General features: G+C 67.2%; 101 protein-coding genes, 1 pseudogene and 1 riboswitch. Of the genes and pseudogenes, 45 read left to right on the top strand and 57 right to left on the bottom strand.

All coding sequences use genetic code 11. The features are described from left to right. Nucleotides 1-794: 794 nt before the first annotated feature. The gene (locus ACTHN1_RS03345) at nucleotides 795-1220 is read left to right on the top strand and encodes a hypothetical protein (protein ID WP_440469551.1); all 426 of its coding nucleotides are present in this window, start codon (nucleotides 795-797) and stop codon (nucleotides 1218-1220) included. A gap of 109 nt (nucleotides 1221-1329) precedes the next feature. Next, a complete protein-coding gene (locus ACTHN1_RS03340) occupies nucleotides 1330-1869 on the top strand; it encodes an SRPBCC family protein (RefSeq protein ID WP_440469550.1) in 540 nt (179 codons plus the stop codon). Nucleotides 1870-1945: 76 nt separating this feature from the next. On the opposite strand, the gene ACTHN1_RS03335 is transcribed toward ACTHN1_RS03340, so the two are convergent. Both ACTHN1_RS03335 and ACTHN1_RS03330 read right to left on the bottom strand, forming a co-directional pair. Beyond that, complete coding sequence (locus ACTHN1_RS03335; RefSeq protein WP_440469549.1) at nucleotides 1946-3334, bottom strand: serine hydrolase domain-containing protein; 1389 nt, start codon at nucleotides 3332-3334, stop codon at nucleotides 1946-1948. Nucleotides 3335-3498: 164 nt separating this feature from the next. Further along, entirely contained in the window at nucleotides 3499-5100 is a 1602-nt protein-coding gene (locus ACTHN1_RS03330) for a GMC family oxidoreductase (RefSeq protein WP_440469548.1), read from the bottom strand. 220 nt (nucleotides 5101-5320) lie between these two features. Between ACTHN1_RS03330 and ACTHN1_RS03325 the strand changes: the two genes are divergently transcribed. Next, the gene (locus ACTHN1_RS03325) at nucleotides 5321-6691 is read left to right on the top strand and encodes an NTP/NDP exchange transporter (RefSeq protein WP_440469547.1); all 1371 of its coding nucleotides are present in this window, start codon (nucleotides 5321-5323) and stop codon (nucleotides 6689-6691) included. Nucleotides 6692-6839: 148 nt separating this feature from the next. Then, the gene (locus ACTHN1_RS03320) at nucleotides 6840-7187 is read left to right on the top strand and encodes a DUF1304 domain-containing protein (RefSeq protein WP_440469546.1); all 348 of its coding nucleotides are present in this window, start codon (nucleotides 6840-6842) and stop codon (nucleotides 7185-7187) included. 95 nt (nucleotides 7188-7282) lie between these two features. Here ACTHN1_RS03320 and ACTHN1_RS03315 read toward each other — a convergent pair whose 3' ends face one another. Genes ACTHN1_RS03315 through ACTHN1_RS03300 form a run of 4 tightly spaced genes read right to left on the bottom strand, consistent with a single transcriptional unit; the run spans nucleotide 7283 to nucleotide 11666 of the window. Continuing rightward, nucleotides 7283-7675 carry a hypothetical protein gene (locus ACTHN1_RS03315; protein ID WP_440469545.1) on the bottom strand — a complete coding sequence of 131 codons (393 nt, stop codon included), beginning with the start codon at nucleotides 7673-7675 and terminating at the stop codon, nucleotides 7283-7285. 4 nt (nucleotides 7676-7679) lie between these two features. Then, nucleotides 7680-8162: a hotdog fold domain-containing protein gene (locus ACTHN1_RS03310; RefSeq protein WP_440469544.1), complete on the bottom strand. Its 483-nt coding sequence runs from the start codon at nucleotides 8160-8162 to the stop codon at nucleotides 7680-7682. Nucleotides 8163-8217: 55 nt separating this feature from the next. Continuing rightward, nucleotides 8218-10695 carry an acyl-CoA dehydrogenase gene (locus ACTHN1_RS03305; protein WP_440469543.1) on the bottom strand — a complete coding sequence of 826 codons (2478 nt, stop codon included), beginning with the start codon at nucleotides 10693-10695 and terminating at the stop codon, nucleotides 8218-8220. Then, nucleotides 10692-11666: an alpha/beta fold hydrolase gene (locus ACTHN1_RS03300; RefSeq protein WP_440469542.1), complete on the bottom strand. Its 975-nt coding sequence runs from the start codon at nucleotides 11664-11666 to the stop codon at nucleotides 10692-10694. The genes ACTHN1_RS03305 and ACTHN1_RS03300 overlap by 4 nt, the downstream gene beginning before the upstream one ends. 144 nt (nucleotides 11667-11810) lie before the next feature. Between ACTHN1_RS03300 and ACTHN1_RS03295 the strand changes: the two genes are divergently transcribed. After that, nucleotides 11811-12410: a TetR/AcrR family transcriptional regulator gene (locus ACTHN1_RS03295; RefSeq protein ID WP_440469541.1), complete on the top strand. Its 600-nt coding sequence runs from the start codon at nucleotides 11811-11813 to the stop codon at nucleotides 12408-12410. Here ACTHN1_RS03295 and ACTHN1_RS03290 read toward each other — a convergent pair. The 3 genes from ACTHN1_RS03290 to ACTHN1_RS03280 are packed head-to-tail and all read right to left on the bottom strand — an operon-like array spanning nucleotide 12397 to nucleotide 14144. Further along, the gene (locus ACTHN1_RS03290) at nucleotides 12397-12858 is read right to left on the bottom strand and encodes a hypothetical protein (RefSeq protein WP_440469540.1); all 462 of its coding nucleotides are present in this window, start codon (nucleotides 12856-12858) and stop codon (nucleotides 12397-12399) included. The genes ACTHN1_RS03295 and ACTHN1_RS03290 overlap by 14 nt on opposite strands. A gap of 15 nt (nucleotides 12859-12873) precedes the next feature. After that, complete coding sequence (locus tag ACTHN1_RS03285) at nucleotides 12874-13704, bottom strand: DUF2145 domain-containing protein (protein ID WP_440469539.1); 831 nt, start codon at nucleotides 13702-13704, stop codon at nucleotides 12874-12876. Further along, nucleotides 13701-14144, bottom strand: coding sequence for a hypothetical protein (locus ACTHN1_RS03280; protein ID WP_440469538.1), 444 nt, complete (start codon nucleotides 14142-14144; stop codon nucleotides 13701-13703). Before ACTHN1_RS03280 ends, ACTHN1_RS03285 begins: the two co-directional genes overlap by 4 nt. A 105-nt stretch (nucleotides 14145-14249) precedes the next feature. Between ACTHN1_RS03280 and ACTHN1_RS03275 the strand changes: the two genes are divergently transcribed. The 10 genes from ACTHN1_RS03275 to ACTHN1_RS03230 all read left to right on the top strand — a co-directional run bounded on the left by ACTHN1_RS03275 (nucleotide 14250) and on the right by ACTHN1_RS03230 (nucleotide 32220). After that, the gene (locus ACTHN1_RS03275) at nucleotides 14250-14993 is read left to right on the top strand and encodes a helix-turn-helix domain-containing protein (RefSeq protein WP_440469537.1); all 744 of its coding nucleotides are present in this window, start codon (nucleotides 14250-14252) and stop codon (nucleotides 14991-14993) included. 185 nt (nucleotides 14994-15178) lie between these two features. Continuing rightward, on the top strand, nucleotides 15179-16966 hold the full coding sequence (locus ACTHN1_RS03270; RefSeq protein ID WP_440469536.1) for a phosphoenolpyruvate carboxykinase (GTP): 1788 nt from the start codon (nucleotides 15179-15181) through the stop codon (nucleotides 16964-16966). Between the two features lie 255 nt (nucleotides 16967-17221). Continuing rightward, the gene (locus ACTHN1_RS03265) at nucleotides 17222-20272 is read left to right on the top strand and encodes a TonB-dependent receptor (protein ID WP_440469535.1); all 3051 of its coding nucleotides are present in this window, start codon (nucleotides 17222-17224) and stop codon (nucleotides 20270-20272) included. Nucleotides 20273-20362: 90 nt separating this feature from the next. Next, on the top strand, nucleotides 20363-21946 hold the full coding sequence (locus ACTHN1_RS03260) for a tetratricopeptide repeat-containing sulfotransferase family protein (protein WP_440469534.1): 1584 nt from the start codon (nucleotides 20363-20365) through the stop codon (nucleotides 21944-21946). A gap of 267 nt (nucleotides 21947-22213) precedes the next feature. Next, nucleotides 22214-25234, top strand: coding sequence for a TonB-dependent receptor (locus tag ACTHN1_RS03255; RefSeq protein WP_440469533.1), 3021 nt, complete (start codon nucleotides 22214-22216; stop codon nucleotides 25232-25234). A 253-nt stretch (nucleotides 25235-25487) separates the two neighbouring features. Continuing rightward, entirely contained in the window at nucleotides 25488-28523 is a 3036-nt protein-coding gene (locus tag ACTHN1_RS03250; protein ID WP_440469532.1) for a TonB-dependent receptor, read from the top strand. Nucleotides 28524-28605: 82 nt separating this feature from the next. After that, the gene (locus tag ACTHN1_RS03245) at nucleotides 28606-30180 is read left to right on the top strand and encodes a tetratricopeptide repeat-containing sulfotransferase family protein (RefSeq protein ID WP_440469531.1); all 1575 of its coding nucleotides are present in this window, start codon (nucleotides 28606-28608) and stop codon (nucleotides 30178-30180) included. 59 nt (nucleotides 30181-30239) lie between these two features. Further along, nucleotides 30240-30803, top strand: coding sequence for an RNA polymerase sigma factor (locus ACTHN1_RS03240; protein ID WP_440469571.1), 564 nt, complete (start codon nucleotides 30240-30242; stop codon nucleotides 30801-30803). Then, the gene (locus ACTHN1_RS03235; RefSeq protein WP_440469530.1) at nucleotides 30800-31309 is read left to right on the top strand and encodes an anti-sigma factor; all 510 of its coding nucleotides are present in this window, start codon (nucleotides 30800-30802) and stop codon (nucleotides 31307-31309) included. The genes ACTHN1_RS03240 and ACTHN1_RS03235 overlap by 4 nt, the downstream gene beginning before the upstream one ends. 14 nt (nucleotides 31310-31323) lie before the next feature. Further along, entirely contained in the window at nucleotides 31324-32220 is an 897-nt protein-coding gene (locus ACTHN1_RS03230) for a DUF4097 family beta strand repeat-containing protein (protein WP_440469529.1), read from the top strand. 103 nt (nucleotides 32221-32323) lie between these two features. Here the strand turns inward: ACTHN1_RS03230 and ACTHN1_RS03225 are convergent, their stop codons facing one another. Together ACTHN1_RS03225 and hslO are read right to left on the bottom strand one after the other, a co-directional pair. Further along, entirely contained in the window at nucleotides 32324-33160 is an 837-nt protein-coding gene (locus tag ACTHN1_RS03225) for an XOO1806 family protein (RefSeq protein ID WP_440469570.1), read from the bottom strand. A 152-nt stretch (nucleotides 33161-33312) separates the two neighbouring features. Then, entirely contained in the window at nucleotides 33313-34209 is an 897-nt protein-coding gene (hslO, locus tag ACTHN1_RS03220; protein ID WP_440469528.1) for an Hsp33 family molecular chaperone HslO, read from the bottom strand. 75 nt (nucleotides 34210-34284) lie between these two features. On the opposite strand from hslO, the gene mtgA reads away from it, so the two are divergent. From mtgA to ACTHN1_RS03205, 3 genes are read left to right on the top strand one after another with little or no spacing between them, the layout of a single operon-like run. Further along, nucleotides 34285-35055: a monofunctional biosynthetic peptidoglycan transglycosylase gene (gene mtgA, locus ACTHN1_RS03215; RefSeq protein ID WP_440469527.1), complete on the top strand. Its 771-nt coding sequence runs from the start codon at nucleotides 34285-34287 to the stop codon at nucleotides 35053-35055. A gap of 6 nt (nucleotides 35056-35061) precedes the next feature. Next, nucleotides 35062-36087, top strand: a complete 1026-nt coding sequence (locus tag ACTHN1_RS03210) for a glycosyltransferase family 2 protein (protein WP_440469526.1) — start codon at nucleotides 35062-35064, stop codon at nucleotides 36085-36087. Beyond that, on the top strand, nucleotides 36047-36475 hold the full coding sequence (locus ACTHN1_RS03205; protein WP_440469525.1) for a CBS domain-containing protein: 429 nt from the start codon (nucleotides 36047-36049) through the stop codon (nucleotides 36473-36475). Before ACTHN1_RS03210 ends, ACTHN1_RS03205 begins: the two co-directional genes overlap by 41 nt. 3 nt (nucleotides 36476-36478) lie before the next feature. Here the strand turns inward: ACTHN1_RS03205 and ACTHN1_RS03200 are convergent, their stop codons facing one another. The 5 genes from ACTHN1_RS03200 to ACTHN1_RS03180 form a co-directional block, all read right to left on the bottom strand. Next, nucleotides 36479-38422: an AsmA family protein gene (locus ACTHN1_RS03200; RefSeq protein ID WP_440469524.1), complete on the bottom strand. Its 1944-nt coding sequence runs from the start codon at nucleotides 38420-38422 to the stop codon at nucleotides 36479-36481. Between the two features lie 84 nt (nucleotides 38423-38506). Next, the gene (gene trhA / locus ACTHN1_RS03195) at nucleotides 38507-39178 is read right to left on the bottom strand and encodes a PAQR family membrane homeostasis protein TrhA (RefSeq protein WP_440469523.1); all 672 of its coding nucleotides are present in this window, start codon (nucleotides 39176-39178) and stop codon (nucleotides 38507-38509) included. A 90-nt stretch (nucleotides 39179-39268) separates the two neighbouring features. Next, nucleotides 39269-40873 (bottom strand): peptide chain release factor 3, encoded by a 1605-nt coding sequence (locus ACTHN1_RS03190; protein ID WP_440469522.1) that lies wholly within the window; start codon nucleotides 40871-40873, stop codon nucleotides 39269-39271. 65 nt (nucleotides 40874-40938) lie between these two features. After that, nucleotides 40939-41919 (bottom strand): peptidoglycan DD-metalloendopeptidase family protein, encoded by a 981-nt coding sequence (locus tag ACTHN1_RS03185; RefSeq protein WP_440469521.1) that lies wholly within the window; start codon nucleotides 41917-41919, stop codon nucleotides 40939-40941. Continuing rightward, the gene (locus ACTHN1_RS03180) at nucleotides 41916-42983 is read right to left on the bottom strand and encodes a phytase (RefSeq protein ID WP_440469520.1); all 1068 of its coding nucleotides are present in this window, start codon (nucleotides 42981-42983) and stop codon (nucleotides 41916-41918) included. Before ACTHN1_RS03180 ends, ACTHN1_RS03185 begins: the two co-directional genes overlap by 4 nt. A 132-nt stretch (nucleotides 42984-43115) precedes the next feature. Beyond that, a riboswitch (SAM riboswitch) is annotated at nucleotides 43116-43234 on the top strand. A 78-nt stretch (nucleotides 43235-43312) separates the two neighbouring features. Here ACTHN1_RS03180 and metX point away from each other — a divergent pair. Genes metX through ACTHN1_RS03165 form a run of 3 tightly spaced genes read left to right on the top strand, consistent with a single transcriptional unit; the run spans nucleotide 43313 to nucleotide 46655 of the window. After that, on the top strand, nucleotides 43313-44359 hold the full coding sequence (metX, locus tag ACTHN1_RS03175) for a homoserine O-succinyltransferase MetX (protein WP_440469519.1): 1047 nt from the start codon (nucleotides 43313-43315) through the stop codon (nucleotides 44357-44359). Further along, complete coding sequence (locus ACTHN1_RS03170; RefSeq protein WP_440469518.1) at nucleotides 44356-45576, top strand: O-succinylhomoserine (thiol)-lyase; 1221 nt, start codon at nucleotides 44356-44358, stop codon at nucleotides 45574-45576. Before metX ends, ACTHN1_RS03170 begins: the two co-directional genes overlap by 4 nt. Then, on the top strand, nucleotides 45573-46655 hold the full coding sequence (locus tag ACTHN1_RS03165) for a homoserine dehydrogenase (RefSeq protein ID WP_440469517.1): 1083 nt from the start codon (nucleotides 45573-45575) through the stop codon (nucleotides 46653-46655). Before ACTHN1_RS03170 ends, ACTHN1_RS03165 begins: the two co-directional genes overlap by 4 nt. Before the next feature lie 63 nt (nucleotides 46656-46718). Here the strand turns inward: ACTHN1_RS03165 and ACTHN1_RS03160 are convergent, their stop codons facing one another. Continuing rightward, entirely contained in the window at nucleotides 46719-48101 is a 1383-nt protein-coding gene (locus tag ACTHN1_RS03160) for an L-serine ammonia-lyase (protein WP_440469516.1), read from the bottom strand. Nucleotides 48102-48174: 73 nt separating this feature from the next. On the opposite strand from ACTHN1_RS03160, the gene ACTHN1_RS03155 reads away from it, so the two are divergent. Beyond that, on the top strand, nucleotides 48175-48399 hold the full coding sequence (locus ACTHN1_RS03155) for a glutaredoxin family protein (RefSeq protein WP_440469515.1): 225 nt from the start codon (nucleotides 48175-48177) through the stop codon (nucleotides 48397-48399). On the opposite strand, the gene ACTHN1_RS03150 is transcribed toward ACTHN1_RS03155, so the two are convergent. From ACTHN1_RS03150 to ACTHN1_RS03135, 4 genes are read right to left on the bottom strand one after another with little or no spacing between them, the layout of a single operon-like run. Then, on the bottom strand, nucleotides 48396-49313 hold the full coding sequence (locus ACTHN1_RS03150) for an alpha/beta hydrolase (protein ID WP_440469514.1): 918 nt from the start codon (nucleotides 49311-49313) through the stop codon (nucleotides 48396-48398). The genes ACTHN1_RS03155 and ACTHN1_RS03150 overlap by 4 nt on opposite strands. A 7-nt stretch (nucleotides 49314-49320) precedes the next feature. Further along, nucleotides 49321-49881: a YceI family protein gene (locus ACTHN1_RS03145; protein ID WP_440469513.1), complete on the bottom strand. Its 561-nt coding sequence runs from the start codon at nucleotides 49879-49881 to the stop codon at nucleotides 49321-49323. Next, entirely contained in the window at nucleotides 49878-50477 is a 600-nt protein-coding gene (locus tag ACTHN1_RS03140) for a cytochrome b (protein WP_440469512.1), read from the bottom strand. Before ACTHN1_RS03140 ends, ACTHN1_RS03145 begins: the two co-directional genes overlap by 4 nt. Further along, on the bottom strand, nucleotides 50455-51153 hold the full coding sequence (locus tag ACTHN1_RS03135) for a YceI family protein (protein ID WP_440469511.1): 699 nt from the start codon (nucleotides 51151-51153) through the stop codon (nucleotides 50455-50457). The genes ACTHN1_RS03140 and ACTHN1_RS03135 overlap by 23 nt, the downstream gene beginning before the upstream one ends. Nucleotides 51154-51262: 109 nt before the next feature. Here ACTHN1_RS03135 and ACTHN1_RS03130 point away from each other — a divergent pair, with 109 nt between their 5' ends. Genes ACTHN1_RS03130 through ACTHN1_RS03120 form a run of 3 tightly spaced genes read left to right on the top strand, consistent with a single transcriptional unit; the run spans nucleotide 51263 to nucleotide 56956 of the window. Continuing rightward, a complete protein-coding gene (locus ACTHN1_RS03130; protein ID WP_440469510.1) occupies nucleotides 51263-54808 on the top strand; it encodes an ATP-binding protein in 3546 nt (1181 codons plus the stop codon). 34 nt (nucleotides 54809-54842) lie between these two features. Next, on the top strand, nucleotides 54843-55976 hold the full coding sequence (locus ACTHN1_RS03125) for a M23 family metallopeptidase (RefSeq protein WP_440469509.1): 1134 nt from the start codon (nucleotides 54843-54845) through the stop codon (nucleotides 55974-55976). Next, nucleotides 55973-56956 carry a hypothetical protein gene (locus ACTHN1_RS03120; protein WP_440469508.1) on the top strand — a complete coding sequence of 328 codons (984 nt, stop codon included), beginning with the start codon at nucleotides 55973-55975 and terminating at the stop codon, nucleotides 56954-56956. The genes ACTHN1_RS03125 and ACTHN1_RS03120 overlap by 4 nt, the downstream gene beginning before the upstream one ends. A gap of 152 nt (nucleotides 56957-57108) precedes the next feature. On the opposite strand, the gene ACTHN1_RS03115 is transcribed toward ACTHN1_RS03120, so the two are convergent. The 4 genes from ACTHN1_RS03115 to ACTHN1_RS03100 all read right to left on the bottom strand — a co-directional run bounded on the left by ACTHN1_RS03115 (nucleotide 57109) and on the right by ACTHN1_RS03100 (nucleotide 60209). Continuing rightward, nucleotides 57109-57756: a hypothetical protein gene (locus ACTHN1_RS03115; RefSeq protein ID WP_440469507.1), complete on the bottom strand. Its 648-nt coding sequence runs from the start codon at nucleotides 57754-57756 to the stop codon at nucleotides 57109-57111. Between the two features lie 23 nt (nucleotides 57757-57779). Beyond that, entirely contained in the window at nucleotides 57780-58853 is a 1074-nt protein-coding gene (gene hemE, locus ACTHN1_RS03110) for a uroporphyrinogen decarboxylase (RefSeq protein ID WP_440469506.1), read from the bottom strand. 121 nt (nucleotides 58854-58974) lie between these two features. Next, entirely contained in the window at nucleotides 58975-59226 is a 252-nt protein-coding gene (locus tag ACTHN1_RS03105; RefSeq protein ID WP_440469505.1) for a WGR domain-containing protein, read from the bottom strand. A gap of 29 nt (nucleotides 59227-59255) precedes the next feature. Further along, entirely contained in the window at nucleotides 59256-60209 is a 954-nt protein-coding gene (locus ACTHN1_RS03100; protein WP_440469504.1) for a GlxA family transcriptional regulator, read from the bottom strand. 94 nt (nucleotides 60210-60303) lie between these two features. On the opposite strand from ACTHN1_RS03100, the gene ACTHN1_RS03095 reads away from it, so the two are divergent. Continuing rightward, nucleotides 60304-60930 carry a cysteine hydrolase family protein gene (locus ACTHN1_RS03095; RefSeq protein ID WP_440469503.1) on the top strand — a complete coding sequence of 209 codons (627 nt, stop codon included), beginning with the start codon at nucleotides 60304-60306 and terminating at the stop codon, nucleotides 60928-60930. Nucleotides 60931-60979: 49 nt separating this feature from the next. Beyond that, nucleotides 60980-61291, top strand: coding sequence for a cupin domain-containing protein (locus ACTHN1_RS03090; RefSeq protein WP_440469502.1), 312 nt, complete (start codon nucleotides 60980-60982; stop codon nucleotides 61289-61291). Nucleotides 61292-61443: 152 nt separating this feature from the next. On the opposite strand, the gene aroB is transcribed toward ACTHN1_RS03090, so the two are convergent. Both aroB and ACTHN1_RS03080 read right to left on the bottom strand, forming a co-directional pair. After that, nucleotides 61444-62553, bottom strand: a complete 1110-nt coding sequence (gene aroB, locus ACTHN1_RS03085) for a 3-dehydroquinate synthase (RefSeq protein WP_440469501.1) — start codon at nucleotides 62551-62553, stop codon at nucleotides 61444-61446. Continuing rightward, nucleotides 62550-63092 carry a shikimate kinase gene (locus ACTHN1_RS03080; RefSeq protein WP_440469500.1) on the bottom strand — a complete coding sequence of 181 codons (543 nt, stop codon included), beginning with the start codon at nucleotides 63090-63092 and terminating at the stop codon, nucleotides 62550-62552. Before ACTHN1_RS03080 ends, aroB begins: the two co-directional genes overlap by 4 nt. Before the next feature lie 96 nt (nucleotides 63093-63188). On the opposite strand from ACTHN1_RS03080, the gene ACTHN1_RS03075 reads away from it, so the two are divergent. Next, entirely contained in the window at nucleotides 63189-63392 is a 204-nt protein-coding gene (locus ACTHN1_RS03075) for a dodecin family protein (RefSeq protein ID WP_440469499.1), read from the top strand. 78 nt (nucleotides 63393-63470) lie between these two features. On the opposite strand, the gene ACTHN1_RS03070 is transcribed toward ACTHN1_RS03075, so the two are convergent. Further along, the gene (locus ACTHN1_RS03070; protein WP_440469498.1) at nucleotides 63471-64289 is read right to left on the bottom strand and encodes a kinase; all 819 of its coding nucleotides are present in this window, start codon (nucleotides 64287-64289) and stop codon (nucleotides 63471-63473) included. 62 nt (nucleotides 64290-64351) lie between these two features. On the opposite strand from ACTHN1_RS03070, the gene pdxH reads away from it, so the two are divergent. The 3 genes from pdxH to ACTHN1_RS03055 are packed head-to-tail and all read left to right on the top strand — an operon-like array spanning nucleotide 64352 to nucleotide 66203. Then, a complete protein-coding gene (gene pdxH, locus ACTHN1_RS03065) occupies nucleotides 64352-64954 on the top strand; it encodes a pyridoxamine 5'-phosphate oxidase (protein ID WP_440469497.1) in 603 nt (200 codons plus the stop codon). Continuing rightward, the gene (aac(6'), locus tag ACTHN1_RS03060; RefSeq protein WP_440469496.1) at nucleotides 64951-65406 is read left to right on the top strand and encodes an aminoglycoside 6'-N-acetyltransferase; all 456 of its coding nucleotides are present in this window, start codon (nucleotides 64951-64953) and stop codon (nucleotides 65404-65406) included. The genes pdxH and aac(6') overlap by 4 nt, the downstream gene beginning before the upstream one ends. A 2-nt stretch (nucleotides 65407-65408) precedes the next feature. Then, entirely contained in the window at nucleotides 65409-66203 is a 795-nt protein-coding gene (locus tag ACTHN1_RS03055; protein ID WP_440469495.1) for a cobalamin-binding protein, read from the top strand. 43 nt (nucleotides 66204-66246) lie between these two features. On the opposite strand, the gene ACTHN1_RS03050 is transcribed toward ACTHN1_RS03055, so the two are convergent. From ACTHN1_RS03050 to ACTHN1_RS03030, 5 genes are all read right to left on the bottom strand, one after another. Beyond that, entirely contained in the window at nucleotides 66247-67665 is a 1419-nt protein-coding gene (locus ACTHN1_RS03050) for an MFS transporter (RefSeq protein WP_440469494.1), read from the bottom strand. 104 nt (nucleotides 67666-67769) lie between these two features. Next, complete coding sequence (locus ACTHN1_RS03045; RefSeq protein ID WP_440469493.1) at nucleotides 67770-68234, bottom strand: DUF4426 domain-containing protein; 465 nt, start codon at nucleotides 68232-68234, stop codon at nucleotides 67770-67772. Between the two features lie 14 nt (nucleotides 68235-68248). After that, nucleotides 68249-69094: a pyrroline-5-carboxylate reductase gene (proC, locus tag ACTHN1_RS03040; RefSeq protein ID WP_440469492.1), complete on the bottom strand. Its 846-nt coding sequence runs from the start codon at nucleotides 69092-69094 to the stop codon at nucleotides 68249-68251. Between the two features lie 95 nt (nucleotides 69095-69189). Beyond that, nucleotides 69190-69561: a hypothetical protein gene (locus ACTHN1_RS03035; RefSeq protein WP_440469491.1), complete on the bottom strand. Its 372-nt coding sequence runs from the start codon at nucleotides 69559-69561 to the stop codon at nucleotides 69190-69192. Nucleotides 69562-69720: 159 nt separating this feature from the next. Further along, nucleotides 69721-70194 (bottom strand): hypothetical protein, encoded by a 474-nt coding sequence (locus ACTHN1_RS03030; RefSeq protein ID WP_440469490.1) that lies wholly within the window; start codon nucleotides 70192-70194, stop codon nucleotides 69721-69723. Nucleotides 70195-70661: 467 nt separating this feature from the next. Here ACTHN1_RS03030 and ACTHN1_RS03025 point away from each other — a divergent pair, with 467 nt between their 5' ends. Then, the gene (locus ACTHN1_RS03025; protein ID WP_440469489.1) at nucleotides 70662-71267 is read left to right on the top strand and encodes a hypothetical protein; all 606 of its coding nucleotides are present in this window, start codon (nucleotides 70662-70664) and stop codon (nucleotides 71265-71267) included. 244 nt (nucleotides 71268-71511) lie between these two features. On the opposite strand, the gene ACTHN1_RS03020 is transcribed toward ACTHN1_RS03025, so the two are convergent. Both ACTHN1_RS03020 and ACTHN1_RS03015 read right to left on the bottom strand, forming a co-directional pair. Next, complete coding sequence (locus tag ACTHN1_RS03020; RefSeq protein WP_440469569.1) at nucleotides 71512-72198, bottom strand: hypothetical protein; 687 nt, start codon at nucleotides 72196-72198, stop codon at nucleotides 71512-71514. 154 nt (nucleotides 72199-72352) lie between these two features. Next, the gene (locus ACTHN1_RS03015; RefSeq protein ID WP_440469488.1) at nucleotides 72353-72622 is read right to left on the bottom strand and encodes a hypothetical protein; all 270 of its coding nucleotides are present in this window, start codon (nucleotides 72620-72622) and stop codon (nucleotides 72353-72355) included. Nucleotides 72623-73331: 709 nt separating this feature from the next. Here ACTHN1_RS03015 and ACTHN1_RS03010 point away from each other — a divergent pair. Both ACTHN1_RS03010 and ACTHN1_RS03005 read left to right on the top strand, forming a co-directional pair. Beyond that, nucleotides 73332-74423 carry a glycosyltransferase family 4 protein gene (locus tag ACTHN1_RS03010; RefSeq protein ID WP_440469487.1) on the top strand — a complete coding sequence of 364 codons (1092 nt, stop codon included), beginning with the start codon at nucleotides 73332-73334 and terminating at the stop codon, nucleotides 74421-74423. Beyond that, on the top strand, nucleotides 74420-75145 hold the full coding sequence (locus ACTHN1_RS03005) for a polysaccharide deacetylase family protein (RefSeq protein WP_440469486.1): 726 nt from the start codon (nucleotides 74420-74422) through the stop codon (nucleotides 75143-75145). The genes ACTHN1_RS03010 and ACTHN1_RS03005 overlap by 4 nt, the downstream gene beginning before the upstream one ends. A gap of 94 nt (nucleotides 75146-75239) precedes the next feature. Here the strand turns inward: ACTHN1_RS03005 and ACTHN1_RS03000 are convergent, their stop codons facing one another. Beyond that, nucleotides 75240-76025, bottom strand: coding sequence for an SDR family NAD(P)-dependent oxidoreductase (locus tag ACTHN1_RS03000; RefSeq protein ID WP_440469485.1), 786 nt, complete (start codon nucleotides 76023-76025; stop codon nucleotides 75240-75242). A gap of 412 nt (nucleotides 76026-76437) precedes the next feature. On the opposite strand from ACTHN1_RS03000, the gene ACTHN1_RS02995 reads away from it, so the two are divergent. Then, nucleotides 76438-79701, top strand: coding sequence for an ATP-binding protein (locus ACTHN1_RS02995; protein ID WP_440469484.1), 3264 nt, complete (start codon nucleotides 76438-76440; stop codon nucleotides 79699-79701). Between the two features lie 216 nt (nucleotides 79702-79917). Here ACTHN1_RS02995 and ACTHN1_RS02990 read toward each other — a convergent pair whose 3' ends face one another. The 4 genes from ACTHN1_RS02990 to ACTHN1_RS02975 all read right to left on the bottom strand — a co-directional run bounded on the left by ACTHN1_RS02990 (nucleotide 79918) and on the right by ACTHN1_RS02975 (nucleotide 84977). Next, nucleotides 79918-80904 (bottom strand): fimbrial protein, encoded by a 987-nt coding sequence (locus ACTHN1_RS02990; RefSeq protein ID WP_440469483.1) that lies wholly within the window; start codon nucleotides 80902-80904, stop codon nucleotides 79918-79920. Between the two features lie 34 nt (nucleotides 80905-80938). Beyond that, the gene (locus ACTHN1_RS02985) at nucleotides 80939-83503 is read right to left on the bottom strand and encodes a fimbria/pilus outer membrane usher protein (protein WP_440469482.1); all 2565 of its coding nucleotides are present in this window, start codon (nucleotides 83501-83503) and stop codon (nucleotides 80939-80941) included. A 104-nt stretch (nucleotides 83504-83607) separates the two neighbouring features. Next, on the bottom strand, nucleotides 83608-84324 hold the full coding sequence (locus tag ACTHN1_RS02980; RefSeq protein ID WP_440469481.1) for a fimbrial biogenesis chaperone: 717 nt from the start codon (nucleotides 84322-84324) through the stop codon (nucleotides 83608-83610). A 77-nt stretch (nucleotides 84325-84401) separates the two neighbouring features. Next, nucleotides 84402-84977 (bottom strand): fimbrial protein, encoded by a 576-nt coding sequence (locus ACTHN1_RS02975; RefSeq protein WP_440469480.1) that lies wholly within the window; start codon nucleotides 84975-84977, stop codon nucleotides 84402-84404. A 404-nt stretch (nucleotides 84978-85381) separates the two neighbouring features. Here ACTHN1_RS02975 and ACTHN1_RS02970 point away from each other — a divergent pair, with 404 nt between their 5' ends. Next, nucleotides 85382-86179: a fimbrial biogenesis chaperone gene (locus tag ACTHN1_RS02970; RefSeq protein WP_440469479.1), complete on the top strand. Its 798-nt coding sequence runs from the start codon at nucleotides 85382-85384 to the stop codon at nucleotides 86177-86179. A gap of 5 nt (nucleotides 86180-86184) precedes the next feature. After that, nucleotides 86185-87294 carry a fimbrial protein gene (locus tag ACTHN1_RS02965; protein ID WP_440469478.1) on the top strand — a complete coding sequence of 370 codons (1110 nt, stop codon included), beginning with the start codon at nucleotides 86185-86187 and terminating at the stop codon, nucleotides 87292-87294. Between the two features lie 263 nt (nucleotides 87295-87557). On the opposite strand, the gene ACTHN1_RS02960 is transcribed toward ACTHN1_RS02965, so the two are convergent. Continuing rightward, nucleotides 87558-88586, bottom strand: coding sequence for a fimbrial protein (locus tag ACTHN1_RS02960; protein WP_440469477.1), 1029 nt, complete (start codon nucleotides 88584-88586; stop codon nucleotides 87558-87560). A 946-nt stretch (nucleotides 88587-89532) separates the two neighbouring features. Next, nucleotides 89533-90210, bottom strand: a complete 678-nt coding sequence (locus ACTHN1_RS02955) for a YggS family pyridoxal phosphate-dependent enzyme (protein WP_440469476.1) — start codon at nucleotides 90208-90210, stop codon at nucleotides 89533-89535. A gap of 96 nt (nucleotides 90211-90306) precedes the next feature. Between ACTHN1_RS02955 and ACTHN1_RS02950 the strand changes: the two genes are divergently transcribed. The 3 genes from ACTHN1_RS02950 (at nucleotide 90307) to ACTHN1_RS02940 (ending at nucleotide 93198) form a co-directional block, all read left to right on the top strand. Further along, nucleotides 90307-91344: a type IV pilus twitching motility protein PilT gene (locus tag ACTHN1_RS02950; protein ID WP_440469475.1), complete on the top strand. Its 1038-nt coding sequence runs from the start codon at nucleotides 90307-90309 to the stop codon at nucleotides 91342-91344. 117 nt (nucleotides 91345-91461) lie between these two features. After that, a complete protein-coding gene (locus ACTHN1_RS02945; RefSeq protein ID WP_440469474.1) occupies nucleotides 91462-92592 on the top strand; it encodes a PilT/PilU family type 4a pilus ATPase in 1131 nt (376 codons plus the stop codon). 18 nt (nucleotides 92593-92610) lie between these two features. After that, on the top strand, nucleotides 92611-93198 hold the full coding sequence (locus ACTHN1_RS02940) for a hypothetical protein (RefSeq protein WP_440469473.1): 588 nt from the start codon (nucleotides 92611-92613) through the stop codon (nucleotides 93196-93198). On the opposite strand, the gene ACTHN1_RS02935 is transcribed toward ACTHN1_RS02940, so the two are convergent. Continuing rightward, nucleotides 93159-93668: an Lrp/AsnC family transcriptional regulator gene (locus tag ACTHN1_RS02935; protein ID WP_440469472.1), complete on the bottom strand. Its 510-nt coding sequence runs from the start codon at nucleotides 93666-93668 to the stop codon at nucleotides 93159-93161. The two genes, ACTHN1_RS02940 and ACTHN1_RS02935, sit on opposite strands and share 40 nt — an antisense overlap. Before the next feature lie 117 nt (nucleotides 93669-93785). Here ACTHN1_RS02935 and ACTHN1_RS02930 point away from each other — a divergent pair, with 117 nt between their 5' ends. Together ACTHN1_RS02930 and ACTHN1_RS02925 are read left to right on the top strand one after the other, a co-directional pair. Then, nucleotides 93786-94772, top strand: coding sequence for a quinone oxidoreductase family protein (locus ACTHN1_RS02930; RefSeq protein WP_440469471.1), 987 nt, complete (start codon nucleotides 93786-93788; stop codon nucleotides 94770-94772). 76 nt (nucleotides 94773-94848) lie between these two features. Continuing rightward, on the top strand, nucleotides 94849-95679 hold the full coding sequence (locus ACTHN1_RS02925; RefSeq protein ID WP_440469470.1) for an NAD-dependent protein deacetylase: 831 nt from the start codon (nucleotides 94849-94851) through the stop codon (nucleotides 95677-95679). Nucleotides 95680-95890: 211 nt separating this feature from the next. On the opposite strand, the gene ACTHN1_RS02920 is transcribed toward ACTHN1_RS02925, so the two are convergent. The 3 genes from ACTHN1_RS02920 to ACTHN1_RS02910 all read right to left on the bottom strand — a co-directional run bounded on the left by ACTHN1_RS02920 (nucleotide 95891) and on the right by ACTHN1_RS02910 (nucleotide 99146). Next, nucleotides 95891-97885, bottom strand: coding sequence for a putative bifunctional diguanylate cyclase/phosphodiesterase (locus ACTHN1_RS02920; protein ID WP_440469469.1), 1995 nt, complete (start codon nucleotides 97883-97885; stop codon nucleotides 95891-95893). A 13-nt stretch (nucleotides 97886-97898) separates the two neighbouring features. Beyond that, entirely contained in the window at nucleotides 97899-98447 is a 549-nt protein-coding gene (locus tag ACTHN1_RS02915) for a heme NO-binding domain-containing protein (RefSeq protein WP_440469468.1), read from the bottom strand. Nucleotides 98448-98606: 159 nt separating this feature from the next. After that, on the bottom strand, nucleotides 98607-99146 hold the full coding sequence (locus tag ACTHN1_RS02910; protein ID WP_440469467.1) for a DNA-3-methyladenine glycosylase I: 540 nt from the start codon (nucleotides 99144-99146) through the stop codon (nucleotides 98607-98609). 36 nt (nucleotides 99147-99182) lie between these two features. Between ACTHN1_RS02910 and ACTHN1_RS02905 the strand changes: the two genes are divergently transcribed. The 3 genes from ACTHN1_RS02905 to ACTHN1_RS02895 all read left to right on the top strand — a co-directional run bounded on the left by ACTHN1_RS02905 (nucleotide 99183) and on the right by ACTHN1_RS02895 (nucleotide 101404). Continuing rightward, nucleotides 99183-99746, top strand: a complete 564-nt coding sequence (locus ACTHN1_RS02905) for a YqgE/AlgH family protein (protein WP_440469466.1) — start codon at nucleotides 99183-99185, stop codon at nucleotides 99744-99746. A gap of 85 nt (nucleotides 99747-99831) precedes the next feature. Continuing rightward, a complete protein-coding gene (ruvX, locus tag ACTHN1_RS02900; protein ID WP_440469465.1) occupies nucleotides 99832-100284 on the top strand; it encodes a Holliday junction resolvase RuvX in 453 nt (150 codons plus the stop codon). Between the two features lie 175 nt (nucleotides 100285-100459). Further along, nucleotides 100460-101404 carry an aspartate carbamoyltransferase catalytic subunit gene (locus ACTHN1_RS02895; RefSeq protein ID WP_440469464.1) on the top strand — a complete coding sequence of 315 codons (945 nt, stop codon included), beginning with the start codon at nucleotides 100460-100462 and terminating at the stop codon, nucleotides 101402-101404. A gap of 19 nt (nucleotides 101405-101423) precedes the next feature. Here the strand turns inward: ACTHN1_RS02895 and ACTHN1_RS02890 are convergent, their stop codons facing one another. The 11 genes and pseudogenes from ACTHN1_RS02890 to ACTHN1_RS02840 form a co-directional block, all read right to left on the bottom strand. Next, a complete protein-coding gene (locus ACTHN1_RS02890) occupies nucleotides 101424-102992 on the bottom strand; it encodes a GGDEF domain-containing protein (protein WP_440469463.1) in 1569 nt (522 codons plus the stop codon). An 88-nt stretch (nucleotides 102993-103080) separates the two neighbouring features. After that, entirely contained in the window at nucleotides 103081-103353 is a 273-nt protein-coding gene (locus tag ACTHN1_RS02885; RefSeq protein ID WP_440469462.1) for a hypothetical protein, read from the bottom strand. 6 nt (nucleotides 103354-103359) lie between these two features. Further along, nucleotides 103360-104145 carry a prolyl oligopeptidase family serine peptidase gene (locus ACTHN1_RS02880; protein WP_440469568.1) on the bottom strand — a complete coding sequence of 262 codons (786 nt, stop codon included), beginning with the start codon at nucleotides 104143-104145 and terminating at the stop codon, nucleotides 103360-103362. 258 nt (nucleotides 104146-104403) lie between these two features. Beyond that, nucleotides 104404-105765, bottom strand: a complete 1362-nt coding sequence (gene mgtE, locus ACTHN1_RS02875; protein WP_440469461.1) for a magnesium transporter — start codon at nucleotides 105763-105765, stop codon at nucleotides 104404-104406. A 131-nt stretch (nucleotides 105766-105896) separates the two neighbouring features. Next, nucleotides 105897-107615 (bottom strand): phosphoenolpyruvate--protein phosphotransferase, encoded by a 1719-nt coding sequence (ptsP, locus tag ACTHN1_RS02870; RefSeq protein WP_440469460.1) that lies wholly within the window; start codon nucleotides 107613-107615, stop codon nucleotides 105897-105899. After that, nucleotides 107615-107884 (bottom strand): HPr family phosphocarrier protein, encoded by a 270-nt coding sequence (locus tag ACTHN1_RS02865; protein ID WP_440469459.1) that lies wholly within the window; start codon nucleotides 107882-107884, stop codon nucleotides 107615-107617. Before ACTHN1_RS02865 ends, ptsP begins: the two co-directional genes overlap by 1 nt. Further along, nucleotides 107877-108269 (bottom strand): PTS sugar transporter subunit IIA, encoded by a 393-nt coding sequence (locus tag ACTHN1_RS02860; RefSeq protein ID WP_440469458.1) that lies wholly within the window; start codon nucleotides 108267-108269, stop codon nucleotides 107877-107879. The genes ACTHN1_RS02865 and ACTHN1_RS02860 overlap by 8 nt, the downstream gene beginning before the upstream one ends. A 122-nt stretch (nucleotides 108270-108391) precedes the next feature. Continuing rightward, on the bottom strand, nucleotides 108392-109270 hold the full coding sequence (gene rapZ, locus ACTHN1_RS02855; RefSeq protein ID WP_440469567.1) for an RNase adapter RapZ: 879 nt from the start codon (nucleotides 109268-109270) through the stop codon (nucleotides 108392-108394). Nucleotides 109271-109299: 29 nt separating this feature from the next. After that, nucleotides 109300-110250 (bottom strand): HPr(Ser) kinase/phosphatase, encoded by a 951-nt coding sequence (gene hprK / locus ACTHN1_RS02850; RefSeq protein WP_162110471.1) that lies wholly within the window; start codon nucleotides 110248-110250, stop codon nucleotides 109300-109302. A gap of 179 nt (nucleotides 110251-110429) precedes the next feature. Continuing rightward, nucleotides 110430-110750 carry a ribosome hibernation-promoting factor, HPF/YfiA family gene (gene hpf / locus ACTHN1_RS02845; RefSeq protein WP_162110459.1) on the bottom strand — a complete coding sequence of 107 codons (321 nt, stop codon included), beginning with the start codon at nucleotides 110748-110750 and terminating at the stop codon, nucleotides 110430-110432. Nucleotides 110751-111014: 264 nt separating this feature from the next. Beyond that, nucleotides 111015-111328 (bottom strand): annotated as a pseudogene (locus tag ACTHN1_RS02840) (RNA polymerase factor sigma-54); the annotation flags it as partial.

Genomic DNA, 111328 nt, shown 5'->3' with positions numbered 1-111328 from the left:
AGGCGAGCGGGGTGACGATGCGCGTCGCCGGATGTCGCCGGGAAGACGTCGATGCATCTCCGAGCGACCGCGAGCGCCGTCGCGAAGGCGGTTTTTTTTTGCGCAGATCCGCGCAATCGGGCTTGTGCGCCGCCCCAAACCGGACCGTTCGGCGGAAAAATTTTTAGGTGCCGTTTAGCCCGCCGTCGCCTTCCCGACGACACGTCCGTCCAGGCGCGCGACGACGCTTCCGATTTCGCGTCGCACGAAGCCATGTCAAAAAAGCACTCGTTTTTGCGCTTTTTTTTTTCACGCCGCCGCATCGAGGGCATTGTCGGCATGATCCGTCGCCGCCGTTTCCCATGGACACGCGCGGCCGGGTGGGCCGGGCGGCGGCGGCGGCGGTCGAAAAAAATTTCGCCGAGGTGTTGACACGTCCAAAAACCGTGATTAGGTTTCGCGCAGCAGAGAGTGCTGCGGAAGCGAGTGAGTCGGATCAATACGACAGCGCGAGTGACAACAAGGCCGATCGTCCCAGCCCAGGTAGCGGCGGACGCAGGGCCCGCTTCCCCCGAAAAAAAGCACTCCACCCTCCTTATCGCACCCGCGTCGCCCGGCGACGCGGGTGTTTTCGTATTTGTAGGGGACCACGTCAGAAGGGTCCCGACAAAAGAATCCGGTTCAACGCGCCTGGCGCGTCGACGGTTGCCTGCGGGTCCGACTCCCGCGGCTGATTCCGCAACTGGGCCTGCCTTCGGGCAGAGGTTTCGTACCCCGATGTACCCAATCCAAGTTCACTGACGAGGAGCCATCACATGGCAATTAAGAAAGCTGCTAAGAAGAAACCTGCCAAGAAGGCCGCCAAGAAGGCGACCAAGAAGGCAGCCGCCAAGAAGACCGTGAAGAAGGCCGCCAAGAAGGCTGCCAAGAAGGTCACCAAGAAGGCCGCCAAGAAGACCGTGAAGAAGGCTGCCAAGAAGGGTGCCAAGAAGCCGGCCAAGAAGGCTGCGAAGAAGACCGCCAAGAAGGCTGCCAAGAAGGTTGCCCGCAAGCCTGCGAAGAAGGCTGCGAAGAAGGCCACCAAGAAGGCTGCCAAGAAGACCGTGAAGAAGGCCGCCAAGAAGGCTGCCAAGAAGCCGGCCAAGAAGGCTGCGAAGAAGGCCGCCAAGAAGCCTGCCCGCAAGTCCAAGAAGAAAGCGGCTCCGGTCGCGCTGCCGGCCACCCCGGCTCCGCTGATCTAAGCCAACCCCGATTAGCCGTATCCATCAGACTCTCTCCCTGTGCCCAGCAGGGGGAGAGTTTTTTTATGCGCGGCCTTAAGCTTGTCGCCTTCCAAGAAGGAGGAACGACATGAAGCTGCTGAAATGGACCCTGGGCATCCTGATCCTGCTCGGTGTGCTGCTGGTCGCGGGCAGCCTGCTGCTGCCGGGACGCACCCATGTGGAAAGGTCGATCACCATCGAGCGGCCGCCGGCGGAGGTGTTCGCCACGCTCAATTCGTTCCGCCGGTTCAACGAGTGGTCACCCTGGTTCGCCGCCGATCCACAGGCCAAGTACACCTACGAGGGACCGGCCGAGGGCGTCGGCGCGGGCATGCGCTGGTCCGGCAACCAGGCGGTTGGCAGTGGCAGCCAGCGGATCACCGAAAGCCGGGCGCCGGAGCGTGTGGTGGTGGCGCTGGACTTCGATGGGCATCCTTCAGTCGCGACCTACACGCTGACCGCGGAAGGGGCGGGCGCGACCCGGGTGACCTGGGCGTTCGACACCGAGCATGGCTACAACCCGATATCGCGCTGGTTCGGCCTGCTGTTCGATCGGATGCTGGGCGCCGACTACGAGCGCGGCCTGGCCCAGCTCAAGACCCTGAGCGAAGCCGCACCGCCGCGCTGAGTGCGGGCCCGCAAACAGAACGCCCCGCGCGGATGACCGGGCGGGGCGTGGCGGGAGCAGCGGGGGTGGCGTGCGATCAGCGTGGAGAAGCGGTCGCCTGGCTGGCCGCCGCGCCGCTCTTGTTGTCCGGCTGTGGTGAATCGGCCATCAGCAGGTCGCTGGTGTCCATCGGCGTATCCAGCCACTGCTGGGGGCTCAGGCCGATCGCGCGGTCCAGGATCGTCGGCAACAGTCCGGAGGGCACCGAACTGTCGCTGTTCCAGAGGATGGCGATGCCGAGATCGCGTTCCGGCACCAGCGCCACCATGCCGCGGTAACCCTGCACCGCGCCGGCATGGAAGATCACCGGATGGCTGGCGTAGTCGAACACGCGCCAGCCCAGCGCGTAACCCGCCGAGTAGATGCGATCACGGCGCCAGCCGGCCCGCATCTCGCCCGGGGTGGACACCAGCGAGGCGTGCAGGGTCGCCAGCAGCGGCGCCGGCAGCACGTCCTGACGATGCCCGGTCTGCGCCACCAGCCACTGCGCCATGTCGCTGATGCTGGCGTTGACGCCGGCGGCCGGAGCCAGGCGGTAGTAGGTGGGCTTGGGGGTCAGAGCCACCCAGCCATTGCGGCTGCGCACGTGTGGACGCGCCCAGCGCGCGCTGTTCTGGATGCCCTCCAGACCAAGGCTGGCATCGTTCATGCCCAGCGGCTTGAAGATGCGCTTGTCGACCGCCTGCTCGTAGAAACCGCCGGTGGCGGCGAACACCACATCGCCGAACACGCTGAAGGCCACGTTCTGGTAGGCATAGCATTGGCCGGGCGTGCAGCTCATCGGCGCGTAGGCCAGCTTCTGGGTCACCGCGTAATAGTCGGCGTTGCCTTCGATGTCGCGGTCGAACGCGTTGTGGGCCTGAAGACCGACGCGATGGCTCAACAGATCCGCCACGGTCACCTGGCGGGTCGCCGTCGGATCGCTGAGGCGGAAGTTGGGCACGTAGTCGGCCACCCGGCTGTCCCAGCGCAGCGAGCCGTCGTTGACCAGCAGGCCGGCCAGGGTGCCGGCGAACGCCTTGGACAGCGACGCCAGGCGGAACACGGTGTGTCCATCGATCGTCTGCGGTGCGCTGACGTCGGTGACGCCATAGCCCTTGGCGGTCAGCACGCGTCCGTTATGGACGATCGCCAGCGCCAAGCCGGGAACGCGTTCGCCCAGGGTCAGCTGCTGGGCCATGGCCTCGAAGCGCGCGACATCGAAATCCGCCGCCAACGCGGGCGCCGTCGCGGTCGTGGCGACTGCCGTGTTCGCCACGGCGCGTGCGGCAGGCGCGGATGCGGAAGCGGAGTGAAGCGATGGGGCGACACGCGGGTCGCCGGGCGGAGGCGTCTGGGCCGTGGAGGCCAGCGTCAGAGGTATCAGCAGTCCGAGCAGCCCAATACGAAACGGGCGCAACGGCCGCCGGATTACCTTCTTCTTCATGTACTGATCGCCTGCGTAGCGGTTGCTGTACGCGATGATAACGTCGCAATTTCAGATTGCACAAATGGCGGCAGGTTCCGCACGCATGTCGTTCATCTAGTTGAAGATCCGAGTGCGGCCCGTCGCATTTTTGACGCGCCCTGTTCAGCTGTCCGAACAGGGCTTCAAGGCTGCCCGCGGAGCACATCCCGGCCACGGATGAGGTCGGCAGCGCGCTCGGCGATCATGATGGTGGGCGCGTTGGTGTTGCCGCCGATCAGGGTGGGCATGACCGAGGCGTCGATCACGCGCAGGCCGGCGACGCCGTTGACCCGGAGTTGGGGATCGACCACCGCGTCGCCATCGCTGCCCATCCGGCAGGTGCCGATCGGGTGATAGACGGTTTCCGCCTTGGCCCGCACGAACGCGGCCAGGCCGGTGTCGTCGAGATCATCGCGGGCCGGGAAAATCGGCGCGCCCCGATAGGCATCGAACGCGCGCTGGGCGAACAGGTCGCGGGACAGCCGCGCACATTCGATCATCATCTTCATGTCGAAGCCTTCCGGATCGCTCAGGTAATTGGCTTCGATGCGCGCGGGCGTCGAAGCATCGGCGGTCTCCAGCCGGATGCGGCCACGGCTGCGTGGACGGAGGAAGCACGCGTGCAGGGTGTATCCGTCTCCGTCCAGGCGGTGGCGGCCGTGGTCGTCGAGCATGGCCGGAACGAAGTGCAACTGGATGTCGGCGCGGGCATCGGGCGCCAGCGGGGAGCGCACGAACGCGCCGGCTTCCGCGATGTTGCTGGTGCCCGGGCCGCGATGCCCGCGCAGGAAGTAGTCGAACGCGGTCCTGAGTTCGCTGGTGCGGTCGTAGGTGACCGGCCGGGTCGAGTGTCGCAGCGTGCAGATGTCCAGATGGTCCTGCAGGTTGAGGCCGACCTGCGGGGCATCGTGTCGGACGGTGATGCCATGCTCGCGGAGATGTCCGGCGGGTCCGATGCCGGACAGCATCAGCAGTTGTGGTGAATTGATCGCACCGCCGGACAGCAGCACCTCGCGGTCGGCGCGCACCTGCACCTCGCGTCCGTGGTGGGCATAGGCCACGCCCACCGCGCGTCCGTTCTCGATCAGGAGGCGGCGAACCAGCGTGCCGGTGAACACTTCCAGGTTGGAACGATGACGCACCGGATGCAGGTAGGCGACCGCCGAGGAGCAGCGCGCGCCATCCTTCTGGGTCACCTGGTAGAAACCGAAACCGGATTGCTCCGCGCCGTTGAAATCGTCGTTGCGGCGGTAGCCCGCCTGCTGTCCGGCCTCGATGAAGGCGGAGGACAACGGATTGGTGTAGCGCAGGTCGGACACCGACAGCGGACCGTCGCCGCCATGCAGGGCATCGGCACCGCGGCTGTTGCCTTCGGAGCGCCGGAAATAGGGCAGCACGCCAGACCAATCCCAACCCTGCGCGCCGGCGGCGGCCCAGTCGTCGTAGTCCGCCGGCACGCCACGGATGTAGCACATCGCGTTGATCGAACTTGAGCCCCCCAGCACCTTGCCGCGCGGCCACCACAGGCGCCGGCCGTCCAGTTGCGCCTCCGCGGCGGTGTCGTAATTCCAGTTGACCCCCTTGTTTCCCACCAGCTTGGCCAGTCCCGCCGGCATGTGGATGAAGGGGTGCCAGTCGCGGGGACCGGCTTCCAGCAGCAGGACACGACAGGCGGGATCTTCGGAGAGGCGGTTGGCCAGCACGCAGCCGGCCGAGCCGGCGCCGATGATGATGTAGTCGTACACGTGAAGACCTGCGACCGGGACCGCCCGAAGCTATCGGGCGGGGATAGAGCAAATGCTCGGCGGTCATGGGCATGTCGGGAAGAGGCGCGCGCTTCGGGCGCGGAGGGAACGCGGCGGCGCCGGAAAGGGCTGGCGATGTTGCAGTGCATCGGATACCTTGCGCGCGTGACGCCGGCCGCTGTGCCCGTCCTTCCCGTTCCCGGCGGCCACGACGATCCGCATGACTCCTTCCGCTTCCGATGCTTCCCGTCCCGCTGGCCTTCGCCAGGTGATTTCACAGCTGGGCGTGGATTCCCCGGCCCTGTGGTGGTCACTGCTCTATTTCTTCTGCCTGCTCAGCGGCTACTACGTGCTGCGCCCGGTGCGTGACGCGATGGGGGCCTCGGGCGATGTCGCCGCGGTGTTTCCCGCGCGCCTGATCGGCTGGGCGGGGCAGCACGGCGTCGACCTGAAGGACTTCACCCTGCAGGTGTTGTTCACCGGCACCTTCATCTGCATGGTGCTGCTGCAGCCGATCTACGGTGCGCTGGTGTCGCGTTTTCCCCGCCGGGTGTTCCTGCCGGTGGTGTACCTGGCCTTCATCGCCTGCCTGGGCTTCTTCTACTGGGCCTTCAACCGGGAACTGCCGGGACGCGGCGCGGCCTTCTTCATCTGGGTGGCGGTGTTCAACCTGTTCGCCGTGTCGGTGTTCTGGAGCTACATGGCGGACGTGTTCGACAACGAGAACGCCAAGAAGGTCTACGGCTACATCGGCGCCGGCGGCACCATCGGCGCGCTGGTGGGACCGATGATCACCAGCCTGCTGGTGGAGCGGATCGGCGTGGGCAACCTGCTGCTGGTTTCCGCGCTGTTCCTGGCGGTCTGCCTGTTCTGCATCCTGCGCCTGCGGCCCTGGGCCGTACGCCGCGAGCAGCTCAATCGCGAGGCCAGCGGCGAGGACGCGATGGGCGGGTCGGTGCTGGCGGGCCTGCGACTGGTCTGGCGGGATCCGCTGCTGCGTTCGCTGGCCATGCTGATGTTCTTCGGGGTCGGCGTCGGCACGCTCCTGTACAACGAGCAGGCGGCCATCGCCCGGCAACTGGCGCAGGACGCCTCGCGCACGGCGTACTACGCCAAGCTGGATTTTGGGGTGAACCTGCTGACCATCGTGGTGCAGGTGTTCCTGACCCGCTGGCTGCTGCGCCGGTTCGGTATCGCGCCGCTGCTGTTGATTCCGGCCACCGCGATCCTGCTGGGCTATGCGCTGCTGGCGGCGGCGCCGTTGCCGGCATTGATCTGGGTGGTGCAGGTGGCGACCCGCGCGGGCGAGTTCTCGCTGGCCAAACCCGCGCGCGAGACGCTCTATACCCGGGTCGATCGCGAATCACGCTACAAGGCCAAGGCGGTGATCGACACGGTCGTCTATCGTGGCGGCGACCTGAGTTTCGTCTGGCTGCACAAGGCGCTGTCCGCGCTGGGTTCCAGCGTGGTGTTCCTGGTTGGCATCGGCGTGGCGGCCGGCATGGCCCTGGGCGCGTGGCGGGTCATCCAGGCGCAGCGCCGTCTGCCCGAGTCCGGGCCGGGTCCCCGGGTGGAAGGCAAGCCGGCCTGAAGCGCGCCGCCGCGTCATCGACGCATTGCATGCGATGTCACCGTTGGAGCCATTGCCACGTTCGCGGTCGGCCACAAACTGAATACGCCCGCGACGCCCGTGGGCGTCATTGGCTATCCTGTCGAGGCCACCGCGCTGGAACGAACGCATGCTGATTGCCGTGTCATTGAGTTTCCTGGTCGCCCTGCTGCACCTGTACTTCATGGTGCTGGAGATGTTCCTGTGGACCCGGCCGATCGGCCTGAAGACGTTCCGCAACACGCCCGAGAAGGCGGCGATGACCCGGGTACTGGCGGCCAACCAGGGACTCTACAACGGCTTCCTGGCAGCGGGCCTGCTATGGGGCCTGGCGAGCCAGCAATGGAACGTCGTGGTGTTTTTCCTTGCCTGCGTCGTCGTCGCCGCGCTGTATGGCGCCTACAGCGTCAGCCGGCGGATCTTCTTCGTGCAGGGCATGCCCGCCATCGCCGCGCTGGCGGCCATCCTCATCGGTTGAGGTCGAGCCGACTGTTGCCGCGGGAGCGGCGTCAGTCGCGACGGCAATTTCCGGCCCCGGCGATGCGGCGATGCGGGTCACGACTGATGTCGCGCCTACGGGAAGGACAGTGACAGGGGCAGCGCGAACAGCAGCGCGCCGAGCACGAACAAGGCGGTCAGCAGGTGCAGCAGCCAATGATGGCGGCGCAGAAACACGAACTGTTCGACCGTCCTGCCCACCCAGAACAGCGCCATGAACGCCAATACCGCGCGCCCCAGGGAGCTGTGCTGCAATTCGTCGGTGAACGCGAAGCAGGCCGCGCCGACGCCTAGGAACAGGTAGATCAGCCGGAGATTGAGGATCTGGGTGATCGCGCGGGTGGCGAATCCGACCTTGGCCAGCTCGGCCTTCCAGCGGAACAGCTTCCAGAACCCCAGATGGAACAAGGCGAAGCCCAGGCTGTGCACGCCCGCCATCCGGACCAGCCAGTCGCCGGGTGCATCCATGAAGTCAGCGTTCCTCGCGCGATGGCCGCGGCGATACCCACATGGCGATGCGGGCACGGAATACCGCTTCTCCCTGCGGATTGCTGACCACCACTTCCATGGGCAGTTCGTAGCCTTCCGCCGCCGCCTGTGGCGGAAACGCCGGGGTGGCGACCGCATGCATGGTGCCGACGGCCTTCTTGAGGTACTCCACACTCATGCCCTTCGGAATCCAGCGCATCGACGCGGGAATGCTCACGTCGGTGGTGAGGCCGCCGACGAACTCGGCCAGGTTGCACAGCGCGATGGCGTGCACCGTGCCCAGATGGTTGGTGACGCTGCGCCGATGGGCGATGGTCGCTTCGCCGCGGTTGGGTTCCAGCACGGTGATGCGCGGACGGATGCTGGCGAAGTAGGGCGCCTTGAAACAGACCAGCCGCGAGAACAGCCATCGGCCGAACGGGCGCGCGGCGAGCTTGCGGTACATCGACAGGACGGAAGCGCTCATCGGGACTCCAGACGAAGACGGCGAGCCGAAGCTCGCCGTCGTGGCAGACGCGGGTTCAGGCCGCCGCGCGGGACTTGTCGCCCGGCTGGTGCCGGTCGTAGTAGCTGGCGGCGCGCAGTTCGTGCGGGTCGAAATCGTCCACCGTGATGGTGTCCAGCGTCATCGCGCGCAGTTCCTCCAACTGCCTGCGCTCCTCGGCGGTGATCCAGCCTTCGCGCACGCCTTCATCCAGCTGGCTGGCGAAATCCAGCGCTTCGATGCCCTTGGTCTTCAGCGCCTTCAGGAACTTGCGCTCCACCGGTTCGGCCAGCACTGCCTTGGCCAGGTAGCTGTTGATGCGGCCGGCGGGGTTGTTTTCGCAAGGCGTGGTGAACACGCCCTTGGCCAGACGGTCGCGCGCCTCGTTGGGGGTCATCAGCAGGGCTGCGGCACGATGGCCGAGGCGATCGCCCGGTGCATGCGCGCGACGGCCCCACGGGAAGATCAGCGCCCACATCAGCCAGCCGACCGGACGGATCGGGAAGTTGCGCAGCGCCGCCGACAGCGACAGCTCGATCTGGTGCACGCTGTCATGGAAGGCCCAGGCCAGCAGCGTGCGATCCGCCGCCGGTGCGCCTTCGTCGTGGTAGCGCTTGAGCATCGCGCTGGTCATGTACAGATGGCTGAGCACGTCGCCCAGGCGGCCGGACAGCGACTCCTTGAATTTCAGCTTTCCGCCCAGGGTCAGCATCGAGATGTCGGCCATCAGCGCCAGGTTGGCCGAGTAGCGATCCATCTTGCGGAAGAACCGGCGGGTGTAGTCGTCGCCCGGCGCCGCGCCGATGCGCGAGGCGGTCAGGCCGAACCAGAACGAGCGCACCGCGTTGGAGATCGCGTAGCCGATATGGCCAAACAGGTTGCGATCGAACTCGTTGGTGCCGGCGACGGTATCCGGGTTCTGTGCGGCCTTCATTTCCTTCAGCACCCACGGATGGCACAGGATCGCGCCCTGGCCGAAGATCAGCAGGCTGCGCGTCATGATGTTGGCGCCTTCCACGGTGATCGCGATCGGCGAGGCCTGCCAGGCGCGGCCGACGAAGTTGCGCGGGCCGAGGATGATGCCCTTGCCGCCCACCACGTCCATCACGTCCTTGACCACATCGCGGCTCATGTTGGTGCAGTGGTACTTGGCGATCGCCGACGGCACCGCCGGCTTCTCGCCACGATCCACCGCCGCCGCGGTGGCCTGCGACAGCGCGCTGATCGCATAGGCCTTGCCGGCGATGCGGGCGAGCGCTTCCTCGACGCCCTCGAAGCGGCCGACCGACAGGCCGAACTGCTTGCGGATGCGCGCGTAGGCGCCGGTGACGACCGCGCCCAGCTTGGCGCCGCCGCTGGCGGTCGAGGGCAGGGTGATGGAGCGGCCGATGGACAGGCATTCGCTGAGCATCCGCCAGCCTTCACCGATGCCCTTTTCCTCGCCGATAATCTGCGACAGCGGCAGGAACACTTCATGGCCGCGCACCGGACCATTCTGGAACGGCGAATTCAACGGGAAGTGGCGGCGACCGACTTCCACGCCCGGGGTTTCGCGCGGCATCAACGCCAGGGTGATGCCGAGGTCGCGCTTGTCGCCCAGCAGGCCGTCCGGGTCGTACATGCGGAACGCCAGGCCGATGATGCTGGCGACCGGCGCCAGGGTGATGTAGCGCTTGTCGAAGGTCAGCTTGATGCCGACCACCTTGGCGCCGTCCCAGTCGCCTTCGCAGACGATGCCGTAGTCCGGAATCGAGGTGGCGTCGGAACCGGCGAACGGGCCGGTCAGGCCGAAGCAGGGGACTTCGCGACCGTCGGCCAGGCGCGGCAGGTAGTAATCCTTCTGCTGCTCGGTGCCGTAGTGCATCAGCAGTTCGCCCGGTCCCAGCGAATTGGGCACGCCGACGGTGGAGCTGACCACGCTGGAGACGGACGCCAGCTTCTGGATCACCTTGTGGTGGGCCAGCGCCGAGAAGCCCAGGCCACCATAGGACTTGGGAATGATCATGCCGAAGAACTTGTTCTTCTTGATGAAATCCCACATTTCCGGCGGCAGGTCCGCATGGACATGGGTGATTTCCCAGTCATTGGTCATCCGGCACAGATCTTCCACCGGACCGTCCAGGAACGCCTGCTCCTCGGGGGTCAGTTCGGGCTTGGGCTGCGACAGCAACTGGTTCCAATCCGGGTCACCGGAGAACAGTTCGCCTTCGAAACCCACCGAGCCCGATTCCAGCGCGATGCGCTCGGTCTGCGACAGCGGCGGAAGGATCTTGCGGTAGAAGGTCAGCAGCGGCGCGGTGATCAGCGGCTTGCGGATGGCCGGAATCAGCAGCGGCACCGCGATCAACGCGACGATGATCGCGGCGACGATCGTCGCGGTGTGATTGGCGCCCATCAGCCAGCAGGCCACCAGCAGGGTGGCGGTGATCGCGGCCCAGTAGGCAAGCCGCAAGCGGTGGTAGGCCGCGAACGCGCCCGCCAACAGGAAGGCGAGGAAGGGGGCAAGGATGCTCATGGACGTGCTCCGGTTGCGGATCCGCCTGCGGCGGACGATTCGGTGGGGGCTGACGCGAAGGAAGCCTGGGATGACCGCAGCTCGGCCAGATACTCGAGTACGGCGGCGGTGAAGGTGTCGTTGTCGTCGCCGGCCACCATGTGGGTGGCGTCCGGCAGATGGACATGATGCGCGTGGGGAACCAGCGCGCGGAATTCCTCGACGGTCCTTCCCGACACCAGGTCGCTGCGCCCGCCGCTGATCAGCAGGATCGGGCAGCGGATGCGGCTGGCCGCCTCGGCCAGGGCGTCCTGGTGCTGCTCGCTGTCGCGGGCCAACTCGTCGATCAGGCGGGGATCCCAATGCCAGTGCCAGCGGCCCTTTGCGTTCTGGCGCAACAGCGCGCGCAGTTCGTCCGGCGACTTGCGGTTGCGGCGATGGGGCAGGTACGCGGCGATGACGTCGCTGGCCTGTTCCGGTGATTCGAAACCATCGGGAAAGGCGGTCATGAAGCCGAGGATGCGCTCCAGGCCGGCCGACTCCCAGCGCGGGGTGATGTCGACCAGCACCATCGCCCGCAGCAGGCCGGGCCAGCGCGATTCGGCGATCAGGCCGAACAGACCGCCCATCGACGCACCCACGAGGATGGGGGCCTGCGCCTGCTCACCGGCGACGATGATCAGATCGTCGGCGAACTGCTCGCCGGCGTAAGCCAGATGGTCGGGGTTGCGCTGCGAGTCGCCATGTCCGCGGGCGTCATAGGCCAGGCCGGCATAGCCCTTCGCGGCGAGCGCCTGCGCGGTCCGGGTCCAGGCATGGCGGGTCTGGCCAAAGCCATGCGCGTAGATCAGCGCGGGTTCGGGCTGCAGGGATCCGGGGGAAGCAAACCGGCTGGCCGCCAGCCGCAGGTCCCCGGCGCCGGTCAGGCCGAGCGATTCGCCGACACCGGACAAAGGGGAGAGGGACGCAGCAGGGGAGTGAGCGTTTACCATACGGACTAGTATGGGCATGCCCGTTTAGAGCAGTCAATCGGTCGTCATCAACTCGTCCCAACGCAAGCATTTGATTTGCCGGCAGTTTTGCTGCGTTGCAGCAAACGTACTCCAACAAACTTCGCCGTATGGTTAAATGGGGACATGACGACCTCCAGTCCCGACCCTGCCCCCGCCACGTCTCCGCGCAATGCCCGCCTCAGTGCCGAGGACTGGGCCCAGGCCGCGCTCGATCTCATCGCCGAACAGGGCGTGTCCGCCGTCGCGGTGGAACCTTTGGCGCGACGTCTTGGTGTGACGAAAGGCAGCTTCTATTGGCATTTCCCCTCCCGCGACGCCTTGTTGCAGGCCGCGCTGGAACGTTGGGAAGCGGTGGAGCAGGAAAGTGTGTTCGGCAATCTGGAAAAAGTGCCGGATCCGCGCGAGCGGCTGCGCGCTCTGTTCCAACTGGTCGGCCACGAGGTCAAGCCGCACATCATCTACAGCGAACTGCTGAAAGCCCTGGATCATCCGGCCGTGCAACCGGTGATCGATCGCGTATCGCAGCGGCGCCTGGAATATCTGATGGCCTCGTTCCGGCAGGCGGGGTTGGCGCGCCAGGATGCGATCCATCGTGCCCGCCTGACTTACGCGGCTTACGTGGGATTCCTGCAGCTCTCACTGCAGCTGCAGCAACCCCGCATGACCCATGACGAGTTCGAGGCCTATCTGGAACACGTCATCTCCACGCTCATTCCGACCTGACGGCGGCGGCGAGGCGGGTTTCGACACCGGACTCCTCCGCGCGGGGCGTCGCGGTCCGTTTCATTTCCGACAGCCGGACCACGACGTACGCGAGCAGCGCGATCACGAAGAATGCCAGCAGCATCCAGGCGATGCCCTGCAGTGTTTCGATGATCGTCCGGTAGACCTCCAGCAGCCAGCGCTCGGGCGTGAGCGCGATGATCCTGGCCTTGTCGGCTTCCGCCCACTGCGGCGCGGTGATGTAGCGCTCCAGCTCATCGATTCGCACGCCCGAGGACACGCCGACGACCAGGATGGCGAACTTCATGTATCTGCGCCACGCGTCGCTGATGCTGTCGGCGATGATGCGATCCAGGATGCTGCCGATGGGGCGGTAGAATGCGCGGCTGACCAGCCACGACACGATGGCGGCCAGCAGCAGGGTGACGGCGAGCAGGGTCAGGAACATATGTCCTCCAGTGAGTCACGCCGGACCGGGCGTGGACATCCGGCGACCATGCCGCCATTCCTCCACGCGCGCGGTGTATCCGGCCTTGTCGAAAAAGCGGAATATCGAACGCACGGTGATCACCGGATAGTCGCCTGACAGGCGGGTCGCCACCGGATGATCGGTGAAAGCCACGTTGGCGCTGAACAGTCCGCCCAGAACCCGCTTGGTGTAGGGGATGCCGACGATGTCGGGCACGAAGCCGCCCGCCCGGGCGAGGGCGTATGCATCGACGCGATCCTTCACCGGGCGCGTGGCCTGCGCGCTCGCCATCACTTCGACCAGCCAGGCGGTCGAATTCTGGTAGTCGCGGCTGCCCGGCCGGGCGATGAGGTTGTAGTGGGAATTGTGCAGATTGCCGCGCGGCATGTGCGCCAGGTACTGGCTCAGGCGGCGCGCCACGTCCGGCGTGAACCAGACGATGCGCAGATCCTGGTTGACCAGATCGTCGGAAAAGAAATCCACCAGGCCCTGCGCGTAGAGACCCGACCGATCGCTGCCGCATTCATTCAAGAGGTGCACGACCGTCCAGCGGCCGTCCGGATGATCGCGCAGCACGAAACCGGCGTGGCTGTAGACCAGCCCCTGTTTGGACAGGTCGGTGCCCACGCGTGCGATGAGCGCGACTGAAGCGTCGGCGGCCTCCAGGGCGTCGACCGCCCGCAGCGCGGTCGCGGCCGCGGCGTCGAGTTGCTGTGGCGAAGGATGGCGCGCGGCGCACCTCGCGCCCGCCCAGGCGGTTGAACCGGCAAGCGACGCGAGCACGAACAGGCTCGCGCGCAGCACGAAAGCGGGCAGGCGGGTCATGGCTCCAGCTTCCGGCTATGGATGTGCGGGCGGACGCGGGGTTCCGGGATGAAGGCCAGTACCTTCTCGCCGACTTTCAGCAACAGGCCGGCCGAACCCATCATTACCTTGCCGATCGAAGTGCCGGGGTGACCCGAGATGAAGCTGAAGTCCGGCTCGATCAGGACGGTGGTCAGCACCGAAATGGTCACGCCGCTGGCCACGATGGTGACGACGGTTCCTCGTGCCACGGTCTGGATGGCGACGACGGAGAAATGGCCGCTGGCCCGCAGTGCTTCGAACGCCGCGATCGGCACCTGTACCGAAGCCTCGAGGCTGGCGCCGGAGGCCTCGCTGAGCGTGCGTGACTGGGGAGGCGTGGCCTGGGCCCGGGCACCGAGCGTGAGCGCCAGCGGCAGGCAGGCAATGACGACCAGGCGGCGAAGCGGATGCGATGTCATGAGGGTCCTCCTGGCGCCGGAGCCTGCCGCTGCTTCCGAGGACTGTTCAACCGGAATTGACGAGGTAAGCTTCTACGGCACGGAAAGTATAGGAATCCGCTACCCATGGCCGTATCCCTCGAACTGGTCGACGCCCTGAAGCGCTGCCTGCGCGCGCAGGCCATGACATATCGGGATCTCGCCGCGCGGATGAAGATGAGCGAGGCGGCCATCAAGCGGATGTTCTCCCGCCGTGCGATGAGCCTGCAGCGCCTGGAACAGATCTGCGAGGTGCTGGACGTCGGCCTGGCCGAACTCAGCGCCGAAGCGGCGCGCGGCCGCAAGCCCATGGCGCAACTGGAAGCGGCGCAGGAACAGGCGCTGGTGAAGGAGCCGGCGCTGTTGATGGCGCTGTTCCTGACGCTCAACCGCTGGCGGCAGGAAGACGTGCTGGAACACTTCGGGTTCACCCCCGCGCAGTGGACCGGCCTGCTGGTGAAACTGGATCGCCTCGGCATCATCGAACTGATGCCCGGGAACCGGACGCGCGCGTTGACCGCCCGCAATTTCCGCTGGCGCGCCGACGGTCCGATGGAGCGTTATTTCCGGCATACCCTGCTGACCGACTACTTCGCCGATGCCTTCGACGGGGAACAGGATGCGTTGCTGCTGCTCAGTGGCAGCCTCAGCATCGATGGCATCAAGCAGCTCCGGCAGCGGCTGGAGGAAGTGGCCCGCGAGTTCGACGCGCTGCTCGCCCGCGATGCCACCCTGCCGGCGTCCGACCGCATCGGCGTCAGCCTGGTGCTGGCGCAGAAGCCGTGGCTGCTGCAACTGTTCAATCCCTACCGGCGATCACGCAGCGGCTGAGCCCGCCTAAGCCCATTCGGGCACGGTACCTATCTATATGTTTCTGACCAGGGATGGCCCCTGAGGGGGCTGGCGTGCCGTTGCGGGCAGGACACGGCCTGACCTTCCTGAATCCGATTCGGCGTTCTCCTCGTCATCGGGACCGGACATTGGTATCATTTTGGTCTCTTTTCCGAGGGCTAGGCATGAACGCAGCGGTCGACGTTTTCAAATCGCAGGATTCCCGGGGATGCCGGCTGGAAGCGCTGAATGCCTGGGTGGCGGAAGTCGCCGCCCTGACCCAGCCGGACCACATCCACTGGTGCGATGGCAGCGATGCCGAGAACGCCGCCCTGATCGCCCGCATGCAGGCGGACGGCACGCTGCTGCCGTTGAACCACGAGACCCATCCGCACAGCTGGCTGCACCGATCCAGCCCCAACGACGTGGCCCGGGTCGAGCACCTGACCTTTGTCTGCACGCCCGGGCGCGACGATGCCGGCCCGAACAACCACTGGATGGCGCCGGCCGAGGCGCATGCGAAGATGGACGCCCTGTTCGCCGGCTGCATGCGCGGACGCACTCTGTACGTGGTGCCGTACTGCATGGGCCCGATCGAGTCGCCGCTGGCGCGTTGCGGCGTGGAAATCACCGACTCGCCGTACGTGGTCGCGAACATGCGGATCATGACCCGCATGGGGGCAGCGGCGCTGGCGCGGATCGAGCGCGAGGGCAGCTTCGTCAAGGGACTGCATTCGATTGGCGAACTGGACCCCGAGCGCCGCTTCATCATGCATTTCCCGGAAGAGCTCACCATCAAGAGCTATGGCTCCGGCTATGGCGGCAATGCCTTGCTGGGCAAGAAGTGCCACGCGCTGCGCATCGCCTCGCACCAGGCGCGCCAGGAAGGCTGGCTGGCCGAGCACATGCTGATCGTCGGCATCGAGAACCCGCAGGGGCAGACGCACTATGTTGCTGCGGCGTTCCCCTCGGCCTGCGGCAAGACCAACCTGGCCATGCTGATTCCGCCGGAAGGCTACCGCCAGGCCGGCTGGAAGGTCTGGACCGTGGGCGACGACATCTGCTGGATGCGTCCGGGCGCCGACGGCCGTCTGTACGCCATCAATCCGGAAGCCGGTTTCTTCGGCGTGGCACCGGGAACTTCGGACAGCTCCAATCCCAACGCGCTGGCCACCATCAGCCACCACACCATCTTCACCAACGTGGCGGTGACCGACGACCAGGAGCCGTGGTGGGAGGGACTGGACAAGCGCACGCCGGCGCTGGACTGGCAGGGGCGTCCGTATGACTCGGCCAACGGCCCGGCCGCGCACCCGAACTCGCGCTTCACCGTCTCGGCGCGGCAGTGCCCGAGCTACTCGCCGCGCGCCGAGGACCCGCAAGGCGTGCCGATCTCGGCAATTGTGTTCGGCGGCCGGCGAGCTTCGCTGGTGCCGCTGGTGTTCGAGGCCCGTGACTGGACCCATGGCGTGCTGGTCGGAGCGGCGATGGGCTCGGAGACGACGGCAGCGGCCACGGGCGCCGTCGGCGTCATGCGTCGCGACCCGATGGCGATGAAGCCGTTCTGCGGCTACAACTTCGCCGATTATTTCGCTCATTGGCTGTCGTTCGACCAGGCCGGCGCGAAGCTGCCCAAGGTCTTCCACGTCAACTGGTTCCGCAAGGGCGACGACGGCAAGTTCCTGTGGCCCGGCTTCGGCGAAAACCTGCGGGTGCTGGAATGGATGATCAAGCGGGTGGAAGGGCTGGCTGATGCCGTCGAGACGCCGATCGGTCACCTCCCGCGGGCTACCGACCTCAACCTGGACGGCGTACCGCTTTCGCGGGAGGCCGAGGCGAAGCTGTTCGGTTTCGACCCGGAAGGCTGGCGCGCCGAGATCGAGAGCATTGGCGCCTACCTGGAGGAATTCGGGGAACGGATGCCCGGGGCGCTGAAGGCGGAGCAGGCTCGGATCGCGGCGCGATTGGGCTGAAGCCCGCACACGGGATATCCGGAGAGGGCCGCGAGTGCGGCCCTTTTTCGTTGGGCCAGACTTTGTTTTTCCGGCGTATTTTTATTTACAGTTCATCAAAATGAATAGGGCAAGTAATTGATTTACAAGGGCGCATAACTCTTTCTTAATGAGAAAATTTACGTTACTCTTCGGTTCACAGGCATGTGAGGCCTGTCACTTCGGATTCCGGGCCTTTTGGCACCGGCCGTTTACAAACTCAAGAGAGAGAGACAAATGGGTTCCAGTTACTTGTCGAAAGGCATCAAGCGCACGGCCCTGAGCCTGGCCTTGGGCGCCTGCTTCGTGGGTGGGGTACAGGCGCAGTCGAACTCGGCCGGTGCCATCACCGGTCGCGCGATCGACGGCGACACCATCACCATCGTCAGCCCGGACACCGGCTTCACCCGCACCATCAACGTCAGCGGCGACGGCAGCTACCGTTTCTCCGCCCTGCCGACCGGTAAGTACACGATCACCCGCAAGGCCGCCGATGGCACCTCGTCCAGCCGCGACATCACCGTCACGGTCGGTACCGCCGCGAATGTCGACTTCGCCCGCGCGGCGCAGGCTTCGGGCGGCGCGACCACCCTGGATGCCGTGCAGGTGGTTGGCACCAACGCCATCAACCCGATCGACGTCTCCTCCGTGGAATCCACCACGGTCCTGACCTCCGAGCAGATCGCCAAGATCCCGGTGCCGCGCAACATCACCGGCGTCGCGCTGCTGGCGCCCGGCACCATCAAGGGCGATGCCGCGTTCGGCAACCTGGCCTCGTTCGGTGGTTCGTCGGTCTCGGAGAACCAGTACTACGTCAACGGCTTCAACATCACCAACACCTTCAAGAATCTGAACTTCGCGCAGATTCCGTTCGAAGCGATCGCCGAGCAGCAGATCAAGACCGGTGGCTACGGTGCGGAATTCGGTCGTTCCACCGGCGGCGTGATCAACCTGATCACCAAGCGCGGTTCGAACGAGTTCCACGCTGGCGGCAACGTGTTCTGGGAACCGGAATCCCTGCGTGAGACCACCCCGAACTACTACTGGAACAACGGCCAGCTGATTGCCGACAATTCCAAGGACAAGGGTTGGGAAGCCACCGCGTCGGTTTGGGCCAGCGGCGCGCTGGTGAAGGACAAGCTGTTCGCGTATGCGTTGCTGCAGTATGGCCGCAACGAGACCAATGCCTATCCGGGCACCGAGAACGGCCTGAGCTTCCGCTCCCTGAACAACACCCGGACCGAACAGAAGTCGCCCACCTGGTTGGTGAAGCTGGACTGGAACATCACCGACGACCATCTGCTGGCGCTGACGGCGTTCTCCGACAAGCGCAAGAACGAACGCAGCTACTACCGCACCAACTTCGGTGATGCCGCCTCCCCGACCACCAAGCCGGGTCGCGGCAACTACATGGGCACGGTGTACAGCGAAGAGGGTGGCGACAACTACTCCCTGAAGTACACGGGCTACCTGACCGAGAACTTCACCCTGTCGGCCCTGGCCGGCCACGGCGAGTTCACCCGCACCAACTACGCTCGTGAAGCCGACGGTACGGTCATCCGCTACAACGGCAACCTCAATGAAGTCGTGGGCGGTTGCCCCGTCATCACCAGCAGCCGCAACTGGCGCGCCAACAACGGCAACACGCCGCCGCCGGCGTGCTTCATGCAGGGCACCCTGACCCGCGCCGATGCCAAGGACACGCGTGATCAGTTCCGTCTGGACGCCGAGTGGATTCTGGGCGACCACATGCTCCGCTTCGGCTACGACGTCGACAACTTCGAAACCGTCGATGGCGGCGCCTACTCGGGCAACTACCAGTACCAGTACAACTCCAACCTGAGCGGTACCAACCAGTTCGTTCGCCGTTTCAACATCCGTCAGGGTTCGACGGTCAAGGTCGATCAGGAAGCGTTCTACCTGGAAGACACCTGGAACATCACGGACAACTTCCTGGTCTACGGCGGCGTTCGCTGGGACAGCTTCGAGAACAAGAACGGCCTGGGCCAGACCTACGTCAAGATCGACAACCAGTTCGCTCCGCGCCTGGGCTTCTCGTGGGACGTGAACGGTGATTCCTCGTTCAAGATCTTCGGTAATGCGGGCCGTTTCGCACTGCCGCTGACCGCCAATGTCGCCGTGCGTGGCGCCAGCGCCTCGATCTACGAGTTCCAGGACTTCACCTACACGGGCATCGACCCGGAAACCGGTATGCCGCTGGGTATGGCGCCGGGCGGACAGTATCCGGAACCGTTCTATGCCAACGGCGAGACCGGTGCCGCGAAGGATCCGCAGAGCATCGCGTCCACCAACCTGAAGCCGATGTATCAGGATGAGTTCATCCTGGGCTTCCAGGCGCAGCTGACGGATCACCTGTCGGCCGGTGTGCGTGGTGTGTACCGTGAGCTGAAGCGCGCGATCGACGATACCTGCGACTACAGCCCGATCGTGGAGTGGGCTGTGGCCAATGGCTACGACGAGGGTGATGTGCATCCGGGCAACGCGTCGTTCCCGTACTGCCGCCTGTACAACCCGGGCAGTGATGGCGTCTGGAACATCGACGTCGACGGCAACGGCACCATCGAGAATGTCCGCATCGCCGCTGACCAGCTCGGTCCGAAGGCCAAGCGTTCCTACAGCGCGCTGGAATTCTTCTGGGAAGGCGCGTGGGATCGCTTCTTCCTGCAGGGTTCCTATACCTATGCCAAGAGCAAGGGCAACAGCGAAGGCGGCGTGAAGTCGGATATCGGCCAGGCCGACACCGGCACCACCCAGGACTTCGACTACCCGCAGCTGATGCTGGGTTCGTTCGGCTACCTGCCGAATGACCGCCGTCATACCCTGAAGCTGTTCGGCAACTGGGAAATCACCGACGAGTGGTCCGTGGGTGGCAACCTGCTGGTCCAGTCCGGCCGTCCGGAGAACTGCTTCGGCATCTACGGCAACGACCCGGTGAACTACCGTGTGGCCTACTTCTCCTGCGACGCCGGCGAGCCGACCAGTGGACGTGACAACGGCACCACCATCGTCGAGCGCGGTACCGTGGGTCGCACGCCCTGGACCACCACGTTCGATCTGAATGTCGCCTACCGCCCCGCGTTCGCGGACGGGAAGCTGGCGTTCAAGGTTGACGTCTTCAACGTGTTCAACTCCGACAAGGCGACGTCGGTGGACGAAGAAGGTGAAGACGATCTGGGTAGCCCGGCGGGTGCACGCAACACCTACCTGACCCCGCTGTCCTGGCAGACCCCGCGTTCGGTCCGCTTCATGGTGCAGTACGACTTCTAAGCAACACGGAAGTCTGGTTCAACGAGACGGCCGCCCTTGGGCGGCCGTCTTGTTTTGCTCTATTCTTCGGCTTTGTCCAGGGAGCCCAGCGTGCAGAATCAGGATATCTCGGCCCATGTCCAGCGCGGGCGCCAGGCCATGATGGAGCGTCGCTTCGATGATGCGCGCGCCATCTACCAGCAGATTCTCGCACTCGACCCCGCACAACCACGCGCTTGGCTGGCCTTGTCCGCACTGGCACAAAGCCAGGGCGACTTCAGGGAATCCGTACGCGCAACGCGTTCCGCGGTGCAGGCCTGGAAACGAAGTGGAAACCAGCAGTTCATCACCGAACTCAGCATGCGCCTGCTCGTGCTGGGGGAGTACAAGGAAGCCCGGGATCTCATTTCATCGGCGGACTGGTCCGACCCCGTCATCCTGCGTTACAGCATGGGGCTGGTGCAGTACCTCGGATTGACCGAGGCGCACGCGGAGGCGCTGGAGCTGGCCGACTTCGCGCTATCCCGAATTGAAAATGCACCTGCCGTGCTGCTGTACGCCCGCGCGAACGCGCTGCGGCACCTGGGCCGGATGGATGAAGCCGCGGCTGCCTATGAGCGATGCCTTGCGCTGGATCCACTGCATGCCGAAGCGCATTGGGCGCTTGCACACCATCAGAGGAGCAATCCTCCGGGGGCACGCGTCGCGAGAATCCGCAAGGCAATCGCACATACTCAACACACGTCGGAAGATGCCGTCTACCTGCAATATGCCTTGTTCAAGGAACTGGATGACGCCGGAGACACGGACGAAGCGTGGCGCGCGCTGGAGAAGGGGGCCTCGCTGAAGCGCGCTGGCATCCGCTATGTTGAAACGGCGTACCAGCAGGGTTATCAAGGTTTGCTTGATGTTTGCGGCAGTGCGTTCTTCGAGCAATCAAGGCAGCGCTCCGATGCCTTGCCAGTTTCGGGGCATGTCCCTCTGTTCGTGGTGGGATTGCCGCGCAGCGGCACAACGTTGTTGGAACGGATGCTCGGCAACCATCCAGAAGTCAGGCTGGCGGGGGAACTCAATGATTTCCCGCAGCAACTGGCGTGGGAAGCGAACAGGTTCGTTGGAGAGGCCCCCGAGCCCGAGATGGTCCGCGCCGGCAAGATTGATTTTTCTTCCCTTGGGGACGGCTATCTGGAGCGGACGGCCTGGCGTGCGGAAGGGGGGAAGTATCTCGTCGACAAGCTTCCCAACAACATCGTCAATGCCGGTTTCATTCACCGAGCGCTGCCAGCGGCAAAGGTCATCTGTCTGCGCCGTGGCGCGATGGACAGTTGTTTTTCCACGTTCAAGCATCTGTTCTCAGGCGGTGCATACCCCTATAGCTATGACTTGGCCGAGATGGCCCGTCATTACCAGCGCTTCACGCGCCTGGCCGAGCACTGGCAGGCGCAGATGCCGGACGCGTTTCTCTGCGTGGAATACGAGGACCTGGTGGGAAGAACGGAGGAGACGCTTGCCCGGGTCGCGGCGTTCTGTGGTCTGGTCCCTCATTCCGACATGACGGCGGTCGAGCGTAATCAGGCGCCATCGGCGACTGCCAGCAGCTCGCAGATCAGGGAGGGAGTCCACTCCCGGAATATTGAAAGCTGGCGGAGATACGAAGCGCAGCTCGGCAGACTGAAGACCGAGCTCGAAGGCTGAAGAGGGCGATTCGACCGGGGGGAAATCGGCCATGTCAAGCAGGGCGTGGCTCCGTCCGCCTTGGCTGCGGGTCGGATTCCATCGGCAGGCCTTCCTTCGTAAAGTATTGATTTAATTGATTAGTTTCGTGTGCAAGCGTAATTTTCGTTCCGCTCCCGGCCGTGAAAGTTACGTTATTCTCTGGTCACCAGGCGTTTAGTTTCACGTCTGTTCAGTTCGATCGGATCCTGGGTCCGATCTTTTTTTGACTTGAGAGAGAGAGCACAGATGACTACCCATACGGGTCGCAGCTACCTTGCAAAAGGCATTCGCCGCACAGCGCTGAGTTTGGCGCTCGGCGCATGTTTCGTTGGCGGCGTTCAGGCGCAGAGCGCGGTCGGTTCGATCTTTGGTGATACCAAAGCGGGCTCGACCGTTACCATCCAGAATGGCCAGACGGGTGTGACGCGCACGATTACGTCCGACGCGACGGGCCGCTTTACGTTCGGTCAGCTCCCGCCGGGTACGTACAAGGTGACCTCCGATGGCGTCACCCGCGACGTCGTCGTCAAGGTCGGTACCGGTTCGCCGGTGAGTTTCGCGGCAGCGGCTTCGGGCTCGGCAACGACCCTCGATACCGTGCTGGTGACGGGCAGCGGTGCGATCAATCCGATCGACGTTTCGTCGGTGGAATCCACCACCGTTTTCACGGCTGAACAGATCAACGCGCTGCCGGTCGCGCAGAACATCACCGCGGTGGCACTGCTTGCCCCGGGTACCGTCAAGGGCGATAGCGGCATCGGCAACGGCAACCTGGCTTCTTTCGGCGGTTCGTCGGTGGCCGAGAACGGCTACTACATCAACGGCTTCGACGTCACCAATATCCGTAACTTCATTTCCTATGCCGACCTGCCGTTCCAGGCTATCGCGCAGCAGCAGGTGAAGACCGGCGGCTACGGCGCCGAGTACGGCCGTTCGCTGGGTGGCGTGATCAACCTGGTCACCAAGCGCGGCAGCAACGAATGGCACTACGGCGGCGGCGTGTTCTATCAGCCGAGCTGGGGACGCGACGCGGGCAAGGACGTGGTCACCCGTAGCCAGAGCGCGCTGGAGAATGGCGACATCTATTCCGCCTACCGCAGCGACAACGAGTATGAGAGCCTCAACTACAATGCCTACGCAAGCGGTCCGTTGATCAAGGACCGGTTGTTCTTCTTCGCATTGGTGGAAGGTCGCGGCGATCAGGACGACGTCTACGGCACCGAAACGTCCTATCGGGATCGCAATAACAGCCCGACCGGCATGCTGAAGCTGGACTGGTACATCACCGATGACCATCTGCTCGAGTTCACCGGCATCTACAACAAGACCAAGACCAAGCGCACCACCTACAGCTATTCCTCCGGCAAGTACGTCGGCGTCCACCAGGACAAGAATTCCGATCTGGAATTCGAGAATGGCGGCAAGGTAGGCATCCTGAAGTACACCGGCTACCTGACCGATAACTTCACCCTGTCGGCACAGGCGGGTTACCTCAAGAGCACTGACAACTACCAGACTCCGGAAGGCCTGCCGGGAGCGGAGTGCGTCCGCGCGTTCGACAGCCGCGTTTCCGCCGGCACCACGACCTACATCGGTTGCTGGAACCAGGACCAGACCTTCATCCGCGACGCGGATTTCGGTCCGGATGAAGACGAGCGCAAGGCTTATCGTCTGGATGCGGAATGGCAGTTGGGCGACCACCGCCTGCGCTTCGGCTACGACACCGAAACCTTCACCTCGTCGCACGCCGGCCAGACCTATACCGGTGGCGCTTACTGGCGTCATTTCCGTACTGGCGCGACCTCGCGCGTCGTCAATGGGGTGACGGTTGCGCCCAACACGAACTACGCGCGTCGCTGGGACAGCCGCACCACCTCTGCTGCGTATGACGTCGAAAATGTGGCGTACTACGTGGAAGACAGCTGGCAGGTCACCGATAACTTCATGGCGTACCTGGGCCTGCGCTCCGAGCAGTTCGAGAACAAGAACGCTGCCGGCGTGGCCTTCGTGAAGTCCGATCATGAAATCGCTCCGCGCCTGGGCTTCGCCTGGGACGTGAACGGCGACTCGACCTTCAAGGTGTTCGGCAACGCGGGTCGTTACTACATCCCGGTTGCGGCCAATACCAACATCCGCGCGTCCGGTGGCGAAGTGATCATCGAAGATTACTTCTTCTCCACCGGCGTCGACCTGGCCACCGGTCTGCCGATCGGCCTGGGCGCGCAGATCGGACCGACCAACGTCAACGGCACCCTGGATCCGCCGAACCCGGCCTCGATCGCCACCACCAACCTGAAGCCGATGTACCAGGACGAGTTCATCCTGGGTGGCCAGATCGCCCTGAACGATTCCTGGACCGTGGGTCTGCGCGCGATCATGCGTGAAGTGAAGAGCGGCATGGACGACTACTGCTCGCACCAGCCGTTCCTGTCGTGGGCTGAAGACAACAACAAGCCCGACATCGATATCGACTCCATTCCGAGCTGCTTCATCATGAATCCGGGCAGCGACGTCAGCCTGGCATTCGACTCGGATGGTGACGGTGTAGTGGAAGTGAACAATGTCTCCGCCAGCTACTTCGGCCTGCCGAAGTACCGTCGCAAGTACAGCGCGATGGAGTTCTTCTGGGAAGGCAGTGGTGGCGACAAGTGGTATGTCCAGGGTTCGTACACCTATGCCAAGAGCAAGGGCAACGTGGAAGGTTATGTCAATTCCACGCTTGAGCAGGATGACGCCGGCCTGACCCAGGACTTTGACCACAAGCTGTTCGAGGATGGTTCGTTCGGTTACCTGCCCAACGATCGCCGCCATACCGTCAAGATGTTCGGTACTTACCGCATCACCGACGAATGGCGCATCGGCGGCAACCTGCTGATCCAGTCCGGTCGTCCGGTGAACTGCCAGGGCTTCATCCCGCTGGACGATCCGAGCATCGGCATCGATGCCAGCAATCTGGCGCTGTACAGTGGTTCGAGCTTCTACTGCCTGAAGCCCGACGGCGTGACCCGCGAGCTGAGCAAGCGTGGCGAGTTTGGCCGCACCCCGTGGATCTGGACCTTCGACGCCTCGGTGGCCTATACGCCGAACTGGGCCGACAAGCGCCTGACCCTGCAGGTCGACGTGTTCAATCTGTTCAACCGCCAGCAGGTCACGGAATACGCGGAAGGCACGGAAACCAGCCGCGGTATCTACAATCCGAACTTCCTCAACGACCTGAACTATCAGGCGCCCCGCCAGCTGCGTTTCAGCGTGCGGTACGACTACTGATTCAGGGGTCAAGACTGGAGAAATTGACGGCCGCCCTCGGGCGGCCGTTTTTTTTCCTATTTAGTTTTGTGTTGATAACGTGACCGCTTTCAACTCTTTGATTTCAATAACTTTATTAACTGAAAAGATAATTCTGGTTACCGTTTCTGGTGTAAACATTGCGTTATTCTCGATGGGACCGGAGTTTTCATTCCGGCTAACAAGAAAACTTGCCCGGAAGTCCACGCTTCCTAAGTCTTGACGGAGAGAGCAGATGAGCAAGAGAAGTTCAGGTTTCGTTTCCCGGAGTGTCAAACGAACTGCGCTCAGCCTCGCGCTGGGAGCTTGCTTTGTTGGCGGCGTGCATGCGCAGTCCAACACGGCCGGCGCCATCGCAGGTCGCGCGAACGCGGGCGACACCATCACGATCACCAATCCCAGCACCGGTTTTTCGCGCACCATCACCGTGGGATCGGACGGCACTTATCGTTTTTCCGCGCTTCCGACGGGTCAGTACACCGTCACCAGCAGCGGTGGCGGAACTCGCAACATCTCGGTCAATGTAGGTGTCGCGGCCAACGCTGATTTCGTCAGCGGCGGCGGCGGCGCCACGACGCTTGATGCGGTGACCGTGGTGGGTAGCGGCTTCGTCAATCCGATTGACGTAACCTCCGTCGAATCGACCACGATTCTGACCTCGGAGCAAATTGCGCGCATTCCCGTGCCGCGTGACACCACCAGTGTCGCCCTGCTGGCGCCGGGTACCGTGCGTGGCGATGCCGCGTTCGGCAATCTGGCCTCGTTCGGCGGCGCGTCTGTGGCCGAGAACCAGTACTTCGTCAACGGTTTCAACATCACCAACTCGTTCCGGAGTCTGAATTTCTCGCAGGTTCCGTTCGAAGCAATCCAGGAGCAGCAGATCAAGACCGGCGGTTACGGTGCCGAGTTTGGTCGTTCGCTGGGTGGCGTGGTCAACCAGATCACCAAGCGCGGTACCAACGAGTTCCATGCGGGCGCCAATATCTTCTATACGCCGGAAGGCCTTACCGCAGAGACGAAGAGCGTCTATCTGCGCAATGGCACCCTGCGCCAGGACAATTCGCGGGACAAGGGCTGGAATGCGACGACGGCCGTATGGGCCAGCGGCGCGCTGATCAAGGACAAGCTGTTCGCCTACGGTCTGGTCCAGTATGGCCGCAACGAAGCCGAGGCCTGGGGCAACGTTCTTTCACCCAACAACACCAGCACGACGACCAAGAATCCGAACTGGCTGTTGAAGATGGACTGGAACATCAACGACAGCAATCTGCTGGAGTTGACCGCCTTCTCCGACAAGCAGAAGCAGGACGTCGACACCTATCTGAACGACATCGGCCAGGTGAATCGTCGCGACTTCCTCGGCACGCTTCACAACGAGCAGGGTGGTGAGAACTACATCCTGAAGTACACCGGCTACTTCACCGACAACTTCACCCTGTCGGCACTGGCGGGCCATGGCGAGTTCTCGCGCAGCCAGAACATCCGCACGGCGGATGGCGAGGACCTGAGTTATAACGGCTCGCTGAACCAGCGACTGGGCGGTTGCCCGTTCATCCTGGACGTGCGCCCTGCCTATCGCCGCAACATCACCGGCACCTATTACAGCAAGTGCAACATCGCGGCGGGTGCGTTGCTTCAGCGCAATGATTCCAAGGACACGCGTGACCAGTTCCGCCTGGATGCCGAATGGCAGCTGGGCGATCACCTGCTTAAGTTCGGCTACGACCTTGACGACTATGAGTCCGTCGCCGGTCAGGCGAACGAGGGTGGCCGCTTGTGGCGCTACTCCACGACCAATGGCGCCGATGGTCGTCCCAACACGGGCGACGAAGTGGACGTCGTCCGCGAGCAGGTCACGACTTCGGGCGCCAAGCTCAAGGTCAAGCAGCGCGCGTTCTATGTGCAGGACAGCTGGAACGTCACCGACAACTTCATCGCCTATCTCGGCCTGCGCTGGGATACGTTCGAGAACCTGAACGGAAATGGCCAGTCCTATGTGAAGATCGACAACCAGTTTGGCCCGCGTCTGGGCTTCTCCTGGGACGTGAATGGCGACTCCAGCTTCAAGCTGTTCGCCAATGCGGGACGCTACGCGCTGCCCCTGACACCCAGCGTTGCCTTGCGCGGTGCGAGTGCGTCGCTCTTCACGCGTCAGAACTACTTCTTCACCGGACTTGATCCCGTCACCGGTGTTCCGACCGGGCTGACGCCCCGCGGCACGCCGGGTCCGGCCTTCATCAACGGTGAAGACGGCCGTGGCAAGAACCCGCTGACGATTGCCTCCAAGAACCTCGAACCGCAGTACCAGGACGAGTACATCGTTGGCTTCCAGGCGGCATTGACCGAACACCTGACCCTGGGTGCCCGCGGTATCTATCGTGACCTGAAGCGCGCCATCGACGACAACTGCGACTACACCGCCATTCTCGAGTATGCCGAGGCGAACGGCCTGGAGCCGGTGATTCCGAATCCTGGCTTCCCGTACTGCCGCATGTTCAACCCGGGCGAGGACGCCGTTCTCGTCACGGACATCGAGGACGATGGCACCCTGCGTACCATCACCATTCCGGGTGCGCGCCTGAGCCCGAAGGCCAAGCGTACCTACTCGGCTCTGGAAGTCTTCGTTGACGGTAACTGGGATCGCTTCTTCCTGCAGGGCTCCTATACCTACGCGAAGAGCAAGGGCAATACGGAAGGCGGCGTGAAGTCGGATATCGGCCAGGCCGACACCAACGTGACGCAGGACTTCGACTACATCGAATTGACCGAGAACACCTACGGTTATCTGCCGAATGATCGTCGGCACAGCCTGAAGCTGTTCGGCAACTATCAGATCAATGATGAGTGGTCGGTGGGTGGCAATCTGCTTGCGCAGTCGGGCCGTCCGTACAACTGCATCGGTGTGCTCGATCGTGATCCCAACCGTCTCCCGGGCCAGGGACCGAGCCAGCCGCCGCCGGATGGTACCTACAACCCGCATCCGTACGGTGCTTCGTTCATGCGTTGCAACAACCTGCCGGTGCCGCGCGGTACCGCGGGCCGTCTGCCCTGGACCTATACGTTCGACTTCAACATCGCGTATCGGCCGGCGTTTGCGCCGGGTCTGCAGTTCAAGATGGATATCTTCAACGTGTTCGACACCCAGGAGCCGATTGCCTACAACGAAACGGCCGAAGATGCGGTCACCGGCCTGCCGGTGGAGACCTATCTGTCGCCCGTGGCGTTCCAGGCTCCGCGTTCGGTCCGCTTCATGGTGCAGTACGACTTCTGAGTCACGCGACCGAGCCTCATCTGCTTTGGTGTTGTTTTGCGGCCACCTTCGGGTGGCCGCATTTTTTGTATGATGCGGCCGCATGAATGCATCGATTTACGAGCTCGCGCGACGTGCCGAGCAGCATGCGGGCCAGCGCGACTGGGAAGCAGCGCGCACCCTTTATCTGGAGATACTCCGCCGGCAGCCCGATCATGCGGCGTCGCTGGTTCAACTCTCCTATATCGAGTCATTGCAGGGCCACTACCGGGATGCCCGGGAGTACGCCCTCCGGGCCGCACGGGGGCGACCCACCGAGCTACCCGTCCTCGCCGAACTGGCCAAGCGCCTGCGGACTTTCAACGAAGCCGAGGTCCTGCTGGATTGCCTGCGTGGGCTGGGCAGCCTGGACCGCATTCCGATTCCACTCCTGCTGGCCTTCGCCGCCCAGCTGAGCTACCTCAACCGGCAGGAGGATGCCCTGCGCCTGCTGGATGAAGCCAAGCGCGCGGATCCGGACTATCCGCCGACGTTGATGGCGCGTTCGCAGATCCTGACCTATCTGGGACGGTTCCAGGCTGCCGAGCAGGATCTGCAGTATTGCCTTCGGCGGGCGCCGGAAATCGCGCAGGCCTGGTGGCTGGTCTCGCGCCTGCGCAAGCAGAGCAGGGAGGCGAACCATGTGGATCGCCTGCGGCGCCTGTTGGCCGCTCCGGGCAGACGTCCCGAGGAGGTGGCGCTGCTGGCGTACGCGCTGCACAAGGAACTGGACGACATCGGGGACGTGGCCGGCGCCGGTGAGGCGCTGACACTGGCCTGCAGGGCCAAGCGTTCCACCCTGAAGTACCAGAGCGAGGAATCGCAGCGGCTCGTCGATGCCTTGATTGAGCTTCCGGTGGAGGCCGGCGCGCAACCTGTCGCGACGATCGCCGGTGATTCGCCGCGGGTGCCAATCTTCATCGTCGGCATGCATCGCTCCGGCACCACCTTGCTGGAGCAGTTGCTGGACGGCCATGGCGACATCCATGGGGTCGGGGAGCTGTATGACTTCACCAGCCAGATGCGCTGGGCCACCGACTACCACTGCCGGGGCGTGATCGACGAGACCCTGGTGCGGAAGGCGGCGGCCGGGGTGGACTATGCCGCGGCCGGGCAGGGATACCTGCAGAAGATGGAATGGCGGCTCGGCAAGGAGCGGTTCTTCACCGACAAGCTGCCTTCCAACTTCCTCAACATCGGCTTCATCTGCCAGGCGCTGCCGCAGGCGAAGATCCTGCATATGGTGCGGGACCCGATCGAGACCTGTTTCTCCAACCTGCGCGAACTGTTCTCCGACGCCAATCCCTATTCCTATGACCAGCAGGAACTGGCGTTCTATTACCGCCAGTACGAACGCCTGATGGCGCACTGGCGCGCGGCCTGCCCGGGACGGATCCTCGATGTCGACTATGGCCGTCTGACCCGGGATACCGAGGCGGTGCTGCGCGAGGTCGCCGGGTTCTGCGGTTTCGCGTTCGAGCCGGGCATGCTGGCGCTGCAGGAGCGCACCCGCGGAGTGGCCACCGCCAGCGCGGTGCAGGTGCGTGACCGGGTGGTGGCCCTGGAACGACCCAAGTGGGCGCCCTACGAGGACTACCTCCAGCCGCTGATCCGCGGATTGAAGGCCGGATCCCCTTAAACCTTTCCCGGTGGCGCGACATCCAAAGGGATATGCTGAATGCCGCCGTGACCGACCTGATGACCGACACGACCGCCCTGGCGGCCGCCGAGACCGACAACGGGCTGGTCCGCGCCGCCGTCGGCGGCGACATGCACGCCTTCGAAGCGATATACCGCCGTCACGTCGGCCGCATCCATGGCGTAATCCAGCGCCTGGTCGGGGGCGCGGGTGTCCGCGCCGACGATCTGACCCAGGAAGCCTTCGTGCGGGCCTGGCAGGCGCTTCCGCAGTTTCGCTTCGAAAGCGCCTTCAGCACCTGGCTGCACCGGTTGGCGGTCAATACCGCCCTGATGGAATTGCGTTCGCGCCGGTCGCAGCCCTTGTTCGATGACGGCGAGGACCGCCTGGACGATCTGGGTATGGCCGATTCCGCCGGCCACAACACCGCGCTGTCGCTGGATCTGGAACGGGCGGTGGCGACATTGCCGCCCCGCGCGCGCGCCGTGCTGGTGCTGTACGACGTGGAAGGCTGGAAGCATGAAGAAATCGCCGGCGAACTGGGCATGGCGGTCGGCAGCTCCAAGGCGCAGTTGCATCGCGCCCGACAGTTGCTGCGTGAAAGATTGGGAGTAGAAGCATGAACGAAGACAACGATCGCCTGCGCTGGCAGCTCAAGGGGCTGCGCCAGGACACCCCACCGTCCCGGGACCTTTGGCCCGGTATCGCCGCCCGCATCGCGGAACTGCCGCAGCCGGCCGCAGGCACGCCGGCTGGCGAGGCCGGCACGGCCCGCAAAGCTCCATGGACGAGGACGGCGCCGCGCCGGCTGGTTCCCTGGGCAATGGCGGCCTCGATGCTGCTGGCGGTGGGATTCCTTTGGCAGGCCACGCACCTGACATCTCCGCAGGAGCCCTTGCTCCGCCAGGAAGCGGCGCAGCTGACGCGGGACTACCAGGGCGCGCTCGCGCAGATTCAAGGCGCCGAGGCCCACCCCGAACTGGGCGGCGCGCTGCAGGAGCTTGACCGCAGCGCCGAGGAGATTCTCGCCGCCCTCGACCGCGCCCCCAACACGCGCTTCCTGCTCGAGCAGTTGCGCCGGACCTATGCCAAGCGCCTGGCGTTGACCCAGCGCGCAGTGATGAGTTGACCAAGGAGCCCTCCATGTACAAGTTCCGAACTTCCCTGTTGCTGCTGTCGCTGGTCATGGCATGCCCGGCCCTGGCCGGCACACCCATCAACGAGAGCCATCGGCTGGATCCGCGCGGGCGCGTGGATATCAGCAACGTCAAGGGCCGCATCCAGGTCCGCACTTGGGACCGGCCCGAGGTCAAGATCACCGGCACGCTCGGCGCCGGCGTCGAGAAGCTGGAAATCGACGGCGGGGGCGAACACCTGAATGTCTCCGTCCGCTATCCGAACGGCAATGGATGGGGAGACAACAGGAGCGAGCCGACCGATCTGCAACTGATCGTGCCGCTGCGCGCGGATCTGGACATCGAGGCCGTGTCGGCGGACGTCGATGTCGAAGGCGTCGCGGCGGGCAGCCTGTCGATCGAAGCGGTCAGCGGCCAGGTGGTGGCGATCGGCGCGCCGCGAAGCGCGGACATCAGTTCGGTCAGCGGCGATGTCCGCCTGACCTTGAACAGTCCGGAAGTCGATGCCCAGACCGTCAGCGGCAGCCTGACCCTCAATGGGCGCCTGAGCGGTGAAGTCACCGTCGAAAGCGTCTCCGGCAATGTCAATGTCACGGTCCGGGATGAGCGCCTGCGCGAGTTCAAGGCCAATACGGTCAGCGGCAATCTCCGGGCCAGCACCGGCGTGGCGCCGAAGGCGGAGTTCCACATGGAGACGGTGAGCGGCAATGTGCTGCTGATCGTGCCGAGCAATCTGTCGGCCGAGGTGCGGGGCGAAACCTTCAGCGGCGACCTGCGCGCGCCGGGCGTGAAGATCGAGCGCAAGATCGGACCGGGCGCGAGTTTCCAGACCCGCTATGGCAGCGGCGATGGCGACATCAGCCTGGAAACCTTCTCCGGCAACGCGGAACTCCGGTTCGAGTGACGGCCGGAGAAATCCCAGAAAGCAGAAAGGCCGCGGAAAAAATCGCGGCCTTTTCTTTGCCCGGGTTTTTCAGCAGGCGCCGGCGAAGCCAAACGCGTGGGCGTCAGAGATCCTGCTCGTAACGCACGTAGGGCACCGTGCCTTCGTCGGCTTTGTCATTGCTCAGCGAGAACGGATTCTTGCCGCGGCTGATGACGTTCTCCGCGCCGACCGTCAGCTGGCCACTCCACGGCGTGCGCCAGGTGAAACCAAGTCCCAGGCCTTCCCACTTGCCGGGCTGGCCCGGCACGTCGATCACGCGGCCAATGATGTTGGCGCTGAAGGGACCGTAGCCACCGCCGACCGTGAAGGTCTTGCTGTTCCAGTGATCCGCGATGGCCGGCAGATCCGACGCCGGTACCAGACGGGCCCGGGCGACCGCGCCGCCGATGGACACGAAGCCCTCGCGACCGATGTTCTTTTCGCCGAAAACCGCCAGATCATTCTGTTCGACACGGCCGCCGGAAACCTTGCCGCCGGACAGCCAGACGGGCAGGGTGTCGCGGCCGGTACCGGCCGACAGGCCGAGACGGCCACCGGGGCGGTTGAGGGTGGCGCCGGCGCTGATGCGCTGACTGGCGCCGGTGGCGTCGTCGTTGTCGAGCGCCGCGAGCATGCAGTGGCTGGCCAGGCTGCCGATGTTGCCGACGATGCCGCTCTGGCGATTGCAGACCAGACCCAGCGAATCGCCGGCTTCCAGGCCGAAGGCCGCGCTGAGCGTGTTGCTGCCGAAGCGCCAGCGCGCGCCGGCGGCGGTTTCGCCGGTCGGTTCGAGCAGCAGCACGGCTTCAACCTTGCCGTTCGCGTTGTTCAGGATGGGGAGGGCGGTCGGCGCGGCGCGTTCGGACTTCTTCTGCTTGCTTTGCGCAGCCGCGCCCGTCGCCACGCCGAGGGCGAGCAGAACGGCTAACGGTAGTCGCAAATTACGCAGTTTCATGGCTCGCTTCAGACCCCGATCATCAATACGGAGTTCCCCTCCCGAAGGGGAACTGATGCTATGCCGTTTATGTTTCTTTAACAAGTCCCCATCGCCTGCTGGCATCCGAAACAACGCTACTGGAGCCTGGCAGGGGCCTCGATTCCGACCGACGGCAAGGGGAAAAGTTCCGTGATCTGATTGGCATCGAATTGGTATTGCTGACCGCAGAACTCGCAGCGGACCTCGGCGATCCCGTTGACCAGCGCCGCCAGGGCTTCTTCCTCTCCCAGCGATTGCAGCATCGCCGAAACCCGCTCCCGCGAACAGGAACAGCCAAAGCGCAGCGGCCGTTCGGCCATGCGCTCCGGCGCCTCCTCGTGGAACAGGCGGTGGATCAACAGGTGGGGCGGCGTGGCCAGCAGTTCCTCGTCGGACAGGGTGTCGAACAGGGCGCCGACCCGGTTCCAGCCGTCGGCGTCGCCTTCGTCACCGGGCAGCTTCTGCAGCATCAGGCCGGCGGCGCGCTGGCCGTCGCTGACCAGCAGCAGGCGGGTCGGCAATTGCTCGGACTGGCGGAAGTAGTCTTCGAAGGCCTCGGCCAGCGATTCGGCATCCAGCGACACCAGGCTCTGGTAGCGCTGCGGTTCGCGCGGGTCCAGACCTGGATTTTCAATGGTGATGGCCAGCAGAGCATCCTCGCCCAGCTCGCGCAGGTTGCGCGGGGCGTCCCGGCCGTCCTCCAACTGGGCGATGCCGCGCAGGGTGCCGGCCGCGGTGCATTCGGCGAACAGCGTGCGCAGCGCCGCGTGGCTGCGGAGCTGGATGGACAGGCGACCGTCGACCTTGGTGTGCCCGGTGAACAACACGGCCGCGGCGCAGGCTTCGCCCAGCAGCCGGGCGGCGACCGGCGGATAGGCCTGGTGCGCCAGCAGTTCGCGCCATGACGCGTCCAGATGCACGGTCACGCCGCGCACACCGGCCTTGGGCAACAGGAAACGGACCTGGGTGTCGCTGTCGGGATTGGGGTTCACGAAGACTCCGGGGTGCGGGAAAACGGGCCGCATCGGCATAATGCGGTCTTGCGATGACGATGGGGTGCACACACGATGGGGGCGAACCCGGCCTTCCTCAAGGCGGCGGGCAAGGGCGCGGACGCGAAGAGGTCCCGGCGGCGACGTTGGGGGCGATGGCTGCTCGCATTGCCGTTCCTGTTCGCCGCGGCCAGCGTGCTGCAGGTGGTGGTCCTGCGTTTCGTCGACCCGCCGCTGTCGGCCTTCATGGTCGCGCGCCAGCTGGAAGCCTGGGGAGAAGGAGACTGGGGTTTCCGCATCCAGCATGCCTGGCGGGATCTGGACCGGATCGCGCCGAGCCTGCCGCTGTCGGTGGTGGCCGCGGAGGATCAGAATTTCGCCGGCCACAACGGTTTCGACTTCAAGGCCATCGAGAAGGCCCGGGCCAGCAATGCCAAGGGACGCCGGTTGCGCGGCGCCAGCACGCTCAGCCAGCAGGTCGCCAAGAACCTGTTCCTGTGGCAGGGCAGCAACCGCCCCTCGCGCTGGGTGCGCAAGGGCTTCGAGGTCTGGTACACGTTGCTGATCGAAACCTTCTGGCCGAAGTCGCGGATCCTGGAAATGCACGTCAACATCGCCGAGTTCGGCGATGGCGTGTACGGCGCGCAGGCGGCCGCCCGCCGTTACTGGGGCAAGGACGCGTCGCGGTTGTCGCCGGCCGAGAGCGCCCGTCTCGCCGCGGTGCTGCCGGCGCCGCGCCGCTACAACGCGCGCAACCCGGGACCCTACGTGCAGCGCCGGGCCAACTGGATCCAGCGGCAGGTGCGCCAGATCGGCGGCGCGGCCTATCTCGAGCAACTGGACTGAGCGGCCATGGACGATGATCTGCTGACGGTGGTGATCGCGGCGCGCAACGAGGCCGAGGCCTTGCCGCGCTTGCATCCGCGCATCGCCGCGACCCTGGACGGCATGACCGGTCTGCGGACGCGGGTGCTGTACGTGGACGATGGCAGCGCGGATGACACCTGGCTGGTCATGCAGCGCCTGGCCGCCACGGATGCGCGGGTATCGCTGCTGCGGCTGTCGCGGAATTTCGGCAAGGAAGCGGCGCTGACCGCCGGGCTGGATCAGGTGACGGAGGGCGCGGTGGTCATTCTCGACGCCGACGGCCAGGACCCGCCGGAGCTCATTCCGGATTTCGTCGAGCGGTGGCGGCAGGGCTATGACAACGTGCATGGCACCCGCATCGCGCGCGAAGGCGAAGGTTGGCTCAAGCGTTCGACCGCGCACCTGTTCTACCGGCTGATCGGACGCCTTTCCAAGACCCCGATTCCGGCCGATACCGGCGATTTCCGCCTGCTTTCGCCGCGTGCGCTGGACGCCCTGCGTGGATTGCGCGAGCGCCACCGCTTCATGAAAGGGCTGTTCGGCTGGGTCGGTTACCGCCAGACCGCCATCGCCTACCGGCGCGAGCCGCGGCTGGCGGGCGACAGTAATTTCGGCTTCTGGCGGCTGTGGAATTTCGCCCTCGAAGGAATCACCAGCTTTTCCACCGCACCGTTGCGGGCGGCCACCTATCTGGGCGTGCTGACCGCGCTGCTGGCCTTCCTGGCGGCCATGTGGGTGGTGATCAAGGCGATGTTGTGGGGGGATCCGGTGGCCGGCTGGCCGACCATGATGGCGGTCATCCTGTTCCTCGGCGGCGTGCAGCTGGTGGCGCTGGGCATCATCGGCGAGTACCTCGGCCGGCTCTACGAGGAGTCCAAGCAGCGCCCGCTGTACCTGGTCGACGTATGGCAACCCGGCGCGGCAGGAGTATCCTTGGGACAGCCCGATCGACCTTCCGATGGAGGCAGTCATGCGCACGGTACGCCAGCTGTTGGGGGCCAAGAGCCCTGAAGTTTTCGCGGTTTCTCCGGACGACTCGGTACTCGACGCCATCAAGCTGATGGCGCAGAAAAGCGTTGGCGCGGTGCTTTCCATGCAGGGAGCGAGACTGTGCGGCATCGTTTCCGAGCGCGACTACGCGCGCAAGGTGGTGTTGCAGGGACGTTCCTCGGCCAACACGCCGGTCCGCGACATCATGACCAGCCGGGTCATCACGGTGGGCCTGGACGACACCGTCGATCGCTGCATGCAGCTCGTCACCGAGCATCGCATCCGCCATCTGCCGGTGCTGGAAGGCGAGCGCGTGGTGGGCGTGATTTCCATCGGCGATCTGGTCAAGGCCGTCATCGAGGATCAGCAACTGGAACTGGATCAACTGCAGCGCTACATCGCGAGCTGAGCGTTAGCGCGCGTACTGTCCGCCGCAGCCGGCGTCCTCGCCGGGGCCGAGTTCCAGCGTCGCCAGCAACGCGGCGGGCGGGGCGATGCTGCCCAGCGCCAGCGCGGTGGCGCCGCGCAATCCCAGCCGCTTGAAATCGGGGCGGAACGACGGGTCGCGGAAGGTTCCGCCAACCACCAGCGGTGAGCGCAGGGCCAGGATGCTGCGGTCCTTGGGGCGCGGACGCAGTTCCAGGTCAAGCGTCTCTTCCTTGAGGCTGATGTCGCCCTTGCCGACGATGAGCGTGTCGGTGGTGTCGAACGCCAGCGTGCGCGCGTGCATGACCCCGTCCCGCACGGCGAAGTCGCCGAACGCGCAGCGCACCGGCACGGTCTTGTCGCGGGTCAGCAGGAACTTGAGCGACTCGGCCACGTCCAGTCCCGCCAGTTCCATCAACAGGTTGCTGATCCGGCCCTGGCCCATGCCGAGCGCGATATCGCCGTCGGCGCTGCCGAGAATCTGCGCGACCGAATTGCCCGTACCGGTGATGGCCACGTCGCCGCCGATGCGGCCGATGGCGGTGCGGGTGATTTCTGCATCCGGGAACAGCCGTCCGAGATTGAGCCTGCGCACCGCGATGTCGGCGCGGGTGCGGATGGTGTCGGTCCGCGCATCCATGCGGATGGTCGAGCGTATGTCGCCCTCGGCGACGCCGAAGTTGAGCGGATCCAGTTGCAGCAGTCCGCCATCCAGGCGCAGGTGCGCGTCCATGTCGTCCAAGGGCAGCTTGGGCGCATTGATGCGATGCGCCTTCCAGCGTACATCCGCGTCCATCGCGCGCAGTTTGGTCAGGTCGTAGGGCGTGTCCGGCAGGACGCGCGCCTGCGCGCGCTGTCGCGCGGCCTCCGCCTTCTGTTCCGCGTTGCTGGTCTCGCCGGCGCCGGCTTGCGGCGAGGCGCCGACGAAGCCGGCCAGATCGTCGAAATCCAGGCGCCGCGACACCAGATTGGCGGCGAACAAGGGACGTGCGCGGCCCACCGTCACGCTGGCCGTACCCGCCAGATCGCTGTCGCCGACCTTGCCGGCGAAGCCGTCGTAGCGCCAGACGTTGCCGGCGCGGGTGAAGCGCCCGTCCAGCTGATAGGGCGGCGTCGGTGGGAGGGCGATGCCCAGCAGCGGATACAGGTCCTGCAGGTCGCGTCCGGCGAGCCGCAGCTTCAAGTCGAAGCTGCGCAGGCGCAGCGGATCCAGCAGCGTCCCGCGGGCATGCGCGCGGGTGGGACCCGCCTGCGCCCGCAGGTCGATCCGATAGGGTTCGCCGGCGTCGCGCAGTGCGAGGGGGGAAGCGGCGTGACCCTGCAGGCGGAAGGATTCGCCCGTCCAGTGCCCGCCGCCTTCGATGGCCACCGAGGGCGCGCCTTGCGGTCCCGGTGCCGCCACGCTGTCCAGGCGGATGTCGATGTCGGTCTTCCTGGCCGCGTCGAGGTACTGCAGCCGACCGTCGCGCACCCAGAGCCGGTGAAAGCGGATGTCGGTGTCGCCCCCCGGGCCGAAATCCCAGTTGCCGCGGCGATCGGGACCGGTCTCCAGGCGAAGCCGGGGTTCGATCAGGCGGATCCCGGGAATCCGGATGTCCCCGCGCAGCAACGGCCAGATTTCGATGTCCAGTTCCGCGCGCCGCGCCGCGGCCATCGTCGGTTCCTTCGACCAGGCGGCATTGCCCAGATGCAGGGCATCCGCGCTCACCGTGGTGACCCTGCCGAGGCGGACGTCCAGGTTGCCGTCGATGCGGAACTCGCGGCCGGTGCGGGCCTGGACCTGGCGCTCGAGCGGCCTCTTGAACCAGTTCCAGTCGAATAGGAGGAACAGTGCGATCAGGGCGGTTGCCACGGCCGCCAGGATGAGCCCGGTGCGGCGTGAAGGCCGGGGCCAGCGGAATGGCGTCTTGCGGGCAGGGACGCGATTCATGCGTCCACTAAGCCAGCGAAGTTGTTCAGGGAGCGCGAAAGCCGGGTCAAGCCCGGTTCGACGTGTTCAGCCGGGGTGGGCGCCTCAGGCGCCCGCGAGGCGTGGACGCAGGACCTGCTCGGTGACGGCGATGTAGTGGCAGACGCTGCCGGCGATCACGAACAGGTGCCAGATCGCGTGCGAATAGCGGATCGATTCGCGGTGATAGAAGTAGGTGCCCAGGGTGTAGAACAGGCCGCCGGCCAGCAGCCAGCCCAGGGTCCAGGCATCGAGCGAGGTCAGCAGCGGCTTGATCGCCACCATCACCAGCCAGCCCATCGCGATGTAGATCAGCGTGGACAGCAGCTTGAAGCGGCCGGTGTAGAACAGCTTGAAGATCACGCCGGCCACCGCGAGCGTCCAGATCGCCGCGAACAGGCTCCAGCCCCACGGCCCGCGCAGGCCGATCAGGGTGAAGGGCGTGTAGGTGCCGGCGATCAGCAGATAGATCGCGCAGTGGTCGAACACCTTCAGGCGACCCTTGGCGATCGGATGCTGGATGGCGTGATAGAGCGTGGAGGCGGTGTAGAGCAGCAGGAGGGTCACGCCGAACACGATCGAGGCGCCGAGCTGCCAGCCGTCGCCGTAGATGGCGGCCAGGGTGATGAGCACCGCGCCGCCGGCCAGCGCGGCCATCGCGCCCAGGCCGTGGGTCAGGGCGCTGGCGATTTCGTCACGGATGTGCGCGGCGCGCGGGTGGGAGTGTTGTGCGGTCATGCGCGGACGTTACCGCAATGCAGCAAGCGCTGCATCCATACGCCGCCCGGATCTTCAGCATGGAGCTGGAAACCCGGGCGGTGTGGCCCCTCACTCCACCGCCGTGGCGTGGGCGTGTTCGCGGGTGGCCAGGAACTGCACGGACGGTGCGCGCTCCTGCGCCAACTGCAGGTTGACCCGGGTGGGCGCCAGGTAGACCAGCTGCCCGGCGGCGTCCACGGCCAGGTTCATCGCGTTCTTGTCGCGGAACTCCTCCAGTTTCTTCGCATCGTCGCAGCGGATCCAGCGGGCGGTGGCGACGCTGACGTTCTCGAAGCTGGCATCCACGCCGTACTCGTCCTTCAGCCGGTAGGCGACCACGTCGAACTGCAGCATGCCGACCGCGCCGAGGATGAGATCGTTGCTCATCAGCGGGCGGAAGAACTGGGTGGCGCCTTCCTCGCTGAGCTGGGCCAAACCCTTCTGCAGTTGCTTGAGCTTGAGCGGATCGCGCAGGCGCGCGCGCCGGAACAGTTCGGGCGCGAAGTTGGGAATGCCGGTGAAGCTGAGCGACTCGCCTTCGGTGAAGGTATCGCCGATGGAGATGGTGCCGTGGTTGTGGATGCCGATGACATCACCCGGCCAGGCTTCGGCGGCGATCTCGCGGTCGCTGGCCATGAAGGTCAGCGCGTTGGCCAGCTTGATTTCCTTGCCGCTGCGCACGTGGAAGGCTTTCATGCCGGCTTCGAAGCGTCCCGAGCACACGCGCATGAACGCGACGCGGTCGCGGTGCTGCGGATCCATGTTGGCCTGGATCTTGAACACGAACCCGGTCAGCTTGTTCTCGGTCGGCTGCACGCTGCGCCCGGTGGTGGCGCGCGCCTGCGGCGAGGGCGCATGTTCGACGAAGAAATCCAGCAGCGGCTGCACGCCGAAGTTGTTGACCGCCGAACCGAAGAACACCGGCGTCTGCCGGCCCTCGCGGTAGGCCTGGAGATCGAACGGATGCGAGGCGCCCTGCACCAGTTCCAGTTCCTCGCGCAGGTGGGCGAGCATCTCGGCGCCGATCCGCGCTTCCAGTTGCGGATCATCCAGCGAGGCGAAGATGGTCGAGTCCTGGCGGGTGAAGTTGCGTCCCTGTTCGTACAGGTGGACCTCGCCGGTGATCAGGTGGACCACGCCCTTGAGGCGGCTGCCCATGCCGATCGGCCAGGTCACCGGCGCGCACTGGATGCCGAGCACGCGTTCCACTTCGTCCAGCAGTTCGATCGGCTCGCGGCCCTCGCGGTCCAGCTTGTTGATGAAGGTCATGATGGGGGTGTCGCGCAGGCGGCACACTTCCATCAGCTTGATGGTCCGTTCCTCGACGCCCTTGGCCACGTCGATGACCATCAGCGCCGAGTCCACCGCGGTCAGCACGCGGTAGGTGTCCTCGCCGAAGTCGGCGTGGCCCGGCGTGTCGAGCAGGTTGACGATCTTGCCCTCGTACGGGAACTGCATGACCGACGAAGTCACGGAGATGCCGCGCTCCTTTTCCAGCGCCATCCAGTCGGAGGTGGCGTGGCGGGCGGCCTTGCGGCCCTTCACCGAGCCGGCCATCTGGATCGCGCCGCCGAACAGCAGCAGCTTTTCGGTCAGGGTGGTCTTGCCGGCGTCAGGGTGGGAAATGATGGCGAAGGTGCGGCGGCGCGCGGCTTCGGTGGCGACTTCGGACATGGCGACGGCGCCCGCGCGGGCGCTGGGAACAGGGGAAAGGGGGGCGATTATACCGGGTCGGGTAGTCAGGGGCCGGGCCGTCCCGCCGGGGCGGGCGCGAGGGGCGGGGCCTCCGCCTGCTGGCGCGGGAACTGCAGCTGGCCCAGCGGACCGAACATCCGGAACGGCACCGATTCCAGGGACATGCCGCGATTCACCTGGATCACGAAGTGCAGATGCGGGGCGGTGCTGAAACCGGTATTGCCGGACAAACCGATGCGCTGGCCCTTGCGCACGTACTGGCCCTCGCGCACCTGCACGCCCTCGGGTTTGAGGTGGGCGTAGACGGCCATGCTGCCGTCGCCGTGGACGATGCGGATGAAGTTGGCGCGTCCGCCGTAGCGCTCGCGGTTGAGCCCGGCCTTGTCGAAATCCGACTCCACCTGCATGACCATGCCCTCGCGGGCGGCCAGGATCGGCGTGCCTTCCGGCACCGCGAAGTCGATCGCATGGAGGTTCTGGGTGTCGTTGTGGCTGAATCCGCCGCCCGGACCCTGATCCACCCGCACGCGCCCGTATTCGAAGGGCAGGCGGTATTCGTAATCCTGCGCGTGGGCGGCCGGATCACCGGGCAGGCTGTCCAGCGCCAGTTCGAAGTCGCCGCCGCGCATCGGATCGCGCATCGCGATGCTGGCGACCAGCACGCTGCTGCGCGCCGGCACCACCGCGGTGGCCGGCAGCAGCGGCTGCGCGGTGACGTTGCTGTCGCGCTTGAAACCCAGGCGGACCTCGACCGGGCCATGCAGCAGATTGTCCGCCCACGCCTGGTAGCGCATGCCGCTGCGCTCCAGCCGCAGGCGCACCAGCGCGCTGGGCGTGTTGTGGAAACGCAGCACGTCCACGCTGGCGTCGACCAGTTCGCCGGCCTCCGGCGGCCGGTCGCCGTACTGGGTGTAGCCCTGCTTGTCCTTCCAGCGGTACAGCCGCGCGGCCTCGCCGGGGACCGCGCCGGCGAGCATGACGGCGGTGGCGACACAGAGCAGGATGGCGCGCGGGGCGGGTTTCACGGCAAGCAGTCGTTTCCAAGATCGAGGGCGCGTGCGACATCGCGCAGATCGAAGGCGGCCAGCGACTGATCGTTGTGCAGGGCGAACAGCGCACCGGCCGGGAACCGCGCGGTCGACGCCGCGTAGATGGTCTCACCGTCGGTGTTGGCGACCTGTTCACCGCGGAAGATGCCGCGTGGCCGCAGCGTGGCGCGATCGAACACCCGGAACAGGGTCGGGGTGAGCTGATCCACCGCGATCCAGTAGCCACGATCCGCCGCGCAGGTCCACAGGGCGACACCCTCGGCGTCGGCGTCGAAGCGCGGCAGGCTGTAGCCACGGTACTGGCCGGACAGGGTGTAGTCGCGCAGGGTCGAGCCGATCCGGCGGTCCTCGTCGGCGATCAGCAGGCGATCGTGCGCCGGATCGCCGGCGATGGATTCGACCATCCGCAACGCGCCGGCCTCGTCGGTGGCGCCGAAGGTGCCGAGCAGGCGCGCCTGCACCGTCCCGTCGTCGTGTTCATCGACACGGAAATGCTTGATGCGCTGGTCGAGTTCGGACATCGGCGGCAACTGGCCGGTGCGGAAATCGGCCATGAAGCTGTCGGTGACGAACAGATCCAACTGGTTGGGTCCGGTTTCGTCCAGCCACAGGCCGTACGGCACCTTCAATACGTCCTGGCCGATCTGGGCGACGGGGGTGAATCCGGGCAGGCGCATCACCTGGACCCGATGGTTGTCGCGCTCGGCGACGAACAGCAGATCGCCGAACACGGCGATGCCGTTGGGGCGGTTGAACTGGCCCGGCGCCTGGCCGGGACCGCCGACGGTGCGCAGGCGTTCGCCGGTATCGGCGTCGTAGACCGCCAGCCGGTGGCTGGATTTGGCGGTGGCGATCAGCCAGACCTTGCCGTCCTCGGTGGGCCAGGCGGCCAGCGAGTCGAGTTCGTCCTCCGGCACCGGGACGGACACCCAGGCTTCGGGGACGATGGCGTCGGCGGCGGTGGTCGGCGTCGGCGCGGGCGGGCGGGAGGTGTGGTGGGGCCGGGTGGCGCAACCGGCCAGCAGGGCCAGGAGGCCCATCAACAGGTATTTCCTTGTCATGACAGGATTATGCGGCATGGGTCACGGAGCCGGGAGGGGGATTCCGGAAGATCCATCGCTCCATCCGCATAAAGCGATTGACACGGCTGAAAACCGCTGGCAAAGTGCCGGTCACCATCGAGACCGGCAGAGGGACAGGCCCGAAGAAGCCGGGGCAACCAGCGATGCGCAAGCGTCGTGGTCGGTGCCAAATCCTGCGGGGACCTCTGCGTCTGCCCGAAAGATGGTTCGTACCGTGCCTCCGCACGGCGAACGCGAGCTCCGCGAAAGCTCGATGGCCGCAAGTCCCCTCTACACCGGACACCGCCATGAGCTTCGCCACCGCCGCCGCGCCTTCCCTGTCTTCCGTGCCCGCGTCCTGTACGGCCGATGCCGTCCTCCTCGCCCAGGACGGCATCACCGCCCGGCGCGGTGAAATCGCGCTGGAACTGGACATGCGCCACGCCGGCCGGCACCTGATCCGGCTGCGCTATGAACTGTCGGGCGCGGTGGACGCGCCGGTGGTGTTCGTCGCCGGCGGCATTTCCGCGCATCGCCATCTGGCCACCAGCGCCACGTTCGCCGAGAAGGGCTGGTTGAACGATCTCGTCGGCACCGGACGCGCGCTGGATCCGGCGCGTCGCTGCCTGCTGGCGATCGATTTCATCGGCGCCGACGGCAAGCTCGATGCGCCCATCGATACCGCCGACCAGGCCGACGCCATCGTCAAGCTGCTGGACGCGCTGGGCATCCGCCAACTGCACGCCTTCGTCGGCTATTCCTATGGCGCGCTGGTCGGCCTGCAACTGGCGGTGCGCCATCCCGCGCGGCTGGCGAAGCTGGTCGCGGTCAGCGGCGCGCATCGCGCGCATCCCTACGCCGCGGCCTGGCGCGCGCTGCAGCGCCGCGCGGTCAGCCTGGGACAGCTGCAATGCGCCGATGCGGAAGGGCTTTCGCTGGCGCGCCAGTTCGCCATGCTCAGCTACCGCACGCCGGAGGAGTTCGAGGAGCGCTTCGACGCCGCCGCCGAGATCGTGCACGGCCGCGTGCGCTGCGCGGCGGAGGATTACCTGGACGCCGCCGGCGCGCAGTACGTCGCGCGCACGCCGGTGACCGCCTATCTGCGCCTGTCCGAATCCATCGACCTGCACCGCATCGATCCGGCCGCCGTGCGCGTGCCGACCACCGTGGTCGCGGTCGAGGGCGACCGGCTGGTGCCGCTGTCCGATTCGGTGGCCCTGGTCGAGGGACTGGGCACGCTGGGCAACCTGCGCGTGCTGCGCTCGCCCTATGGCCACGACGCTTTCCTGAAAGAAACCGATCGCATCGACGCGATCCTCAGCACTGCCCTGCGCGGCAACGGAGAAAACGCATGAGCCAGTTCGAAGCCGCCGGCGACAGCCACTGTCGCCCCGCCACCGCCGCCGTCCGCGCCGGCATCGATCGCGACACCGCGTACGGCGCGGTGACCCCGCCGATCGTGCTGTCGTCCAACTTCAGCTTCGATGGTTTCGGCAACAAGCGCGAATACGATTACACCCGCAGCGGCAACCCGACCCGGGACCTGCTGGGGGAAGCGCTGGCCGAACTGGAAGGCGGCGTCGGCGGGGTGATCACCTCCACCGGCATGGGCGCGATCAACCTGGTGCTGAACGCGCTGCTGCAGCCGGGCGATCGCCTGGTGGTGCCGCACGATGCGTACGGCGGCAGCTGGCGCCTGTTCAACGCGCTGGCGAAGAAAGGCCACTTCGAGCTGATCACCGCCGACCTGACCGACCCGCGCTCGCTGGCCGACGCGCTGGCGCAGTCGCCACGGCTGGTGCTGATCGAAACCCCGTCCAACCCGCTGCTGCGCATCACCGACCTGCGCTTCGTGATCGACGCCGCGCACAAGGCCGGCGCGTTGACCGTGGTCGACAACACCTTCCTGTCGCCCGCGCTGCAGAAGCCGATTGAATTCGACGCGGATCTGGTGGTGCATTCGACCACCAAGTACATCAATGGCCACAGCGACGTGGTCGGTGGCGCGGTGGTCGCGCGTGATCCGGAAGTCCACCAGCAGCTGGTGTGGTGGGCCAACGCGCTGGGCCTGACCGGCTCGCCGTTCGACAGCTTCCTGACCCTGCGCGGCCTACGCACGCTGGACGCGCGCCTGCGCGTGCACCAGGAAAACGCCAATGCCATCGCCGGCCTGCTGGAGAATCACCCGGCGGTGTCGAAGGTGTATTTCCCCGGCCTGGCCTCGCATCCGGGCCACGCGCTGGCCGCGCGCCAGCAGAAGGGCTTCGGCGCCATGCTGAGCGTGGAACTGCACGGCGGCGAGGCGGCGGTGCGCGCGTTCGTGGAAGGGTTGCGCTATTTCACCCTGGCCGAATCGCTGGGCGGCGTCGAGAGCCTGGTCGCGCATCCGGCCTCGATGACGCACGCGGCGATGACCGCCGAGGCGCGCGCCAAGGCGGGCATCTCCGATGGCCTGCTGCGCCTGTCGGTCGGCATCGAGGCCACCGAGGATCTGCTGGCCGATCTGTCCGCCGGCCTGGCGCGCGCGCAGCGCGCGGCCGCGGAGGCCGACCGAAAACTCGCCGACGCATGAGCGCGGTCGTCCAGCTTCCGGCGGCGCGTCGCCGACCGTCGCCGCGCCTGGCGCTGCTGGGCACCGGCGTGGTCGGCAGCGCGTTCGTGGCGCGCTACGAACGCCTGCGCGGACGGATCGAGGGATTGCCCGAATTCGCATGGCTGGCCAATTCGCGCAGCGTCCAGTCCTGCGAAGCGGGCGCGCCCGGCGCGCTCGACGCGACCCGCACGGCGCCTGCGCGCGACACCGGGCTGCCCCCTTGGGCCGAGGCGGAATCGCTGCGCGACGGCGACCTCATCGTCGACGCCACCGCCAGTGACGCGGTCGCCGACTGGCACGCCGAATGGCTGGCGCGCGGCATCCACGTGGTCACCGCCAACAAGCTGGGCAACGGCGGCGCGCTGGCGCGCGCCGAGGCCATCCAGCGCGCGCGTCGGGATTCGGGCGCGCACTACGGCGACAGCGCCACGGTCGGCGCCGGACTGCCGCTGCTGCGCAGCCTGCGCGCGCTGGTGGCCGGCGGCGATCGCATCCATCGGGTCGAAGGCGTGCTGTCCGGTTCGCTGGCGTGGCTGTTCAATCACTACGACGGCATGCGTCCGTTCTCCGGCTTCGTGCGCCAGGCGCGCGAGGCGGGCTATACCGAACCGGATCCGCGCATCGATCTGTCCGGCGAGGACGTGCGCCGCAAGCTGCTGATCCTGGCGCGCGCGGCGGGGTTGCGGTTGCAGGCCGAGGACGTGCGGGTGGAGTCGCTGGTGCCGGCCGCGCTGGCGGCGTTGCCGGCCGGTGCGCTGGATGGGGCGCTGGAACAGTTCGACGCGCCACTGGGCGCGCGCTTCCGCGAGGCCTACCGCAATGGCGGCAAGCTGCGCTTTCTGGGGCGCTTCGACGCGGAAGGCGCGAGCGTCGGTCTGCAGACGCTCGCGGCGGATCATCCGTTGTGCGGCGGGGGCGGCACCGACAACCGGGTGGCGATTTTCAGCGACCGCTATCCACAGCAGCCGCTGGTGGTGCAGGGACCGGGCGCGGGCGCGGAAGTGACCGCTGCGGCGCTGCTCGACGACACGCTGGCGATCACCGCGGGCGATCGATAGAAGGAACCACCGCGGAACAGGCTCCGCCGCGGGACGACCCGCGGCGGGCGCGCCGCCGCGGTGTCAGCATTCGATGACGTTGACCGCCAGGCCGCCGCGGCTGGTTTCCTTGTACTTGTCCTGCATGTCGCGGCCGGTGTCGCGCATGGTCTTGATGACCTTGTCCAGCGACACCTTGTGCTTGCCGTCGCCGCGCATGGCCATGCGACTGGCGTTGATCGCCTTCACCGCGCCCATCGCGTTGCGCTCGATGCACGGAATCTGCACCAGCCCGCCGATCGGATCGCAGGTCAGGCCGAGGTTGTGTTCCATGCCGATTTCGGCGGCGTTCTCGATCTGGCTGGGCGAACCGCCCAGCGCGGCGACCAGGCCGCCGGCGGCCATCGAGCAGGCCACGCCGACCTCGCCCTGGCAGCCGACTTCGGCGCCGGAAATGCTGGCGTTTTCCTTGTAGAGGATGCCGATGGCGGCGGCGGTGAGCAGGAAGTCGAATATCCGCTGTTCGCTGCTGCCGGGGCAGAAGCGATCGAAGTAGTGCATGACCGCCGGGATGATGCCGGCCGCGCCGTTGGTGGGCGCGGTGACCACGCGGCCGCCGGCGGCGTTCTCCTCGTTGACCGCCAGCGCGTACAGGTTGACCCAGTCCAGGGTGGTCAGCGGATCCCGCAGGTTGGCTTCCGGCTTGCTGGCCAGTTCGCGGTGCAGGGTCGGCGCGCGGCGGGAGACATGCAGGCCGCCGGGCAGGGTGCCTTCCTCGCGGATGCCGCGGGTCACGCAGGCCTGCATGGCGCTCCAGATCGCGCGCAGTCCCTCGCGGATCTCGTCCTCGCCGCGCCAGCACTTCTCGTTCTCGAACATCAACTGGGCGATGCTCAACCCGCTGCGCTGGCACTGGGCCAGCAGTTCGTCGCCGCTCCTGAACGGATACGGCAGCGGGGTCTCGTCGGCGACGATGCGATCGACCGCGGCATCGTCCTGGTTGACCACGAAACCGCCGCCGACGGAGTAATAGTCGCGGGTGGCGATGACTTCGTCGTTGGCGTCGTAGGCGGTGAAGCGCATGCCGTTGGTGTGGTACGGCAGCTTCTGCCGCTTGTTCATCAGCAGATCGCGCTTCTCGTCGAAGGCGATGGCGTGGACGCCGCCCAGTTGCAGGGTCTTGCTGCCGCGGATCCGCTCCAGCGCCGGCGGGATGATGTCGGGATCGATTTCGTTCGGGTAATGGCCTTCCAGGCCCATCAGCACGGCCTTGTCGGTGCCATGGCCGCGCCCGGTCAGGGCCAGCGAGCCGAAGACTTCGGCGCGGATCCGCGCCACGTCCCGCAGGCGGCCGGGTTCCTCCAGCCAGCGCGCGACGAATCGCGCCGCCGCCCGCATGGGGCCGACGGTGTGGGAGGAACTCGGCCCGATGCCGATCTTGAAAAGGTCGAAGGTGCTGACTGCCATGGCGCGTATTCTATGCCGTCGCCGGTGAAAGCCGCTCCCGCGACGCAACAGATCGGACCCGGAGGTCGTTCCCTTGCCGCTGACCCTCTACCAACGCGACGACTGCCACCTGTGCGACCTGGCCCTGGCCGTGCTGGCCGAGGCGCGGGTGCCGGAATTCGAGAGTGCGTTCATCGACGGCGACGACGAACTGGAGGCGCGCTACGGGGTGCGGGTGCCGGTCCTGCGGCGCGGCGACGGCGCCGAACTGGATTGGCCGTTCGATGCGCCGGGGCTGGCGCGCTTCCTCGCCGGTTAGTCGCGACCGGAGGGAACCGGTTGTCCGGCGCCTCGCGAAGGGGAAACCGACAGGCTGCGATCGAGAAAGCCGACCACGCGCTGCTCGTAGCCGGCGCCCGAATGCGCGAGGAAGTCCACATGCGCGGCATCCGGCAGCAGCCAGAACTCCTTGGGCGCGCGCGCGCGTTCGAACAGGGCGCGTGATTCGGCCGGCAGGGTATGCCGGTCACGGCCGCCGGCCACGATCAGCAACGGGGCATCCAGATCCCGGATGCGATCCAGCGGCGACAGATCATCCACGGAGACGCCAATCCGCCAGCGAGTCTGCATCGTCAGCAGCGGCGCGAGCAGTTCCGCCATGCCGTCGCCCAGGCGCATGGCGATGCGGTTGCGCACGGCCTGGCGCGCGTTCGAATAGACCGCCTCCAGCACCACCGCGTCGAACCCGCCGGAGCGTGGCGCCAGCACCACCGAGGCGCCACCCAGCGACACGCCGATGACCGCCAGGCGGCGGCCGGGAACCCGTTGTTTCATCCAGTCGCGCGCGGCCACGACTCCGCGCGATTCGCGCGCGCCCAGGGTGATGGCGTCGCCCCGGCTTTCGCCATGGGCCTGCAGGTCGACCAGCAGGACCGAATAGCCGTGACGGTGCAGCAGTCTGGCGCGTCCGAGCATCGCGCGCCGATCCGCGCGGATGCCATGCAACAGGAGGACCGCCGGTTGTCCGGCGGTTCCCTCGACCCACCATCCCCGCAGGGGAGGCGCGCCGCGCACCGGGACGGTGACCGTTTCCACCGCCAGATCCGCGGGGAGTCCGGTGATGTTCGCGGGGTGGGGCGCCAGCAGCGCGCCCCCCACGAACCAGGCCGCCAGGACGGCGGCGGACATCAGCAGCGCGATCACCCACGAGGCATGCAGGAGGACGCGCCGCACCGGACGCCTACCTGGCCGGCTTCAGCACGACCTTGGTGCTGATGGCGACGTCGTTGGGGATGGTCTTGGTGTCGGCCCACTCGCCGCCACCCACGCCGAAGTCCAGGCGCTTGACGGTGGCCTTGCCGGTCAGCACCGGCTGCGCGCCGGGCGTCCAGGTGAAGGTCAGGGTGACCGGCTTGCTCACGCCACGCAGGCTGAGGGTGCCGTCGGCGGCGTACTGGTTGCCGCCGAGCGCGCGGAACTTCGTCGCGGTGTAACGGGCCTGGGCGAACTTGGCGACGTTGAAGAAGTCACCGGTCTGCAGGGTGCCGTCGCGATCATCGTTGCCGGTCTTGGTGCCGGCCAGCTGGATGGTGACGTCCAGCTTGGAGGTGGCCAGCTTGGCCGGATCGAAACTCAGGGTGGTGTTGAAACCGCCGAACTTGCCGGTGAAGGTTTCGCCCTGGTAGTTGCTGGCGAAGATCAGGGTGGAGCCGGGCGCCTGCACGTAGTCGGCGGCGAACGCGGGCGCGGCGGCCAGCAGCAGGGCGGTGGCGGCCAGGCGGAGACGGGGGAAGCGGATCATGGGGCGATATCCTCGGGGGTGGAGGCGGAGGGGGAGGCGACGGCCGGACGACGGCGTCCGGGCAGCATCCGCCGCAGGGTGTCGTCGTTCTGGAACAGATGGTGGTAGAACGCGGCGCCGGCATGCAGCACGACCACCGCCACCAGCACCCAGAACATCGACTCGTGCAGGGTCTCGGCCAGTTCGTGCAGTTGGGGATTGCGCGCGGTGATCGCCGGCAGGTTGAACAGCTTGAACCACTGCAGCGGATAGCCGGCGGAGGAGTTCAGCACCCAGCCCGACAGCGGGATGGCGAACATCAGCAGGTACAGCGCCACGTGGGTCAGCGAAGCGATGCGCTGCTGCCAGCCGGGCGTGCCGGGAATCGCCAGCGGCGCGCCGGCGTACACGCGCCACACCAGGCGCAGCGTCACCAGCGCCAGGATGGTCAGGCCGATCGACTTGTGCAGCGCGTAGATGTTGATCTTGCGCGGGCCATTGGGCAGATCGCCCATGGTCAGGCCGATGTAGGCGATGACCAGCAACAGGATGACGATGAGCCAGTGCAGCAACTGGCTGACGGCGCCCCAGCGTTCAGGGGTGTTCTTGAGGGTCATGGATCGTGGGCTCCCGAGGGGTGGCTGGGGCGGGGGCCGCGTCGGCGGCCTCCTCTTCACTGTCATCGGCCTTGCCGGTCCGGGTGGCTTCGGCTTCGATGCGCAACGTGACGGTGTCGCCGATCACCGACTTCCATGCGGTGATGCCGAACGCCGAGCGTTGCAGTGAGGTGGTGGCGGAAAAGCCCGCCGTGCGCCGGAAGGGCGGCAACGGATGGCGCTTGAGGGCATTGAGCCTGACGTCCATGCACAGGTCGCGGCCGACCCCGTGCAGGGTCAGGGTGCCGCAGACCGAGGCCTGGCCGGGTGCGGTGGGGGTGACCTCGCGGGAAACGAAACGCGCTTCGGGAAACCGTTCCGCATCCAGCAGGTTGCCCGCCAGCACCGCCCGGTTCCATTTTTCATCGCCCAGATCCGCGCGCGCCAGCGGCACGCTGACCTCCAGGCGCGCGCTGGTCCAGTCCTCCGGATCGAACACCAGCGTGCCGGTGCTGCCGGAAACCGTGCCGATGGCCTGGGAAAATCCGGCGTGTTCGACCGCGAACATCACCCGCGTGTGGACCGGATCCAGCGCGTAAGCCACCGGTCCGCGCGCCAGCGCGGGGCTGGCGAGCGCCAGCAGCGCGAGCAGCGCGCCGAACCGGGCGGGGCGATGGCGTCGGGACGGTGAAGTCATGGGCATCGATTCTAGGCGGGCCCGGCTGAAGATACTCCGCTTGCACCTGCAACGGTCCGTTGCGACGATTCGCGCAGGGGAACCCCGGCAGAAAAAGGGACACGACGGCATGGGATGGCGGATCTGGTTGTTGGCGGCATGGCTGGCCTGTGCGACGGTGCAGGCGGGCGTGCCGGAGATCCCGCGCTTCCGGATGATGACGGTCGCCGATGGCCTGCCGTCCACCACCATTCCCGCGATGGCCCGGGATCGTGCCGGCTATCTCTGGCTGGCCACCTGGGACGGCGTGGCCCGCTACGACGGCGTGGACTTCAAGGTATGGCGGCACGATCCGGACAATCCGGCCTCGCTGCCGGGCAACGTGGTGCAGGCGCTGCACGTGGACGGGCTGGATCGGGTCTGGGTCGCCACCGAGAACGGCGGCCTGAGCATGATGGGACCGGAGCGCCGCGGGTTCCGCCATTTCCGCAAGGCCGAGCATCCGCAGATGGGCAGCGACGATGCGTTCGCCATCACCAGCCATGGCGGCGAGGTCTGGTTCGGTACCTTCGGCGGCGGCCTGCACCGGATCGGCACCGACGGACGGATCCAGCGCTTCAACGCGGTGGAGGGCGATCCGGCCAGCCTGCCGTCGGACAACGTGCTGTCGCTGGCGTTCGATGCCCGCGGGGAGTTGTGGATCGGCACGATGAGCGGCCTGGTCCGCTTCGACGGCAAGCGCATGCAGCGCGAGACCCTGCCGGGTGGCGACGCGCTGATCATCTATTCGGTCACCGTCGACGGCGATTCGATCTGGGCGGGCACCTCGGCCGGCGTGTATCGCTGGCGGCGCAACGGCGGCTGGAGCACGCCGGCCTGGTCGCCGATGTTCGAACGGCCCAACGCGGTGATGGCGATGGCCGCGGACGGCCATGGCGAGTACTGGCTGGCCAGCCAGGGGGGCCTGTGGCACACCGACGGCGATCGCGCGCCCGCGCCAATCGCGCAGGACAACCAGGGCGTGGGCGTCGGGCGCGTATTGCAGACGGTGCTGATGCAGCCCGACGGCGGGCTCTGGGTGCCGGTGCCCACGCGCGGCGTCGCCTACCTGCGCTCGGACTGGCGGCGGATCGCATCGTTCACGCCGGCGCAGGGACTGGGCGGCGGTCTGTATCGCGGCCTGGCGACGTCGGCCAGCGGAACCGGCATCTGGCTGGTCAGCAGCATCGGCGGCGTGGAACGGCTGGATACCGCCAGCGGCGAAGTGGAACCGCTGGGCGTGCATGCGCAACGGCTGAAGGAACTGCGCTTCACCTCCGTGCTGGAGGATCGCCAGGGGCGCCTGTGGCTGGGGCACCGCAACGGGCTGATCCGCATCGATCCGCGCACCGGTGAAAAGCGCGAATGGTCCAACGCCGAGGGAACCGACCAGGTGCCCGATGGCACCTCGGTGGATTGGCTGGTGCAGACCGGCGACGGCTCGCTCTGGCTCGCGACCCAGATGGGATCGCTCCAGCATCGCGACGGCCAGACCGGACAGGTCCTCGACAGCCTCGCGCGATCGGAGCAGGACAGCGAGCCCAGCGAGATCGACACCATGCTGGCCGGTCCGGATGGCCAGTTGTGGACGGCCAGCAACCGCGGCATCGAACGCTGGGATCCCGTCCAGCGCAGGTTCGTCACCGTCATCGGCGCCGGCGTGGAACGGGTGCTGTCGTTCGCCTTCGTCGCGCCGGATCAGCTGTGGCTGCATCGGCTTTCCGGGCTGGAGCACTGGCGCCGGCGCGATGGCCGCTGGACCCAGGTCCGCCAGATCGCGCCCAAGCACGGGCTGCCGGCGCTGGAATCGACCGGCATGACCATCGATCCGGAGAAACGGGTCTGGCTGGCCACCCGGCGCGGCCTGTTCCGCATCGAGGCGCCCACCGACGAGGCGCCGGTCCGGGTGCGCAACTTCGGCGTGCGCGACGGACTGATGAGCCAGGAATTCAACGACCGCGGCCTGCTGATGGCCAGCGGCGGCCTGCTGGCCGGCAGCACCGCCGACGGCTCGGTGATGCTGCTGGATACCGCGTTGCCCGATCCGCCCGCGCTCGTCCCGCACCTGCTGCTGGACGGATTGCAGGTGAACCAGCGCGACCAGACGGTGCATCTGCCGATGAAGGGCGGATTCGAACTGCTGCCCGACGATCACGATCTGCAACTGAGCCTGCGCCTGCTCAGCTACGAGGATCCGCTGGCGCACCGCTATCGCTCCTGGCTGGAAGGTTTCGATCAAGGCTGGATCGATCAGGGGCCCAGCGGCGAGCGTTCGTTCTCCAACCTGCGCCCGGGCCACTATCGCCTGCGCATGCAGGCGTTCGACGCGGCGGGCAACGCGTCGGAGGAACAGCAGCTCTCGTTCGAAGTGCTGCCGCCGTGGTATCGCAGCGTCTGGGGCATCAGCCTGCTGGCCGCCGCCGGCGCGCTGCTGCTGGCGCTGCTGGCGGCCGCCTATCGGCGCCGGGTCCGCCGGCGTACCGCCTGGCAGCTGGCCGTACACAAGCGCGAGGTGGCCGAACAGGCCTCGCTGGCCAAGACCCGCTTCCTGGCCACTCTCGGCCACGAGGTGCGCACACCGATGACCGGCGTGCTGGGCATGAGCGAACTGCTGCTGGCAACGCCGCTGACCGAGACCCAGCGCCACTACACCACTGCCATCCAGGGCGCGGGCGCGCACCTGTTGCGGCTGGTCAACGACGCGCTGGACCTGGCGCGCATCGAGGCCGGCAAGCTGGACATGGACATGCAGGACGTCGATCTGCGCGGGCTGATCCGCGAGATTGTCGACATGACCGCGCCGATGGCGGAAAAGCGCGGACTGTCGTTCTCCGATGAATGCGCCGCGGACGCACCGTCGCACGTGGTCGCCGATCCGCTGCGGCTGCGCCAGATCCTGCTCAACCTGTTGGGGAACGCGATCAAGTTCACCGACCGGGGCGGTGTTGGACTGCGCGTGCTGCGGCTGGAACCGCAGGGCGTGCGCCTGGAAGTGACCGACACAGGCCCCGGCATCAACGCCGGGCAGCAGGCACGCCTGTTCCAGCGCTTCGAACAGGCCGATGGCGCGCGCACCGCGTCGCGCTATGGCGGCAGCGGCCTGGGGCTGGCGATCTGCCAGGAGCTGGCGGTGGCCATGGGCGGCAGCATCCGGGTGGAAAGCCGGCCCGGCCTGGGCACGCGCTTCATCGTCGATCTGCCGCTCGCGCACGTCGTCCCCGCCGCCGAAGACGCGCCGCGCGGCGCTCCGGCGCCGGAGCAGGCGCGACGCGTCCTGCTGGTGGAAGACGACGCCACCGTGGCGGAAGTGATTGCGGGACTGCTGCGCGCGCGCGGCCACCATGTCGTGCATGCGGCGCACGGGTTGGCGGCGTTGGGCGAAACCGCCGGACAGTCGTTCGACGTCGCCCTGCTGGATCTGGATCTGCCGGGACTGGACGGCCTGGCGCTGGCGCGGCAATTGCGGCTGGGCGGCTTCCGCGCGCCCTTGATCGCCATCACCGCGCGCGCCGACGGCGAGGCCGAACCCTCCGCGCGCGCCGCCGGTTTCGACGACTTCCTGCGCAAACCGGTGACCGGTGACATGCTGGCGGACACGATCCAGCGTGCCTGCGGGGGAACGACGAGCGATGCATGACCGCCGGCGCGGCCGGCCACCTGGGAGGATGCGGATGCGCAAGCGGATCTGGGGATGGATGTGCGGAGGATGTTTCGTTCCGATCGTCGCGTTCGCGCAGGGCGCGGTGCCGTCCGCCGAGCCGCCGGTCGCCGGCGTGACGCTGCCGGCGCAGCCCCGGGTGGAACGCCTGCGCGACGGCCAGCAGCTCAATTTCGATCTGGTTTTCAGCAACCCCGGCACGCAGACGCTGACGCTGGTCGGCCTGGAAGCGACCCTGCGGGACGCGCAGGGCCGTTTCTTCTCGCAGCGACGGCTGGACCGCAATGGCGATGACACCACGATGAGCATCGCCACCGTCGCCAACCGCGAACTCAAGCCCGGCGGCCGGCTGGTGGTGTTCAACCCGTTCGCGCACTTCGACAGCGATGTCTGGCTCGGCGATCTGCGCTATGAAGCGGTGTTCCAGGCCGGCAAGGACGGGCCCGAGCGGCGCGTGGCGATCGACGTCGCGCCCCGGCCGTTCCAGCCCGCGACCCGGTTGCGCCTGCCGCTGGACGGCGAGAGCTTCGTCCACGACGGCCACGATCTGCTGGCCCATCACCGCCGGCTCGACATCACCGGCGGAATGACCACCCATTTCGGCATCCGCGCCAATTTCATGCGCTATGCGCACGATTTCGTCGTGACCGACGCGCAGGGGCGATTGTTCCGTGGCGACGGCGCGCGGCCGGAAGACTGGTACGGCTATGGCCAGCCGGTGCATGCGACCGGCGACGGCGTGGTGCGGGAAACACATGACGGGATGGCCGACAACCGCAAGGGCGGGCCGCCGCCCTTCACCGAGGCTGAGATCATGAAGAACCTCAAGCTTTTCCTCGGCAACTACGTGCTGCTGGATCACGGCAACGGCGAATTCAGCGTGTTCGCGCATCTGCGGCAGGGCAGCGTCGCGGTCAAACCGGGACAGAAGGTGAAGGCGGGAGCGCCGATCGGCGCGATGGGCATGTCCGGCGACGCGTTCCTGGTCCACCTGCATTACCAGCTGCAATCCGGACCGGGATTCGAGGAAGGCCTGCCGGCGTACTTCCGGAACGTGCAGGTGGACACGGGGCAGGGATGGAGCGCGCCGTTCACCGGCGGTATCGACAGTGGTGATCGGGTGCGTGCCGGAGAAGCGTCGCCATGACGGGAAAAACGCGTTCGGGATATCGATGGGCGCTGGCATGGCTGGCGCTCCTGTTCGTCGCGCCACCGCTCACGGCCGGGCAACCGGCCGCCGCCCCGAAGGAGGCCGCCCCGTTCCTGGGCGGTTTCCTGACCGAGACGCGGATCCTGTATCCACTGAAGCTGGACGCATGGGAGGCATTGGGGGAACATCGCTTCGAATCCGCCGAACTCGGCGCCTCGGTCCGCTATCAGGACCCGTCCACGGAAGATCGCTGGCTGGACGCCTATTTCTATCCCGCCGGCCTGCTTCCGCCGGATCGCCTGCGCCAGGACGTGGAGCAGACGGTCGCCGAGATCAATGGCCTGGCCGGACGCGCGGACGGCTACGAACGGGTCGAGATGGGCAAGCTGAAGCCCTTCACCGTCGCGCTCGGCAAGGGCAAGGAGGAACGCAAGCTGGAAGCCTATTCGGTGTCGATGCGCCTGCAGCGCAAGGGCAAGGCCTATCACTCGGCGATGGTGATGCTGGTCAGCGACATGTACTACATCAAGACCCGCATGACGGTGGATCAGGAACAGCTTGGGCAGGAGCGGGTGCGAGCCCGGCTTGAACGAAGCACGCGGGAACTCGTCCGCGCGCTGCGCGTCTCCAATACCGGCACCTGTTGGGATCCGGCGCCCATCGTGGCGGCGACGGCTCCGCTGAAGGCCGGCGCGCCCGGCATGGTGGCGAGCGCCGAAGTGGACGGCACGATGCAGGTCGCGGCGTACGCGGATCGGATCGAGGCGGTCGATCCGCAGTCGCCCCAGGCCCGCGTGCTGCAGGTGCTGGCGGGAACGTTGACCGGGCGCGTCGCGCCCGGCTGCGTGCCGCCGGAGGACATGAATCCGGCGGTCCCGGAAGGCATGCGTGAACTGCGCTTCGAATACAACGCGCCGAAAGAGGAAACCGACGGAACCTCGCCACGGCTGCGCGGACAGCGTACGGGCGTGGGTTGAGCTTGATTGGATGGCGGGAAGGACTTATCGGTCTTCTTGATCTGCCATCCAACAGCTAAGGGACAATCATTGTTGGCGCGGAAAGCAAATCCCCCTCGGTCCCCCTTCTTCGAAGGGGGAGGCAAAAAAGCCGGGCCTTTGCCAATCCCCGCCTAATCCGCCCAGCCTTCCGCGTAGATCGTGCGCGAGGCGTCGTCGGGATCGGCGTGGATCCAGATGCCGCTGATCTCGTCCACGCGCAGATAGAGCGCGTCGTCGCTGTCTTCCATCCTGCAGGCGGGCGCGCCTTCGCGTTCCGCGCGCAGGTGGCGTTTGCGGCAGTCCGCCTCCAGCTGCGCGCGCAGATCGGCGGCGACCGCGGCGTAGGGTTCGGCCAGCACGTACTGGTGATCGCCCCACAGTTCGGAGTCCATCCGCCGGATTTCGACCACCGCGTGCCCGGCCAGCCAGACCCGGCCCGGCTTGAGGAAGGCGGTGGCGGTGAGCGCCATCAGCGCGGTCTCGCCTTCGGGGGCTTCCATCGGCTGGCAGTCCAGATGGACGCGATCCACCGCTTCGCGCCATGGATACGGCAGTTCGTCCACCCGGCGCGCGCGCACGGCTTCGCAGCCCGGCGTGCGCGGCAGGCCGTTGTCGTCCAATGGCGGCGGCAGGCCGGTGTCCTGCACCAGCATCGGGAAATCGTCGCCGCGGACCTCGATGGTCACCGGCGCGCGTTCGCCGGCCGGCGCCGCGTGCGCGGCGAGGCCGGTGGACAGCAGGATGAAGGCGAGGGAAAGCGCGTGGGGGCGGCCGTCCATTGCGGGCTCCGGAAGCGTCGCGCCTATCTGGCGCTGAATTCGTGCACGGCGTCCACCAGCACGGCGACGTGCTCTGGATTCATGTCGGGCGACATGCCGTGGCCGAGGTTGAAGACGTGGCCATCGCGGCTGCCACCCGCGCCCGCGGCGTAGCTGTCCAGGGTCGCCCGCACCTGCGTGCGGATCGCCTCCGGCGAGCCGTACAGCACGGCCGGATCCAGGTTGCCCTGCAACGCCACCTTGCCGCCGGTGCGGCGGCGCGCGTCGGCCAGTTCGATCAGCCAGTCCACGCCGACGCCTTCGGCGCCGCTGTCGGCCAGTGCTTCCAGGTGCGCGGCGTTGCCCTTGCCGAACAGGATCAGCGGCGTGCGCTCCGCGCCTTCGCCGCGTTCCAGCTCGCGCGCGATGCGGGTCAGGTAAGGCAGCGAGAACTCGCGGTACATCGCCGGCGACAGCACGCCGCCCCAGGTGTCGAACACCTGCAGCGCCTGCGCGCCGGCCGCGCGCTGCGCCGACAGGTACGCGATCACCGCGTCGGTGTTCACCGACAGCAGCTTGTGCAGGGTGGCCGGATCATTCAGCGCCATCGCCTTGATGCGCGCGTAGTCCTTGCTGCCGCCGCCTTCGACCATGTAGCAGGCCAGCGTCCACGGACTGCCGGAAAAACCGATCAGCGGCACCTGGCCGTCCAGCTCGCGCCGGATCAGGCGCACCGCGTCCATCACGTAGCGCAGCTCGGTTTCCATGTCCGGCACCGCCAGTTTGTCGGCGTCGGCGGCGGTGCGCACGGTGCGTTCGAACTTCGGGCCTTCGCCTTCGACGAAATACAGGCCCAGGCCCATCGCGTCGGGCACGGTGAGGATGTCGGAGAACAGGATGGCCGCGTCCAGCTTGAAGCGGCGCAGCGGTTGCAGGGTCACCTCGCAGGCGATCTCCGGGTTCTTCGCCATGCCCAGGAAACTGCCGGCGGCGGCGCGGGTGGCGCGATACTCCGGCAGATAGCGACCGGCCTGGCGCATCAGCCAGACCGGCGTGCAATCCACGGGTTCGCGCTTGAGGGCGCGCAGCAGGCGATCGTTCTTCAATGGACTGGACATCGTGTTCCTTGTGGGGGTGTCCGGCAGTGGTTCGGCCGGGTGGTAAGAAAAGGGGAGCGCGGCGCGGCAGGGCGCGGGCAGGTCGATCAGGCGGCGCGGAAACCGGCCGCCGCGGAAGGGCTCACGGCTGCGGCGCTCCCTGCGTGAACGTGATCTGGTAGCCGCGCTTGAGGTGGGTGTCGCGGGCCTTCTCGAAGGCCGCGTCGGCCTCGGCCTGCAGCAGATACTGTTCGCGCTTGAGTTGCGCGCGGCCGCCGATCTGTCCGCTTTCGCGCAGCAGCTCCCAGCCGCCGAACAGATCCGGTTGCAGGGTCAGCTGGACGTAGCGGGGAGCTTCGCCCGTCTCGGGGCGTTGCTGGAGGAAGACGCGCATGGGGCGGATTGTAGCGAAGCGGCGGCCGTTCAGCCGCCGCGGAAGCTGCGCCGGTAGGCCGAGGGCGAAGTGCCCAGGGCCGCCCCGAAACGCTGCCGCAGCGACACCGCGCTGCCGAACCCGGCCTCGGCGGCGATGTGGTCCAGCGGACGGTCGGTGGTTTCCAGCAACCGCTGCGCCCGCGCCAGCCGCTGGTGGGCCAGCCAGTCGCCGACGCTGGCGCCGGTGGCCCGGCGGAACCGGCGGGTGAAGGTGCGCCGGCTCATCAACGCCCGCGAGGCCAGTTCGTCCACCCCCAGCCGCTGATCCAGATGTTCCAGCGCCCAGGCCAGCACCGCGCGCAGGCGGTCGTCACCGGGATCGGCCGGCAGCGGCTGCTCGATGTACTGGGTCTGGCCGCCCTGGCGGTGCGGGGCGACCACCAGCCGGCGGGCGATGCGGTTGGCGACCTCGGCGCCGTGTTCGCGCCGGATCAGGTGCAGGCAGCAGTCGATGCCGGCGGCGGTGCCGGCCGAGGTCAGCAACTCGCCGTCGTCCACGTACAGCACGTCCGGTTCCAGCCGGACCCGGGGATGGCGGCGAGCGAAGGCGTCCAGCGCCGCCCAGTGGGTGGTGGCCGGGCGGCCGTCCAGCAGGCCGGCGTCGGCCAGCACGAAGGTGCCCAGGCACAGGCCCACCAGCCGGGCGCCGTTCGCGTGGGCCCGATGCAGCGCCTGGCGCAGCGCTTCGGGCGCCGGTTCGTGCGGGTCCCGCCACGAGGGGACGACCACGGTGTCCGCGCCTTCCAGTCCTTCCAGGCCGTATTCCGGTTGCAGGGCGAAGCCGGCGTCGGTGCGCAGCGGGCCGGCTTCCACCGCGCAGACGCGCAGCTCGAAGTCCGGCATCCCCGGCGCCGGCCGGGATTCGAACACCAGGCACGGCACCGACAGGTGGAAGGGGCTGATGCGGTCGAAGGCGACCACGGCGATGCGATGCAGGGACATGGCCCGATTCTATCGAAAGATGCGCTTCGGGCCACTCGTGGCGTTCCGGGCCGCCACCCAGAATGCCGCCACCCACACTCCGGAACCGAACGCCATGTCATCGCCCCGCCGCGCCCTCATCGTCATCGACGTGCAGAACGAGTACTTCACCGGCCGGTTGCCCATCGAGCATCCGCCGGTGGCCGAATCCCTGCCCAACCTGCTGCGCGCGATGGATGCCGCCCGGGCGCGCGGCATTCCGGTCATCGTGGTCCAGCACAGCGCCCCGGCCGGCGCGCCGGTGTTCGCGCCCGGCACCGATACCTGGGAACTGCACCCGGAAGTGGCCCGGCGCCCGCGCGATCACTACATCGAAAAATCGCTCGCCAGCGCCTTCACCGGCACCGATCTGGCCGACTGGCTGGCGGCGCGCGGCATCGACACCCTCACCGTGATCGGCTACATGACCCACAACTGCGACGCCTCGACGATCTACGAAGGCGCCCATCGCGGCCTGCGCATGGAATTCCTGCGCGACGCCACCGGCGCGCTGCCCTACGCCAACGCCGCCGGCCGCGCCAGCGCGGAGGAAATCCATCGCGTCTTCAGCGTGGTCTTCCACAGCAACTTCGCCGCGGTGGCGTCGACCGCCGAGTGGATCGCCGCGCTCGACGCACAGCAGGCGCTGCCGCTGGACAACGTGCCGCAGTCCAACCTGCGCGCCCGCCAAGCCAACGCGTAAGCCGAGCCGCTTCCTGTAGGAGCGACGGATCTTCTTCACGGAGAACCCCATGAACCTCATCCGCAGCCGCGACTACACGGCGCAACGCGCCTGGGATGCGCTGGACGTCGCCCGGTTGGACGGCGTCAGCGTCCGCCTGCACTGGACCGATCAGCCTTACCGCTGGCACGTCAACGATGACCAGGAAGTGTTCGCGGTGATGGACGGCCGCGTGCGCATGCACTGGCGCGAGCGGGGCGAAGAACACGCGGTGGTGCTGGAAGCCGGCGACATGTTCCATGCGCGCACCGGCATCGAGCACCGCGCCGAACCGCTCGGCGCGGCGCGCATCCTGGTGATCGAACGCGAAGGCAGCGATTAGGCACTGGCTCCGTCCGGCTGTTGCCCCTTCCCCCGCCTGCGGGGGAAGGTCGGGATGGGGGCCGCGCGCGCACTCGACTGTAGGAGCGACATCAGTCGCGACAGGGCTTTCCCGCGATCCTCACCGCGACCGGCGTCGCTTCCGCAGGAAACTCAACCGCCCGCCAGCACCTTCAACACCCGCGCCTCGTCGACGTCCGGCACCACTTCGGCGCGGCCGATGCCGCGCCACAGCACCAGGCGCAGGCGGCCGGCCTGGTTCTTCTTGTCCAGGCGCATGCGCGCCAGCAGCGCGTCGGGCGCCAGCCCGGCGGGTATCGCGGTCGGCAGGCCATATGCCCGCAGCAATGCGATCAGTCGTTCGGTGTCGGCGTCGTCTGCCATCCCCAGCTGCGCCGACAGCCGCGCGGCCAGCACCATGCCCACCGCGACCGCTTCGCCGTGGTTGAGGTTGTCGTTGTCGGGACTGCCGTAGCCCTGTTCGGTTTCGATGGCGTGGCCGAAGGTGTGACCCAGGTTGAGCAGCGCGCGCTCGCCGCGTTCCAGCGGATCCCGTTCGACGATTTCGGCCTTGTGCTCGCAGCTGCGCGCGATCGCCTGCGCCAGCACGGTGGGTTCGCTCTCCAGCAGCGCGGCGCGTTCGGCTTCCAGCCACTGGAAGAACAGCGGATCCCGGATCGCGCCGTACTTGATCACCTCGGCCAGGCCGGCGCGCAGTTCGCGCGGCGGCAGCGTGCGCAGCGCGCCGGTGTCGGCGAACACCGCGCGCGGCGGATGGAACGCGCCGACCAGGTTCTTGCCCTGCGGAATGTCCACCGCGGTCTTGCCGCCGACCGAGGAGTCCACCATCGACAGCAGGGTGGTGGGCAATTGCACGCAGTCCACCCCGCGCATCCAGCAGGCGGCGGCGAATCCCGCCAGATCGCCGACCACGCCGCCGCCGAGCGCGAACACGCAGGCGTCGCGGGTCGCGCCGAGGGTGGCGAGCGCGTCGATGGCGTGCCCGAAATGCGCCAGGGTCTTGGACGCCTCGCCGGCGGGCAGGATGAAGGTGCCGATGCCCAGTTCCGGACGCGCGGCATGCAGGGCCTCGCGCACGGCGGCGGCGTACAGCGGCGCCACGGTCGAATCGCTGACCAGCAGCACGTGCCGTCCGCGCACATGCCGGGCCAGCGCGGCGCCGTCGGCCAGCAGGCCCGGACCAATCGTGATGGTGTAGGGGGATTCGCCGCCGACATCGACGGTGCGGAAAAGCGGATTCATGCGGGCGTCTCTTGCCGCTGCCAATGCGTGGCCAGCAGGTGGCACAGGCGCACGGTGGCTTCGGGCGGCATCAGATGATCGGTGTCGAGGGTGAGGTCGGCGACCTCGGCGTACAGCGGCGCGCGCGCGCGCGCCATCTCGCGCAGCACCTGTTCGCGGTCGGGGCGTTGCAGCAGCGGGCGGTTGGTGCAGCGGGCCAGGCGCTTGAGCTGGCCTTCCACGCTCACTTCCAGGTGGACGACGAAGCCGCGCCGCCGGAGCAGGGCGCGGTTGTCGGCCGACAGCACCGCGCCGCCGCCGGTGGAAATCAGCCGGCCTTCGCCGGCCAGCAGTTCGCCCAGCACCGCGGTCTCGCGTTCGCGGAAACCGGCTTCGCCGGCGTTCTCGAAGATTTCCGGAATGGTCGCGCCCGCCCGCTCGACGATGGCCTGATCGGCATCGACGAACACCAGCCCGAACCGGTCGGCGACGCGCTTGCCGATCGAGGTTTTGCCGGCGCCCATGGGGCCGACCAGGACAAGGTTGGGGGCGGGATTCATCGCCGGGGATGCTAGCACCCGTGGCGGGGGCTTAACACGCTCTGGCCTACGGTGGGCGTCCCGGCGGCCCGTCCGCCTTTGTGACCGGAGCATCCCATGTCCGTTGCCAAGATCATCGAAATCAACGCCGCCTCCAAGACCAGCATGGAAGACGCGGTGAAAGCCGGTTTGAAGAAGACGTCGGAGACCGTCAAGGGCATCAAGGGCGCGTGGGTCAACGAGATCAAGGTGGTGACCGACGATGCCGGCAACGTCACCGAGTGGCGGGTGAACCTGCGCATCAGCTTCGTGGTGGAATAGATCCACTCGCCTCCCCGCAGGAGCGAGGTCAGTCGCGACGAGGCTTTCCCGCGTTGCCGATCGCGACTGACGCCGCTCCTACAGGGGCCGTCGCCGCTCATCCAGCGCCAGCACCCGGTCCGCCAGGGCCGGCAACGTGCGCAGCGCCTGCCGGCTGACCCGTTCGAAGAACTGCACGAACCGCGCCACCCCGGCGGCGTCCATCGCGGCGGCGCCGGGACGCGCGCGGGCCAGTGCGCGCTCCTGCTGGCCGCGCCAGGCGGCCACCACCTCGAAGCCGGGCGGTTGCAGGAACCACAGGCGGTCGCACCGCCGCCACAGTGCCGGATAGTCCCGCCGCAGCGCATCGTTGCAGTACCGCCGCCAGCGGCCGTCCGCGTCGTGTTCGCGCTCCAGCGCGTTGATCGGCGCGCGCAGGGCGTCCTCGTCCTCGGCCGGCGTTCCGAGGAACCAGCCTTCGAAGATCACCAGATCCGCGCCCGCGTCCAGCCGTTCCCACGCCGGATCCGGCGCGCGATCGTCGGCCAGCTTGTCGAAGCGGGGCAGCACCGCCGGCCCGCCCGCGCGCAGCGCGTCCAGCAGCGCGCAGGCCAGTGCCACGTCATGCGTGCCGGGCGGACCGCGGGTGGCGAGCAGCGGATGGACGTCGCCGGCCAGTTGCCGCCGTTCGGCGCGGGTCAGGTAGACATCGTCGATGGACAGCACCGCCGGACGCCGTCCGCGTCGCCGTGCGAGCGCGGCGATCTGGGCGGCGAGGGTGGACTTGCCCGAGCCCTGCAGGCCGCTGATCGCCAGCACCGGCACCGCCGCGGGCACCGACAGCGCGTCGGCCAGCGCGGCCTCGACCCATTCGGGCGCGAACCCTTCGCCATCGCCGGGATGCGTGGATGCGGACATCGCGCGACAATAGCGCATGACCGCCGCGCATCGCGCGGCGCCCTCGACCTGCCGGGTGCGCAATGACCGATCTGTATGCCGAAGCCCTGACCACGTTCGCCGGACTCTACGAGGAAGCCCAGGCTTCCGCGCGCGAACTGGAAGCCAATGCCATGACCCTGGCGACCGCCACGCCGGATGGCCATCCGTCCGCGCGCACCGTGCTGCTGAAGGCGTTCGACGCGCGCGGCTTCGTGTTCTACACCCACCTGCACAGCCACAAGGGCCGCGAACTGGAAACCAATCCGCGCGCGGCGCTGCTGTTCCTGTGGCGCAGCCTGCGCGAGGCCGGCATCCAGGTGCGCATCGAGGGCGCGGTGGAACAGGTGGACGCCGCCGAGGCCGACGCCTATTTCGCCTCGCGCCCGCGCATGAGCCAGATCGGCGCCTGGGCCTCGCAGCAGTCGGAAACGCTGGCCTCGGCCGAAGCCTTCGAGCAGCGCATCGCCGAAACCGAGGCGCGCTTCGCCGGAAAGGACGTGCCGCGTCCGGCTGGCTGGAGCGGTTTCCGGGTGATGCCGGAGGCGTTCGAGTTCTGGTACGGCGCGCAGTTCCGCCTGCACGAGCGCTGGCGCTACGAGCGCGACGCCGCCGGCCAGTGGAGCAAGCGGATGCTGTTCCCGTGAGCGATGGCTGGCGCATCCACCAGGCGCAGCCCCGCGACACCGCCGGCTGGGCGCGCCTACGGCAGGATCTGTGGCCGATGGACGAACCCGGCCAGCAGGCCGCGGACATCCTGGATTTCCTCGCCGGCGACGCCGCCGGCTTCCTCGCCACCGATGCGGACGGGCAGGTGATCGCCTTCGCCGAGGCCAGCCTGCGCCACGACTACGTCAACGGCACCGAGGCCTCGCCGGTAGGCTTCCTGGAAGGCTGGTACGTGGATCCGGCCTGGCGCGGACGCGGCGTCGGCCGCGCGCTGGTGCGGGCGGTGGAAGCGTGGACGCGCGAGCAGGGTTGCAGCGAGCTGGCCTCCGACGCGCTGCTCGACAACCGCGACAGCCAGGCCGCGCACGCCGCCTGCGGCTTCGAGGAAACCGAGCGCGTGGTGTATTTCCGCAAGCGGCTGGACGACTGAGCATGGGGCCGCAACGCATCGTCTGCCTCACCGAGGAACCCACCGAAACCCTGTACGCGCTGGGCGAGCAGCAGCGCATCGTCGGCATCAGCGGCTTCACCGTGCGGCCGCCGCAGGCGCGTCGCGAGAAGCCCAAGGTCAGCGCGTTCACCAGCGCGAAAATCGGCGAGATCATGGCGCTCAAGCCGGACCTGGCGATCGGCTTTTCCGACATCCAGTCCGAGATCGCCGCCGAACTGATCAAGCAGGGCGTGGAAGTGTGGATCGCCAACCACCGCAGCGTGGACGGCATCCTCGACTACATCCGCCGCCTCGGCGCGCTGGTGGGCGCGACCGACAGGGCCAACGCCTACGCGCGCGGCATCGAGGACGGCCTGCGCGTGATCGAACAGGCCGCCGCCGCGCTGCCGCGCCGCCCGCGCGTGTACTTCGAGGAATGGGACGAACCGATCATCACCGGCATCCGCTGGGTCGCCGAGATCGTCCGCATCGCCGGCGGCGACGACGTGTTTCCGGAACTGTCGGTCGAACCGCTGGCGAAGCAGCGCATCCTCGCCAATGGCGACGAAGTGGTGCGGCGCGCGCCGGACATCATCCTGGGCTCGTGGTGCGGCAAGAAATTCCGTCCCGAGCGGGTCGCCGCGCGGCCTGGCTGGGACACGATTCCGGCGGTGCGCGACGGCGAACTGCACGAGATCAAATCGCCGCTGATCCTCCAGCCCGGTCCCGCCGCGCTCACCGACGGCGTGAATGCCATCGCCGCGATCATCCAGGCCTGGGCGGCGAAGCGGTCCTGAGACCGGCTTTCAAGCGGTCGGGCGCACGCGTCGCGACGCTTCCTCAACCAGCCGGACGCACGCGTCCGGCCAGCAGCGCGCCCGCGACGGCCAACGCGGCGGTCAGGCCGAAACTGAGCCCGAACGCCAGCGTCGGCGCGCGATCCAGCCACGCCGCCACCAGCGAGCCGGCCAGCGCCAGCATCGTCGCGATCGCCAGCGCGTCCATCAATTGCAAGGCGGAACTGTTGCGGCCCTGCGCCTGCGGCGGCGACAGCGAGAGCGTCAGCACCGACAGGCTGGGATAGGTCAGGCCCATGCCGACGCCGGTGATCGCCCAGCCGATCAGCGCCAGGCCCAGGCCGCCGGGCAGGAACACCGCCAGCGGCAACGGCAGGATGCCCAGGGCCATCATCGACAAACCGATGCGCAGCAGCGTCGCCCGCGACCACGGCCGGCGCGTGTTGCCCTGGTACCACGAGCCCATCGACCAGCCCAGCGCGCCCACGCTCAGCGCCACGCCCGCCCACAGCGGCGAGAGTCTGAACTGCTGCGCCAGCATCAGCGGGATGAACACCTCCGTGCCGAAGAAGGTCGCGCTGGCCAGTCCGCGCAGCGCGATCACGCTCGGCAGGCCGCGCCGCAGGCTCAGGCTGCCCGCCGGCAACAGCTTGCGCGTCGCCCCGATCAATCCGAACAACGCCACCGCCAACGGCAGCGCACCGCGCGCGTCGTGCCGCTGTCCGGCCAGGTGCAACAGGCAGGCCGCCGCCGCCGCGAGCACGGCCCAGGGCAACAACGAGCGCCCGTCCGCCTCCCCGGCGATCGTTGCGGGCAGCGCCTTCAGCCCGGGTCGCAGGGCCAACGCGGCGGGAATCGCCAGCAACGGCACCGCCAGGAACACCCAGCGCCAGCCGACGTGCTCCACGATCAATCCGCTCAGGCTCGGGCCAATCAGCGACGGCACCACCCATGCCGCCGAGAACGCGGCGAACACGCGCGGGCGCAGCGCTTCCGGATAGGCGCGCGCCACCACCACGTACAGCGCCACCGACATCGCGCCGCCACCGAAGCCCTGCACGGCGCGCCCCAGCAGCAACACCGGCATGTTCGGCGCCAGCCCCGCCACGATCAGGCCGGCGACGAACCAGGACACGCCCCACCAGACCACGCGCGCGGGTCCGCGCCGATCACTGGCGCGTCCGGCGTGCACCATGCCGACCACGCTGGCCGCCAGGGTGCCGGCGAACGCCAGCGCGTACAGCGACAGGCCGTCCAGCGCACGCGCGACGGTCGGCATGGCGGTGGCGACCGCGAGCGCCTCGAACGCGCCCAGCGACACCAGCGCCACCATGCCCAGGGTCATCGCGCGGCGGCGTGGCGACAGCAGTCCTTCGAGAGGGGCCGCGGCAGGCGTCGCGGCGGAAGCCTCCGGCGCGTCCGGCGGCGGGGAGAGGGAGAGCGTGGGGGATTCCATGGACACAGAGCGGCGAAGTGGGGACGCGAAGCTTGCGCCCTCAAGCGCGGTTGAGGTCAACCGCGTGGTTCACGCGCAATCGCGCTGCCGCTATGGACGGCGGAAGAGGCTCAGAAATTGCGCTGGAACTGCACTTTCTCGCTTCGGCCGTCCGCGCGCACGGTCAGATCGAAGCGGTAGGTGTCACGCGTTCCCACCTTCAGCGTGCCGATGTGATCCACATAGTCGCCGGTGCGCACCGCGCGGAACGTCAGCGCCTGCCGCTTGCCGGACAGATCGCGCGCCTCGCCCTCGACCTCGCCCTCGGCGACGCTCTCCTCGCCGCCGGCGACCTGGCGCAGGGCGATGACGACCAGCGCCGTTCCCGGCTCGCGCTGGACCTGGTATTCGCGCGCCACCGCCTCGCTCAGCGACAGCGTCGGCAGCGCGTTGAAGTGCACGCGCAGGGAACCGAAATCCTGCTGTGCCTGTGCCGGCGGCACGAACTCGGCCACGCGCGGCGCTTCGCCGGACGAGCACGCGGCCAGCGCGAGCGAAAGGGCGCAGGCCATCCAGGCGGACTTGATCGTTTTCATGGCGGATGTCGGTCTCAGTCGTTGGCGGCGGACAACTGGCGTCCGCGTTCGGTGGCGGCATGGATGGCCTTTGCCACCAGGGCTTCGAAGCCGCCGGCCTGGAAGGTTTCGATGGCGGCCTGGGTGGTGCCGTTGGGCGAGGTCACCCGCGCGCGCAGCACGCCCGCCGGTTCGCCGGATTCGACCAGCATGCGCGCCGCGCCCAGCAGGGTCTGCGTGGCCAGCTCGCGCGCCGCCTCCGGCGCCAGGCCTTCGGCTTCGCCGGCCGCCTGCATCGCCTCGGCCAGCAGGAACACGTAGGCCGGTCCGCTGCCGGACACCGCGGTGACCGCATCCATCAACGCTTCGTCGGCAATCGCCACCGTCGGCCCCACCGCCGCCAGCAACGCCGCGGCGGCATCGCGCTGCGCGGCATCGGCGCGATCGTTCGCATACAGCCCGGTGATGCCCGCGCCCAGCAGCGCCGGCGTGTTGGGCATCGCGCGCACCACCGCCACCTCGCCGCCCAGCCAGCGTTCCAGCTGTTCGGCGGTGATGCCGGCGGCAATCGAAATCGCGAGCGGCCGCCGCGCCTGCGCCAGCGCGGACAGATCGCCGCACACCGTGCGCATCACCTGCGGCTTGACCGCCAGCAGCCAGACATCGGCGTCGGCGGCGGCGTCGGCGGCGGACGCGTGGACCCGCACGCCGAAATCCCGCGCCAGCGCCTCGCGCAACGCGTCCACCGGCTCGGCCACATGGATGGCCCCGGGCGCGTGCCCGCGCGCGATCAGGCCGCCGATCAGGCTGCGCGCCATGTTGCCGCCGCCGATGAAGGCGAGCGTCGCGGCGGTCGGGGAGGAAGAAGAAGACAAGGACATGCGGGCCGGGTCCGGAGCGGAATCGCAGCGATTCTAGCGCAGTGACACGATCCCGAGCCGGCGGCCGCGGAGTCCCGCGATCCGCCCGCACGCGCTCAGAAAAGACTGCAACGCATGCCCTTGCCCAGCAGCGCGCAGAGCAACGCGCCGCCCACGAACACCACCACCGCGATGATCGCCGCATCGGAGAACAGCACCGAAAACCGCCCGTGGCGTCGCAGGCGATGCAGGTGCCACGCGAACATCGCCGCCAGCCCCACCGCCCACGCCGTCGCGGACGCCACGGGCGCCAGCACGCCAACGCCGAACAGCACGATCACCCCGAGTATCCAACCGTCGCCGCCGCACGCGGTCAGCCAGAAGCCGATGCAGGCGAGGGATGCCAGCAGCGGCGCGGCGAGCAGCGTGAACGCGGCGACGCCAACGCGCTGACCGGTGGAGAGGGGAAAGGGGGATGGGGATTTCATGGGACGACCGACAGCGGAAATGGAGGCAGGGAGACGATGGTGGCGGAACAGGAGCGTCCAGTCTGGGGGCGGAATCTTCCGCGCAACCTGGGAATGTTCCGAAAGTTCGAGGGGACGCAGGGCAGGGCGCCTGTCGCGGCTAGGTGCGGTTCCAGAAAACTACCGCTCGCGACCCTGCATGAGCCGTTCCAGGATCTCGGGAATGGCGTCGAACTTGCTCTTGATCCCGCGCACGCCATTCTCGTTGATGTCGTCGCAGCGTCCCACGACGCGCGCTTCGGCGTTTCCGGACCGCGCCAGGGTGAGTGTCGCGCCGTCGCAATACAGACGCGCCAGCACGCGATGCGAACGCTTCCGCCGGACTTCCGCATACCAGCACTCGTCGGCGCAGCCATCCGACCCATAGATCAGGGTCTGCCCCTCATGCGGCCAGCGCAGTTCAAAGGGCGCCTTGGTCTGGGCGAAGGCCCGGGGCGAAAGGGCGGCGAGCAGGAGCAGCGCGCCGGCGATGGCGGCGGCCCATCGCAGCGGGTGGATTCCGGAGGCGCGCGATGGTCTCTGCACACGCAAGGAAAGATCCGCCGCCGATGGGGGGAAGACGTCACGGGGACGCGTGTTGATTTCTGCGCGCATGAGCCTGATTCCGTTCGCCGCCATCGCCGTCGTCCGAATGGCCGCCAAGGTGTGCACTATGCGGGGCGCTCCGTTTTTCACGCAACCACCCTGCAGGTCGCCGGTGAGCATTCGCGCGGAGACGTTCCTCGCTCTTGACGCAGCAAATGTCAGAGGCAGATCATTGATTGAATGTGAGTTGACGGGCGCGCATGGACCGAACCAGCATCTCCGCGTCGCTGCAAATCAAGCGACCGGGATTGGCGTCCCGAACCACAAGGCGCACCAGCGCCCATCGACCGATGCACGGCGCTTTTTTCCGCCGGGCAATCGATAGGGCGAAAGCCAAGCCTCTTTTTATGGCGGGCGGTGTGCGGGGGGCTTCGGCCCCGCCGGCTCCTTGTGGCCGGTACGCCAACCGTGCACCGTCCGTCACCCTGATTGGCGTCGGGATGGCGGATTCCACTTCACACAAGGAGTCCCGCACCATGCGCGAGCACACTCAAACCACTCCCGCCAGCAAGCCCCGGACACAGTTGGCCGACTACTTCGGTACCATCGCCGGCACCCAGGAATGGAACCCCGACGCATGGCGGGCGCTGTGCACCCGCCTGCAAGCATCCGGCACACCGCTCGACGAACTGACGCTGCGTCAGATCCATGACTGCATCCACGAAATCCGGGAAGACGATCACGCGCGATCCGTCCTCCCGCCAAGCCCGCGCCATCCAGCACAAGCCGCTCCGGAATACGCTCAAGGCGAGAGAAGCGATTCCTTCCCGAACCGCCCGATTGGCCGCGAAACCCGACGTGCGAGCGTCTCCGCCGAGATCACCCTACGGGTCAGCGAGAACAGCATCGTCCTGGCCGGCGCGCTGGACATGGGCGGCCTGATGGTGCGCAGCACGCGCGGCTGGCGTCGCATCGAGAACGGATGGACGTTGACCTCCGGCCCCGTGTTCTTCCGCGATCACGAAGACCTGCTGGGCCAGGAACTGGCCGAGTACCTGGGCAATCTGCCCTTGCCGCTCACGCTGGCGGATGCGTTGCGGGAGCCGTTGGGAAGCGATGAAGCGGAGACGGTCGAAGACTGACGCCTGCATCCGCGGCGCGTCGCCTCGACGGCGACCGCCCGCATGACCAGGTTGGTTCGTGGCGATGGTACGGATCCCCCGGCACGCAATGGATGGCGCAGGGGACCCTTTCTATCAAGCCCGGTTTTCATCCTGCGGATCACTCGCGCCTGTGTTCGCGAGCACAGCCCAAGAACATGGATGCATCGGAAACCGGGAAGCCAGCGCCGCGTGCCGCCATCCAGGGCGACAGCCCGAAGCGCCTTTACCGGCGGGCGGATCGGGTGCGCTTGCGGTCGTTGCGCTGGGTGGTGGCGCGGCTCTGCGCGAATTCGGGGAAGGTCTCCGCCAGCGACGCCTCATCCGGCAGGATGTAGAACACCCCGCCGCGCTCGAACGTCGGAACGATGATCCGCTCGTAGAACGCCGGCGAGACGTTGATGCAGCCGTGCGTGACGCGGTTGTCGTCCGGCGAAGGCGATGCAAGGCGCTCGGCGCGCCTCTCGGCCGGCACGCCCGTCGCGGTCGGGTGGATGGAGACCGCGGATTCGTAGTCCACCCACAGCACGCGGCCGGCGTCGATGGACGGACCGAAACCGCCGACAAAACGACCGGCGGGCGTCGTGCGATCCCGGCCCGGAATCTCGCGAAGCGCGAGACCGGCGATGCCGGGCGCCGTGTGATCGCCGACCGCAGAACCAAACAGTCCTGGCGCCGCGCCACGAGGCCGGCCATCGCCATCGAACACCAGCACCTGCGCGGCGGCCTTGTCGATGACCGCGAACGGATAGCCCTGGTTGTCCTTGGTGGCGACCACCCAGCCCGCGAGCTCGATCACCGTATCGGACACCTCCTGGTCTTTCGGAAGTTCGTCGGCGGAGGCGACCGGTTGCGCGGCGGCCTGCTTGGCGCTGGCCATGCCGATGTTCGCGAACGCCAGCGTCAGCGCCAGCGCGCCAGCAATGGCTCGAATCGCAGGATATGTGCGCGTACGGATGGGAAGATTCCTTGCAAAAACGAAGACGGGTTGAAAACAAAAAGACCGGTGACCCGTAAAGGCCACCCGGTCCGGTCAAAGCCGTTAATCGCGACCTGTGCGGGAGCGATTAACCGCGCGGTGCGCGGCGCGGCGCGGTTTCCAGCTTCTGGACGCGGCTTTCCATCTGATCCAACCGCTGGTTGGCCTGCTGCGCGGACTGATTGGCGGATTCGGCGCTCTGCGCCGCGCCCTGCACCTTCGTGTCGAGTTGATCGAGGCGCGAGTTGATGCCCGCGAACTCGTCGTCATAAGTGGCGCAGCCGGCAAGGCCCAGGGTAGCGACGAGCGCCACGCCGAACATGCGAGCCATTGCCAGAGTTTGTTTGGTCTTGAACATTCCACTGCTCCTTTGTCTGGGGTAACGAAATATAGCGATCATTTGGCCGGAGTCACCACGCGGCTTTAGCTGACATTGGCGTACGTCGACGGAGCGTGAAGAAGTGGAACAAACGACGATTTAATCCATCCGTCTTCGCTCGATTCGTAGCATTTATCGATCCACGCGACCGTGATCCCTCCAGACAACCGGCAGGGTCTCTCCGGGCATCAGCACCCCGCTGCGCGACGTCTGTTCCGGAGCAGTGGGAGTCTTTCGACCTGATGGCCGGATCCCGGCATTCGGTGGTGCGACTTGTCCAGAGCGCGCCGCAAGCGGGCCATCCCATTGATGCGGCTCGATCCCGGGACGGCGGGACAAGTCGCGCCGCATGCCCGCGTGCGGCCTGGCGCCGATTTTCCGGCGACTCCGTGGCCTGGTCGACGCAGATCATCGGACCGATGATGGATCGCGAAGGAGGCTAATCGTCGATCGAAAGACCAGAAGTTTTTTGCTCTCCCCGCTTGATCCGCCGGCAATCGCAGGAACAGCGCGAGCACGACGATTCGTGGTTCCCGGCAGGGACAGGTCGTGAGCGGGCTCGAAGGGGTCTAAGGGCTGCCGTATGTCCGGCTAGACATCTGCGCCGCAACCATTTTCAGAGTCGTCCGATGGTCCGGTCGCCGGCCGGGCGGCAAGGTCGCGCCACACTCCCGCGCGCGTCCTTTCCATGCCTTCCCATCGTCCCCTTCGATTGCTGCAGGTCGTCCATACCCAGGGCTATGGCGGCCTGGAACGACAGGTCCTGTCATTGAGCCGCGGTCTGCGCGATGCGGGCCATTCGGTGACGCTGGCGGTGCAGGGTGGTTCGTGGCTGCAACGGCAGGCCGAAGACGAACGGCTGGAGTGGACGCCATTTCGCTTTCGCGGGCTGGTCGATCCGGTGTCGCATCTGCGCCTGCGCCGGCTGGTGCGCGAGCGGGGCATCGACGTGGTCCACGGGCATTCGCGGCGCAGCGCCTTCTACAGCGCGATGGCGCGGGGACGCGGGTCCTGCCGTTCGGTGGCCACCATCCATTCGCTGGCGACCTGGAAAGGCTTCCAGCGCAACCAGCGGATGATCGCGGTGTCCGACGCGGTCCGGGATTTCCTGATCCAGAAGGGATTGCCCGCCACGCGCATCGAGCGCATCTACAACGGCGTCGACGCGCTTCCGGACTCGCGCGAGGCCGACCGGGCGGCGGCGCGCGAGCGGCTGGGCATCGCGCCGGACCGCCTGGCCGTCGGCATGGTCGGGCGGATGGTGCCGCACAAGGGCCACGACCTGCTGGTGCGCGCGCTGTCCCTGCTGGGCGCGGTGGGCGAACCGATGGACCTGGTGCTGATCGGGGACGCGGAGGGGAACTGGCCGGACGAACTCCGCAATCTGGTCTTCCGGCTGGGGCTGGAGGCGCGGGTACGGCTGCCCGGCTACCAGGACGAGGTGGCGGCGCTGCTGCCGGGACTGGACGTGTTCGTGCAGCCCTCGCGCAGCGAGGCGCTGTCGCTGTCCCTGCTGGAAGCGATGTCGGCGGGATTGCCGGTGATCGCCGCGCGCACCGGCGGCATGCCGGAAGTGATCGAGGAAGGCGTCAACGGCATGCTGTTCCCGTCGGAGGATGCCCATGGCCTGGCGTGGCACCTGAAGAAACTGCTGGATCCCGTCCTGCGCGAACGCCTGGGCCGGCAGGCGCGCGAGACCCAGCGCGAACGCTTCAGCGCCCGCGCGATGACCGACGCCACCGTCTCGCTGTACCGGCGGATGCTGGAGCAGCCGGCATGAGCGACATCCTGCCCGTGCTGATGTACCACAGCATCGGCCCCATCCCGGCGGGCAGCCGCCGGCGCAGCATCTTTGTCGGCGAGCGCGCGTTCGAGCGGCAGATGGCGCTGCTGGCGCGACGCGGCTATCGCGGGGTAACGATGGACGAGGCGCACGCCGTCCTCCAGCGGGGCGCGCCCACGCGCGAGAAGCTCTGCGCGCTGACCTTCGATGACGGCTTCCTCGACAACGTGACCGTCGCGCTTCCCATCCTGAGGCGCCATGGCCATCGCGCCACCTGCTACGCGGTATCCGAACGGATCGGCCAGCGCAACCGCTGGTCCGAGGACGTGCTGGGCGTGAGCAGCCCGCTGGCCGACGAAGGCGCGCTGCGGGAATGGATTGACGCCGGCATGGAACTGGGCGCGCACACGCGCACCCACGCTCGCCTGACCACCCTGGACGACGCGCGGCTGGAAGACGAAGTGGGCGGCGGCAAGCGCGCGCTGGAGGATCGCTTCGGCCTCCGCGTGTCGCAGTTCTGCTATCCCTGGGGCGCGCACGACGACCGCGTGGTGGATGCCGTGCGTGCCGCCGGTTTCGCCGGGGCCACCACCATCGAGCGTGGCCGCGCGCGGATGGGCGTGGACCCGCTGCGGGTGCCGCGCGTGCATGTGCTCAACCAGCATCATCTGTTGCAGTTCTGGCTGAAACTGGAAACCCGCTACGGCGATCGCCGCTAGCCGATCCGCGAGTGGAGCGTGTCTCCGCCTTCGCGAGATATGTACGGGTGGAGCGAGGAGGGGACCCGCAACGGGTCCCCGTGCCCCGGACCCATCAGCCGCGCTGCGAGGAAATGTTGCCGCCGTCGACCACGAACTCGGCCGCGGTGACGTAGCTGGCTTCCCGCGACAGCAGGAAACGGACCACCCGGCCGATTTCCTCCGGAAGGCCCAGGCGTTCCAGCAGGATGCGCTTTTCAAAGAAGCCCGGCGGGAGGTGATCCACCGCCGCCCTCACCATCGGCGTCATGATCTGGCCCGGCGAGACCGAATTGATGCGGATGCCGTCGCGCGCCAGCCGGTCGGCCAGCGAACGCACCAGCGACAGCATGCCGCCCTTGGCCGCGGTGTAGATCGGATTGACCGCATTGCCGAGCGTGGCGTTGATGGAGGTGATGGCGACGATGGCCGAACCGGGGTTGGCGGCGAAGTCGGCATGCAGCTTCTGCGTCAGCAGGGCGAGCGGACGCAGGTGGGTGTTGATGCCGGCCGCCCAGCTCTCTTCGGTGATGCCTTCCAGCGAACCCTGATCGACGACGCCGGCCGAATGCACCAGGCCGCCGAGCGGTCCCAGCGCTTCACGGCTGGCGGCGATGGCGTCGGCGTACGCATCCAGTCGGGTCAGGTCGATGGCGACGCCGGTGGCCTTGACGCCATGGGCATCGCGGATGGCGGCGGCCTGCTCGGCGGCCTTGGCGCCGTTGATGTCCCACAGCGCGACCGGGCGGCCCACTGCGGCCAGGGACTGCGCCGACGCCAGGCCGATGCCGGAGGCGCCGCCGGTGATGATCACGGCGGTGTCCGGGGCGCCGAGCGAAGGGGAGAGATCTTGTGTACTCATGGGGGAACTCCTGTTTTCGGAAATAAGACGCGGGATGCCACGCGGCCGTCGCGGGTTCACCATGATGGAGAGCCCAACCCCGATTTCCCTCGGAATACTCCTAAAAGCGCGGCGGCCCGCATCGTAGGGCAAGGCCATGGTCAGCATCGCAACAAAGGGGCTTTGAAGTGGCGACGCCATCGCCGTGACCAGGCGCTCCCGCGCTTGAATCGAGATCCGGACGCCGGGCCACCGCGCGGACAAACACCGGCGCGCAGGCTTTCGATGCCGCGATCGGGCGCATCCACCAACGCGTTCGACACCCACCGGTGCGCCATCCTCGGCGCGGACGTGCGGCTAGAATCGCGTATCTTGGAGCACATTCCTGAAGCGGACCCGGGACATCCGTCCCAACGGCAGCCACGGCAACTGGATGAAAAACACCCCCTTCGGCCGCGTCACCCGCTCCATCCGCTGGCTCCGGCTGGCCCTGTTCGGCATGGTGCCCCTGCTGATCCTGCTGGTGGGCGGCCTGTACTGGGGCGTCCAGCGGATCGTGGCCGAACAGCAGGAGAAGCTGACCGTCCATTTCTCGCTGATGTCGCGAACCATTGGCCAGCACGAACGCTTCCTGTGGCGGTTGCAGGACGAGAACGCGCGCCTGGCTGCGCTCCGTTTCGGCGACGCGGCGTTCCTGCAGCAACAGCCGCTGCCCAGCCGTCCGGGGTGGCGCATGTTCCGGGGACAGGCGCAGGGCGTGCACCTGCCGTTCTCGTTGATCTGCGCCGCGCGGGATTGTCCGGACCGCGACGACGATACCTGGGGCGCGGGCCAGTACCTGTCGGACGCTTTCACGTCGTTCTGGTCCACGTCGTCCATGCCGTCCGGCGATGCGTTCCTGCTGGATCTCGACAGCTACCTGAGCATCGCCGCCCCCGGCATCGGCGCGGGCGAAGCGTCCGCGCCGATGACCGAGGCGCGATTCCTGGCCGTCGATGCGCGCATCCGCCAGGCCCTGGTCGAGCAGACCGGGGTCGGCAGGCGATATGCCGGGCCGGCGGGCCGCGACATTCTCTGGCTGCAAAGCGCGGATCTGCCGGACATGATGATCGGGGTCATCCGCGCGCCGATCCCGGCGCAGACCTGGCACGGCGCCGCCGGCCGTCCCGCCGAAATCCACGTCGCCACGCTGATCAGGTTCGAGCGCACGGCGATTTATGAAGCCGCGACCGGAAAGCCGTCCTATGACGACTTCTGGTTGACCCACCGCGACCGGCATCTGCTGGTGGGGGTCGGCGGGGCGCCCGTCATCGATGGGCCCGAGCCGGGTGCGGATCAACCGGTACACGCGTACACCGCGGATGGGCTCGTGTTCCATTTCGAAAGCCGCGATGGTCAATGGGACGCGTACTACCGCATCGGCTATGCGCGGCTGTTCAGTGATGGCGCGGCCCTGGGCGTGGCGGCGGGCGTGCTGTTGTTGCTGGGACTGGCGGCGGCGGTCGGGTACGGGTACTGGTACGAACGACGGGTGGTGGCGCCGGCCGAGCGTGACCAGCGTGATCTGATGGACAGCGAGGCGTTCAACCGCACCATCATCGCCACCACGCCGGTAGCGCTGGGCGTGCTGCGTCGCGATTCGGGCCGGTTGCTGTTCGGCAACCCGCTGGCGCGCCAGTGGCTGGACCTGGCGGAGGACGGCGACGGCGAGGCGGCCACCAGCCCCACGCTGGAGCGCCTGCGCGAACAGCTTGCCGGGCGGGTCGGAGCCGGCACCCTCGACGGATTCAGATCACGCGACGGCGCGGTGCTGCAGGTCGCCTATGCGCCCACCCGCTATCGCAAGCAGGACGTGATCCTGTGCGCGTTCACCGACATCAGCGCCCGCGCGGAGATCGAGCGCACGCTCGAACGCGCCAGGCGCGACGCCGATCGCGCCAGCGCCGCCAAATCCACCTTCCTGGCCACCATGAGCCATGAAATCCGCACGCCGCTCTACGGCGTGCTGGGAACGCTGGAACTGCTCGAACTCACCCCGCTCGGCGAAGAGCAGCGACGCTACCTGGCGACAATCAAGAGTTCCTCGGCGATCCTGCTCCAGCTGATCAGCGACATCCTCGACACCACCCGCATCGAAACCGGCCAGATGGTGCTGGAATCGGAAGCGTTCAGTCCTCGCCAGCTGGTGGAGGATGCGGTATCCGCCTACGCCGCGATGGCCTGGCAGAAGCAGCTCCTGTTGTTCGCCAGCATCGATCCGGACATTCCGGCCGCGCTGCGCGGGGATCCGGGGCGGATCAGCCAGATCCTCAACAACCTGATCAGCAACGCCATCAAGTTCACCGGGTCCGGCCACGTGATCGTGCGCCTGCAGTCGCGGGGCGAACGGGAAGGCAAGGCGCGCATCCGCATCGAGGTGGCCGACACCGGCGTGGGCATCGACGCCGAACATCGCGCGCGCCTGTTCGAGCCGTTCTACCAGATTGATGCGGGCGAACATGAGTTCCGCGGCGCCGGCCTGGGCCTGTCCATCTGCATGCAGTTGGCGAAGCTGATGGGAGGAACGATCGCGCTGGACAGCGAGCCCGGCGCGGGCAGTTGCTTCTCGCTGGAACTGGATCTGGCGCCGGCGCCGGAACCGGAGCTGGAAGGCGATGCGCCGGCCGCTCCCGATCTGTCCGGCATCCGCCTCCAGGTGCGCGCCGCGCATCCGGAACTGGCGGAAAACACGTGCCGCTGGTTGCGTTGCTGGGGTGCGGACGCACGCCTGGCGGATCCGTCGCCGCTGGCATCCACGCCCGACGACGTACTGCTGGACGTCATGCTGGCCGATGCCAACCCGCCGCCCTCCTGGAAAGGCCGCCACGTTGTGGCGGCCAGCGCGCTCGCGATTCCCCTGTCGGCCGAGACCGCGGATGCAAACCGCCTGGACAGCATCGCCCACGTCATCGCGGCCCACCTGCGCGGCGAGCCCGTCGCCGTTGACGCGCAGGTCGCCGGCAGCCTGCCCGAACCGTTGCGCATGAAGGTGCTGATTGCCGAGGACAATCCGATCAACCGGGCGACCCTGGCGCATCAGCTGCACTTGCTGGGTTGCATGGTCACGTCGGCGACCGACGGAGTGGAAGCGCTGGTGCGCTGGCGCGAACAGGGACCGTTCGATGTGGTCCTGACCGACGTCAACATGCCGCGCCTCAATGGCTACGGGCTGGCGCGCGCCATTCGCGAGGAGAACGGCAGGGTGCGGATCATCGGCGTGACCGCCAACGCCATGCGCGAGGAGGAGGCCAAGTGCAGGGACGCGGGCATGAATGCCTGGCTGGTGAAGCCGATTGGATTGCGTGCGCTTTACCGGCACCTGCGCAGCGACGCCCCGAAGAAGGCGACGGCGCCGGAGCCGCTGTCCGACAGCGACGAAACGCAACTGCCTTCCGGGTTCACCGGGTTGTTCAACGAGGCCATGCGCGATGACATCGCCCGGGCCCGGGACGCGCTCGCGGCGCACCGGTCCGGCGATGTGGTCGCCACCCTGCATCGGATGCGCGGGGCGATGGCGATGATGCAGATGACCGATCTGATTGCGCGGTTTGAGCAACTGGAAGAACGCATCCGCACCGGTGGACTGGATGAACACGTGGCTGGCGACGTGGAAGCCGCATTGCATTCACTGGAAGCGGCATTGGCCGCAACGGGGTAATCCAGTCCCGTGGGGCGCCCGGCCTGAACCAGCGGATCGAAAAAAATGCCCCCCTTTGAAAAACCATTCAACCTGAATGGCTGATCAAAGGAGGGCGGCCTCCATGACGCGGAGGATGGGGATCTGCCTTGGAGTGAAAAGCAAATCTCCCTGAATCTCTTCTTCCGGAAAGAGCGCGCCAGGTTCCCGTGGCGGGAATCCTGGGCGGGAGGGAGCTCAGTTGTATTCCAGTACGTAAGTGATGACGCCATCCGCGCGGCCGGCCACGACCGTGCCGCTCGCCTTGGCATAACGCGCGCGTCCCGAGAGCAGATAGACCTCTGCCGGGTCCTCCCCTCTCTCGCTGCGCTGCCATTCCAGGGGGATCGCGGCTGCCTTGGTGAAAGGCAGGGCGTTTCCGTTCTTGTCGGTGACGGCGATGCCCACGCCCTTGGCCACGCCGCTCTGTCCGGCATCCTGGAGCTTGACCAGGCCACTGCTGAGCGTGCCGTCAAAGTAGATCTTCACCGGCAGCGGCTGTGCGGGGCTCAGGCCCAGGCAGCGGAGCTCGAAGGAGAAGTCCCGCCAGGGCGCCCGGCCTTCGGCGATCTGGGTGGTCATGGCCGTGCCCAGCGGGACCTCGTGGGTAGGCGTGTCGGCCGCGCAACCGGTGAAGTAGATGCTGTTTTCCAGTTCGACGGTGGGTGCAGACGCGGCGAATTTGATGATGCGGGGCGCCTGGCTCCCGCCCACCATCGTGTAGGTGGCCGACAGCGGCGTCCTCGCGGTCCCCGAACCCACGCCCCTGGCGGTACGGATGAAGTCGATGAAGACCCGGTTGCCGGGCATCGAGCCGACCGAGCCGGCCGGCATGCCGTAAAGGTCCTCGAAGTCCGTGTACCACAGGGGATAGGCGAAGTTTTCAGTGCCGAAACCGAAACGGATGCCGACGCCGGTGACTCCCGACTCGTAGACATTGCTGAAACCGGGGACGGGGGTCAGGCCCGCGGTGCTTATCCGCAACCAGTTGGTATCCATATAGCTGCAGCTGAACGTATACGTGCCCATGTCCTGCCGCACCCGGGCCAGGACGCCGCCAATGGCCGCCTTCTTCATGATCAATGTGGCGGGCAGGGTCACGGTCAGCGTTTCCGATGGTTTTCTGTCCCACGTGCACGCGGCCTGCGCCTGCGCGGCCAGCATCAGCAAGGCCAGCGCGGACATCACGGGCCGCCAGCGTTTGAATATCCGAGCCATATCACTGCTCCTGTTTGAGGTGGCACACCAGATCCAGGCGCTCGTAGGTGAGGGCCGGATTGGCGGGAGGCAGGCGGTAGTCGACCGTGCACGCGCCGCCGTTCCAGCGCACGTCCAGGCGGCCTTCATCGCCCACGCCGAACACCAGGGCGCGCGACTGGTTGTCGATCATGCCGAGGGTTTTGTCGTTGAGGTCGTAGACCATCGCGCCGAACGGCAGCGCGCTGCCGTCGGCCTGTTGCAGCCGCAGTTGCACGCGACGGCCGGTTTCGACGTTGTAACGGGCGCGCACCACCGCGCCGCGGGTGGGCACCAGCTGCATCGCGCTTTCGCCCACGTCGGTCTGGCTGCCCAGCGTCTGGGTATCCAGGTTGAGGTTGTTCAGCCGGTAGGGCTGCAGGTACGGCACCACCGCATGGCCGCGCCGGTTGGTGCGCACGCCGTTCCAGCCGGTCACGCCGACGCCGCGCGCCTTGGGCACTTCGATCAGGCCGAAGGTCTCGCCGACCGGCTGGCCCAGGGTCACGCCGCCGCGATGCGCCACCAGCGAACCGGACGCGTTGAAGTCGGCGCGGCGGGAGCCGTCGCCGTAGGCGTAGCTGCCGCTCAGGCGCGCCAGCGGCGCGTCCCAGCCGACGCTGGCGCTGGCCGTCGTGTCGCTGCCTTCCTGGCGGCTGGCCTGCAGGGAATAGTTGACCGTGTTGCCCGCGTCCAGGTAACCCGACAGGCCGGCCTGCACGCTGTCGTTGCCGTCGCGGGAGGAAACGCTGCTGGCGTACAGGTTGTGGGTGCGCCCGCGCAGGCCGCGCCCGCCCAGCGGGATGCTCACCGAGGCGGTGAACTGGGTGTCGGATCGGCTGGACGCCAGGCTCGACGAATCGTCGCGGGTCCGTGCCAGCGCCAGGTTGTAGCTGGCGAATCTCCAGCGGCCGCTGTAGCCGAACTGGTAATTGCGGGTGCGTCCGGGAGAGTTCCAGTAGCGCGTGTCGCCCGCGCTCAGGTACAGCGAACCGCGTGAGCCGAACTGCTGGTTGACGTTGAAATCCAGCCGGCTCTTCTGGGTACGGAAATCCCAGTCGTCCGGCCGCGCCACCTGCTGCACGTGCTCGCCGAAGGTGCGGTAACCCTCGGTGGAGTAGCGGTAGCCGGCCATGGTCAGGGTGGTATGGGTGCCGGTCAGCGTCTTGGCGTACAGGAAGCGCGCGCTGTAGCCCTGGTCGGTCTGGCCGTTGGGCAGGCGCGAGCGGCTGCCGGTGACGTCCAGCGACAGGCCGCCCAGGCGCGAGTTGACGCCCACGCCCAGATTGAGCGCCTGGAAGTCCTCGGCCACCTGCGCGCCACCGTAGGTGGTCAGGTTGTCGGTGGCGCCGTAGACCAGCGTGCCCTGCACGAAACCCGGGGTGTCCAGGTCGGTGCCGCTGCGGTACTCGCCGGCGGTCGCGCTGTAGCGCAGGTTGCCGCGGCGGACCATCACCGGCAGCGCCGCGTAGGCCTGGGTGAACTCGCGCACCCGGCCGTCCGATTCCAGCACCTTGATCAGCAGGTCGCCGTTGGAGCCGCTGGGGTAGATGTCGCGGATCTCGAACGCGCCGGGGCTCACCGCGGTGGAGTAGATGACGTAGCCGTTCTGGTGGACTTCCACCGTGGCGTTGGTCTCGGCGATGCCGCGCACGATGGGGGCGTAGCCGTTCAGATCGCTCGGCAGCATGCCCTGGTCGGTGGACAGCTGCACGCCGCGGAAGCGCAGGCTGTCGAACACGTCGCCGGGGGTATACAGATCGCCCACCGCCAGCTTGCTGTTCCAGCGGGCGATGTCGCGCTCGACGAAGGTGCGCTGGCTGCGGAAATGCCGCTGGCCGTTGCTGTCGCTGAAGGAGGCATCGTTGCGCAGCCGCCAGCCGCCCAGGTTCAGGCCGCTGCGCAGGGACACATGGCGGTAATCGCTGCTGTTGCCCTGGTAGCTGTTGCGGCTGAAGTTGGCCTGGTAGTTGACGTGGAAGGCGTTGACGCCGGTGTCCCACAGGGAGCGATCCACGTAGCCGCGCGAGGCGCGCGGCACGTAGGCCTGGGGAATGCTGATCATCAGCGCGAGCTGGTTGGGATCGAACTCGGCGCGCGCGCCCGGCAGCAGGGCCGCCACGTCGATGACGGTGTGATCATTGGCGTCAGCCGCAATCAGGCCTTCCTCGCGCAGGCGCGCCACGTCCACGCCCAGATCCTTCAGCAGGCCCAGCGGGATGACCGGCAGCACGTGCCCCTGCGCATTGGGGGAGAACAGGATCTCGCGCCGCTGCTTGAGCGCCAGGTTGAGGTACACGTCCACCCGGTAGCTGCCCGGCGCCAGCGCGTTGCCCTGCTCGAAGTAACGCAGGTCCGCGCCACCGCCTCCGCTGCGCTGGAGGAAGTGCATGTTGAATTCCATCTCGCCGCCCAGCCCGCCGGCCATGTCGGCGCCGGCGTCGCCGCCCGCCAGCGCCACCGGGGCGTACAGGCCCAGCAGGCTCAGGCAGGATGCGCCGGAGCGCAGCGCCAGGCTCAGTTTGGTCTTTCTGCGGGAGCGGGGCATGGGTGGAGCCTCCTGGCCTGGCCGCAGCCAAGGCATCTGTGGAAATCGTGGGGTGGGAGACGCCGGGGATTTCATCGACCCGGCGTCGCAGGCGACGCGGCGTATCAGCGGTTCAACGCACCGCTCAATGCCGTGACGCCGCCATAGTCGTTGACGACTTCATAGGTCACGGTGGTGCCGGTGGGGCGGCCCGCGGCGCCATTCAGCGCGAAGATTTCCGTGGCGCCCGGCGCCACCATGCGGGTGTCGCCCTTGTAGCGGCCGTTGTCCAGGGTCGCGCTGACCAGCGACACGTGATAGGCCGAAGCGTTGCGGGCTTCCAGCGCGGGCTTGCCGGCGCTTTCCACCAGCCGCCACTGGATCTGCTGGGCGGCGGCCTCCGGCGTACCGGTCAGGCGGGCGGGGCGATAGAACACTTTCAGGCGCTGGCGCACGGCCAATTGCAGGGTGTTTTCTTCCTTGGCCTTGGGCGGGATTTCCTGCACCGACAGCCAGAACACCGATTCGCGATCGGTCGGCAGGCCCTCGCCCTGATAGAAGATGCGCAGCGTCTGCTGCTTGCCCGAGGCCAGGCGGCCCAGCGAGGGCGTGATCGCGAACGGCAGATCGGCGGAGGCGGCGGCGTCGTCGCCGGCTTCCAGCCAGGACTGGATCATCACGTCCTGCGCTCCGGGGTTGCCCACCGTGATGGCGGCTTCCTGCGCGGGCGCGCTCATGATGACGCGGGTACCCTCGACGGTGATGCCGGCCTGAGCCAGCGACGACAGCATCAGCAGGCTGCCGACCAATGCCGCGCGGGCGGCTGGGAACAAGAGTTTCATGGCAATGCGTCGTTGAATGAGGAAGGAAAAAGAAGCCAAACGGGGAGGAGAGGGGAGCCCTCTCCTCCCTCCCGGACTCAGTGGTATTCCAGGACGAACGGCAGGGTGGCGTCGGCGCGACCTTCGGTGATCGTCGCGCCCGTCTTCACGTAGGCGGCACCCAGGCTCAGGTTGGTGGTGTGCATCGTCGGGGTGGAGCCGGCGATCTCGGTCAGATCCGAGATGGCGGCGTAGCCGGCGTTGCTCAGATCGATCTTCTGGTTGTTGCCGTCCAGCAGGGCGATGGCGACGTTGGTGGCGCCGCCGGTGACCTTCAGCGTGCCGTTGGCGTCCAGGCCGGTGCCTTCGTTCGGACGGAAGTACATGTGCAGCTTCTTGGCGGTGCCCACTTCGCCGCATTCCAGCGTCATGCTGATGTTCTTGACGGCGTTGAAGCTGACACTGGTGGGCTCGTTGGTGATGCTCTCCGAGGTCACGGTGCCCATGTCGACCTTGATGTCCGGCTTTTCCTTGCCGCCTTTGCCATCATCGACCTTGCAGGCCGAAGCGATGACTTTGCCGGTGAAACTGATCTGGCCATCGGCGGCCATCGCCGAATTGGCGGCTGCGCCGGCCAGCGCCAGCACCAGAAGACCCTTGAGGGATTTGGACATGTTGCGGTTCCTTTTGTTGGTTGGTGGAAAGGAGTCGCAAGTGTGAGTTGGTCGCCTTGTTGGTCGAATAGGATTCGTCCGAAAATTCTGGAAAAGCTCCTGATGACGGGCCTTTCGAGCGCAATACGTGGGCGGATGTTAGAAATCCTGTCGAGGGTGCGGGAATTAGGAAACTTCCTATGGAGCCATTCCGGTAGCGACCCATAAGGTGCGCGGGCATTCGCATTCACCTGTCGTGGAACGACGTGCGGCGTGCCGGCGGGCCACCTCTGTTCCCCGTTTTCAGCAAGGCTCGATGCGGATCGCGATAAAGCGAAGCGCGGGCATGCAGCAGGAAGTCCGCCACCCGCGCGTTCGACATGCCGCGACGGTGGAGCCTCCGTCCGCCCGATACCGAAACCTCCATGCATCCAGTCCAGCATCGACAAAAGAACCGCCGCGCACGCGCCACGCGCATGGGATGGCTGTGCGTCGGCCTGCTGTGCCTGATGCTGCCCGTGCGCGACGCGCGGGCCGAGCTGTCCTTCGAGGGACGCAACCGCTTCTTCCTGTCCGGCGTGCGCGCGCCGGTGGCGATCGTCAACGAGGGCGATGCGCCCGCGCTGGTGCAGGTATCGCTGGCCTGGGGCGAGGGGGACGCGGACGTCGATCGGGTACTGCCGATCGCCGTGTCGAAGCCGCTGCTGCGGATCGCGCCGGGCGGCCGCGCCAGCACGGAACTGTTCTACCAGGGCGCAGGCCTGCCACAGGATCGCGAAAGCTACTTCGTGCTCAGCGTGCTGGACGTGCCGCCCGCCGCGCGACAGGAAAACAACCTGCAGTTGGCCTATCGCCACCATTTCAAGCTGTTCTACCGCCCCGCGCTGGCGTCCACACCCGATGAGGCCATCGCCAGTCTGGTCTGGGAGATGTCCACGGAGGCCGAAGGCGGACGCGTCACCGCCCACAATCCCTCGCCCTATTACCTGACCCTCAGCGAGGTCGCGCTTGTCGATGCGGCCGGCGGCGACTGCGGTCCCGCCGTCGAACACCTGATGCTGCCGCCGTTCTCGTCCCAACCCTTGGCTGCCTCGGACTGCCGTCCCGCACGGGTGTACTACCGATGGGTCAGCGACGGCGGCCACCGCCGGCCCCATGCGGCCTTCTTGTCTCCCGGCGTGCGCAGCCACGGCGGCCCCGAACTACGCCCCACGAAGGAGTAATGAAGATGCATCCGATCACCCGGCTGATGGCGCTGGCCCTGCTGATGGCCTCGGCGCCCCAGGCGTTTGCGCTGTCCTGCCTGAAGGACGCCACCCCAATCCATCAGGAGTACAACGGCCAGCAATACATTGTTGGTTGGTCGGGGCAAGGTGTCCATAACGAGCCGATCAGTGAGCCGATTGCAGTGGCGACCTCATTGCCCAAGGGGACGGTCCTGTGGCGCTCGCCCGAGTACGTCATGCAGGTGACCTGTTGGCAGAACCTGGTAGCGACTGCCGAACGGGTCTGGTTCTACCTGAGCCCCGGGGACCCCAACCAAAGCGCGCTGGGCAAGGATCTGGAAATGGGGGTCCGTCTGGACAACGGCAGCGGCATACAGGATTACCACTCCGGAACCATGCAGCAGGGTGCAGGGTATTACCGCGTGCCGCTGTCCACGGCGCTGTTCAATTTTTCCGATAACAAAACCTGCCAGAACAACGAATCGTCGTGGGCAGGCATCAGCGGCTGCCCGTCCAAGGCGCAGACCGCAACGCTGAGGTTCAGCGTATTCCTGCTGAAGAAGAGCGCGCCCAGCGCAGGCAAGGACGGCAACATGACGACCATTGCGTCCATGCCCGTGTTCCAGTTGGATGGCAGCGGCGGCCTGAACGGCACACCCGGCCGCAATTTCAGGATCAACATCACTAATCTGGACCAGCTGCGTTACGTGGCCTGCGAATCGCGGCTGGGGAATATGAGCGTCGATTTCGGCTCCGTCGCGCCGCATGGGGCGGTGCAGGGCGCGCAAGTCAGGGAGAGGCCGTTCACCGTCACCGCGACCAAGGATTGCGACAGCCGCTATGGTTTGAACGCGCAGCTGGCCGTGGTCAGCGGCACGCTGGATCCCGACAGGGTCACCCTGGTGCCCAGCGACAACCCGTCGGTCGGCATCCGCCTGTTCAAGGAGGGCAGCGCCACGCCGCTGGAATTCAACAAGCGTTTCCGCTTGGTGGAACTGACCGAGCAGCGCGTGAGCACCCAGGATTTCCTGGCCAGGCTGTACTGGCGTACCTCCACCCCGACCCTCGGGGCATTCAATGCGGCGGCGTTGTTCGAGGTGTATTACTTCTGAGCCCCTGCGTGAGCGCGTTCCGGATGACCTCTTCAGAGCGCAGAGCCCTCTTTGGAAAAAGGGGGGGCGGCATCCGCGCAGCGGGTGACGGGGGATTTGCGCGGGGTGTCGGAAAGAGCCAATCCCCCTCGGTCCCCCTTTTGCAAAGGGGGGAGGATGCACGGTGTTTCCGCGTGCGCCGCAAGGGGGAAATGCATGGGCGTTCCCGCATGCGTTGCAAAGGGGAGACGTACGGAAGTCCCGCAAACCCCCGACGTTGGGACTCAGTTGTATTCCAGCACATACACCAGATGCGCATCGGCCTGGCCGGGCGTGACCATGTCACCGCTGGGCACGTAGCGCGCGGTGCCGGAGAAGCCGTAGCGATGGCCATTGGGCAGCTTGCTTTTCCAGTCCATCGGAATGGCGCGCTCGCGGGCGAACGGCAGGGCGACGTGTTTGTCGCTGAGCAGCTCGATGCCCACGCCCGCCGCAATGCCGGGTTTTCCCGCGTCTTGCAGATTCAGCCATCCGTCCTTGGCGGCATCGCCTTCGAAATAGACCTTCACCGTCGGGGCGGAAGCCACGTTCATGCCGTCGCAATCGACGGTGAACGAGAACCCCTTGGCTACCGCATCGCCAGACTGGATACGTGATGTCATCACCTCGCCCATGCGGACTTCCTGGGCGGGCAGGTTCGAGACACAGGCGCCGTAGTAGCTGTTCTGGGTGAGATTGAATTGCAGGTTGGTGCCGCTGATCGGGACCACCGTCTCCACGGCGGTGGGAACGCGCAGGTCGGCGCGATAGTTGAAGGCGACGCGGCCTTTGCCCACCGCCATGCCGGTGCGGATGAACTCGACATCGGCATAGTTGGGGACGCTGACCACGCTGCCATAGACGTATTCGCTGCTTTCAAACGGGGGATAGCGGATGGTGGGCCAGCCGCCCAGGTAGGCGCCGTGGTACCCGATGCGCACGCCCACGCCCTCCACGGACGTCTCGTAGACATTGGATTGAGCGGACGGCGGCAGGGACATGCTCGCAACCGCCATGCTGTAGACGGAATCGGTGGTGCAATGGAAATTGGCCGAGCCGCCCGCGAGGCGGATCTGCACCTTGGCCATCACCTGGCCAATGGGGACATGGGCCAGCGTGACCGTACCGGCAGGCGCGGTGATGGTCTGGGCCAGGTCGACTCCATTGTTGTCCCAGGGATTACAGCCCGCCTCGGCGGCGGTCGGCAGTCCGGCGATGCCCAGCAGGACTGGCAGGAGCCACGCGCGTGAGGATGGCGGGCGATGTGCTTTCACATGGACCTCGTTGAAGCGGGGAGTGGATGGGACGCGGCCCCGTCCCGCGGGACTTCCGGAGCCGTCGGGAGGGGGGCGCTCGTCGCTCCCGGTTCCCCGGTGTGCGTGCGTTCCGGACGCGCCCTTCGAAAGTGAGGCGATTCTCCATCCGCGTCTTCCGTACCGGCATCGGAATCGTCCTAAATGGCGGGCCGGCGGCACGTGGGATTCAGCGTGGCCGGGTGGCGCATGTCCCCTCACGCGGAAAAGGCGGAATCCCGGTTTTTCGGAGAGTTCCTAAAGACGGCCGGCGTTCGAACCACGAACATACGCGCCTCGCGTCGGGGCGCGCCGAACACGAGGCGCAACCCTTGCGCCGGCCAGGACGATGGGAGGCGGTGGGGACCGCCGACCGACGGAATGCCCGGCCCCGATGGCGAGAGGACTGTCCGGGCACAATCGAAGAGCGCGCGGTGCCCATTGCGCTCGATGGCGAGGACAGGTGATGACGGCCACGTTCGTCGGCCGCCGGGCCATGCGCCCAATCACGATCAGATGGATGGTGGCAGCTGCCGCCGGTCGTGAATCGTCGCCGTGAAGGGGGAAATCACCGCGACGATTCGCCGCCGGGATGGCGCTCCCATCCGGGGCGTCGGCATGGCGCGGGGTTTGCGTTGGCGAGTGGATCCTTTCGCGCAAGGCCGGCTTGGTTGGGTGGCGTGCGCCGGACACGGCCCACCCCCGGCCTCCTTCGCGAGCGGGCGAGGGGCCCGACTTCGTACTTCGTTGCCGCAATCGGGACGCCAACCCTTTCCCCGCTTGCGGAGGAAGTTGCCCGAAGAGCCTGCCCCGTACTTGATACGGGGGCGGATGGGGGCAAGCGGGATGCATGCGAATCACGTGCTCCAGACGCGGCCGCCATCGAGCCTCGCCGCACGCGCGGGAGCAGCGTCGAAGCGATCGCGGATCAGCCCGGCCGACGCCCGAACAACGCGGTACCGATACGGATCTGGGTCGCGCCTTCGGCGATGGCGACGGGGTAGTCGTCGCTCATGCCCATCGACAACGTATCCACCTCCGGATGCGTGGCGGCCAGCGCGTCGCACAACGCCTTCATGCGCGCGAAGGCCGGGCGGCGCAGTTCGGGATCCGCATGCGGCGTCGGGATGCACATCAGGCCGCGCAGGCGCAGGCACGGTTCGGCGGCCACGGCGGCGGCGAGGGCGGGGACATCCTCCGGCGCACAGCCGTGCTTGCTGGCCTCGTCGTCGATGTTGACCTGGATGAGCACGTTCAGCGGGGGCCGGTCCGCCGGCCGATGGCGCGCCAGCGCGGTGACCAGCTTGGCGCGGTCGACGGTCTCCACCCAGTCGAACAGCACCGCGGCCAGGTCGGCCTTGTTGGATTGCAGGTGGCCGATCAGATGCCAATCCAGTGAAAGCTCGACCAGTTCACGGACCTTGGTGGCCGCTTCCTGCACATAATTCTCGCCAAACGACCGCTGGCCGGCGGCCGCCAGCGCGGCCACCGCCGAGGCGGGCTGGGTCTTGGACACGGCCAGCAGACGGGGGGCTGGCCGGAGCGCGACTTCCGCAGCGTTTTCAATACGTTGACGGATATCGCGAAGGGTGTCGGCGAACGTCATCCGGGGGCGGTTGGAAGGTCATTGGGGAGCGCTATACTGCCCTTCGGGGCAGCATCGTTCCAGTTTTGCAGCACTATTTCGGGGGAAGGCAAACGTATGGATATCGCCGAACTGTTGGCGTTTTCGGTCAAGAACAAGGCATCGGACCTGCACCTGTCGGCAGGCCTGCCGCCGATGATCCGCGTCGACGGCGACGTCCGCCGCATCAACATCCCGGCCCTGGACCACAAACAGGTCCATTCGCTGGTCTACGACATCATGTCGGACAAGCAGCGCCGCGATTTCGAAGAATTCCTGGAAGTGGACTTCTCGTTCGAGATTCCCAGCCTGGCCCGCTTCCGCGTCAACGCCTTCAACCAGAACCGCGGCGCCGGCGCGGTGTTCCGCACCATTCCCTCCGAAGTGCTGACCCTGGAAGACCTGGGCTGTCCGCCGCTGTTCCGCGACCTGATCGCGCAGCCGCAGGGCCTGATCCTGGTGACCGGTCCGACCGGCTCTGGCAAGTCGACCACCCTCGCGGCGATGATCGACCACATCAACAAGAACGAGTACGGGCACATCCTCAGCGTCGAGGACCCCATCGAGTTCGTGCACACCTCGCAGAAATGCCTGATCAATCAGCGCGAAGTGCACCGCGATACGCACGGCTTCAACGAGGCGCTGCGTTCGGCGCTGCGTGAAGACCCCGATTACATCCTGGTGGGCGAGTTGCGCGACCTGGAAACCATCCGGCTGGCGCTGACCGCCGCCGAGACCGGCCACCTCGTGTTCGCCACCCTGCACACCAGCTCGGCGGCCAAGACCGTGGACCGCATCATCGACGTATTCCCGGCCGGCGAGAAACCGATGGTCCGCTCGATGCTGTCCGAGTCGCTGCGCGCGGTCATCAGCCAGGCGCTGCTGAAGAAGGTCGGCGGCGGTCGTACCGCGGCCTGGGAAATCATGGTCGGCACCCCCGCCATCCGCAACCTGATCCGCGAGGACAAGGTGGCGCAGATGTATTCCTCCATCCAGACCGGACAGCAGTACGGCATGATGACCCTCGACCAGCACCTGCAGGATCTGGTCAAGCGCAGCCTGGTCACCCGCCAGCAGGCCAAGGAATACGCGAAGGAAAAGCGGTTGTTCGAATAAATGCCGGGATACGAGATTCGGGATTAGAGATTCGCAATAGCCGGGATCAAGAGCCGAGACGGGATGCGAATCCCCCATCTCCAATTCCTCGTCCCGGCTCCCACAGGGAGCCACCCCATGAGCAGCATCGACTTCACCTCCTTCCTCAAGCTGATGGCGCACCAGAAGGCGTCGGACCTGTTCATCACCGCCGGCATGCCGCCGTCGATCAAGGTCCACGGCAAGATTTCGCCCATCACCCAGACGCCATTGACGCCGCAGCAGTCGCGCGACCTGGTGCTGAACGTGATGACGCCGGCCCAGCGCGAGGAGTTCGAAAAGACCCACGAGTGCAACTTCGCCATCGGCGTGGCCGGCGTCGGCCGCTTCCGCGTGAGCTGTTTCTACCAGCGCAACCAGGTCGGCATGGTCCTGCGCCGCATCGAGACCCGCATCCCGACGGTGGAGGAACTGAACCTGCCGCCGGTGATCAAGACGCTGGCGATGACCAAGCGCGGCATCATCATCTTCGTCGGCGCCACCGGCACGGGTAAATCCACCTCGCTGGCGGCGATGATCGGCTATCGCAACCAGAACTCGACCGGCCACATCATCACCATCGAGGATCCGATCGAATTCGTGCACAAGCACGAAGGCTGCATCATCACCCAGCGCGAAGTCGGCATCGACACCGACAGCTGGGATGCCGCGCTGAAGAACACCCTGCGCCAGGCGCCGGACGTGATCATGATCGGCGAAGTCCGCACCCGCGAAGGCATGGACCACGCCATCGCCTTCGCCGAAACCGGCCACCTGGTGCTGTGCACCCTGCACGCCAACAACGCCAACCAGGCGATGGACCGCATCATCAACTTCTTCCCGGAAGACCGCCGCACCCAGTTGCTGATGGACCTCTCGCTCAACATCAAGGGCGTGGTCGCGCAGCAGCTTATCCCGACCCCCGACGGCAAGGGCCGCCGGGTGGCGATGGAAATCCTGCTCGGCACCCCGCTGGTCCAGGACTACATCCGCGACGGCGAGATCCACAAGCTGAAGGAAGTGATGAAGGAATCCACCAACCTCGGCATGAAGACCTTCGACCAGAGCCTGTTCGAGCTGTACCAGGCCGGCGAAATCTCCTACGAGGACGCCCTGCGCTACGCCGACTCCCAGAACGAAGTCCGCCTGCGCATCAAACTCTCCCAGGGCGGCGACGCCCGCACCCTGGCGCAGGGACTGGATGGGGTGGAAGTGGCGGAAGTGCGTTGAGGCGGGCCCACTGACGGAATGGATGCCGGCCACGACAGCAGCCCCTATCGCGCGCCTGATGGGGTGATCGAGGAACGGCTGGCCGTCCGGGCCAAGCCCTTCTTTCTGGCGCCACCGGCCTCGAAGCTGGTGGTGATGATGGTGTTCACCCTAGGCTGGTATGTCGTCTGGTGGTTCTATCGCAACTGGCGTGCGGTCAAGCGGCATGACCGCAGCCGGATGAACCCCGCCTGGCGTTCGATATTCGGCATCTTCTATGCCTACGCCTGTTTCCGGGCGATCAATCGAATCTCCGCCGGCAACACGCAGGAGCGCAAGGCGCCGGCGGGCCTGCTGGCGATCGCCTATGTCCTGCTGGAACTGACGATACTGTTGCCCGCGCCCTTGTGGCTGTTGTTTCCGTTGTCGGTGTTGCCGCTGTTGCCCATGAATGCGAAGGCGCGCCGTTACAACCAGTTCGTCGACGCCGCGGTCTATCGGGACGAGGATGGATTCAATGCCTGGAACTGGCTCGGGATCGTCGTCGGCGGTATCTGCTGGGCCATCCTGTTGCTGGGGATCCTGCTTTACCTGATTTCGTTCCTGGTGCCGGCAACTTCGGCCTGAAACACCGATAAAGCTCCTGGCATGCCCGTGCCGCTTTGGAGATGCTGCCTCAACACCGGCGCCACCGTCACACTGACAATCCCCGGCATCGCCACGATCCGCTCGCGCAGCGCGCTGAATGCGGCGAGGTCGGCGGCGCGGACGGTGAGTACGGCATCCATCGGGCCGGAGACGTGATCGCAGGCTTCCACTTCCGGCAGGCCGGTGAGGCTGGGGAGCAGGCGGTTGCACGGGCGGCCTTCGATGCGGACGAAGAAGTAGGCGCGCGCGCCGGGGAGATCCACCGGGTCGGTGGTGTCGATGGTGAAGCGCTTGATGACGCGGTTGCGCTTGAGGCGGGCCAGCCGGTCCTGCACCGCGCTGCGTGACAGCCCGACCGCGCGGGCCAGCGCCAGTACCGGTTGGCGGCTGTCGCGGCGCAGGAGTTCGACGAGCTGCCGGTCCACCTGATCCAGTTCGGCGGTTGCCATGTCCACGCGGGATTCCTTGGCCGGCATTGTGCCGGTCGGGCGACATATTGCGGGGAGAGAACCGGCGGTGTCCGCCGGTAGTTTTCGCGTTCGAGCCACTTCGCGGAAACCTATCACATGCCCCACGCCACCGAACGCGCCGCGCGCATCCACGCCTACGGTCCACCTGAAACACTGCGTATCGAATCCATCGACAAGCCGGCGCCCGGTCCCGGTGAGGTGTTGATACGGCACACGGCCATCGGCTTGAACTTCGTCGAGGTGTATTTCCGTCGCGGAACGTTTCCGGTTCCCGCGTTCCCCGCCGTGCTGGGCAATGAGGGTGCCGGGGTGGTGGAGGCGCTGGGTGCCGAGGTGGATGGGCTCGCCCTAGGCGACCGCGTGGTCTACGCGGACGGCCCCCTGGGAGCCTATGCCACGGCGCGTACCTATCCAGCGGATCGCGTGGTCCGGATCCCCGACGGGATCAGTGATCAGCAGGCCGCGGCCTCGTTCCTGCGCGGTGTCACCGCGCGCATGCTGCTGAAGGAGGTCATGCCGCTGCAGGCCGGCGACACGGTGCTGTTCCATGCGGCGGCGGGCGGCCTGGGACTGTTGTTCGCGCAGTGGGCGACGGCGCTGGACATACGGGTCATCGGCACGGTGTCGGACGGCGCGAAGGCCGACGCCGCGCGTCGGGCCGGCTGCGCCGAGGTCATCGACCGCACCCGAGGCGACTTCGCCGCCGAGGCGCGTGCCTTGACGGATGGCGAGGGTGTCGCGGCGGTGTTCGACGCGGTGGGGCGCGATACCTTCCGGGCTTCGCTCGATGCGCTGCGGCCGCGCGGCACGCTGGTGGCTTTCGGTAAGGCCTCGGGTGACCCGCCGCCGCTGGATCCTTTCCTGCTGGCGCCGAAATCGCTGCATGTGACCTGGCCCATCCGGCCTACCTATACCGAAGGCCGGGAGGCGCTGGAACGTGGCGCCGCGGATCTGTTCGATGTCATCGCGCGTGGCGTCGTGGACGTGAAACCCCGCTACGTCTATGCATTGGACGAGATCGTGGACGCGCATCGGGACATGGAGAGCCGGAAGCGGGTGGGCGCGGCGGTGCTCGAGGTCTGACATCCGGTGACGCGCGGCGAGGCCGCGCCGGAAAGCGGGGGCCGGGCCCGGCGGTTTTCCGCCGTATGATGACGGCATGTCGATTGCCCTTGCCGCACCGCATGTCGAAGCCGCCGAGCGCCTGCGCGACTGGCTGGTTCCGTTCGAGCGCGTGTTCGTGCTGACCGGCGCGGGGTGCAGCACGGCGTCCGGGATTCCGGACTATCGCGATGCCGATGGGCAGTGGAAACGTACGCCACCGGTGACATACCAGGCGTTCACCGGCGAGCCGTTGACCAACGCGCGTTACTGGGCGCGCAGCTTCGTGGGCTGGCCGCGGATGGCGCGTTCGCAGCCCAACGCGGCGCACCGGACCCTGGCGGCATGGCAGGGCGGGCGGCTGTCGCAGTTGTTGACCCAGAACGTGGATGGTCTGCACGAGCGCGCGGGAAGTCGCGACGTGATCGATCTGCATGGGCGCATCGATCAGGTGGTGTGCCTGGGCTGCCGCGCGGTGTCGTCGCGCGCGGCGTTGCAGGATCGTCTGCACGAGGCCAATCCGGATTGGCACGGACTGGAGGCGGCGACCGCACCGGACGGCGACGCGGATCTGGAGGGGCTGGATTTCAGCCGGTTCCGGGTGCCGTCGTGCGAAGCCTGTGGCGGGATGCTGAAGCCGGACGTGGTGTTCTTCGGCGAGAACGTGCCGCGGGATCGCTATGAAAGGGCGCTGGCGGCGCTGGATGTCGCGCAGGCGCTGCTGGTGGTCGGTTCTTCGCTGATGGTCTATTCGGGTTTCCGCTTTGCCCGCATCGCGCATGAGGCAGGCAAACCGATCGCCTTGCTCAATCGCGGACAGACCCGCGCGGATGCGCTGGCGGATCTGAAGCTGGATGCCGATTGTGTGGCGGTGCTTCCTGCTGTGTAGGGTGGGTGGTCGGGAATGCGGGTGTGCCGGTGGCGTCCTGTTTGTGTTCGCGGCGGAAGGCGACTGACGCTTGATGAGAAGAGGATGTCAGATCGGCGGATTTGCCCCCATCCGCCTTCGGCACCTTCCCCCGCGGGCGGGGGAAGGGTTAGGTCATATGATCGGTGTGTCATGCGGTATGGCGCTGTGCCGTAGATGGCGCACGCCACTCCTACGGCAGGGCGCGGAGCTGGCGGAGCAGGGCTTCGCAGTCGCTGGCGGGCATGGGGGGAGCGAACAGGTGGCCTTGCAGGCCGTCGCACCCCAGATCGCGCAGCGTGGTGGCCTGGAATTCGGTTTCCACGCCTTCGGCGACCAGCGAGAGTCCCAGGCTGTGGCCGAGTTCGATGATGCTGCGGATGATCGGATAGTGCAGGCCGACGTCCGCGGCGGCGTCGATTTCGCTGATGAAGGATCGATCGATCTTCAGCGTGTCCACCAGCAGCTGGCGCAGGTAGTTGAGCGACGAATAGCCGGTGCCGAAGTCGTCGATGGCCACGCGCACGCCCAGCGCGCGCAGTTCGCGCAGGTGGCGGGCGGTGGACTGGATGTCCTGCATCACCAGGCTTTCGGTCAATTCCAGTTCCAGCGACGACGCCGGCAGGCCGGTGGCGTCCAGCACGCGGGCGACGGTGCGGGTCCAGTCTTCCTGCTGGAGCTGCACCGCGGACAGATTGACCGCCATCAGCAGGTTGGCGACACCGGCGCGCTGCCAGCGCGCCATCTGCCGGCAGGCGTGCTCCAGCGCCCATTGTCCGATCGCCAGGATCAGCCCGGATTCCTCGGCGATGGGGATGAAGCGGCTCGGCGGGATGGCGCCCAGGCGCGGATGGTTCCAGCGCATCAGCGCTTCGAAGCCGATCAGCACGCCGTCGGCGCGGTACTGCGGCTGGTAGTGCAGGGCCAGTTGGCCTTCCTGCAGGGCGTGGTGGAGATCCGCGCGCAGGTCCAGCAGTTCGCGGCTGCCGGCGGTCAGTTCGGGGGTGAAGAATTCGAAACAGTTCTTGCCGCGCGCCTTGGCCCGATACATCGCGGCGTCCGCGTTGCGTTGCAGTTGCTCGGCGTCGCGGGCATCGTCCGGGAACAGCGCGATGCCGATGCTGCCGGTCACGTACAACTCGTGTCCGTCGATCGGGATGGGCCGGCGCAGCGTTTCCAGGCAGCGTTCGGCCATCCGGGTGGCGTCGGCGACGCTCTTCATGCCCGGCAGGATCAGGGTGAACTCGTCGCCGCCCATCCGCGCGAGGGTGTCGGTCTCGCGCAGCAGGCGGCGGATGCGCCGGGTGGCGGCCATCAGCACGTTGTCGCCCTGCTGGTGGCCCAAGGTGTCGTTGATGTGCTTGAAACCATCCAGATCCAGGAACAGCACGCCGACCCGATGCTCCTCGCGGCGCGCATGTGCGATGGCCTGGTTGAGGCGATCCCGGAACAGGAAGCGGTTGGGCAGATCGGTCAGGGCGTCGTGATGGGCCTGGTGGTTGAGGCTGTCGGCGAGCTGGCGGTGGCCGATGGCGAGCGCGGCGAGCCCGCTGATCATCATCATCCACTCCAGTTCCGATTCGGTGGGCGGGCGCCCGCTCGGGGGATGCAGGGCGAATTCGCCGATGTGTTCGCCGTGGGTGGTGGTCAACGGTACCGACCACGCGTTGCGCACGCCTTCCAGCAGCCCGCTGTCGCAATGCCGGCGCCAGACCGGATGCCGGCGGATGTCGTTCACCAGCTGGATCTGGCGCTGCTCGTGCGCGCTGTCGGGCAACCAGGCCAGCGGTGCCTGGATGACCGGATTGCGTCCTTCCAGCAGGGGCCGGTCGGCATGGAAAAGCTCGCCGTCGGCGTGCACCGCGATGAAGCAGCGGCCTCCGGGCGTCTGCGCTTCGACCATGCGGGTGAGTTCGACCAGGATGCTGTGCAGCGGATGACCCTGCACGATGCGTTCCAGGAAACTCTCCAGCGTTTCGGCCTGGATGCGGCGGCTGATTTCCTCCTGCAGCTGCCGGTTGAGGGTGTTGGTGGCGACGGTCTGCGCCCGCAGCGCATGGAATGCCTGCTCGCGCTTCTGCTGCTCGACGTACAGCTCCAGGCTCTTTTCCTCGATGAACAGTTCCGCCGCGCGGCGGGCCTGCTTTTCGCGTTCCAGTCTCCGTCTGAGCAGTTGCAGTTCGTCCATGGATGGAACCGGCTCAGTCCACCCGGGTCAGCAGGAATCGGATTGCGGTGCCGCCCTCTTCGGCGGCCAGCGGCAGGCGTTCGATCCGCAGGCGTTCGCCATAGTGATCCGCGCAGCCGGTGATGAGGCCCTCAGCCAGATCCCCCAGCGGACGACGGGAGCGATAGTCGAACACCATGCGGCGATCGTCCTCGCGCTTGCTGCTGAAGCTGGGCAGCTCGGCGCCGGGATACAGCTTCAGCACTTCGACGTGGACGTGGTCGTCCACCTGTTCCAGGAACTCGAAGGAGGACCGCACGTTCTCGAAGAAACGCGGATAACTCTTCACGAACCGCCCGAACAGGTACTGGCCGAACTCGCGCACCAGTTCCGCCGCCGGCAGGCCGGTTTCGCGGCTGAGCTGCACGACCAGGGCCAGCAGTTCGGTGTGGTCATAGGTACCCACGGCGGTGTAGATGCCGCCGCTGGGCAGGTGCGCGGCCTCGAGCACGCGCTCGGTCAGCTCCGGCCCGAACCGGCTGTCCATCATCTCCATGAACTCGGTGAACACGACTCCTTTCATGCCTTTTCCTCCGAGTAGCGATGATGGCCGGAGTATGCCCGCAACCATGAAATCAGACCATGCGGGCCTGACCCTTCCGATATCGGACGGCGTCGTGGAAGATTGAGCGCCAGGTGGTAAGCGGCGCTTACCAGTTTTCAACCGGATGGCGCGTGCGGATCAGCGCGCCGACTGCCAGGGCGGCGACAACGCGGCGATGCGCGCGTGCGCGGGGCAGCTTTCGCGGTGCGCGCCGCGCAGGTAACCCAGGCTCATCAGGAACTCACCGGTGATCTCGCCGCCGGTGAAGCGGAAGGTCCGCTTGAACAGTTTGATCCACTCGGGCTTGCCGAGCGGGTGGTGCGCGTCCAGCCAGGCGGCGAAACCGCCATGGGAACCGCGCAGTTGCTGGATGACCCGGGCGTTGTGGATGGCCGCGTCCACCTTCAGGCGGTTGCGGATGATGCCGGGGTCGGCCAGCAGGCGCTCCCGGTCGGCGTCCCCGTAGGCGGCCACGGTGTCCACGTCGAAGCCGTGGTAGGCCTGCCGGAACCCCTCGCGCTTGCGCAGGATGGTTTCCCAGCTGAGCCCGGCCTGGTTGATTTCCAGCAGCAGGCGCTCGAACAGGACCGCTTCCTCCCGTTGGGGGAAACCGTACTCCTGGTCGTGGTAGGGGCCGTGGACGGGGTGGCCGGGGGCGACGTCGCAATATCCGCTCATGCGGTCAGGGTAGCGCGGTCGGGCTAAAATGGCGCCATGTCCGCCGAAACCTTCCTCGCCAACCAGCTGCTGATCGCCTCGCCGGCCTTGGATGATCCCAATTTCGCCCGCAGCGTGACCCTGATCTGCCAGCACGACGGCGAGGGCGCGATGGGAGTGATGGTCAACCGCCCGTCCGAGTACACCCTGGGCGAGGTGCTGCAGCAGATGCAGCTGGATACCCCGGACGAGGGATTGCGCGAGCAGATCGTCCTGAACGGCGGGCCGGTGCATCCGGAACGCGGGTTCGTGCTGCACGACGACGCGCGGGCCTGGGACTCCACCCTCACCGTGGCCGAAGGGCTGTACCTGACCACGTCGCGCGACATCCTGGAAGCGATGGCCGCCGGCAAAGGCCCGGAACGCGCCATCGTCACCCTGGGCTGCGCGGGATGGGGCGCGGGTCAACTGGAATTCGAGCTGGGCGAAAACGCCTGGCTGACCGCGCCGGCCGATGCCGGCCTGCTGTTCGAATTGCCGCTGGAACGACGCTGGCAGGCGGCGGGAGGCCTGATTGGTGTAGACATGACCAGGCTCACAGACTACAGCGGACACGCATGAAACCCTGTCGCCGGAACCGTCGCGCCGTCCCCGGAAGGCAAACCCGCCCGCCGGCGTGGTCCGGTCGGCGTTCCTGGAGTCGGCCATGAAGTTGGATGGCACGGTGTTGGGATTCGACGTCGGTGCGCGACGCATCGGCGTGGCCGTGGGCAGCGCCTTCGGCAGCGGCGCGCGCGCGCTGGCGGTGGTGGACGTGCATGCGCACGGACCGGATTGGCCCGCCATCGATCGGCTGCATGCGGAATGGCGCCCGGATGGCCTGGTGGTTGGCGATCCGATGACCCTGGACGGCGGCGATCAACCCAATCGCAAGCGCGCCCAGGCGTTCGCGCGGGAACTGCACGCGCGCTACAAACTGCCGGTGGTGCTGGTGGACGAACGCGCCAGTTCCATCGAGGCGTCGCAGCGGTTCGCGCTGGATCGCGCCGAAGGCCGCAAGCGCAAGCGCGATGCCGCCGCGCTGGACGCGGTGGCGGCGGCGGTGATCATCGAGCGCTGGCTGGCCGCGCCGCAGGACGCCACGCAGGTGACCCTTTGATCGAGGTGGCGACCCTTCGCCCCGGACCGGGTGCTGCCCGCGTTCTCCCCACGCTTTTTCCGTTTTCGATCCGCGCCGCCGGCGCGATATCCGGTTTCCCCTGTTTCAACTTCCCACCGGGCGCGGCGACACCGCCGGTTTCCCGGTTCCGCCCCTTGCATTCCAGAACTGAGCCATGACCCAGCAAATCGATTCGGATGGACGCCTGCGGCACCTGCTGACCTTGGATGGTCTTCCCCGCGAAACCCTCTGCCGCCTGCTGGACCGCGCCGGCCAGATCCGCGACACCGCGCTCGGTCGCACCCAGCGCCGCAACCTGCTCGACGGCACCACGGTGTGCACGCTGTTCTTCGAACCGTCGACCCGCACGCGCAGTTCGTTCCAGATTGCCGCCCAGCGCCTGGGCGCGGACGTGTTGAACTTCGACGCCTCCACCTCCTCGACCCGCAAGGGCGAGACCGCGCGCGACACCCTGCGCAACCTGGAAGCGATGGGCGTGCGCGGCTTCGTGGTGCGGCACGCCGACGACGGCGCGGTGGACGCGCTGGCCGAAGCGGCGGGCGAGGGCACGACCCTGGTCAATGCCGGCGACGGCCGCAGCGCGCACCCCACCCAGGGCCTGCTGGATGCGCTGACCCTGCGCCAGGCCAAGGGCGCGGATTTCTCGCGGCTGAAGGTGCTGATTGTCGGCGACGTCAAGCATTCGCGCGTGGCGCGTTCGGATCTGCACGCGCTGCGCACGCTGGGCACCGGCGAGATCCGGGTATGCGGTCCGCAGTCGCTGCTGCCCGATGACGGCACCCTGGCCGGCTGCACCGTCGGCGACGATTTCGACGCCATGCTCGACGGCGTGGACGCGGTGATGATGCTGCGCCTGCAGCGCGAGCGGATGGAGGAAGGCCTGATCGCCTCGCTCGAGGATTACCACCGCGACTACGGCTTGACCCAGGCCCGCCTGGGCCGCGCGGCGAAGGATGCGGTGGTGCTGCATCCGGGCCCGATCAACCGTGGCGTGGAGATCACCGACGAGGTCGCGGACGGTCCGCAGTCGCTGGTGCTGCGCCAGGTCAGCAACGGCGTGGCCATCCGGATGGCGGTGCTGGAGACCCTGCTGGGCTGAACCCGCCTGGCGGCGCGGTTCAGTCGCGCGCCGCCATCACCCGGTTCTTGCCGGCGGCCTTGGCCTGGTACATCGCGCGGTCGGCGCGTTCGACCAGCGCATCCTGCGGCTCGCCGTCGCGCCACATCGCCACGCCCGCGCTGAAGGTCACCGCCAGGCGTTCGTTCTCATGCAGGAACGGACGCTGCGCCAGGCGCTGCTGGGCGCGCTCGACGATCGACACCGCTTCGCGGAACGAGGTGTCCGGCAGCAGCAGCACGAATTCCTCGCCGCCGAAGCGGCCGATCGCGTCGCTGCCGCGCAGCGCACCGCGCGTGACCGCGACCACGTGGCGCAACGCCGCGTCGCCGCCGAGATGGCCGTGGTTGGCGTTGATCAGGCGGAAATCGTCCAGGTCCAGCAGGGCCAGGCACAGGGGCTGGCCGCTGCGCAGCGCGCGGCTGGACTCGCGCCGGAACAGTTCCTCGAAGCCGCGCCGGTTCAGCGCCTCGGTCAACTGATCCACCCGCACCAGGTTGGAAACCGATTGCAGTTCCTGCTCCAGGCTGGCCACGCGCTGCTCGGCGGCTTCGGCCTCCGCGCGCACCGCGACCAGATCGTCGCGCGCGCGCAGGGCTTGCCGTTGCAGCTGCGCGGTGTCCTGCAGGATATCCTCCATCCGCTTGCCCAGTTCGGCGATGCTGCGGCTGTCGCGGACGGCCTGCGCGTGGAAGCTGATGCGGTCGTGGAATTCGCCGGTGCTGCTGGCCATGCCGTCGAGGCGTTCGACGAAGGTGACCATCATGTCCTTCATCGCGGCCTTGGACTCGTTGAGTCCCTGCTTGAGCAGGCCCTGCTTGTAGATGACCTCGCGCAGGCCGGTCCGGGTCTCCTCCAGCCGCTCGCGGTCCAGCGGGCCGGTCAGCAGGCCGCGCGCGGCCGCGATCTGATCCTGCAGCCAGCTGCCGTCCTCCAGCAGTTCGCCGACGTTCTCCAGCAGCAGATCGAACAGGCTGCGCAGCAGTTCCTGCGCGTCGCTGGCCTCGTGGCTGCCCTGGCCGATCGCATGGCACAGACCCTTGAGCTGGCCATCGAGCGCGGCCAGCGGCTGGCCGGGCTGCCAGGCCTTCAGGTCGTCGGCGACGCGCTGGGTCTGCTGGTGCAGGCGCGCGTCTTCCCGCAGCAGGGTTTCCACCGCCATCACCAGGGTGTGGTGGAGCAGTCCGCGCAGTTGCTCGGCTTCGCTGGGGGCATCGCTGCCCGGCACCGGTTCGTCGGGAATGGTGCGGATGTATTTGTCGATCAGCTGGCGCATGGCGCGGCCATAGCCGACCCAGTCGCCGTCCGCGCACGCGGCCTGCAGACGCTGGCCCATGCCGCGCAGTTCGCCGCCCAGGCCCGCCACGCCGTCGGCGAACGCGGACACCAGCGCCGGCGGCGTGTCGGCGTGCAGGAACAGGCTCTGCAACTGGGCCGAGCTGATGAGCGGCCGGGTGTTGTCGTGCGTGGTCAGTTCCCGGCCACCCGATGGCGTGCGCTTGTGGCCGCGCGCCCACAGGCGGCGGAAGCCGCCGGTCAGGCCGGGAGGGACATCGGAACGTTCGGCCATGGAGTCTGCTCGCCGCGGATCTTTCGTGAAGGGGCGCCGGGTTATCGGCGGCGCCGGGCGGCAATTGAGGGCCGGGTGACGGACGGTGTCAGCGCGGACCCAGGTGACGTTCGGCCTCCTCCAGCAATGCCAGCTGCTGGAGGGCTTCGGGATGTCCGGCCGCCGCCGCCGCGCGGACCTGCGCCAGGTCCGGATGGCGGACGATCAGCAGCAGGTTGCCGCACTCCGGGCAGGCGTAGTCGGTCACCTCGTCCTGCAGGTCCATCTGCATGGCGCGGGAATCGCCGTGCCAGCCACAGGCGCACTCGTGCCGGCGTTCGCGCCAGCCGGGAGTGAAGTAGTCGTTGAGCAGTTCGGCCATGGGAGGTCAGCGGTGTTGCTGGAACAGCCAGGTCCACAGTCCGGGCGTGGCGTAGGCCGGATCCCAGGAGTTGTGGTTGGCGTCGGGGAATTCGGTGTAGCGCACGTCGCCGCCGGCCTGCTTCAGCGCGGCGTCCATCCGCCGCGACTGCGCCGGCGGCACCACATCGTCCTTGCCGCCGTGGAAGATCCAGACCGGCACATGCTTGAGCCGGCGCGCGGCCTCGGCGAAGGGATCCGGCGCCGAGACCACGCTGTGCGCGACCATGCTCGGACGACGATCGGTCCAGTCCACCGTCAGCCCGCCGCAGATCGGCACGAGCGCGGCGAAGCGCTGCGGCTGCTGAAGCGCCAGTTCCCAGGTGCCGTAGCCACCCATCGACAGGCCGGTGAGGTAGACCCGGTCGGGATCGCCGTCGAATTCCTTCATCGAGGCGTCCAGCGCGGCCAGCGCGATGGCGCCGGCGTCCTGGGTCCACTCGGTGTTGTCGGGCGCCTGCGGAATCACCACCAGCGCCGGGAAATCGTCGAGATGCTTGCGCAGATGGGGCGGCAGGCCGACCTTCATCTGCAACTGGTTGTCCTCGCCGCGCTCGCCGGAACCGTGCAGGAACAGGATCACCGGCGTCTTCCCGCGGCCGTGCCCGGCGGGCACGAACACCTGGTAGCGATGGGCCCTGCCGGCGACCTGGACCTCGCGTTCGACGAACGCGCCGTGCGCGGTGACCGGGCGCGTGGCGCAGCCACCCAGCAGCATGGCGGTGGAAAACAGGACGAGCATCAGCAGGACCAGGCGAGGGGAGAGGAATCGACGCGGGCGATCATGCGCGGAGCCAGGCAGGGCGTTGGTCATCATGCGGGGGTTCCCAGGGTGGCGTGGAGACAGGGGGCGACACGGACGGGGCATGGAACAGCCGGAACCCATGATGGACCCGGAACGGACGCGCGGCCAGCCCGGCGGCGATGCCGCGATCGAGGCGAGGGGCGGCGGGGGCGGGCACGCGCCGGCCCGCGGCGCGGCGTGTCCGGCGACTCCCGCGACACACGGCCTTCACTGCAGCAGGATCAGGGTCGCCAGGCCCAGGAAGCTGAGGAAACCCATCACGTCGGTGACGGTGGTGAGGATCACGCCGCCGGCCAGCGCCGGGTCGAAACCCAGTCGCTTGAGCGTCAGCGGCACCAGCACGCCGGCGGTCGCGGCGGTCAGCAGGTTGATGGTCAGCGCGCTGCCGATCACCAGCGAAAGGCCCAACTGGTGGAACCACAGGAACACGATGATGCCCAGCCCGACGCCCAGGCACAGGCCATTGATCAGCGCGACCGACAGTTCCTTCTTCAGCAGCGTCATCACGTTGGAGGCGCCGATCTGGCCCAGCGCCAGGCCGCGCACCATCAGCGCCAGCACCTGGGTGCCGGCGTTGCCGCCCATGCCGGCGACGATCGGCATCAGCGCGGCCAGCGCCACCAGCTTGGCTATGCTGCCTTCGAACTGGCCGACCACGCTGGCGGCGAGGAAGGCCGTGCACAGGTTGATGCCCAGCCAGATCAGGCGGCGCCGGAACGCGCGCCGGACCGGCGAGAACAGATCCTCGTCCTCGTCCAGGCCGGCCGCGCTCATGGCCTGGTGCTCGGCCTGTTCGCGGATGATGTCGACCACGTCGTCGATGGTGATGCGGCCGAGCAGGATGTTGTTGTCGTCCACCACCGGCGCGGAAATCCAGTCGTGGTCGGAGAACTGGCGCGCCACTTCCTGCGCGCTCTCGCCGACGTCGATGGCCGGCTGTTCGTCGTCGATCAGCCGGTTGACCGGCGTGCTGTCCTCGTGGGTGACCAGCGAGGCCAGCGACACCCGGCCCAGGTACTGGTGGCGGCGGCTGACCACGAACAGGTGGTCGGTGTGGTCCGGCAGCTCGCCGCGCAGGCGCAGGTAGCGCAGCACCACGTCCACGTTGACGTCGGCGCGCACCGTCACCACGTCCGGATTCATCAGGCGGCCGGCGGTGTCCTCGGGGTAGGACAACACCTGCTCCAGGCGCTCGCGGTTTTCCCGGTCCATCGACTTGAGGACTTCGTCGATGACGGTGTCCGGCAGATCCTCGACCAGATCGGCCAGGTCGTCGATGTCCAGGTCTTCGACCGCGGCGATGATTTCGTCCGGGTCCATGTCCGCCAGCAGGCTTTCGCGGACTTCGTCGCCGACGTGCACCAGCACCTCGCCGTCGTCCTCGGCATCCACCAGGCCCCAGACCACCTCGCGCTTGCCGGGCGGCAGCGATTCCAGCAGGTTGCCGATTTCAGCGGGAGCGAGGGTGTTGACCAGCCGGCGCACAGGGCCCAGCCGGCCGCTGTCGAGAGCGTCGGAAAGCAGGCGCAGTTGACGCGCGGTCTTGTCGTGGCGGACGGCTTCGGCCATGCAGTGCTCCGAAACGGGGCCGATCCGCAGGACGGATGCGACCGTGGCATCAGATGTTCATGGCGCCATTATCGCCTGCCGCTGAGATTATGGACACCCCGCACCGGCACTTTCTGCGCGCTGGAGGCGAATCAGATCGCGGTGGATTTCAGCCAGCGCTCGATGCCGGCGCGATCCCGGGCCTTGAGCAGCTTTTCACCGGCGGCCTGCAGGGCGGCCAGATCGGTGCCACGGATCACCCGGCGCAGCTCCAGCAGCGTGTTCGGGTGCAGGCTGAATTCCCGCAGCCCCAGGGCCAGCAGCAGCGGCGCCAGCCGAGGATCGCCGGCCATTTCGCCGCATACGGCCACCGGTACGTCATGGGCCTGGCCGATGCTGATCACGTGCCGCAGCAGCCGGATCACGCCCGGGTGCAGCGGGGAATACAGTTCCCCCAGCGCCTCGTTGTTGCGGTCGGCGGCCAGCAGGTACTGCACCAGATCGTTGGTGCCGATGGAGACGAAGTCGACCACGTCGACGAAGCCGTGGATGGCGATCGCCGCCGCCGGCACTTCGATCATCGCCCCCAGCTGCACCTGGCCGGCGATTTCCAGCCCGCGCTTGTGCAACTGCGCGGAGACACGCTTGATCAGGCGCCGGATGGCCAGGATCTCCTCGCGGCTGCTGATCATCGGAATCAGGATCCGCACCGGTCCGTAGGCCGAGGCCCGCAGGATGGCGCGCAGCTGGGTGTCGAACACGCCGTCGCGGGCCAGCGACAGGCGCACCCCGCGCAGGCCGAGCGCCGGATTGTCTTCATCGTCCAGCGCCAGGCCGGTGCGATCGGCCTTGTCCGCGCCCAGGTCCAGGGTGCGGATGGTCACCGGACGACCGCTCATGCCCAGCACCACGTCGCGGTAGGCGCGGAACTGCTCGTCTTCGTCCGGCAGCTCGTTGCGCTGCAGGAACAGGAACTCGGTGCGGTACAGGCCGACGCCCGCGGCCCCGAGCGCATGCGCGTGCGCCACGTCGTCCAGCGACTCGGCGTTGGCGTACAGCGCGATGTCCACGCCGTCGCGGGTGCGGCTGGGTTTGGAACGCAGGCGTCCCAGCTCGCGTTCCTCGCGCGCCACCTCGCGCAGGCGCTCGCGGTAGCCGCGCAGGTCGCTCGCATTCGGTTCCACCACCACCCGGCCGGTGGTGCCGTCGACGATCAGGACATCGCCGTCATTGACCCGTTGCAGCGCCTGGGCCGCGCCGACCACCAGCGGCATGTGCAGGCTGCGCGCGAGGATGGCGCTGTGCGAGAGCGTGCTGCCGGCCGAGGTGACGATGGCGACCACGCCCTGCGATTGCAGCTGGGCCAGTTCGGAAGGCGCGATGTTGTCGCAGACCAGGATGTCGCCGGCCACGCCTTCGGCATCGGCCGCGCGCTGCTGCAGATGGGCATGGATGCGGCCGATGACGTGATCCAGATCGTCCATCCGGCTCTTGAGATAGGCATCGTCCATGTCGTCGAACACCGCCGCCAGGCGGTCGCGCTGCAGGCGCAGGGCGTAGTCGGCGCTGTAGCGGCCGGTGCGGATCAGTTCGTCCAGGCCGTACAGCAGCTCCGGATCGTCCAGCAGCAGGGCGTGCAGATCCAGGAACTCGCCGACCTCCTTGGCGAGCGCGCCGTGCAGGCGATCGCGCAGGCGATGCATTTCCTCGCGGGTCGCCTCCACCGCCACGTGCAGGCGACGCAGTTCCGCCTCCACCGCGTGAGCGGGGATGCGCTGTTCGGCGACTTCAAGCGCGTGCGGCAGCCGGACCCGGGCGCGCCCCAATGCGCTCCCGCGCGATGCGCCATGGCCCGACAGCAGCGTTCGCATCAGGCGTCCTCGTCGAACCGTCGTTCGAACAGGGAGGCAACCGCGTCCATCGCGGCGGCTTCGTCCACGCCGTCCACCCGCACGATCACCGGCGTGCCCTGGCCGGCGGCCAGCAGCATCACGCCCATGATGCTCTTGGCGTTGACCTCGCGCCCCTTGGCGGCCAGCGTCACGTTGCAGCGGAAGCCGGCCAGGGCCTGGACCAGCTTGGCGGTCGCGCGGGCATGCAGGCCCAGGCGGTTGGAGACGGTGAGTTCGCGTTCAAGCATCGTCGTGGATGACTCCGTTGCGTGCGCCGGCGGCCGCGGTCGCCGGCAGTTCGTCCAGTCCCTGTTCCGAATAATTCATCACCCGCAACAGCATCGGCAGGCTCAGCGCGGATACCCGCCGGATGGGCGTGCCCAGGCGCGCCAGCTTTCCGGCCAGGTTGCTGGGACTGGCGCCGTACAGATCGGTCAGCACCAGCACGCCTTCGCCCCCGTCGACCCGTCGCAGCGCGGCCGAAGCCTGCGGCAACAGCGCGTCCAGGTCGGCGTCGAACGGGACCTCGAAGGCTTCCGCCTTCAATGGCAGTTGACGCAACAGGGTCGCCGCGACGGCCAGGAGGGACGCGCCGATGCCGGGATGGGTGATGAGGAGAATGCCACAAGCCATTCCAGAACGTTAACAGACCGGGATGACATGCCGGAAGCGGTTTTCACGGGACGCGGCGTTGCGCGTGAAGGCCGGGTCAAGGCGCGGCGCGGACCCGCGCCACCCGTGCCGGAGGGCCGTGCTCAGTCGAGTTCGCGGTGGAAGGTGGCGACTTCTTCCCAGCCCTGGTTGCGGGCGTGCTGGGCCAGGGTTTCGGCCAGGTACACCGAGCGGTGCTTGCCGCCGGTGCAGCCGAACGCGATGGTGACGTAGCTGCGGGTTTCGCCACGCAGGCGCGGCAGCCAGGTGTCGAGGAACTGGCTGACCTGGCCGACGTACTCGGCGACTTCCGCCTGCGACCGCAGGTATTCGCGCACCTTGGGATCCCGTCCCGAGTACGGGCGCAGCTCCGGGTTCCAGTGCGGGTTGGGCAGCACCCGGGCGTCGAATACGAAGTCGGCGTCCGCCGGCACCCCGCGCTTGTAGGCGAAGGACTCGAACAGCAGCGACAGCGCCGCGCCGCGGTTGAGCGCGAACTCGGCGATGATCCGGCGGCGCAGCTGGTGCACGTTGAGCTGGCTGGTGTCGATGACGACGTCGGCGGCCTCGCGCAGCGGCGTGGTGACCTCGCGTTCGCGGCGGATGGCTTCCTGCAACGACACACCGGTCTGGTTGTGGCTGAGCGGATGCCGGCGGCGGGTGTCGGAGTAGCGCCGCAGCAGGATCTCGTCGGCGGCGTCGAAGAAAATCAGCGTGCCTTCCAGGCCCAGCTGGGCCAGTGCCGCACGCCACTGCGCCAGCTTGCCCAGTTCGGCGTGGCCACTGCGGGCATCGATGCCGACCGCGATTTTCTGCGGCAGGGTGTCGCCCTTCATCAGGCTGCGCACGAACGGCGGCAACAGCTCGACCGGCAGGTTGTCGACGCAGTAGTAGTCGAGATCCTCGAAGGTCTTCAGCGCCACCGACTTGCCCGAACCGGACAGGCCGCTGACGATGACCACCGTCGGGGGCGCCGCGCGCACCGCCGGAGGGATGTCGTCTTCCAGCGAACTCATGGCGTGCTCCGCTCCAGCAGGTTGCTGTGGCGGGCGATGAACATCGCCGCCGGATCGATGCCCTTGGTGCGCAGGATGTGCAGGCGGGTGGCCGCCTCGGTCAGCACCGCCAGGTTGCGTCCGGGCATCACCGGCAGGGTGATCAGGGGCACGTCGAGATCCAGCACATGACGGGTGCCGGAGTCGCCGGTCAGGCGTTCGTAGCCGTGCGGATTGGGTTCGGTCATCGGCCGGGTCAGGTGAACGATCAGGCGCAGGTACTTGTTCTTCTTCACCGCGGTATCGCCGAACATCTCGCGCACGTTCAGCACGCCCAGGCCGCGCACCTCCAGCAGGTCCTGCAGCAGTTCGGGGCAGGTGCCATCCAGCACGTCCGGCGCGATCTGGGTGAACTCGGGCGCATCGTCGGCGACCAGCCGATGGCCGCGGCTCAGCAGTTCCAGCGCCAGTTCGCTCTTGCCGGATCCGGCCTCGCCGGTGATCAGCACGCCGATGGAGTAGATCTCCATGAAGACGCCGTGCAACGTGACCCGCGGCGCCAGCGTGCGCGCGAGGTGGTAGGAGAGGTGGTTGAGCAGTTCATGGCCGCGCTTGGGCGACACCCACAGCGGTGTGTCGTTCTCGTTGGCGGCCTCGCGCAGGTCCTCGGGGCACGACTGGTTCTTGCTGATCACCAGCGCCAGCGGCCTGGCCTGCACGATCTTCTCGATGGTTTCCCAGCGCTGGCGGGAATCCAGCGAGTCGAGCCAGGTCAGTTCCTCGGTGCCGAGGATCTGCACCTTGTTGGGGTAGACGGCATTGAGGTAACCGGCCAGCGATGGGCGCCGCGACACGGTGTCGCCGGATTCCAGCACGCGCTTGTCGCCCTTCTGTCCCGCCAGCCAGCGCAGGGCCAGCTTGTCCTTCTGCTGGTCGAACAGTTCGCGGGCGGTGATGCTGGTATTCATCATGCGGAAGCAGCCGGCGGAAAGGGAGATGCCGGCCCGGAAGGCGGCGTATGCCAGTGTAATGGCCCGTTCGCGACCGCGCGACCGCGCGGAGCCTGATCGCGCGCGGCGTCGGGACAGGACGTGGGGGCCGCCCCGCAGTGCGGAGCGGCCTGCCGGGGCATCGCCCGGCGCGGTGGTCAGCCGATCAGTTCGCTGCGCGCGCCTGCGCGCTGCACGTCGGTGCGCTTTTCCTTGTGCTTGACCAGCAGGCGGTCCAGCTTGTCGGCGAGGATGTCGATGGCGGCATACATGGTCTGCGCGCCGGCATCGGCATGCAGGGTGCGGCCGGCGATGTTGACCGTGGCTTCGGCCAGGTAGTCGGGCTTGCGGGTACCCAGTTGCGTACGGACTTCGAAGGGTTGTTCGAAGTGGCGCTCCAGCCGCTTCAGTTTGGTCTCGACGTATTCACGCAGGGCGGGAGTGACTTCGATTTCGTGGCCGTAAGTCTCGATACGCATGTGTGCCTCCTTCGGTCGGTAGAACCGCGCACGGGGCGCGGAAAGCGTGTCAGTAATGACAACGCGGCAGGGGTCTGGGTTCCGCAGTGCTCCTTATTGCCGGTGGCGATGGCAGGCGGCTGCCTGCAGGACAAAGATGGACCCGTCCGCGGCAACTATCAACCCGTACGCATGCGCTTTTTTGGCGGTCGCGTCGAGGTGTTAGGAAAACGTTCTGCGCGCGCGGAACGCGGTCACGCTTGGTCTCGCGAAACGGCGCGAGGCTCAGGCGATGCGTACGCGTTCGTGCGAAGAAAGGATGTTCAGCGCCTCGCGGTACTTGGCCACGGTGCGCCGCGCCACCGGGATGCCGGACGCCTTCAGCAGGTCGGCCAGCTTCGCATCGGACAGCGGCTTGCGCGGGTTCTCGTTCTCGACCAGGCGCCGGATCATCGCCTGGATGGCGGTGCTGGAGGCTTCGCCGCCCCCGTCGGTGTCGATGCCGGACGCGAAGAAGGCGCGCATGGGCAGGGTGCCGCGCGGCGTCCTGACGTACTTGCGCGCGATGGCGCGCGAGACCGTCGATTCATGCAGGCCGA

Origin of the sequence: Pseudoxanthomonas sp. (assembly GCF_051953815.1) — a bacterium.
Lineage (GTDB): Bacteria > Pseudomonadota > Gammaproteobacteria > Xanthomonadales > Xanthomonadaceae > Pseudoxanthomonas_A.
The sequence above is the reverse complement of the archived record's forward strand: the minus strand, read 5'-3'. Positions and strand labels throughout refer to the sequence as shown.

What these genes read in the sequence shown, in the direction of transcription:
- ACTHN1_RS02925 (WP_440469470.1), top strand. Translation starts at nt 94,849, where the DNA reads ATGTCGATTGCCCTTGCCGCACCGCATGTCGAAGCCGCCGAGCGCCTG.
- ACTHN1_RS03200 (WP_440469524.1), bottom strand. Translation starts at nt 38,422, where the DNA reads ATGAATCGCGTCCCTGCCCGCAAGACGCCATTCCGCTGGCCCCGGCCT.
- ACTHN1_RS03230 (WP_440469529.1), top strand. Translation starts at nt 31,324, where the DNA reads ATGTACAAGTTCCGAACTTCCCTGTTGCTGCTGTCGCTGGTCATGGCA.
- ptsP (WP_440469460.1), bottom strand. Translation starts at nt 107,615, where the DNA reads ATGCGAACGCTGCTGTCGGGCCATGGCGCATCGCGCGGGAGCGCATTG.
- ACTHN1_RS02890 (WP_440469463.1), bottom strand. Translation starts at nt 102,992, where the DNA reads ATGGCCGAACGTTCCGATGTCCCTCCCGGCCTGACCGGCGGCTTCCGC.
- ACTHN1_RS02940 (WP_440469473.1), top strand. Translation starts at nt 92,611, where the DNA reads ATGGATGCCGGCCACGACAGCAGCCCCTATCGCGCGCCTGATGGGGTG.
- ACTHN1_RS03035 (WP_440469491.1), bottom strand. Translation starts at nt 69,561, where the DNA reads ATGAAATCCCCATCCCCCTTTCCCCTCTCCACCGGTCAGCGCGTTGGC.
- ACTHN1_RS02980 (WP_440469481.1), bottom strand. Translation starts at nt 84,324, where the DNA reads ATGAAACTCTTGTTCCCAGCCGCCCGCGCGGCATTGGTCGGCAGCCTG.
- ACTHN1_RS03135 (WP_440469511.1), bottom strand. Translation starts at nt 51,153, where the DNA reads ATGACTTCACCGTCCCGACGCCATCGCCCCGCCCGGTTCGGCGCGCTG.
- metX (WP_440469519.1), top strand. Translation starts at nt 43,313, where the DNA reads ATGAGCTTCGCCACCGCCGCCGCGCCTTCCCTGTCTTCCGTGCCCGCG.
- ACTHN1_RS03300 (WP_440469542.1), bottom strand. Translation starts at nt 11,666, where the DNA reads ATGGTAAACGCTCACTCCCCTGCTGCGTCCCTCTCCCCTTTGTCCGGT.
- ACTHN1_RS02965 (WP_440469478.1), top strand. Translation starts at nt 86,185, where the DNA reads ATGCATCCGATCACCCGGCTGATGGCGCTGGCCCTGCTGATGGCCTCG.
- ACTHN1_RS03190 (WP_440469522.1), bottom strand. Translation starts at nt 40,873, where the DNA reads ATGTCCGAAGTCGCCACCGAAGCCGCGCGCCGCCGCACCTTCGCCATC.
- ACTHN1_RS02885 (WP_440469462.1), bottom strand. Translation starts at nt 103,353, where the DNA reads ATGGCCGAACTGCTCAACGACTACTTCACTCCCGGCTGGCGCGAACGC.
- ACTHN1_RS03295 (WP_440469541.1), top strand. Translation starts at nt 11,811, where the DNA reads ATGACGACCTCCAGTCCCGACCCTGCCCCCGCCACGTCTCCGCGCAAT.
- ACTHN1_RS02945 (WP_440469474.1), top strand. Translation starts at nt 91,462, where the DNA reads ATGAGCAGCATCGACTTCACCTCCTTCCTCAAGCTGATGGCGCACCAG.
- ACTHN1_RS03310 (WP_440469544.1), bottom strand. Translation starts at nt 8,162, where the DNA reads ATGAGCGCTTCCGTCCTGTCGATGTACCGCAAGCTCGCCGCGCGCCCG.
- ACTHN1_RS03115 (WP_440469507.1), bottom strand. Translation starts at nt 57,756, where the DNA reads ATGGACGGCCGCCCCCACGCGCTTTCCCTCGCCTTCATCCTGCTGTCC.
- ACTHN1_RS03315 (WP_440469545.1), bottom strand. Translation starts at nt 7,675, where the DNA reads ATGGATGCACCCGGCGACTGGCTGGTCCGGATGGCGGGCGTGCACAGC.
- ACTHN1_RS03125 (WP_440469509.1), top strand. Translation starts at nt 54,843, where the DNA reads ATGCGCAAGCGGATCTGGGGATGGATGTGCGGAGGATGTTTCGTTCCG.
- ACTHN1_RS03305 (WP_440469543.1), bottom strand. Translation starts at nt 10,695, where the DNA reads ATGAGCATCCTTGCCCCCTTCCTCGCCTTCCTGTTGGCGGGCGCGTTC.
- ACTHN1_RS03270 (WP_440469536.1), top strand. Translation starts at nt 15,179, where the DNA reads ATGAACGCAGCGGTCGACGTTTTCAAATCGCAGGATTCCCGGGGATGC.
- aroB (WP_440469501.1), bottom strand. Translation starts at nt 62,553, where the DNA reads ATGAATCCGCTTTTCCGCACCGTCGATGTCGGCGGCGAATCCCCCTAC.
- ACTHN1_RS03000 (WP_440469485.1), bottom strand. Translation starts at nt 76,025, where the DNA reads ATGAGTACACAAGATCTCTCCCCTTCGCTCGGCGCCCCGGACACCGCC.
- ACTHN1_RS03130 (WP_440469510.1), top strand. Translation starts at nt 51,263, where the DNA reads ATGGGATGGCGGATCTGGTTGTTGGCGGCATGGCTGGCCTGTGCGACG.
- ACTHN1_RS03170 (WP_440469518.1), top strand. Translation starts at nt 44,356, where the DNA reads ATGAGCCAGTTCGAAGCCGCCGGCGACAGCCACTGTCGCCCCGCCACC.
- ACTHN1_RS03275 (WP_440469537.1), top strand. Translation starts at nt 14,250, where the DNA reads ATGGCCGTATCCCTCGAACTGGTCGACGCCCTGAAGCGCTGCCTGCGC.
- ACTHN1_RS03335 (WP_440469549.1), bottom strand. Translation starts at nt 3,334, where the DNA reads ATGAAGAAGAAGGTAATCCGGCGGCCGTTGCGCCCGTTTCGTATTGGG.
- ACTHN1_RS02915 (WP_440469468.1), bottom strand. Translation starts at nt 98,447, where the DNA reads ATGAAAGGAGTCGTGTTCACCGAGTTCATGGAGATGATGGACAGCCGG.
- ACTHN1_RS03030 (WP_440469490.1), bottom strand. Translation starts at nt 70,194, where the DNA reads ATGCGCGCAGAAATCAACACGCGTCCCCGTGACGTCTTCCCCCCATCG.
- proC (WP_440469492.1), bottom strand. Translation starts at nt 69,094, where the DNA reads ATGTCCTTGTCTTCTTCTTCCTCCCCGACCGCCGCGACGCTCGCCTTC.
- ACTHN1_RS02905 (WP_440469466.1), top strand. Translation starts at nt 99,183, where the DNA reads ATGTCCGCCGAAACCTTCCTCGCCAACCAGCTGCTGATCGCCTCGCCG.
- ACTHN1_RS03055 (WP_440469495.1), top strand. Translation starts at nt 65,409, where the DNA reads ATGGGGCCGCAACGCATCGTCTGCCTCACCGAGGAACCCACCGAAACC.
- ACTHN1_RS03075 (WP_440469499.1), top strand. Translation starts at nt 63,189, where the DNA reads ATGTCCGTTGCCAAGATCATCGAAATCAACGCCGCCTCCAAGACCAGC.
- ACTHN1_RS02950 (WP_440469475.1), top strand. Translation starts at nt 90,307, where the DNA reads ATGGATATCGCCGAACTGTTGGCGTTTTCGGTCAAGAACAAGGCATCG.
- ACTHN1_RS03010 (WP_440469487.1), top strand. Translation starts at nt 73,332, where the DNA reads ATGCCTTCCCATCGTCCCCTTCGATTGCTGCAGGTCGTCCATACCCAG.
- ACTHN1_RS03265 (WP_440469535.1), top strand. Translation starts at nt 17,222, where the DNA reads ATGGGTTCCAGTTACTTGTCGAAAGGCATCAAGCGCACGGCCCTGAGC.
- ACTHN1_RS03340 (WP_440469550.1), top strand. Translation starts at nt 1,330, where the DNA reads ATGAAGCTGCTGAAATGGACCCTGGGCATCCTGATCCTGCTCGGTGTG.
- ACTHN1_RS03080 (WP_440469500.1), bottom strand. Translation starts at nt 63,092, where the DNA reads ATGAATCCCGCCCCCAACCTTGTCCTGGTCGGCCCCATGGGCGCCGGC.
- ACTHN1_RS03090 (WP_440469502.1), top strand. Translation starts at nt 60,980, where the DNA reads ATGAACCTCATCCGCAGCCGCGACTACACGGCGCAACGCGCCTGGGAT.
- ACTHN1_RS03025 (WP_440469489.1), top strand. Translation starts at nt 70,662, where the DNA reads ATGCGCGAGCACACTCAAACCACTCCCGCCAGCAAGCCCCGGACACAG.
- ACTHN1_RS02895 (WP_440469464.1), top strand. Translation starts at nt 100,460, where the DNA reads ATGACCCAGCAAATCGATTCGGATGGACGCCTGCGGCACCTGCTGACC.
- ACTHN1_RS02930 (WP_440469471.1), top strand. Translation starts at nt 93,786, where the DNA reads ATGCCCCACGCCACCGAACGCGCCGCGCGCATCCACGCCTACGGTCCA.
- ACTHN1_RS03165 (WP_440469517.1), top strand. Translation starts at nt 45,573, where the DNA reads ATGAGCGCGGTCGTCCAGCTTCCGGCGGCGCGTCGCCGACCGTCGCCG.
- ACTHN1_RS02860 (WP_440469458.1), bottom strand. Translation starts at nt 108,269, where the DNA reads ATGGCTTGTGGCATTCTCCTCATCACCCATCCCGGCATCGGCGCGTCC.
- ACTHN1_RS03140 (WP_440469512.1), bottom strand. Translation starts at nt 50,477, where the DNA reads ATGACCCTCAAGAACACCCCTGAACGCTGGGGCGCCGTCAGCCAGTTG.
- ruvX (WP_440469465.1), top strand. Translation starts at nt 99,832, where the DNA reads ATGAAGTTGGATGGCACGGTGTTGGGATTCGACGTCGGTGCGCGACGC.
- ACTHN1_RS03205 (WP_440469525.1), top strand. Translation starts at nt 36,047, where the DNA reads ATGCGCACGGTACGCCAGCTGTTGGGGGCCAAGAGCCCTGAAGTTTTC.
- mgtE (WP_440469461.1), bottom strand. Translation starts at nt 105,765, where the DNA reads ATGGCCGAAGCCGTCCGCCACGACAAGACCGCGCGTCAACTGCGCCTG.
- ACTHN1_RS03100 (WP_440469504.1), bottom strand. Translation starts at nt 60,209, where the DNA reads ATGTCCCTGCATCGCATCGCCGTGGTCGCCTTCGACCGCATCAGCCCC.
- ACTHN1_RS03210 (WP_440469526.1), top strand. Translation starts at nt 35,062, where the DNA reads ATGGACGATGATCTGCTGACGGTGGTGATCGCGGCGCGCAACGAGGCC.
- ACTHN1_RS03015 (WP_440469488.1), bottom strand. Translation starts at nt 72,622, where the DNA reads ATGTTCAAGACCAAACAAACTCTGGCAATGGCTCGCATGTTCGGCGTG.
- hpf (WP_162110459.1), bottom strand. Translation starts at nt 110,750, where the DNA reads ATGCGTATCGAGACTTACGGCCACGAAATCGAAGTCACTCCCGCCCTG.
- hemE (WP_440469506.1), bottom strand. Translation starts at nt 58,853, where the DNA reads ATGTCCAGTCCATTGAAGAACGATCGCCTGCTGCGCGCCCTCAAGCGC.
- mtgA (WP_440469527.1), top strand. Translation starts at nt 34,285, where the DNA reads ATGGGGGCGAACCCGGCCTTCCTCAAGGCGGCGGGCAAGGGCGCGGAC.
- ACTHN1_RS03280 (WP_440469538.1), bottom strand. Translation starts at nt 14,144, where the DNA reads ATGACATCGCATCCGCTTCGCCGCCTGGTCGTCATTGCCTGCCTGCCG.
- ACTHN1_RS03160 (WP_440469516.1), bottom strand. Translation starts at nt 48,101, where the DNA reads ATGGCAGTCAGCACCTTCGACCTTTTCAAGATCGGCATCGGGCCGAGT.
- trhA (WP_440469523.1), bottom strand. Translation starts at nt 39,178, where the DNA reads ATGACCGCACAACACTCCCACCCGCGCGCCGCGCACATCCGTGACGAA.
- ACTHN1_RS03245 (WP_440469531.1), top strand. Translation starts at nt 28,606, where the DNA reads ATGAATGCATCGATTTACGAGCTCGCGCGACGTGCCGAGCAGCATGCG.
- ACTHN1_RS03290 (WP_440469540.1), bottom strand. Translation starts at nt 12,858, where the DNA reads ATGTTCCTGACCCTGCTCGCCGTCACCCTGCTGCTGGCCGCCATCGTG.
- ACTHN1_RS02920 (WP_440469469.1), bottom strand. Translation starts at nt 97,885, where the DNA reads ATGGACGAACTGCAACTGCTCAGACGGAGACTGGAACGCGAAAAGCAG.
- ACTHN1_RS03105 (WP_440469505.1), bottom strand. Translation starts at nt 59,226, where the DNA reads ATGCGCGTCTTCCTCCAGCAACGCCCCGAGACGGGCGAAGCTCCCCGC.
- ACTHN1_RS03240 (WP_440469571.1), top strand. Translation starts at nt 30,240, where the DNA reads ATGACCGACACGACCGCCCTGGCGGCCGCCGAGACCGACAACGGGCTG.
- ACTHN1_RS02935 (WP_440469472.1), bottom strand. Translation starts at nt 93,668, where the DNA reads ATGGCAACCGCCGAACTGGATCAGGTGGACCGGCAGCTCGTCGAACTC.
- ACTHN1_RS03070 (WP_440469498.1), bottom strand. Translation starts at nt 64,289, where the DNA reads ATGTCCGCATCCACGCATCCCGGCGATGGCGAAGGGTTCGCGCCCGAA.
- ACTHN1_RS03180 (WP_440469520.1), bottom strand. Translation starts at nt 42,983, where the DNA reads ATGGGCCTCCTGGCCCTGCTGGCCGGTTGCGCCACCCGGCCCCACCAC.
- ACTHN1_RS02975 (WP_440469480.1), bottom strand. Translation starts at nt 84,977, where the DNA reads ATGTCCAAATCCCTCAAGGGTCTTCTGGTGCTGGCGCTGGCCGGCGCA.
- ACTHN1_RS03285 (WP_440469539.1), bottom strand. Translation starts at nt 13,704, where the DNA reads ATGACCCGCCTGCCCGCTTTCGTGCTGCGCGCGAGCCTGTTCGTGCTC.
- ACTHN1_RS03345 (WP_440469551.1), top strand. Translation starts at nt 795, where the DNA reads ATGGCAATTAAGAAAGCTGCTAAGAAGAAACCTGCCAAGAAGGCCGCC.
- ACTHN1_RS03320 (WP_440469546.1), top strand. Translation starts at nt 6,840, where the DNA reads ATGCTGATTGCCGTGTCATTGAGTTTCCTGGTCGCCCTGCTGCACCTG.
- ACTHN1_RS03095 (WP_440469503.1), top strand. Translation starts at nt 60,304, where the DNA reads ATGTCATCGCCCCGCCGCGCCCTCATCGTCATCGACGTGCAGAACGAG.
- ACTHN1_RS03325 (WP_440469547.1), top strand. Translation starts at nt 5,321, where the DNA reads ATGACTCCTTCCGCTTCCGATGCTTCCCGTCCCGCTGGCCTTCGCCAG.
- ACTHN1_RS02995 (WP_440469484.1), top strand. Translation starts at nt 76,438, where the DNA reads ATGAAAAACACCCCCTTCGGCCGCGTCACCCGCTCCATCCGCTGGCTC.
- ACTHN1_RS02955 (WP_440469476.1), bottom strand. Translation starts at nt 90,210, where the DNA reads ATGACGTTCGCCGACACCCTTCGCGATATCCGTCAACGTATTGAAAAC.
- ACTHN1_RS03255 (WP_440469533.1), top strand. Translation starts at nt 22,214, where the DNA reads ATGACTACCCATACGGGTCGCAGCTACCTTGCAAAAGGCATTCGCCGC.
- ACTHN1_RS02990 (WP_440469483.1), bottom strand. Translation starts at nt 80,904, where the DNA reads ATGTCCGCGCTGGCCTTGCTGATGCTGGCCGCGCAGGCGCAGGCCGCG.
- ACTHN1_RS02970 (WP_440469479.1), top strand. Translation starts at nt 85,382, where the DNA reads ATGCATCCAGTCCAGCATCGACAAAAGAACCGCCGCGCACGCGCCACG.
- ACTHN1_RS03005 (WP_440469486.1), top strand. Translation starts at nt 74,420, where the DNA reads ATGAGCGACATCCTGCCCGTGCTGATGTACCACAGCATCGGCCCCATC.
- ACTHN1_RS02985 (WP_440469482.1), bottom strand. Translation starts at nt 83,503, where the DNA reads ATGCCCCGCTCCCGCAGAAAGACCAAACTGAGCCTGGCGCTGCGCTCC.
- ACTHN1_RS03145 (WP_440469513.1), bottom strand. Translation starts at nt 49,881, where the DNA reads ATGATCCGCTTCCCCCGTCTCCGCCTGGCCGCCACCGCCCTGCTGCTG.
- ACTHN1_RS02865 (WP_440469459.1), bottom strand. Translation starts at nt 107,884, where the DNA reads ATGCTTGAACGCGAACTCACCGTCTCCAACCGCCTGGGCCTGCATGCC.
- ACTHN1_RS03235 (WP_440469530.1), top strand. Translation starts at nt 30,800, where the DNA reads ATGAACGAAGACAACGATCGCCTGCGCTGGCAGCTCAAGGGGCTGCGC.
- hprK (WP_162110471.1), bottom strand. Translation starts at nt 110,250, where the DNA reads ATGAATACCAGCATCACCGCCCGCGAACTGTTCGACCAGCAGAAGGAC.
- ACTHN1_RS03045 (WP_440469493.1), bottom strand. Translation starts at nt 68,234, where the DNA reads ATGAAAACGATCAAGTCCGCCTGGATGGCCTGCGCCCTTTCGCTCGCG.
- ACTHN1_RS03250 (WP_440469532.1), top strand. Translation starts at nt 25,488, where the DNA reads ATGAGCAAGAGAAGTTCAGGTTTCGTTTCCCGGAGTGTCAAACGAACT.
- ACTHN1_RS02910 (WP_440469467.1), bottom strand. Translation starts at nt 99,146, where the DNA reads ATGAGCGGATATTGCGACGTCGCCCCCGGCCACCCCGTCCACGGCCCC.
- pdxH (WP_440469497.1), top strand. Translation starts at nt 64,352, where the DNA reads ATGACCGATCTGTATGCCGAAGCCCTGACCACGTTCGCCGGACTCTAC.
- ACTHN1_RS03120 (WP_440469508.1), top strand. Translation starts at nt 55,973, where the DNA reads ATGACGGGAAAAACGCGTTCGGGATATCGATGGGCGCTGGCATGGCTG.